This is a genomic window from Halogeometricum pallidum JCM 14848 (genome assembly GCF_000337095.1).
GTDB classification, from domain to species: Archaea; Halobacteriota; Halobacteria; order Halobacteriales; family Haloferacaceae; genus Halogeometricum; species Halogeometricum pallidum.
This window is the reverse complement of record NZ_AOIV01000025.1, coordinates 1-105,006: the sequence shown is the minus strand read 5'-3', so window position 1 is coordinate 105,006 and position 105,006 is coordinate 1. Positions and strand designations below refer to the sequence as shown.

The following is a 105,006-nucleotide window of genomic DNA, read 5'->3' as shown; positions in this document are numbered from 1 at the left end:
CATCTACGCCTCCTCCACGACGACGGTCACGTCGTCGCCGTCTTCGAGGCCGAGTTCGTCCCGGAGTTTGTCCGGCGCGATTATCTCCGCCTTCGACTCGTCGTGGTGGGTCCGTTCGGGGACGATGATGTGGGCGGGGGCGAACGAATCGTCCCCGTACTCGACCGTCGCGGCGTAGCACGTCGCCGGGCCGAACGTCCGCTCCTCGTCCTCCCAGCCGTCGATGCCGACGGCGTCGAGAGAGGCCATCGCGGCGCGGCGGCGGACGCTCTGCTCGTCGAGTTCGACGTTGAGCGTGCCGGCGAACGGCTCGTAGCCCAGCCGCTCCTCGAACTGCTCCATGTAGCCGGGCAGAGAGATGTAGTGGCGTCCCTCGCCCATCCCGCTGGTGACGGTGCCGACGAGTTCGACCGCGTCGGCGTCGCCGTCGTCGAAGATGCGGCGGTAGTCGGCGTACTCGCGTCGCAGGGCGGCCTCGCCCTCCTCGGTGAGCGACACCCACTGGCCGTCCGAGCCCACGTCGCGTTCGACGAGGTCCGCTTCGTCGAGTCGCTGGAGGCGGCGGGAGGCGGTCTGGGTCGACGCGTCGAGGCGGTCTGCGAGACCGGAGCACGAGACTTTCACGGGGCCGGCGCGGCCCCCTTCGAGCGCGACGAACTTCAGCGCGGCCAGTTCGTCGTACCCGACGGCGGTCAGAACCGATTCGGACATTACTCGAAGTTGACGGCACGAACCGATAAGTGTACCGGATGTGAGATGCGTACCAGAAATGAGATGGCTGTCGGACCGACGGTGGCGGAGTCGGATCGAACTGGGGTCGCTCGCGGCGTAAGTGCGTCGGTCGCGGCACCCGCCGTTCGCGCCCGCGCCGACGGCATCGCGAGACCGCGAACCCGGCCGACGGCGTTCGGAAAGGCCTTTAGCCGCACCTCCTGAATGGCGGGTATGTTCAGAGAACTCCGTTCGGAGGTCGAGGAGGCGGTCGAAACCGCGCTCTCCGACCTCGGCCTTCCGACCGACGACCTCGGCGTCGAAGAACCTCCGGAGGACGTGCCGGCGGTGCTCGCCTCCAGCGTCGCCTTCCGACTGGCCGGCGAGGTGGGTGCGCCGCCGCCGAAGGTGGCCGTCGACATCGCAGAGGAGATAGACGCGACGCCGTACGACTACCTCGAATCGGCCGAACCGCAGGGTCCCTACGTGAACTTCTTCGTGAGCGACGCCTACTACGCCGAGACGGTCGCCGCCGGCCGCGACGCCGACTACGGTAGCCTGCCCGACACCGGCAAGGACGTGGTTGTCGAGCACACCTCCGCGAACCCGACGGGGCCGGTCCACGTCGGCCGCGCCCGCAACCCCATCCTCGGCGATTCCATCGCCCGCCTCCTCGATTTCGCCGGCAACGACGTCGAGCGCCACTACTACGTTAACGACGCCGGCCGGCAGGTCGCGGTGTTCACGTGGGCCTACGAGACGTTCGAGGAGTCCGACCTCCCGGACCCCGAACGCGACCGCTCGGACTACGACCTCGTGCGCTACTACCGCAGGGGCAACGCCTACCTCGAAGACGCCGACGAGGAGGACGCCGCCGCCGCCGAGGAGGAGATAGCCGAGATAATGCAGGGACTCGAAGCGGGCGAGGAGGAGACGTACGAACGCGTCGCCGTCGTCGTCGACCAGGTGTTGGGCGGGATGCGCCAGTCGCTCGAACGCCTCCCCGCGGAGTTCGACGAGTTCGTCAAGGAGACGTCGTTCATCCGCGGCGGCGAGGCCGACGACGTGGTCGACCGCCTGCAGGCGTCCGAGTACGCCGTCTACGAGGACGACGCGTGGCAACTCGACCTCTCGCCGTTCGGCTTCGAGAAGAACCTCGTCTTCCTGCGGTCGGACGGGACGACGCTGTACACGACGCGCGATTTGGCCCACCACGAGTGGAAGTTCGAGAACTACGACGAGGCCGTGACGGTGCTCGGCGAGGACCACAAACTGCAGGCCGAGCAGTTGGACGCCGCCCTCGAAATCCTCGGCAACGACACGAGCGACCTCCGCCAGACGTTCTACTCGTGGGTGAACCTGCCCGAGGGCGGGATGTCCACCCGGGAGGGGACGGGCGTCGACCTCGACGACTTGCTGGACGAGTCGGTCGCCCGCGCCCGCGAGGAGGTCGAAGAGCGCCTCGACTCCCGCATCCGCGACGACGAACTCGACGAGGACGACATCGACCGCATCGCCCGGCAGGTCGGTATCGGCGCCGTCCGCTACGATATCGTCTCCAAACAGCCCACGAAGGGCATCACGTTCGAGTGGGAGCGAGCGCTGGACTTCGAGGCGCAGTCGGCGCCGTACGTCCAGTACGTTCACGCGCGCTGCCGCGGCATTCTGAACGAGGCCGAGTCGGCGGGCATCGAAGCGGAGACTGAGATCTCTCTGCTCGACACAGACGCCGAACGGGACCTCCTCCGGGTGATCGCTCGTTTCCCGGCGGTGATAGAGGAAGCCGCAGAAGATCTGGAACCGCACGCGGTCGCGACGTACGTCCGCGAGTTCGCGGAGACGTTCAACCGGTTCTACCGCGAGTGTTCGGTCCTCAACGCCGAGGACGACGACGTCGCCGCCGCCCGCCTCGGTCTCGTCGAGGCGTCGCGCCACACGGTGGCGAACGCGCTCTCCGTGCTCGGAATCGAGGCGCCCAAGTCAATGTAGACCGGGGAGCGGAAGGAGCACGCCTGGACTCGAGATAAGCGATCCCCCGAGGGCGACGACGATTGCTGCGCCCGCGCCGAGTGCCAGGACGACGAACAGGAGAACCCACCAGAACGGGACGTTCGTACTCGTGTCTGCCATACCGTCGAATCCTCACAGACGAGTAAAAGAACTTCTTGTTTCGCGCCGGAGCGTCTGACGCCGGTCGGGGCGTCGGCTCACCCGAGGAAGCGACCGAACAACCCCTTCTTCTCCTTCTTCTCGTCGTCCTCGTCCTCGTCGGTCAGCGAGGTGGTGTAGACGCCCTCTTCGCCGTCGTCGTCCTCCGGGTCGTCCGAGTCGTCGGGGTCTTCGGATTCTTCATCCCCCTCCTCGTCGTCCGCCTCGGAGTCGTTCGCGGCGTCGTCGATGTCCAAGTCGGCGTCCGGGGCGTCCTCGCCCTCGGTCGGGGCCGCCGGCGAGTCCTCTTCGTCCGCCTCGACCGCCGCCACGCCCGTCGAGTCGTCGGCGGCGTCGCCGTCGGAGTCGGTCGCGTCGTCCATCACCTCGTCGGGTTCCGCCGTCTCGATGAGGGGGTCGTCGTCCGCGGGCGAGTCGTCGTCGTCGTGGTCGTCGCGGTTCGGACCCACTTCGCTGCTCACGTCCACCTCAACGAGCGGTTCCTCCTCTGGGTCGGGGTCCGAGGCGTCCTCGCTCTCGGTCGGGTCCGCCGGCGGGTCCTCGTCGGCGTCCGCCTCGACCGCCCCCGCATCCGTCGGGTCGCCGTCGGCGTCGTGGTCGCCGGCGACGATGATGTTCTCCTCGTCGACGGGCGAGGCGTCGTTCGAGTCGCTTGTGTCGTTCGGGTCGCCGGCTCCGTCGATTTTATCTGTCGCTTCCGTCTCGTCCGCTCCGTCCGCCTCGCGCTTTCGAACCGACTCCCCCGTCAGGTCGGCCGCCAGCGCGCGGTAGGCCGCCGCGGCGGAACTGCCCGGGGCGTACGTCGTGAGCGGTTCGCCCGCGTCGCCGGCGTCCCGGACCACGTCCGAATCCGGAATCGAGGAGAGCACCGTCGTTCGCAGCGTCTCTTCGACCGCTGCGTTCTGCGGGCTGTCGGGGTCGACGCGGGTGATCACCGCGCCCGCGACGTGGATGTCGAGGCGCTCTGCGACCTGTCGCGTCTTTTCGGTGTCGCCGAGGGCGTCTCGGCCGGTGGTCGAGACGAGGAGCGCCTCGTCGACGTACGTGAGTGGGACGACGGTGTCGTTGCTGAGTCCGGCCCCCGTGTCCAGCAGCACGTAGTCGTGCTGGTCTCTCAGTTCTTCGAGCACGTCCCGCAGACCCTCGGGGTCCGCCCGGGCGAAGGCGTCGAGGTCCGGAGAGCCCGGGACGACGGTCATCCCGTGCGGCCCCTTCCGCGTCGCGTCCGCGAGGTCGACCTCGCCCGCGAGCACGTCGTGAAGCGTCGCTCCCACGGAATCGACGCCCAGCGACCCGGCGAGGTTGGCCATCCCGAGGTCGCCGTCGACGACGGCCACGGCCGCTCCCGAGGCGGCCAGCGCCGCCGCGAGATTGGTCGTCGTCGTGGTCTTCCCCACGCCCCCTTTCGCACTGACGACTGCGTACACCCGTCCCATATCTAGTCGTTCGGACACTCCCACGTCGAACATATAAAGGTATTCCGAGATACCGACGGATTCGCCGCCGCGCTCGCGGTCCGGTCAGAGGCGCACTCCTCCGTCGACCCCTCCCGTCGCTGTGGCGACGGCCCGCCACTACACGCGGATTGCGGTACTTTAACCGTCTCCGTCGTCTTGTTCTAGACAACAACCATGTCGGACACGGATACTCAAAGCGGCGCTGAGGAGAACTNCCCGCCACTACACGCGGATTGCGGTACTTTAACCGTCTCCGTCGTCTTGTTCTAGACAACAACCATGTCGGACACGGATACTCAAAGCGGCGCTGAGGAGAACTCAGACAGGAGGAAATACGAGTTCCGAAAAGTCATCGAGGAGCTCGACGACTACGAGGGGTCCGGCACGCAGCTCGTCACCATCTACATCCCGGACGACAAGCAGATATCCGACGTGGTGGCGCACGTGACGCAGGAGCACTCGGAGGCGTCCAACATCAAATCGAAGCAGACGCGGACGAACGTGCAGGACGCGCTCACGTCCATCAAGGACCGCCTGCGCTACTACGACACGTTCCCCCCGGACAACGGTATCGTCATCTTCTCCGGTGCGGTGAACTCCGGCGGCGGCCAGACGGAGATGGTCACCCGCGTGCTGGACAGTCCGCCCGAACCCATCCAGTCGTTCCGCTACCACTGCGATTCGAACTTCCTCACCCAACCGTTAGAGGATATGCTGACCGACAAGGGGCTGTTCGGCCTCGTCGTCCTCGACCGCCGCGAGGCGAACGTCGGGTGGCTGAAGGGCAAACGCGTCGAACCGGTCAAGTCAGCCTCATCGCTCGTCCCCGGCAAACAGCGCAAAGGTGGTCAGTCCGCCCAGCGGTTCGCCCGCCTTCGGTTGGAGGCCATCGACAACTTCTACCAGGAGGTCGCCGGGATGGCCGACGACCTGTTCGTCCCCGAGCGCCACAACATGGACGGGATTCTGGTCGGCGGCCCGTCGCCGACGAAAGACGAGTTCCTCGACGGCGGCTACTTCCACCACGAACTCCAGGACCTGGTCGTCGGTAAGTTCGACGTCTCCTACACCGACGAGTCGGGACTGAACGACCTGGTCGACGCCGCCCAGGAGGTGCTGGCCGACCAGGAGGTGATGAAGGACAAATCCCAGATGGAGGAGTTCTTCGAGAAACTCCACACCGGCGAGGAGGCCACCTACGGCTTCGGTCCGACCCGGAAGAACCTCATCATGGGGTCGGTCGACCGATTGCTGCTCTCGGAGGACCTCCGCTCGGACGTGGTCGTCTACGAGTGTCCCAACGAACACGAGGAGTACGAGGTGGTGGACCGACGCCACGGCGACCCCGGCCACCAGTGCACCGAGTGCGGCGAGGAGGCCGAAAAGACCGACCGCGAGGACGTCATCGAGCATCTGATGGGGATAGCCGAACAGCGCGGCACCGAGACGAAGTTCATCTCGACGGACTTCGAGAAGGGCGAACAGTTGTACGACGCCTTCGGCGGCGTCGCCGGCATCCTGCGGTACTCCACGGGCGTGTAAGGAGAGACGGACGCGAGCGGGGGAGTTAGACGCCGGAGTCCGAGCGGTTCAGCTCGTACGTCTCGGCGAGTCTGGTTCTGAGGTCTCTGACGGTCCCCGCGTCCGTCGCGGAGTCGTTCTCGTGGGCCGCGAGGGCTTCGACTACCTCCTCGGCCTCCGCGCGGGAGAGTTGCACCTCGTGACTCTGCTCGTCGCTGTCGTCGAGAAACGAGGCGAACGACTCGCCGATGTTCGAGAGACCCGTATCGTCGTCCTTGAACCCGAACTCGCGCTGGAGGAACTCCTCGACGTTGAGCGCGCGCCGTTCGTCTTGCCCCGTCTCCGTCGTCCGGTACGACGAGAGTGCGTTGATCGCTTCCCGAGCCTCGCCCTTCGATAGTTCGACCGTCGCGGTGTCTGAGTCTTCCATGTGAACCACCGTCACGGACGTTCGGCCGCCGCTCGAAAATCTCCTTCGGCCGAAGGGACCGGGGTCGAACGGTCTCGCATCACCGCGAACGGCCGCCGCAGACCGGACCACACTTGACCGACGCTGCCGTCACTCGCGAGCATGGACGAGGACCGTCAAGCCACGTTCGGGTCCGACGGGAGTCTCGACACCGAGACGCCGCCGGAAGCGCGAGAGGGGACGACCGACTGGGGCGAATCGAAGGCCGACGGCGAGACCGACGGCGGCTACAACCGCTACGACGTCTCCAGTCTGCTGCAGAAGGCCGTCCGTCGGTCCGACGAGGAGGTCGCCGCGTGGGCGGCGTGGGAACTCGCCCGGTCGGGGTACGCGTGGAACCTCTGGGACCGCCTCCACCTCTACGTGGTCGAGGACCTCCGCGCGGGGCAGGACGTCGCGCTCCTCGTCGAGCGATACGAGACGCTGGCGACCGAGCGCTGGGACCCGCAGTCTTGGAAGGGCCGCCTGTGCGCGATTCACGCCGCTCTCTCGTGCGCGCGTGCGCGTTCGTCTCGCGAAGCGGCCAACGCCGACGAGTTCTTCCGGAACGCCGCCGCGGCCCGCGCCGAGGTCCGCGGAACCGAAGCGGACCCCGCCGTCGACTTTCCGGTCTCGGACCTCGAACCCGGCGGCCCGTACGACGTCATCTTCGACAAGCACACCGCCGAGGGCTCCAGACGGGACCGCGGCGAGGGCTTCTTCAAGCGGTTCGGCGCGCGCGTCGGGCCGGACGGCGAGGACGAACAGAGCGCGCGCTGGCAGCGGCTCAACATGGCGTTCTCGGACGTCGAGTACGGGGAGGACGAACTCGACCACGCGGTCGAACCGGTCGAGGAGGGGAACCGCTGGGAGGACCCGGTGGCGTTCGACGGCGAGGGAACCGACGAGGATGCGAACGACGCGAACGCCGGCGGGAGTTAGAGGAACTGCTCGATCTGCGCCCGTCGCCGTTCGACGTCGAAGTGCGGGTCCAGCGAATCGTCCCCGGCGAGTCGGTCGAGCGTCAGGAGGACGTCGGCGCCCTCCCGTTCGGCGCGTTCGACGAGCGACTGGACGGCCGAGCGGTTGAGCGCCAGCGAGTCGAGCATCCCGAGTGCGAGGGCGACGGCAACGCCGCCGTCGCCTCGGGGGAAGTAGTCGGCCACCGCGTCGAACTCGTCGGACTCGGGCGCGTCCGCGACGGGGTCGGTCCGCAGGCAGACGGGACAGAGGCCGACGCCCGGGGCGTCGGCGGCGTACTCGCGGAGGTCGGTCGGGACGCGAGCGCGGGCCAACGGTTCGTCGCAGACGGAACAGGTCGCCATACCGAGAGGCAGACGCGCGAGTCGTGAAAGTCCGCCGGTCGGCCGGCGCCAACGGCGGGGTTTCCTCGTGCAAGCCGTACGGAAGCGGATCCCGAACGCCGTCGCTGGAGAGTCAGAGAGCAGAGAGAACCGAAACCGCGTCGGGCGTCGGCCGAAGACTCACCCGACTGCGCGAGGCGGAACTCGACTCGCGCGTCGCAGTCGCGAACGGTCGAGTCGAGTCGCGACTCAGTCGTCCGCAGGGACGCTCTCGGCGACGGACGTCTCGTTCTGTTCGGCCTCCTCGCGTTCGGCCTTCTCCTCTTCTTCCTTCTTCGCCTTGATCTTCTTCAGGCGGAATATCTCCTCGCGTTCCTGCTCTTCGAGTTTCTGTTCGATGTACTCTTTGTTCTCATAGAGGTCGGGCAGGAGTTTGAACTCCAGGGCGTTGACGCGGCGCTTCGTCGTCTCTATCTCTTTGAGCATCTTCTTCATCGCCGTCTCCACCTCGGCGGCGAGGATGATGGATTCGAGCAAGTCCTCGTAGGCGTCGGCCGCCTCGTCGATGCGAGCCGAGGAGCCGAGCAGCCCGTACCCGCGCTGGTCGAGCGACTTCTTCACGCGCGAGGATTCGATCTGCGGGACGACGACGCCCATGATGTTCTTCGACTGGGTGGTTATCTCGGGGTGCTCTTTCAGCGCCGCGGCGGCGCCGCGGACGGCCACGTCGCCCTCCATCGCGCGGGCCATGTTGATCTTCGATTGGGCCGTCTCGTAGTTGCCGTTGAGTTCCGAGCGGACGTCCTGCGCCTGGTCCAGGATGTCCATGAACTCCATGATGAGACCGTCTCGCTTCTGTTCGAGCGTGTCGTGACCCCGCTCGGAGAGCTCGATGCGGTCCTCGATCGCCATCAGGTTCTTGCGAGTCGGTTTGACGTCTTCGGCCATCTTGCGGGAAACTTGTGGACGGAGGAGGTTAATCCTTTTCAGTCACTCCAAGTGACGCACCGCGACCCGACGCGAACCGCCCTCACCAGAGCCCCTGAACCCGGTCCAGATAAGAGACCACGACGACGCGCGGGAGGGTGAGCACGGGCGCGACCCACGCGAGAAGCGCATCGGGGTACTAGGTTCGCCTCCCCGAGGAGAGCGGCACCGACGACGCCGACGCCGGCGAGGACTCTCGTGAGCGAGTCCGACCGCCGAGGAAGTCACTCGAAAGGGGGAAAGAAGAAAAATCGAACGGGAGAGTCCCGTCAGTCGGCCGTAACTTCCTCTTCGGTCTCTTCGCGGTAGTGCTCCTCGATGAGTTCCTCGTCGATGCGGTTGAGTTCCTCTTTCGGGAACTCCGAGAGGAGGTCCCAACCGATTTCGACGGTTTCGTCGATGGAGCGGTCGGTGTCGTAGCCCTGGTCGACGAACTCCGCCTCGAAGCGGTCGGCGAAGTCGAGGTACTTGTTGTCGCGTTCCGAGAGCGCCTCGCGGCCGACGATGTTCACGAGGTCGCGCAGGTCCTCACCCTCCGCGTACGCCGCGTACATCTGGTCGGAGATGTCGGCGTGGTCCGCGCGGGTCAGGCCCTCGCCGATACCGTCGTCCATGAGACGGGAGAGCGACGGCAGCACGTTGACCGGGGGCTGGACGCCCTGACTGTTGAGGTCGCGGTCCATCATGATCTGCCCCTCGGTGATGTACCCGGTCAGGTCCGGGATGGGGTGAGTGTCGTCGTCCCCCGGCATCGTGAGGATGGGAATCTGCGTGACCGACCCTTCGCGACCCTTGATACGGCCGGCGCGTTCGTACAGTTGCGCCAGGTCGGTGTACATGTATCCGGGGTAGCCACGTCGGCCCGGGACCTCCTCGCGCGCGGCGCCGATCTCTCGCAGCGCCTCGCAGTAGTTGGTCATGTCCGTGAGGATGACCAGCACGTGGTAGCCCTTCTCGAACGCGAGGTACTCGGCGGTCGTCAGGGCCATCCGCGGCGTGACCGTCCGCTCGACGGCGGGGTCGTCCGCGAGGTTCATGAAGACGACAGAGCGCTCCAAGGCGCCGGTGCGCTCGAAGTCGTCCATGAACTCGTTGGCCTCCTCGGCCGTGATGCCCATCGCGCCGAAGATGACGGCGAACTCCGAACCGTCCTCGCCCTCGTCGGTCGCCTCCTCGGGAACGGTCGCCTGACGGGCGATCTGAAGCGCGAGGTCGTTGTGCGGCAGCCCCGACCCCGAGAAGATGGGGAGCTTCTGCCCGCGAACGAGGGTGTTCATGCCGTCGACGGCGGAAACGCCGGTCTGGATGAACTCCTCGGGGTACTCGCGGGAGTAGGGGTTGATGGCCGCGCCGACGATGTCGTGTCGCTCGTCGGGGACGATCTCCGGCCCGCCGTCGATGGGCTGACCGGAACCGTCGAGGACCCGCCCGAGGAGGTCCTCGGTGACGGGCATCTTCATCGTCTCGCCCAGGAAGCGGACGGACGCGTTCTTGTCGATGCCGGTGGTCCCCTCGAACACCTGGATGGCGACGACGCCGTCGGTGGATTCGAGAACCTGACCGCGCAGGGTCTCGCCCTCCGGCGTCTCTATCTCGACGATTTCGTCGTAGCCGATCGGCTCGTCGACCTCGGCGAACACCAGCGGACCGCTGATCTCGGATATCGTTTGATACTCTTTCATCTTAGTACAGCTCCCGCATCTGCGCTTGGATGTCGTCTCGCAGGTCGGCCATGTACTCCTTCCAGTCATCCTGGACGGCCATGCGATTCAGCCGCGGCGCGGCGTCGATATCGATGATCTCTTCGACGGGGACGCCGGCTTCGAGCGCTTGGAACGCCTCGTCGTTGAAGTGATGGATGGTGGTGAGCATGGTGAACGTCTTCTCCGGCGAGCAGTACATGTCGTTCGGGTTGAACGCGTTCTGCTGGAGGTACGCCTCCTTGAGGTAGCTCGCCACTTCGAGGGTGAGCTGTTGGTCCTCCGGCAGCGCGTCCTTGCCGACGAGCTGAACGATCTCCTGCAGTTCGCCCTCCTCGTCGAGCACGTCGACCGCCCACTGGCGTTCGTCGGGCCACTCGGGGTCGACGTTCTCCTGGAACCACGGGTCGAGCTGCTCCTTGTAGAGCGAGTACGACTCGTTCCAGTTGATGGCCGGGAAGTGACGCCGTTCGGCGAGGTCGGCGTCCAGCGCCCAGAACGTCTTGACGATGCGCAGGGTGTTCTGTGTCACCGGCTCGGAGAAGTCGCCGCCGGGCGGCGACACCGCGCCGATTGCGGAGATGGTACCCTCGGTACCGTTGATGTTCTCGAACGCGCCGGCGCGCTCGTAGAACTCCGAGAGGCGTGCGGAGAGGTAGGCGGGGTAGCCCTCCTCGCCGGGCATCTCCTCCAGCCGCGAGGAGATTTCGCGCATGGCCTCGGCCCACCGGGAGGTGGAGTCGGCCATCAGCGCCACGTCGTACCCCATGTCGCGGTAGAACTCCGCGATGGTGATACCCGTGTACACGCAGGACTCGCGGGCGGCCACCGGCATGTTGGACGTGTTCGCGATGAGCGACGTCCGGGCCATGAGCGGGTTACCCGTCGAGGGGTCTTCGAGTTCCGGGAAGTCGTCGATGACCTCCGTCATCTCGTTTCCGCGCTCGCCGCAGCCGACGTAGATGATGATGTCCGCGTCGGCGAACTTCGCGAGACTGTGCTGCGTGACGGTCTTTCCCGACCCGAACGGGCCGGGAATCGCGGCCGTCCCACCCTTCGCGATGGGGAACAGGCCGTCGAGGATGCGCTGTCCGGACACCAGCGGCGTCCGGGGGGTCATCTTCGTCTCGGAGGGTCGGGCCTCGCGGACCGGCCACTCCTGGCGCATCGTTATCTCCTCGCCGTTGTCGAGCGTCGCGATGGGCTCGGTGACGGTGTAGGAGCCGGATTTGATCTCGGTGATCTCGCCGCCTTCGACGTCGGGCGGGACCATGACCTTGTGGTCGATGGTGACCGTCTCCTCGACGACGCCCAGCACGTCGCCGGGTTCGACCGCGTCGCCCTCTACGACCTCGGGCACGAACTCCCACTTCTCGTCGAGTTCGATGCCGGGCGCGTCGACGCCGCGGTCGAGGTACGGGCTACCCATCTTGTCTTCGAGGACGTCCAGCGGGCGCTGAACGCCGTCGTAGATGGTGTCGAGCAGGCCGGGACCCAAGTCGACGGTCAGCGGGTCGCCCGTGTTCTCGACGGGTTCGCCGGGAGCGACGCCGGATGTCTCCTCGTACACCTGAATCGTCGTGATGTCGCCCTCTATCTCGATGACCTCGCCCATCAGGCCTTCGTCGCCCACGTAGACGACGTCGTTCATCCGGGCGTCGAGGTCTCGGGCGCTCACCACGGGACCACTCACGCTTGCAATAATGCCGTCCTCGCGGACGGTCTGTTGTGTCTGACTCATGTTAGTCTTCGTCCTCCTCCATCAGGTCGATACCGATGGCGCGTTTGATCTGGTCTCTGAGGCCGCCTGCGCCCGCGCCGCCGCCGAGGGTGACCAGCGTCGGTTCGATGCTGGTCTCGACGGACTGGCGGACCTGCCGGGAGAGGTCGTCGAGGTCGTCGTTGTGCATCACGATGATGCCCACGTCCTCGTCCTCCAGCGTCCGGCTGACGGCTTCGTCGAGCTGTTCGTCCTTCTGTTCGTCGGGCACGTTCTCGAACTTCCGAACCCCCGCGAGTCGGAACCCGGTCGTGAAGTCCGAACTGCCGATGACGGCTATCTCCTGACTCATTGGATGACCAGCTCCTCCTCTATCTCCTCTTCCGACAGGCCGGCTTCGCGGCCGCGGGCGATGGCCCGGATGTTGTCCACCTCTTGCTCCTTCGCGAGGATGTACGAGATGACCGGACTCACCGACAGCGGGTAGACGTAACCGAGGCTGTCAGCGTACTCGAGCAACGCACTCTCTAGTGCGCGCTCGAAGCCAATGAGACTGTTTACCGATTCGATGTCGTCGAGCGCATCGGAGAGGTCGTCGCCGTACTTCGAATCGCGTATCTTCGAGAGGAGTTCGGTGGGGTTCTGCGAGAGCGTTACGAGCTCCGAAGCGGAGAACAGCGACCCGCCCTCGATGTAGTATTCGGCGGGGTCGATGTCCGCGCCGCTTCGCGCGAGGCGGAGCGCGTTCCGGGCGTTCCGGAAGTCTATCTCCGCTTCGAGGTACTCGCGGTACTGCTCGGTCGACTCGTCGACCACGAGCCCTTCGAGCAGGTTCTCGTAGTAGGCGCGGTCGATGGCGTTCTCGAGGGGGACGAGCACGTCCGTGTCCTCGTAGTCCTCGTAGGCCTGTTCGAGCCCCGCGTCGAACATCGTCCCGTCGAGGCGGTCGACGACTTCCTCGATGGTGCCCGCGTCGAGCAACCGGTCGATGAAGCGGTCGTCGAACTCGCCGGCGCGGATGAGGTCGACGTCGACCGCGTCGTGGTCGATATCCGAGTAGATGCCGCGGATGATGGTCTTGACGTTCCACGCGTCGAACTTGCGCAGGTAACGGGCGATGAGGTCGTACAGCCGACCATCGGCCCACTTGAGGATGTCGTTGAACTGCTTCGCGAGGTTGCGGTTGAGCGCGAACTCGATGAGGTCGACGCCCGAGTACCGCGACCCGAGCGCGTTTATCTCCTCTTCGTACTCCGACTCCTCCATGAAGCGGGCTATCTCGGCCGGCCCCATCCGAACCAGTTTCCGGTAGTCCTCGTCGCTGAACAGTTGGCTCTGCCGCGACCGGACGCGGGCGTTCACGTACTCGGGGTTGGAACCGCCGGCGGCACTCATTGGTCGAACAGTCGGGCGCTCACTTCCTTGAGGTTGTCCTCCCAGACGCTCTCAAGGACGGAGTCGAACGTGTTGTTCACCCGGACGCGCGACTGCGTGCTCTCGACGACGACGCCGCCGAGACAGTCGTAGCTGTCCCCGTAGCTGTAGTCGTCGTACTCTTCGAGGATATCTTCGAGGAGCGCTTTGTCGGCGGCGCGGCCGTGGACGACGACGTCGTTGCCGGCGTCGAACTCGTCGGCCGCGTCGTCGAGTAGCGAGCGGGTGAGCGTCTCGCGACGGTCACCGGAGAGCGAGGCCAGTTCCGATTCGACTTCCTCGCGGACGTCCTCGAGGACGTCTCGGCGCGCTTCGAGGCGCTTCTGTTTGGCTTCGAGCTTCGCGCTCGAAAGCGCCTGCTCGCGCTCCTGTTTGACCTGACGTTCGACGTCGGTCTTGCGCGATTCTCGAAGCTCCTGAGCGTCGGATTCGGCCTCCGCGACGATTTCGGAGGCCCGTTGCTCTCCGTCCTCGCGAATCTCCTCCGCACGCGCGCGGGCTTCTTCTCGTATGTCTTCGACGACGTTATCCAAACTCATGTGGTGGAAAGGGAGGGGGTTGCTTTAAACGATGAACACGACGACCAGCGCGAGGATGACGAGCGTCTCCGGCAGGACGGTCAGGATGAGACCGTTGACGAAGAGGTCGTTGTCCTCTGCGATGGCGCCCATCGCGGCGGCTCCGATACCGCGCTCTGCATACCCCGCGCCGAAGGCCGCGAGACCGACCGCGAGAGCGGCGGCGGCGGGTGCACTGATAGCCGGGCCGGACGACTGCGTCTGAAGTAGGATGTTTTCGAGCATTTGTGTTGTGTCCTCGTAGTACCGGATTGCGTCTCCGAACACGCCTATGTCACCGGGGGCATCTCATAAAGCTTCCCAAACCGATTTCGCAAAACGGTGAGAAGGGGCCTCAATACGCCCGGATAATCGCAGAAATACCGAGCTGATTCGGTTGGAGCCGAACAGATAAAAAGAAACCGAGTCGCGGCGAACTTTGGCGGGAAAAGGTGGGCGTTTCTATGGTGCCGCGTCGGCGGCCGCGCCGTCACGTGTGACCGAGAGCTATCGTGTTGCTGATGAGCGCGCGAGTCCCCCGCTTGAGTCGCCCGCCGAGCGCCTGCTGGCTGATTTCGAGCTCTCCGCTGATGTCCCCCAAGCGCACGTCGGTCCCCGGCTCGAAGTATCCGGCTTGGTAGGCGAGTAGGAGCGCCTCCCGCTGTTTGTCGGTCAGACCGTACAGCGCCCGTTCGCGGTTCTTGCTGTTCGAGAGCCGACGGACGTCGATAGGGAGGTCCTTCTCGCGACAGGCGGTCTGAAACCGCGTGAACGTCTCGCGATCCGCCGCGACGGTCCTGAACGTCCAGTCGCCGCCGTCGGTGCTCGCGTGCAGCACCGCGACGTCGTGCGCCTGCAGGGCGTCGAGCAGGCCGTCGACCCCCGAGGTCCACTCCACTCGGTACAGCGTTTGCCCGGTCACGCCGTTGAGTCCGATGAGTTCGTCGACCTGGGGCGATTCAGTGACGGCCGCCTCGAACGCCTCGGCGTCGTCGGTCTCCGCCCAGAAGAAGGGAACTAACGACTCGCCGGTGGGGACGAACTGCGTGAGTTCGACGTAGCCGACGTGGTCGACGTCCAACACCCGTCCGAGGACGAACGCCTCCCGCGGGACGGTGAAGTCTAAGAACGCGGTCATCGCGCCTCACCTCGCGCCGCGCCGCCGTCGACGCTGACCTCGGCGCCGACTCCTGTACCGACCCCTGTCGAGTGCGTCCGACGGGGTCGTCGAAGCCCGGTACCTGCCCGTAGCGTCCGCAGTAGCGTGGTCTCGTACATGGTATCAGTCGTCGCGGAACGCGTGTGGTCGGTTATGCGTCCGTTCCGCCGGGAGTCCGGCGGGCGTGACTGGGTCCCATGGTCACGGCGAAAGCGCACACGGGGAATTAGTTGTTCCAATCAGGACATATTCTCCCCGACTGCAAAAGTGTACTGGCGAGTGGGGGACCCGTAGTCGAGGAAAATGTCGCAGCGGGGACGGGCGGACGAAAAGCTATCCGTCTGCCGCCGAGCGCGTGGCGGAATCGAATCGGTCCATCGGGGGCGAGCCCGTGAGTGAGTGATTCTCAGTGGGAACGCGCCGAGTGACTCGCCTCGATGGACGGGGCCCACTTCTCGAAGAGATACCCTCAACGCACGGGTTGTGTGCGAGAGGATTTTTTACGTCCGCGCGGCGGCGAACGGGTGACCGACGGGACAGGTGCGGGAGAAAAAAGCCGAGACGAGGCGAGCGCCTCAGTCCTCGGTGGTGAACTGGCGGTCGTAGCCGAACGGTTCGTAGTCGCGGCCGCCGCCCTCGTAGAACTTGTTGAAGAACTCGACGTACTCGAGACGCACGGCCTGCAGGCCGGCGCTGGTCACGCCGAGAGCGAGGACGACCAGGTGCCCGAGGACGAGGACGAGCAGTCCGAGGAGGACCGTCGCCGCGCCGCCGTGGACGAGGCCGGGGAACAGCACTTCGACGACTTCGTGTCCGTGAGACATATCCCCGACGTGGGGCATGTGATCGAGCCCGAAGTGCCACTCGTTGCCGTGTTCTCCCTCGGTGGCGTAGACGCCGAAGAACAGGAGGTTGACCGTGAAGGCCATCCCCGCCTTGGCGAGCAGCACCGCGGCGATACGGGTGTACGAGAGCACGTTCACGAGCACGTTCAGGAACTCGACGACCTCGATTGGCTCGCCGACGGCGAGCAGGACGAGACCGAGGAAGAAGACGCCCAGTCCGACCCACCCGACGATAGCGGGGAACCCGCTGAAGCCGAGCGGTAGGACGCCTTCTGCGGAGAACGTCGTGTAGAGGAACTCGGGAGACGTGCCTCTGAGCACGTCCGAGAAGATCCAGATCCACAGGCCGTTGAGCATCAGGAGCCACGAGCCGCTCTCGTAGACGGCGTGCTTGAGGTCGTGGAGTTCGAGGTTCTCGAAGAAGTCGAATAGCCACCCGATGTTGAGGTGGACGATACCGACCATGACGCTCACGGTGAGCCACCCGAGCGCCCACTCGGAGGTGGCCGGCGAGAGACCCTTCTCGATGGGGGCGTGCGAGAGGCCGACGACGCCCTCCCAGAAGTACGTCGCGACGAGGTGCAGTCCGAATATCTCGCCGTAGAGGATGCCGAACAACGTCGTGAACAGGCCGGCGGCGATGGTGATACCGCCCATGCTCTTGAACGCCGGCCGGTCGTCGAACTTCGACCACAGGAACAAGCCGATGGCGGTGTAGATGAGCCCGTAGCCGAGGTCACCGATCATGAACCCGAAGAACGCCGGGAACGTCAAAAAGAGGATGACCGTCGGGTCGAACTCGTAGTAGCTCGGTCGGCTGACCGCCTGCACGAGCACCTCGAACGGCTGGACCGGACCGGAGTTGTTCTGTATGGTCGGCGGTTCGTCGTCGTCCATGACGACCGCACCGCCGTCGGAGCGAGCGTTCGACGAAGTCGCGCTCACACCGCTCGCGTGACCGCCGTCGGCACGCGCGTCCGCTGCCGTCCCGCCGTCCGCGGCGGCCGGCTTACCCGAACCGCCGCCGCCGGCGGCCGGGTCCTCGCGCACGTGGTCGGTTCCGTCCCTCGAGAACGTCGCGCGCTGGAGCTCCTCGACCTCGACGCGTTCGCCGACGTTCTCCTTCAGCGCGGCCTTGAACTCGGTGAACCGCTCGGTCGGAATCCAGCCCTCGGAGACGAAGGCGTTCTCGGTCGTGGCGAACGACAGCGGCGCCTCGGTCTTCTGAACGTCGATGGAGAGTTTCTCCTCGGCCGCGAGGAGAAAGCCCGCCGCGTCGAGCTTCATGCTCGACAGTTCGTCCTCGACGGATTCGAGCTTCGAGGAGATCTGCTGGTGTTCGTGTTCGAGTTCCCGGATGTACTCCTGCGGACTCCCGCGGGCGTCCGGGACTTCGAGCGTGGCGAAGTCGGCGCTGACGAGGGCGTCGGTGAGCGCGGAGTCGTCGGCGCCGGACGCCGGTCGCGCGAACACCGCGAGCGCGTCGTCGCCCTCGAATATCTCGTAGTCGACGAGTTCGTCGGAGTCGACGATGGCGCGCTCTATCGCCTCGCGCTTCCCTCGCCCGACGGCGACCTGAATGGAGTCGTATCCCGACAGGAGGTCGAGGTCGATACCGAGGTCCTCGAACGGTTCCATCGCCTCGGTGCGCTCTTCGATCTCGCGGAGGTCCTGACGGAGCGCCTGTCGCTCGTCGTCGAGTTCGTTAACCCGCGTGCGGATCTCTTCGAGTTCGGCCTCCAACGCGTCGTCGGTGACGATGCGGGTCGGCCCCGCGTCCTCCTCGTCGACGTCGAGGATGCTCTCGAGGGACCGAACCGTGACGAGTTTGTCCGAAGCCGTCTCGGCGCCGGCGGCGGGGTCGCCCGGGTCGAAGCCGTCCCACGAGTTGTCGTACTCGGTCACGTGAAGCAGATTGAGGTCGTGAACCGTCTCGATGACGGGGTCCATCACGCGCTTGGACCCGGTCACGGAGACCTTACTCATCTGTTCAGGTCTGAGCATTCACCGCCTCCTCGAACTGGTCGATCGTGTACTCGACCGCCTCCTCCACGTTCGATTCCGCGTCCCTGATGAGCCGTTTGCGCTCCGATTCGCCCTCTTGGAGGACGGCCTGCCGCTCCTCTTCGATCTCCTCGCGAGCCTCCTCGAGACGCCCGGACTCGTACTCACGTGCCTCCTCTTCGGCTTGTTGACGGATCTCTTCGGCCTCCTGACGCGCGTCGGCGATCCGCTCCTCGCGGTCCGCCTCAGCCTCCGCGACGATATCGTCAGCCTCGGATTCGGCCGTCTTGATCCGTTCGAGAACCTCTGGTCTCGGCATACTCGTATCGTCAGAAAGTTGCGCCACCGCCGTATAAGGTGTTTGCGGAAACCTCTCGCGGCGGCACGGGCGTCCCGACCGCCTCTCGGACGAATCCGCACGGTTATCACCGCCCGGTTCGAACGGCTCGACGATGGGAGTCCTCGAGAACAAGTCACGGGCGCGCCTGTTCTACAAGTACCTCTCGAAGGTGTACGACCGGATCAACCCCTTCGTCTGGAACGAGGAGATGCGCGACGAGGCGCTCGAACTCCTCGATATCCAACCCGACGACCGCGTCCTCGACGTGGGGTCCGGGACCGGGTTCGCCACGGAGGGACTCCTGCGGTACACCGACGACGTCCACGCCCTCGACCAGAGCATCCACCAGATGGAGAAGGCGTTCGCGAAGTTCGGGCGGAACGACCGGGTTCGCTTCTACCGCGGCGACGCCGAGCGCCTCCCCTTCAAGGACGACTCCTTCGACGTGCTGTGGTCCTCGGGGTCCATCGAGTACTGGCCCAACCCCGTCGACGCCTTAGAGGAGTTCCGCCGCGTCGTCGAACCGGGCAACCGCGTCCTCGTCGTCGGGCCGGACTACCCGGAGACGGGCCCGTTCCAGTACCTCGCCGACGCCATCATGCTGTTCTACGACGAGCACGAGGCCCAGCGGATGTTCGAGGAGGCCGGCTTCGTCGACATCGAACACCACATCCAGCAGGCCGCACCCGGTACGCCGCGCGCCATCACCACCGTCGCGCGGGTGCCGGACGCCGACGGCGGAGACGAGGCGGACGCCGGCGCCGAAGCCGAAGTCGAGGCCTGAACACGGCCGCGACGGAGACTCGACCGAGACGACGAAACGGGCGTTCGCCCGCAACCCTTCTCCCGCGCGCTCGCGGTCGATTCGCCGGTCACGCCGGCGCGCTCACCGACGCCGTCAGCGTCGCCAACGGACGCGACGACGACCCCCGGTAGAGCCGAACCGTGACGGTCCGGCCGGGTTCGAGTTCGGGGTCGTTCGTTCCCGCCACCGCGAGCGTCGCCGTCTCGCCCGCCGACCACGCGCCGTCGTCAGCGACGTTGAACGGACCGGTCGGACCCGAGCGGAACCCCCGGGCCGCGAAGAACGGGAGCGGCGGTTGGAACGCCAGCGGTTCGCCGTCGACGGCGACGCGGAGTCGGAGCGTCGACGCGTCGAGCGTCGGACCGCGCTCGTACGTCACGGCGAGTTCGTCCCCGGTAGCGGACAGCGAGAACGCCGTCGGGGGGAGGCCCGACCCGACTCCGGCGGCGGGGCCGGGCGACGCGTCGGGAACGCCGCGGAACCCCGTCGAACCCGGGTCGGCGGCCGCGGCGCGAGCAGACGCGCCGGCGACGAGCGCGTCGCTCGCCGCCGCCACGACGGCGGCCGTCGAGAGAACGAGGGCGACGAGCAACAGCGTCGCGACGACGGGGGAGAGCGCGCGGTCGGTCACGGCGGGCGGTGGCCGCCCGTTCGGATAAGAAGATTCGGACGGGCGGGTGCCCGTCAGGCGGTCGGGCGCCGTCCGGGCGTCAGTCGTCGGACGGGGACTGCGCGGCCTGCGACGCGGTGGCGTTCGCGGGTTCGCCCGCCGCCGTCTGGTTGACGAGCGGGGGGGCGTCGGGCCTGACGGTCAGGACGACGACCGAGTTGCCCCTGATGGCGGTCACCTGATAGGTCCGTCCGGGCGCCATCGTCCACAGCGTCCCGTCGTCGCCCGTCTCGCCGACGACGGCGCTCTGTCCGTTCTGCGGGCCGACGGTGATTCGGGCGTTCGCGGGGCGGCCGGTGTCGGTCCGGTTCAGTTGGATGCGGACGGGACCGCCGGCGTACGTCTGGTGGGCGGTGAGTTCGAGGCCGTCCTTCACTGCGCCGTCGGTGGGCGTCGTCCGAAGCGTGTCGAGCGGTCGGTACTGGAACTCCTTGAACACCTGCTTGGAGCCGCTGTCGACGAACGCGTACAGCTGTCCGCGTTCGTGCTGGATGCGGACGAGGACGCTGTTGTCCCCCTGCCGCGTGCCGGAGACGCTCGTTCCGCTCTCGCGCAGCCCCAGCGCGCTGATGTGTGGGTACGCCTGCGTGGTGTTGTTGAGGGCCTCGTCGAGGGTGATGATCCCGGTGCCGCGCGCTCTCAGGTCCTCGCGGTACGCCTCGCGGACGTACGTCTCGTTTCTGATGGTGGTGGCGACGACGCTGTCGGAGCCGGTCTGGAGGAAGAAGCGCGTGCTCTCGGCGTCGCCCTGCAGGACGCTGACGGCGTGCTGTCGGACCGGCCCGGTGAACGTGTCGAGTTCGCGTTCGAGCGTCGCGGACCGCGACTCGACCGAAAGCCCGGACATCGACTCGGCGAATGCGTCGATTCGCTGTCTGCGCTCGTCGAGCGCTCGCGCCTCCAGGTCGATAACGGCGAGGCGGACGAGGAACCGCCGCGGCGTTATCTCCCCCGCACCGTAGGCGCTGATCGCCGCCTGCTGTCTCGACCGAAGCGAGATGATGCGCTGTTCGATGGTGGTCAGTTCCTGGAGGATCACCTGCTGTCGGCGGTCCTCGGTGTCGGCGGACTGAATCCGCTCGACGGCCGCGAGCGTCTCGATGGTCAGCTTCGTCTCGTTGTCCTCGAAGGCGAGCGCCGGGCCCAGATCGACCGTCCGCCCCTCCAAGGAGCTTCGATTGACCCGATCCGGCGGAATCCCGAGCACGTGGAGGGTCGCGTTGCTCGCCGTCTCGTTCGACGCCAGTTGCGTCGCCGGCACTCCGACCTGCGTCGGCGCGTTCGCGCCGGGGGCTCCGATGGGTGCCGAGTCAGGGGCGATATCGGTCGCCGATGGGACCGGCGCCGTACCCGGCGCCGCCGCTCCGACGACGGTCGAAAGCACGAGGACCGCGACGAGCACGGCGGGGAGGGCTCTCATATCGAACACGTACTGCGGACGACTACTAAAACGTCTTGCTCGTCGAAACCGCCGAGCGGGCGGTTTTCTCGGCATGGAAAGGGTTTTGAGCGCTCCACGTCCAACCACCAGCAAATGCGGATACCCGCGTTGGCCGTAGCCCTCCTCCTGGTGCTCTCCGGTGTCGTCCCCGCCACCGCGGCGGCGGTCGGCACTGAGAGCGGCGCCCTCCGGGTCGAAGAGACGGGGTCTGCCCCCAGCCCCCAAGTCGACGGGCCGTTCGACGGCGACCCGCAGACTGTGGTACGAATCGACCTCCGCGATAACGGCAACGCGAAGTGGCGGGTCGAGATGCACTACCGGTTCGACTCGCCGAACGAATCGGACGCCTTCAGGCGTCTGGGCGAGGAGTACGTCGACGGGAACGCCGACGTCGGCGTCCGCGGCGAACTGTTCGAGCGAATCGCTTCGCGGACGAGCGAAGCGACCGGACGGGACATGGAGATTCGAAACGCGACGTACGACTACAGCCTCGACGGAGAGGCCGGGACGGGAACGCTCACCGTCGAGTTCGTCTGGACGAACTTCCTGCGGCAGATGGAAGACGGGAATCTCGCGCTGGGGGACGCCTTCCGACTGCCGAGCGAGTCCTCGGGAGAGCCCCACTCATGGCTGTCGCTCCTGGGCGAGGACCAACGGTTGTACGTCGAGACGCCGCCGGGGTACGCGACGGATACCACGAGCATCGAGGTGCTCCAGCGGAACAACGCCCTCATCCTTGACGGGCCGTCGACGTTCGAAGGGGAGGACGCGTTGGTCGTGACGTACCGGCCGACGAACATCACCGACCCCGGCGGAATTCCGTGGGACCTCGTCGTCGGCGGCGGCATCCTCGTCGCGTTCCTCATCGCCCTCGCCGCGGTCGTCCTCCGCTGGCAGTCCGACTCCGGCGCGGGCGCTGGCAGCGGTCGCCCCGGCGACCCGACGCCGGAGGCGGGCGGCGGGACCACGAACGGCGGCGTCGACGCCGCGGAGTCGGTGACGGCCGGCGAGACGGGGACCGAGTCGATGTCCGACGACGAGGATGCTGCCGAAGCGGCGGAACCCGAGGTGGACCTCTCCTTGCTCTCGGACGAGGAGCGGATCGAACGCCTCCTCGAACGGAACGGCGGGCGGATGAAGCAGGCGACCATCGTCGCGGAGACGGACTGGTCGGACGCGAAGGTGTCCCAACTGCTGTCGGCGATGGCCGAGGAAGGGCGCGTCGACAAACTCCGCCTCGGTCGGGAGAACCTCATTTCCGTGCCGGACGAGACCGACGACGACGGGAACGGGAACAGGAGCGGGAACGGAAACGAGGAGTAGCGTCCGGCGGGCGAACAGCCGTCGGTTCCGGTGAGGGTTCCGAAAGGATTTACCGGTCTCTGCCGGAAGGAACGATGATGAAGGTTCTCGTGACCGTCAAGGAGGTGGCCGAAGTCGAGGACGACTTCGAGATAGCCGACCTCGACGTCGACCCCCGATACCTCGAGTACGACCTGAACGAGTGGGACGAGTACGCCGTCGAAGCGGCGGTCCGACTCGCCGAGGCGTCCGACGAGGACGTCGAAGTCGTCTCCGCGACCATCGGACCCGAGCGAAGCGAAGAGACCGTCCGGATGGCTCTCGCCAAGGGCGTCGACCGCGCGGTCCGCATCTGGGACGACGACGTGGAGGCCGCCGAGTTCCTCGACGTGGCCTCGAAGGTCCGACTCCTCGAAGCCGTCGTCGCCGAGGAGGACCCCGACATCGTCCTCACCGGCGTGCAGGCGAACGACACCGGGTTCGGCGCGACGGGCGTCGCCCTCGCCGACGCCGTCGGCTTCGAGTGGGGCGCCGTCGTGAACCACCTCGACACCGAGGGCGTCCTCGAGGACGGCGTCGCGCACGTCCACCGGGAACTCGAAGGCGGTATCGACGAGATAACCGAAATCGACCTCCCCGCGGTCCTGACCATCCAGACGGGCATCAACGAACCGCGCTACGCCAGCCTCCGCGGCATCCGGCAGGCGCAGTCGAAGGAGATAGCCCGCAAGACGCTCTCGGACCTCGGTCTCGACCACTCGGCCGTCGCGGGCGAACTGTTCCTGACCGATATGTACGAACCCGAGGCGGAGTCCGACGCGACGTACTTCGACGGCGACGCCGGCGAACAGGCCGCGCAACTTGCGACGGCCCTGCGGGAGAAGGGGGTGGGCGCCGAATGACGTCCGACGTCTTGGCCGTCGCGGAACACCGCCGCGGCGACGTGCGCGACGTGAGCTACGAACTCGTGACCGCGGGGCGCGAACTCGCCGAGGAGACGGGCGGTGACCTCCACGTGGCCGTGATAAGCGGGCAGGTCGAAGAGTTCGCGACGCGCGTGAACCGCGAGGGCGTCGACGTCGTCCACACCGTCGACCACGGCGAGGAGTTCAACCACGACGTGTACGTGCAGGCTGTCTGTGCCCTCGCGGACGAACTCGACCCGCAGTACGTCCTCACGCCGAACTCCGTGAACGGCCTCGACTACGCGCCCGCCGTGGCGAACCGCCTCGCTCTCCCCCTCGTGACGGACGCCGTCGGCATCGAGTACGACGGCGGTCTCACCGTCACGCGCGAGATGTACGGTTCGAAGGTGGAGACGACAGTCGAAGTCGACGCCGAACGCACCGTCGTGACGGTTCGTCCCGGCGAGTGGATGGTGACCGAGGCCGACGGCGACGCCGAGGTGACCCCCTTCGAGTTCGAGGTGGACGAGTCGGCCGTCAACTCCACCGTCACCGGCTTCGAGGAGGTGGCCGGCGGCGACGTGGACATCGCGGACGCCGAGGTGCTCGTCTCCGTCGGGCGCGGCATCGAAGAGGAGGAGAACATCGAACTCGTCGAACGCCTCGCCGACGCCCTCGGGGCGACGCTCTCGTCATCCAGACCCATCGTCGACAACGGGTGGCTTCCGAAGAACCGGCAGGTCGGCCAGTCGGGCAAGGTCGTCACGCCGGAGGTGTACATCGCCATCGGAATCTCCGGGGCGGTACAGCACGTCGCCGGCATGAAAGGCTCCGAAACCATCGTCGCCATCAACAACGACTCGAACGCGCCCATCTTCGATATCGCGGACTACGGCGTCGTCGGGGACCTGTTCGACGTGGTACCGGCGCTTACCGAGGAGTTCGAGTAGCCCGGTCGGTGCGGTTTTTGGTCCAGATTTTTGCGGACGCGAGCCTGCGGGCGTCCGCAAAAAGTCGGTGGAGAAGCGCGTAAAACGGAACGGCGGTGACGAGACCAAACGCGTAGACGGCGAGCGGTCGCTGGCGCTTCGAGAAGTCCCGCGGGTATAGTCTATCACTGGTCTGCAGTTCGCGCACGGATGTTCTGTCACTATGGGGCGTCGGCGCGATGCACGAGGGTTCCGGTCGGAATCCCCTAGCTGTTCCTCGTTCGAGCGGCGACACCGACCGGGAACGCTCGTTCCGGAACCTCTTTTGTCGCCGCATCCTGAGTCCCGATAATGGAGTATCTGGAGCGTCGGGTGTCGATGGTCGACGACCGTCTGGAGGCGGTCATCGAAGCGGTCGACCCGCCCGAACTGTCCGAGGAACTCGCGCACGTCGCTCTCGCCGGCGGCAAGCGCGTTCGTCCCGCGGTGACGATTCTCGCCTGCGAGGCCTGCGGCGGCGACGCCGACGCGGCGGTGGACTTCGCCGTCGCCGTCGAGTTGGTCCACAACGCCTCCTTGGTCATCGACGATATCATCGACCGCTCGGACATCCGACGCGGCACGCCGAGCGCGTGGGCGGAGTACGGCTACGGCCCGGCCATCATCGCCTCCGACGGCCTGCTCGGCGAGGCGTTCGCCCTCCTCTCGGTGAACGACCAGGCGATGCAGGTGGTCGCCGAGTCGATGGTGGAACTCGGCGAGGGGGAGGCGACGGAACTGGTCGCCCGCCCGTCGAACGAGCGCGAGTACATGGAACTCGCGCGGCGGAAGACGGGTGCGCTGTTCCGCGCGGCGGCCGAACTCGGCGCCATCGCCGCGGGGGCGGGCCCGCTCACCGTCGAGGCGTTCGGCGAGTACGCCGAACGGGTCGGCGTCGCCTTCCAGATACGCGACGACGTGCTGGACGCGACGGCCGACGCCGACGAACTCGGCAAGCCCACCGGGCAGGACGTGCAGATGGACCGCCCCTCCGTCGTGCAGGTGACCGACCTCACGCCCGCCGAGGCGAATCAGCGGGCGCGCGAGCAGTCCGATCAGGCGCTCGGCGCCCTCGACGCGGCCGAGGTGGAGGAGACGGACTCCATCGGCTACCTCCGCGACCTCGCGGAGTTCGTCGTCGTCCGCGAGCGCTGAGCCGCCCGGTCACCGCCGGCCGTCACCCGCGCGTCGGTTCGACGCTCGTGGGAAACCGGGACTCGGCGATGGCGAACGCGAGCGTGCTGAACACGCCGAGGAGCGTCCCCACCGTGAGGCCGACGGCGAAGTCGGCCGCGGAGAACGCCCGGACGCCGGGGACGCCGGCCACGCCGTTGACGTTGAGGAAGAACCCCGAGACGACGTACAGCACGATGGCGATGGCGACGACGTAGAACGGGGCGTTGAGGTAGCGCCACTTGAAGCGGTCCGCGAGGTACTCGTCGGTCACCTGGCCGAGACTGGAGGTGACGCCGGCGGCGGCGAGCCACTGGACCGCGCCGTGGACGAAGAGCGCGAGGACGAGGGGCGGGGCCGGGTCGGACAGTTCCTCCACCAGCGCGACGCCGCGGAAGCCGCCGACGGTCATGAGCGCGAGGGCGGCGACGTACGTGATGAGCGTCACGCGCCCCTCGTAGAGGATGTCGCGCCCGCGGCCCACCGCGTCGTTGACGACGGTCTCTAACCCGAGACCGCGGAACAGGGTGTAGAGACCGAGGAGCGCCGAGATGACGCCCAAGACCGCCGCGCCGGGGACCTCGAAGTAGCTGGCGATGATGAGGAACGGGTAGATGAGAAGCAGGATGCCGAGGGGGACGAGGATGGTGCCGCGCGTCTCGGGATCCGCGAGCACCTGCTTCATCGTGTAGTAGATGGATTCGAGGTCCTGCGCCTGCCGGACGACGACGCGCCGCACGCTGTCGATGGGGACGCGCGAGCGGATGACCGGCAACACCGATTCGTCCTGCGCGCCGTCGGTGATGACGATGGCGCTGACGTTCTCTCCCGTCGAGAGCCCCGCCAGGACGCGGTCTATCTCGTCGCCGGTGGCGCGGTTGGCCTGCACGTCGCTGCCCTGCATGCCGGTGACGGCGGCGACTTCGACCTGCTCGTCGACCTCGGGGTCCGCCGAGAGCGTGTCGTACTCGTGGATGCCCTGAAAGAGGACGTTCGAGTCGGAGTCCTCGGGGTCGGCAGTCGCAAGCGCCACCGCGGCCGCCTCGACTTCGTTCCGGCCGACGACGGGCGTGTCGAAGCCCGTCTTCCGGCCGAGGTCGTCGTCGAGGTCGACGCAGAGGACCAACAGCATCGTGCGACCGTATGCCGTCGGGCTATATTTGTTTTCGGGGACGGAGCGGACGAGGACGGACGTCGGCCCCAATCGCCGTCGATTCCGACGGAGACGGCAGCGACCCGCGCCCGCGGGAGCGAACCGCTCCACCTGCGTACGGTGGGAGCGATCACCACGGGCGAACGGCGTTTCGCACGGTTTTTGCCCGTGGGACGTGTACCGTGTTCGTAACGAATGATATCGAAGGGCTGTGAGCAGTGCGCCATGGGAGGGAAGATGGTGCTGTTCGTCTACGGCTACTGCGACCAGCGCGATTGCTTCTACTGTCCCCTCGGCGAGAACCGCAAGAACGTCACGGACGTGTACGCCAACGAGCGGAAGGTCGAGTCCGACGACGACGTCATCGCCGAGGCCAAGCGCATGGAGGCGCTGGGGACGTCCATCACGGGCGGCGAGCCGCAGGAGGCCCTCGACAAGACCTGTCGCTACCTCGAACTACTCAAAGACGAGTTCGGCGAGGACCACCACACCCACCTGTACACCGGAATCACGGGCGGCCGCGAGAACATGTGCCGCCTCTCGGAGGCCGGTCTGGACGAGATTCGCTTCCACCCGCCGTACGAGATGTGGGGCGACCTGCACGGCACCGAGTGGGAGGACATCCTCTACGTCGCCCGCGAGGAGGGACTGACGCCCGCCTTCGAGATTCCGGGCATCCGCGCCGAGGAGGAGTTTCTCGACTTCCTCGACGAGGGGGCCGCGGAGTTCTGCAACGTCAACGAGTTCGAGATGTCGGACGGCAACTACCGCCGGATGCAAGAGGAGGGGTACGAACTGCAGGAGGGCCACATGTCGGCCGTCGACGGCTCGAAGGACGCCATCCTCGAAGAGATGGCCGACCACGAGCGCGTCTACTTCTGCACCTCGGTGTTCAAAGACGCCGCCCAGCACCGCAACCGCCTCAAGCGCATGGCGCAGAACATCCGCCGGCCGTTCGACGAGGTGACCGACGACGGGACGCTCGTCTACGGGAAGACGTGGTTGACGGAGGCCGACATGGACGCCCTCGGCGTGCCCGAGGAGTTCTACACCGTCAAGTCCGACCACGTCGAGGTGGCGTGGTGGCTCCTCGAAGAGATGGTCGAGGACGGCGACGCGCCGAAGGGCGAAATCGTCGAGCAGTACCCCACCGTCGACGGCACCGTGGTCGAGCGGACGCCGCTGGCCTGATTTTTCCGGTCGTTCCGTCGGAACGACCACGAGTCGTCGCACCGACTCCGCAGAAGCGGAACGCGAACTTCCGGTCAAGAACGTTCACGACGGCGGGGCGGACCGTTCTCAGGGGACTCACCGCGTCCGCCGCCTCCGACCCCGTTTTCGGTCCCGCGACAGCACCACGTACAGACTCGGGGCGAACGCCACCGCGGCGCCGGCCAGCAGCCAGTTCGTGAGTTCGTCGCCGAGAACGACGCCGACGAGGACGAGAGCGACGCCGAGGAGCGCACCCGCCGCGACGCCCGCACGGCGGGTGCGCTCGGCGAGTCGAACGCCGCGAGCGGTCGCGTACAGGCCGGCGGCGACGGCGGCGAGGAGGGCGTCGACGACGCCTAAGACGGGTTGTGAGGTGACGAGACCGACGACGAGGAGGCCGACGGCGACGACGACGCCGACGGCGAACGTCGCTCGGGCCGGGAGCGGATTCACGCCCGCGCCGTAACGGACCGCGTACGCCGCCGGGGGAAGCGCGAGGACGAGGCCCGCGAAGGCCGCGGGAATCAGGGCGGACGGCGAGGAGTCGCCCGCGAGGACGCCGACGACGCCGAGGGACGCCCAGAGGACGCCGCCGGCGAGCACCCAGCGCGGCGGGACGACCGAGGCGGGGTCGTCGTCGCGGAGGAGGCCGAAGGCGACGAACGGGTACGTGCCGACGGCGGCGAGAACCACGGTATCGAGGAGGCCCCCTCCGAGCACGAGACCGAACACCACCGCCGAGAGGCCGAGGACGACGCCGATGATGAGGGCGAACTCCGGGACGCGACGGCTCATAGTCGAGTTCGGGTGCAAGCGCGGGAAAGCGTTGCGTCCGGTGAGCGACGGACCCCGGGCCTCACACCGTGTCGGCGCCTCGGAGGCGCACCCGGAAGCGTTTAGACGAGCGATAGAGTAGCCTCTCGTATGTCAGACTGTCCACTGGCGGACGAGTGCCCGCGGTACTCCGAGCGCATCAACGGGATGGGATGTCAGTACTACGGGGACCGCGCGGGGGCAGAGTGGTGTAACAGCTACGAACAGCCGATCCGCGACCTGAAACAGCAGCCCGTCAAGCCGGGCGAGGACGTCGTCGTCACCGTCGACGACATCCACGAGAGCGGCGCCGGCGTCGGGCGGACCGAGGACGGCTTCATCGTCCTCGTCGACGGCTTGCTGCCGACCACGCGCGCCGTCGTCCGCATCGACCGGGTGAAGTCGAACCACGCCAAATCGAAGAAGGTGGTCGAGCGCCTGCCGACCGACCCCGACGAGGAGGCCGGAGACGCCGACGCGGCCGGGAGAGGCGGCGACGGCGACGGGAACGATGACGGCGACGACAGCGACGACGACGGCGGCAACGACAAGGGAAGCGGGCCGAAGCGGCCGACCGCCCTCGGAAGCCGCGACAACTTCTGGGGGAGCTAGACGCCCGCGAACCGCCACGCCGCGTCACGCCACGGACAGTCACATCCTTCTGTAGCTTTTTGCGACCCGCGCCGGTAGCGAAGCGTATGCACGACGCGGACCGCGGCCGGGACGGGGATGGGGACGGGAGCGAGGGAGACGGCGTCGGTACCGACGCGGACGTCGACGCCGCGGGCGTCCTCGCCGAGACGGGATTCGACCCCGAGACGAGCGTCCTCACGCGACGGCAGGCCGAGGTGCTGGCCCTCCGCGAACGCGGCGTCCGCCAGTCGACCATCGCCGAGCACCTCGGAACCTCGCGCGCGAACGTCTCCAGCGTCGAATCCAGCGCGCGGCGCAACGTCGAGAGGGCGAGAGAGACCGTCGCGTTCGCGGAGGCGCTGACCGCCCCCGTTCAGGTGGCCGTCGAGGAGGGCGCCGACCTGTACGACGTGCCGAAACTCGTCTACGACGCCTGTGACGAGGCGGGCGTGAAGGTGAGTCACACCGCGCCGGACCTGATGAAGATCGTCGCCGACGCCGCCGGCGACGCCGTCCGGGGGCGGGAAGTGCGCTCGTCGCTCCTCGTCGGCGTCACGACCGAGGGGACCCTCCGCGTCCGGCGGTCCGCGGAGTAGGGAGGGCGAGCGGACGCGCTTAGAACTCGCCGCGCGACTTCAACTCGTCCGCGAGGTCCCGCACGTCCTGCGCGCGCGACTTCGGCACGACGAGGACCCGGTCGTCCCACGCGACCACCGCGAGGTCCGAGACGCCGACGAGCGAGACGTGCTTGTCGTCGCCCGCGACGACGTTGTCCGCGGCGTCGACCGACCGGAGCGTCGCGTCGCCCGCGACGACCGACCCGTCCTCGTCCGGGTCCAGCACGCGTTCGAGAGCGTCCCACGAGCCCAGGTCGTCCCACTCGAACGTCGCGGGGACGACGACGGCGTCGGCGGCGCGTTCCATCACGCCGTAGTCGATGCTCACCTCCGGCACGTCCTCGAAGGCGGCCTCGGCGTCGTCGCCGGCGTCGAGGGCGGCGACGAGACCGGAGAGGGGCGTGTCGCGGGCGGCGTCGAGGAGGGCAGCGGGCGTCCACGCGAAGATGCCGGCGTTCCAGTAGTGGCCGGCGTCGACGTACTTCTCGGCCGTCTCGGCGTCCGGTTTTTCGTGGAACGCCGCGACGGGCGCGTAGCCGTTCTCGTCCTCCCCTTTCTCGCTCCCTTCGCCTCCTTCGCCCACGAAGATGCCGGGTTCGATGTAGCCGTATCCGGTGTCCGGTCGGGTCGGTTCGACGCCGAACGTGACGAGCGACCCCGTGTCGGCGGCGACGCGCGCCCCGCGGCGCATCGTGTCGGCGAAGTCGCCCTCGACCCGGTGGTCGCTGGGGAGGGCGACGACGACGCAGTCGCCGTACAGGTCGCGGACGCAGTGGGTGGCGTAGACGAGGGCGGGACCGGTGTCCCGCGCGGCGGGTTCGACGACCACCTCGGCGTCGGGCGCGTGGTCGGGAATCGCCTCGGCGAACGCCGGGCGGGTGGAGACGACCACCTCGTCGGCCACCTCGCGGGCGCGTTCGACCGTACGCGAGAGGAGCGACTCCTCGCCGAGAAGCGGGAGGAACTGCTTGGGTCGGTCCGCGCGACTCGCGGGGTAGAGGCGGGAACCGGTGCCGCCGGCGAGGACGAGGGCGACGACCGGTCGGTCCGCGGAGGCGTTCACCACGTCTCGACGACCCCGCTTCGGACGTCCTCGGCGCAGCCTTCGCAGTCGGGGTGGCCGGCCTCGAAGCAGGCCGGGAGGTGGGCATCGTCAAGGCCGACGGCGCGGCGTTCGGCGTGGCGCCGGCAGACCAGGCGGACGCGCCCCTCCTCGTCGCGCGGCAGGTCGGGGAGGTCGGACTGCGACGTCTCTCTGCCGTCGTCGTACGCCCGTTTCGCGCGGGCGTACTGTCGGCCGGCGACGCGGAACTGGTCTCGGACGAAGCGTGCGAATCGGTCGTCCATCGCTTACCGGGCGGTGGGCGCGCCGAGGCTATAGGTCCGTTGGTGGCCGAATTCGGTGCGGTGGAGAGTGCCGAATTGTGGCTGTAGGAGACCCAAGGGCTGCGTTTTCAGTTTCATCTCGCACGTAAGCTTATTAACCATAGCGAACCAACCGACGTACGCCTCCCAATGGAAACCAAGGCGGAGGCGAGTGAAACCATGTCAGACCTGCGAAACCATGCAGAGGAGATCGCCGAGCAGTTTTCAGACCACTTAGATATCGACGCCGACGACGTCGAGGAGCGACTGCAGAACCTCGTCGACGAGTACCGGGTGCCCGTCGACGAGGCGCGTCGCTCCGTCGTCAACAGCTACCTCGACGAGGCGGGCCTCGACCGCGACGAACTCGGTCGCGGCGGGAACGAGGAGGTCCACCTCGCGGACATCGACCAGGACGAGCAGTGGGTCGACGTCACCGCGAAAGTCGTCGAACTGTGGGAGCCGAGAAGCGAGTCCATCTCGCAGGTCGGCCTCCTCGGCGACGAGTCCGGACGGATGAAGTTCGTCTCCTTCACCACCTCCGACCTCCCCGAAATCGAGGAGGGAAAGGTGTACCGCCTCGGCAACGTCGTCACCGACGAGTACCAGGGCAACTTCTCCGTGAAGCTCAACCGGACGACCAGCATCGAAGAACTCGACGAGGACATCGAAGTCGGGGACGACGCCACCACCGTCGAGGGCGCGCTCGTGGACATCCAGTCCGGGAGCGGCCTCATCAAGCGCTGCCCCGAGGAGGGCTGCACGCGCGTCCTCCAGAACGGCCGCTGTAACGAACACGGCAACGTCGAGGGCGAGTTCGACCTCCGCATCAAGGGCGTCCTCGACGACGGCGACGCCGTCCACGAGGTCATCTTCGGCCGCGATATGACCGAAGACCTCACCGGCATCACGCTGGAGGAAGCGCAGGAGATGGCGATGGACGCACTCGACACCACCGTCGTCGTCGACGAGATGCGCACGGACCTGATCGGCAGATACTACCGCGTCTCCGGCCCCGAACTGGGTCGGTACGTGCTCGCCGACGACACCGAACGACTGAACGAACCGGCCGATGCCGAAGCGGTCCTCATCAAAGCGAGGTCGATCTAAATGAGTTCCAACGAAGTCCCGTCCCGAGAGGTCGCCCGGCGAGTGTTCGCCGAAGAGTTCAACGACGCCAGCTACACGTTCAAAGAGTCCGACGACGAACGGGCGCCGGTGTACCTGCTCCTCCCGACGGGGGAGAAGGCCAACCGCGTCTTCCTCGTCGGCACCCTCACCGAGAAGGAGGACGTGGGCGAGGACAACGAGTACTGGCGGGGCCGCATCGTCGACCCGACGGGGACGTTCTTCGTCTACGCCGGGCAGTACCAGCCCGAGGCGGCGAGCGCGCTCCGCGACCTCGAACCGCCCGCGTACGTCTCCGTCGTCGGCAAGCCGCGGACCTACGAGACGGACGACGGCAACGTCAACGTCTCCGTGCGCCCCGAGTCAATCAGCGTCGTCGACGCGACGACGCGGGACCGCTGGGTCGTCGAGACGGCTCAGCGGACGGTCGAGCGCATCGAGCGGTTCGACCAGGAGGGCAACGAGTACGGCCGCATGTCCCGCGAAGAGTACGACCTCCCCACCGACCGCTACAAGACGGCCGCCGTCTCCGCCCTCCAGAGCCTCGAAGAGGCCGGCGGCGACGAACTCGGCGGGTCGGACGGAGCCGACACCGCCGACGCGTCCGACTCTGAATCCGAATCGGAGGGGAGCGACGCCGATACCGCCTCGCCGGAACCGAACGCGTAGTCGACGCTCGCGCGACGCTTCCGAGAGAACCTCGACAGGCCGCCGGACTGCGCCGGCGACGCCGATCCGATTTTTCGCCGCGTAACCGTCTGACGAAGCATTAAGTAGCTCCGAGCGACAACTTTTGGGCATCATGGGCAACAAGAACAAGACCATCTCGTTCCGCGTCAACGAGGACGCGTTCGAGACGCTTCGGGAGATAGCCGAAGAGCGGGATATCTCGCTGTCGGCCGTCTTCCGCGACTACGTGGACACCCTCGTTGCCCACGACGGCCAAGTGCAGGTCGTTCCGGACCACGAACTCGAAGGGATGGGCGCCGAGGAGACGGAGTCGTTCCCGCCGAAGGTGCAGGTTCCGAAGAGTTTCGTCCGCGAGCACGAGCGTCTCGAACTGGAGGCGGACCACCTCCGCGAACAACTCGAAGAGCACAAACGCTACGTCAACTACCTCCGCGAACAACTCGAAGACGAGGAGGAGGAGGTCATCCAACTGGAAGACCTGGACGGCGAAGCCGACGAACCGTCGTTCCGTCTGGGCTAGGACGAACCGACCTGCGGCCGCCGCCTTCGTGTTCCCGCTCTCGCGCTCTCAGCCGCTGAGCGCCCGCTTCGCGTCGCGTGCCTTCCGTTCCATCTCGTCGTCGCCCTCGACGTTCGAGAGCGTCTCGACGGCTTCGAGCGTCCGCACGGCGTTGTCGAGGAAGGAGAGCACGTCGCCGGGGTAGGCGTACAGCATGTATTCGTCGCCCATCACGTCGACGATGGCGTCGGGGCCGAGCCCCTGCGCGCGGAGTTCGAGGATGTACGTCACGAACTGCCGTTCCGGGTAGCCCGTGTAGAGGTCGTCGGGGTTCTCGGGGTCCAGAAAGGCCTTCGCGAAGTCGAGCAGTCTGTCGCGCGTCGCCGCGTCCACCTTCGAGAGGCCCTCTCCCGAGTAGAGCACGTCCATCGTCGCCCCCTTGAACGCCCCCTTCGGGATGTTCACGTCCAGTTGCGAGACGATTTCGCGGTGGTTTTTGAGGTATATCTTGTCCGTGATGGCCACAGTTGCCCGTTCTAGTCCTGTCGGCGGCAAAAGCGTCCCGGTGGACGGCGGCGTGCACCTCTCTCGCACGCCTCCCTGGAGTCGTAACGTATTTTAGTCACACGAGGATACCACTAACTGCGTGTCCGGGTTAGGGTAGTGGACTATCCTTCAGCCTTGTGGAGGCTGAGACGCGGGTTCAATTCTCGCACCCGGACCTTCTCTCCGAGCGCTATTCTCGCGAGCAGGCGCTCCGACAGGAGCGACGCGAGCGAACCACATACGCGACGGAGAAGTCGTACAGAGAATTGAACCGGGGAGCGACTGGAAGAAGCGACCGGGGTTCAATTCTCGCACCCGGACCTTTCTGTCTGCGAACGAAGTGAGCAGACGAACGTCCGCACTGTGAGATTGAACCAGCGAGTAACCGAGCGTAGCGAGGTTCAATTCTCGCACCAAAACCGTCTCTCCGAGTGCTTCCCCCTCGCGAGCGTGCGCCCCGAGAGGAGCGACGCGAGCGAACGACGTACGCGACGGAGAAACTCGACTCGTCCATGGACCGGTCCCCGGGTCCGTTGTCACAGCGATAGTAACCGCGGACGTACCTCGATAGAACTCACGGACGCCCTAAGTACCGCTATCTCAATATCTCGTTATGACCAACTCGCAGAGCATTCACTCCGACACTCGGCTCTTCGATACCGTCGACGCGTCGGCCCTCGACGAACGACTCGAAGCGCTCTCTCACCGGCGACGTCGGCACGTCCTCCAATGCCTAGAGGAGGGGCGGACGCCGCTGACGCTCGCGGAGTTGGCGAACGAAGTCGCGAAACGGGACCGGGACGCGACGCAGTCCGGGATTTCGGCCGAGGAGGTGGAGAAGGTTCGTGTAGTGCTGTATCACCTTCACTTACCGAAACTGAGGGACGCGGACCTCGTAGCGTACGACCGGGAAAACGATTCGATCACGCTCTCCTCAGAGATCCGTCGTGAGTGACCGGTACAGAGTGAGATATTTCGAGCAGGTAATACACCGATAGATTAAGGCGCGTCAAACTCTGTATTTTTTCTATGTCTAGCGAGGGGTCGGCCGCGGAGGCGTTGGTCCAACTGGGGCTGACCGAATACGAAGCGAAATGCTTCGTCGCGCTCGTTCGCGTCAAACAGGGAACGGCGAAGGAAGTCAGCCAACTGTCCGACGTCCCCCGGTCGCGGGTGTACGATACGGTCGAACGCCTCCACCGGCGGGGACTCGTCGACGTTCAGCAGTCCGAACCGCGCCAGTACCGGGCCGTCTCGAAGAAGGAGGCGTTGAAACGGTTGCGCGAGGACTACGACGACAGCCTCGAAGCCGCGGGCGCCGCCTTAGAGGCCGTCGAATCGGCGGAGACCCAAGAGGACAAGGGGATGTGGGCTATCGCGGACGCCGACCAGGTGAGCGACAGAATCGGGACGCTCCTCGACGACGCCGAGGAAGACGTTCACCTCATCCTCGCCGACAAGACGACGCTCGAAGACGACGTCGTCGACCGACTGACGGCGGCCAGTGACCGCGGCGTCACCGTCGTCGTGGAGGTTCCGTCGGAGGAGGTCCGCGACAGCATCCGAGAGACCCTTCCGGACCCCCACATCGTCGTGTCGAGCGGCCTCCGGGAGACGCGTCAGGTCGTAGAGAAGTGGCCGGGACGGTTGCTGATGGTGGACCACAGAGCCATACTCGCCAGCGGCGTCGAGGAGAGCGACCTCCCGGGCATTCCCAGGGAGACTGCGGTGTGGTCGAACGGACACAACCACGGGTTCGCGGCGTGGATACGGGAACTGCTCGGAGACCGGCTAGACGACACCGCACGACCGAAATAGCGACCGGACGCCTTCGGTGGCGTTCTCCGCCTCTCTCGCCCGTTCGGAACGCGGGTTCGGATCGCACCGCCGCACAGGCGCTACGCGAACAGCCGAAACAGTAATCTTTTAGTGAATGTCTCTGGTATTTACTACTATACACGGGTGTTTTTCGTATTCTAGCGTCGCCGTCCGGGCACAACTATACATATAGACAGTATCGGTATATGCCCATACGCCATTGGTGAGAGTGTCGAACGACGTGCCAGAAAGGGTGGGGAGGTCGACAACAAACGATGAAGACACCAACAAACTCGGCAGACAACGCGGGAACGGACGGGGAGTATCAGTACATCGAGTACGAGTCTGACGACGAAACGGTCGTCGTCATCCAGGACCACGACAACGAGAGCGCGTGGATCCAGTCGACCGTGTCGATTCCGATCGAGCCCTGAGGGGGAAGACCCGGCCGGTTTCGGGGGAGACCGGGGCGGGTGGGCAATCGGAGAGCACGCGTTCGTCACGACAGGCAAAATAGCGAGTCGATCGGTATCGGTCCCTGCTGCGGCCCTCCCGGTCGTCGTCGAGGGGTTCGGGGGAAGCCCTCGCGCGACGACCACCACACGCATTCTCGCTGCGGCGAGAACGACGATCCGTAACCGAGCGGCACGTACTACCAAAATCGTGTCCATGGCAGACGCCGTTCGGTCGGAGCAGTTCGTCGACGCGCCCGACGAGTTCGGGTTTCGGTTCGGTGGGTGTCACTTCCAGTACGTCCTCTTTTCGTCGGAGCGCCGCGTTCCGAGTTTCAGTGCATCGTTCGCGTCGGGTTCTCGCGGTCGTAGAACTGACCGTGGAAGGGGTACGGCGTCCAGTGCGGGAGCGTCGCCCGCGCCAGTTCCGTCATCGTCTCGGCGTCCAGCACGACGAACACCGACCGCTCGGTCGCCGGGTCGAGAACGACCGTCAACAGGACGCCGTCGTCCTCCTCGGTTGCGCCGGGACGGGGGACGAACGTCGCCTCGCTGGGGTAGGCGTCGCCGCCGTCGGCGGCGACGGGCGTCCACGCCGTCTCCGTCCGCGTCTCCGTGTCGAACTTCAGGAGTCCCGTGGGGAACGGGCCGGCGCTCATCTCCGCGAGGTAGACGTAGCGGTAGGGGCGGCCGTTGTGACCGCGGTAGTTGATGGTGGGAAATTCGACGGGGCCGTCGTGAAGCGACTCTCGAGTGACGATGTCGCGTCCGTCCAGCGGAAGTCGAAAGCGGACCAGGCGGCCCGGTGGAACGTCCGGGTCGCCCGTGCGGAGTTCGTCGAGGTAGAGGCCGGTTATCGCCCGGTCGTCGGGGTAGATGACGGCGTCGACGACGATCTCGTCGCCGTCTTCGAAGGCGTTCGCGTGGTGGTAGACGAAGAAGGGGTCGGCCTCGGGAGTCGCGACCACGTCCCCGGTCTGTCGGTCGACGACGTGAAAGCGGGCCGGGCCGTCGCGCCGTTCGAACGACTCGATGAACGTCGTCGAGTCGAGCAGCGACCCGGCGAGGAGGGCGACGGGGTTCGGCCCGTACGGCGTGGCGGGGAGAACGATGTACCGTTCGGTCATCGAAAAGGAGTGGACGTAGGGGATGTCCCGGAACGGCAGGTGCGCGACCATCGTCGGGACGCGGGTGTTCGCGGGTCGCTTGAACACCACGTATCCCATCTTCGGCCCGTAGGAGAGACCGAGCCCCCAGAACTCGTCGGTATCCGGGTCCACGTGCACGTGTCCCAGCGTCGCGTCGACGGGGAGGCCGCGCGTGAGGTCGATTCGCTCGCCGGTCTCCAGCGTCTCGGGGTCGATGACGTGCCCCCATGGCGACTCGGTGACGGCCACCCACTCGCCCCCGACGCGGACGGTGCCGATGGAGGTGTTGTCGGTGAACCGCCCGGTTAGCAGTTGGTGAAAGCGGACGAACGGGGACCGGTCGGGGGGCGTGCCCGGGAACGCGGTGCGGACGCCGCCGCGGTCGAGCGCCCATCGGTAGTCCCGCGAGTCGACGTACCGGTTGGTGTAGCGCACGGTTCCGTCGGGACCGCTCACGTCGAGCAGTCGGAGCATCGCGAACGGGTCGAACCAGTACGCGAACGACCGTCCTCCCACCTCGAACTGTCCCGGACCGTTCAGAACGAACGACCCGTCCACCCATTCGGGGAGCGTCCCGTCGACCCGCAACTCGGCGTTGGAAACCGTCTCCGGTTGACTGCGCAGACCGAGCGACCACCGATTCATGGGCGACGTTGACGGTACAGTTATATGAGATTTTCACTCCGAGGGACGCGAACGTCGTCGTGGTCGGGTCGGTATCCCCCGCAACCGACCGCGCCGTCGGGTGACCGGAGAGTCGCGGCGAGTGGAGCGGAACGGGGCGGACCGAACGTTCGCCACGACCTCTCGCAGTAGGGCTATCCGTCCGGCGTCCGTAGTCGGGGCATGGACGTCGCCATCGTGACCGTCGGCAACGAACTGCTCGCCGGCGACATCGAGAACACCAACGCGACGTGGTTGGCGCGCGAACTGACCGAACGCGGTGTGGAGGTGGTTCGCGTGCTCACGGTCCCCGACGAGGAGTCCGTCATCGCCGAGACGGTCCGCGAGTGGGCGGCGTCGTTCGACGCCGTCCTCGTCACCGGCGGCCTCGGCGGGACGCCGGACGACCTGACGATGGACGGCGTCGCCGCCGGACTCGACCGGGAGTTGGAGGTGAACCCCGTCGCCGCCGCCGACGTGGAGGCGACCATCGAACGCATCCTCGAACGGCGACCCGACATCGACTTCGACCTCGAAGTGCCGTGGTACGCCTCCATGCCCGCGGGGGCGACTCCGATTCCGAACCCGGAGGGTCTCGCACCGGGGTGCGTCGCCGAGAACGTCTACGTCCTCCCCGGCATCCCCGAGGAGATGCGCGCCGTCTTCGCCAACGTCGCCGACGACTTCGGCGGCACCGTTGCGACGAAGACGTTCTACACGCCCGAACCGGAGGGCGCGATGGCCGACCCCCTCGCGGAGGTGGCGACGCGCTTCAACATCCGGGTCGGCAGTTATCCCAACCGCGAGGGGACCCGGACGCGCATCAAACTCACCGCGACGGACCCGTCGGTGCTGACCGAGGCGTCGTCGTGGCTCATCGAGAACGCGGGCCGGGAACTGGTCGAGGCCGAAGACGGAGTCGAATCCGAAAACGGAGAGGGCGCCGAGAGCGGGGAGTAGAGCGCCGAAAGTCGGCTCTTATCGCGGGTCGACGATTTCCGTCTGGTCGCCCCGTCGGACCGTCGGGAGCGACCCGCGCGACTGGATGATGTTGAGCGCGGTGACGAGGTCCGACCGCGAGATGAGCCCCACGAGTTCGCCGCTCTCGTCGACGACGGGCAGTCGCCCGACGCCGTTCTCCTGCATGACCGTGATGGCGTCCATCGCGTTGGCGTCGGGGAGGACGGTGGTGAGTTCGCCCGACATCACGTCCCCGACGAGGTAGGCGTCGCGTTCGACTTCGTTCACCGACCGGGCGTCGTTGAGCGTCACCATCCCCACGAGGTGGCCGTTCTTCATCACCGGGTAGCCTGTGTGGCGTTCGCGGAACATCCGGTCGAGCAGTTCCGCGACGCTCGTCCGCACGTCGACGACGTCGAGTCGGTTCCGTTCCGTCATGATGTCCCGGACGGTCACGTCCTCGAAGGCGGCCTTCATCACCGTCTGCTGGGCCTCCGAGGAGGCGCCCATGTAGATGAAGAAGGCGAGGGCGACGAGCAGAAGTTGGAAGGTGAACAGGCCGACGATGCCGAGGAGGAACGCGAACGCCTTGCCCACTTCCGCGGCGAGTTGCGTCGCTCGCGCGTGCGGTCGAGTCCGGGCGAGGAGCGCCCGGAGGACGCGCCCGCCGTCCATCGGAAAGCCGGGGAGCATGTTGAACGCCGCCAGCATGACGTTCGTCAGCGCGAGGTAGCCGAGGACGAACTTCACGGGGCCCTGCGAGACGGGGAGAGCGAGAAAGCCGAGGAGCGAGAGCGCCCCGACGGCGACGCTCACGAGGGGCCCGGCGATGGCGATAACGAACTCCTGCTTCCAATCCTCGGGCATCTCCGCGAAACTGGCGACGCCGCCGAGGAGCCACAGCGTGATGGACTCTATCTCGTAGCCGAACCGCATCGCCACCAGCGAGTGGCCGAACTCGTGGAGGAGGACGCACACGAACAGTCCGAGCGCCGCGGCGGTGCCGAGAATCCACTGCATCGACCCCTCGGTGAGGGGCGCGGCGTCGATGGGCGTGCGGGCGAACTGGTTCAGAACCTCGACGAGTTGGCCCACGTCGGACCCGATGAGCCACGCGAACAACGGGAGAACGAGGAGAAACGTGAGGTTCAACTGAATCGGGATGCCGAAGACACGTCCGATGCGGATTCCGCGCATAGAAGAGCCTAGTCGGCGACGGATATTAAGTCCAATCCGATATTCGGAATTGGAGGCCGGTAGAAGGGGCGACGGCCCGACCGAACGACGGCGGTGGCCGGAACGCGTCCCCGGGGCGAACGTTTAGGCCGCCCGTCGACGTGGTCGGCGTATGAGCGAATCCCAGCCGAAACCGGTCGTCAAGCGCGCCGAAGACGTGGAGTACGGGGCCGTCGGGGCCGCCGACGGGATGTCCAAGGGCGTCCTCCTCGACGCCTCCGACGGCGCGCCGAACTTCGCGATTCGACGGTTCGCCCTCGACGCGGGCGCGTCCGTCCCGAAGCACACGAACGAGGTCGAACACGAGCAGTACGTCCTCTCGGGGACGTACACCGTCGGCATCGACGACGAGGAGCACGAAGTCTCGGAGGGGGACTCACTTCTCATCCCGGCGGGCGTCGTCCACTGGTACCGAAACGAGAGCGACGAGGAGGGGAGTTTCCTCTGCGCGGTGCCGAACGGCGACGACAGCATCGAACTGCAGGAGGAGTGACGCGGCGGAAGACGGACGCAGCGAGCGATAGCGGCCGGGGTCGGACGCGCGACGACTGCGCGAACGACTGCCGCGGGCGGGAGCTTTCGGGGCGTCGTTGACAGCGGACGCGAGTGATTCGCCGAGAGAGCGGTCGGCCGATAGACGAACCGCTGAAATACCCCGTCCTCCTACCTGAGGGCGTGTCCAAACAGGTCGGCCGCGTCGACACGCTGTTCGTCCACGAGACGAACGACGACTTCCTCGTCGTCGTCCAACGGGACGGAGAGCGCGTCTTCCGCGCCGTGCTCGAACTGAAGGAGACGAGCGCCGGCCCCCGCCCCGCGAAGTTCCGCGTCAAGCGCGGGTCGTCGGACGAGCCCCGAGACCCGAGCCAGTTCGTCGAACTGGCCCGCAGAGCCGAGCGAATCCGCATCTCCCAGCAGACCTCCAAGTCCCGCCGCGACGAGTTTCGCGAGATGCTGGAGGGCTACCAGTTGGAAGCCCTCGTCGTGCGTACCTGCCGCTTCTGCGCCTCGAACGGCCGCTATTCGCCCATCACCGGCGAGACGGCCATCAAGGCCGACAACGAGCACATCTGCCCGGACTGCGCGAAGCGGGAACTGGAGCGCGAACTCGACTTCTCCGGGACGGGGACGATGACGAAGGCCGCACAGGAACGCCTCGAATCCCTCCTCTTGGAGACGCAGGACCTCGGCCGCATCTCCAACCTCCTGAAGGGGGGGTTAGACCCCGACCTCACGAAGTTCGACACCGTCTCCGCGACGACCGACGACGTGGATTTGGTCCCGACGTCGACCCTCGATTTGGACCCGAAACTGCAGTCGATGGTCGAGGACCGCTTCGACACCCTGCTGCCGGTGCAGTCGCTCGCCGTCGAGAACGGCCTGTTCGAGGGCCGCGACCAACTCGTCGTGTCGGCGACGGCGACCGGGAAGACGCTCGTCGGCGAACTCGCGGGCGTGAATCGCGCGCTGGAGGGGAAGGGGAAGATGCTCTTTCTCGTTCCCCTCGTGGCCCTCGCCAACCAGAAGCACGAGGACTTCGAGGAGCGCTACGGCGACGACCTGAACGTTACCATCCGCGTGGGCGCCTCCCGCATCAACGACGACGGCAACCGCTTCGACCCGAACGCCGACATCATCGTCGGCACCTACGAGGGCATCGACCACGCCCTGCGGACGGGCAAGGACCTCGGCGACATCGCCACCGTCGTCATCGACGAGGTGCACACGCTCAAGGAGGACGAACGCGGCCACCGCCTCGACGGGATGATCTCCCGGCTGAAACACTACTGCGAGGAGCGAGAGCAACGACGGGAGCGCTACGACGGCGCGCAGTACGTCTACCTCTCAGCGACGGTCGGAAACCCCGAGACGCTGGCGCGGAAGCTTCGGTCGACGCTCATCGAATTCGAGGAGCGACCCGTCCCAATCGAACGCCACGTCACGTTCGCCGACGGCCGCGAGAAGCCCGACATCATCAACAAACTCGTCAGACGGGAGTTCGACACGAAGTCCTCGAAGGGGTATCGGGGTCAGACCATCGTGTTCACCAACTCCCGCAGGCGCTGTCACGAGATATCTAGAAAGCTGGAGTACGACGCCGCGCCGTACCACGCGGGCCTCGACTACCGCCGTCGCAAGCAGGTCGAACGGCAGTTCGGGAACCAGGACTTAGCGGCCGTCGTCACCACCGCCGCCTTGGCCGCCGGCGTCGACTTCCCCGCCTCGCAGGTGGTGTTCGACACGCTGGCGATGGGCATCGAGTGGCTCTCCGTCCAGGAGTTCGAGCAGATGCTTGGTCGGGCCGGGCGGCCGGACTACCACGACAAGGGGACGGTGTACCTCCTCGTCGAACCCGACGCGTCGTACCACAACTCCATGGAGATGACGGAGGACGAGGTGGCGTTCAAGCTCCTGAAAGGGGAGATGGAGGACGTGATCACCGTTTACGACGAGTCCGCCGCCGCCGAGGAGACGCTTGCGAACATCATCGTCGCCGGCAAGAAGGCCAAGCGCCTGAACGACCGGATGCTCGGCGACGTGCCGACGAAGCACGCCGTCGGGAAACTCTTGGAGTGGAAGTTCATCGACGGATTCGAGCCGACCCCCCTCGGCCGCGCCGTCTGCCGGCACTTCCTCGCGCCGCGGGACGCCTTCCGCATCCTCGGCGGCATCCGCGGCGGTCTGAGTCCGTACGACATCGTCGCCGAGATGGAACTGGCCGACGAGGAGTTGTAAGGGGGTCCATCGATAGAACGTCGACAGCGTTCGTCCACACCGCCGCGTTGACGCCAATGAAACCGGCAAACGGCAGCCATGTGAACCTATATCCTTTTCTGACGGGGGCGTTTCGGTGACGGTGTGGTAACGATAACGCCGAGCATCGTCGTCGTCTCCGCGGTCATCCTTCTCGCGTTGGTGTTCTTCGCCACCGAACCGGTTCCCGTGGACGTGACCGCGCTCGGGGTGATGGTGACGCTGATGCTCGCGCAACCGGCCTCCGAGTGGCTGGTGACGTGGGGCCTCCTCTCGGAACCGGTTCTACTGTTCGACCCCTACCCCCAGCAGGCGCTCTCCGGATTCGCCAGCACGGCGACGCTGACGGTGCTGGCGATGTTCATCCTGAGCGAAGGGGTCCAGCGGACCGGCATCGTCCAGATGCTCGGCGCGAAGATAGCGTCGTTCACCGGCGACAGCGAGTCCCGGCAGTTGGGGGCGACCATCGGCGTCGTCGGCCCCATCTCGGGGTTCATCAACAACACCGCCGCCGTCGCCATCCTCCTGCCGATGGTGACCGACCTGGCCCAGCGCGGCGGCACCTCGCCGTCGAAACTCCTCCTGCCGCTGTCGTACGCCTCGATGTTCGGCGGAATGCTCACGCTCATCGGTACCTCAACGAACATCCTCGCCTCGGACCTCTCGGGCCGCCTCATCGGCCGCACGTTCACGATGTTCGAGTTCACAGAGTTGGGACTCGCCGTGAGCGTCGTCGGCACCGTCTACCTGCTCACCGTGGGGAAGTGGCTCACGCCCGAGCGCATCAAGCCCGAACGCGACCTGACCGAGGAGTTCGAGATGAGCGACTACCTCACCGAAGTCGTCGTCCGCGAGGACTCGCCGCTGGTGGGCCAGCAGGTCCAACGGGCGCTCGTAGAGACGGAGTTCGACGTGGACCTCATCCAACTCATCCGCGACGGGGAGGTGTTCCTCGAACCGCTCGGCCCGAAGGAGATTCATGCGGGCGACGTGTTCGCGCTCAGAACCGACCGCGACACGCTCGTCGAACTCCTCGACGTGGAGGGGTTGAATCCCGTTCCGGTCACCGTCGACGAGGCGGAGCTAGAGACGGGCGAGTCCGGACAGAATCTCGTCGAAGTCGTCGTCGCGCCGGGGTCCTCGCTCGTCGGCGAGTCGCTGGCCTCGGCCAGTTTCCGCCAGCGCTACGACGCCACCGTCCTCGCCCTCCGACGCGGCGGGGAACTCGTCCGCCGACGGATGGACAACATCAGACTCCGCGTCGGCGACACGCTCCTCGTGCAGGCGACGACCGACAGTATCGAACGCCTCGACACCAACCGCGACTTCATCGTCGCCCAAGAGGTACACCGGCACGACTACCGCGAGGGGAAGATTCCCGTCGCCATCGGCATCGTCGCCGTCGTCGTCGCCCTCGCGGCCCTGGACATCATCCCCATCGTCGTCTCCGCCCTCGCCGGCGCGCTAGCGATGGTGGCGACGGGCTGTCTCCGTCCGCCGGAACTGTACGACGCCGTCCAGTGGGACGTCATCTTCCTCCTCGCGGGCGTCATCCCCCTCGGCATCGCCATGGAGAACTCGGGGGCGGCGGCGCTGCTCGCGGAGTTCGTCGTGCTGACGGGCGATTTCCTCCCCCTCATCGGCGTCCTCGGGGTGTTCTACCTCGTCACCGCCCTGCTGACGAACGTCGTCTCGAACAACGCGAGCGTCGTCCTCATGATACCCGTCGCCGTCGAGGCGGCGGGAACGCTCGGGGCGAACGCGTTCGCGTTCATCCTCGCGGTGACGTTCGCGGCGTCGACGGCGTTCATGACGCCCGTCGGCTACCAGACGAACCTCTTCGTCTACGGTCCCGGCGGGTATCGATTCACGGACTACCTGCGGGTCGGAGCGCCCCTGCAGTTCCTGTTCGCGGTGGTCACGACAATCGGAATCGCCGCGTGGTGGGGTCTCACGCCACCCGCGTGAACGCCGAGCGAAACGCTTTACCGCCGCACGACCCCACCGGTAGATGCGGGACCGTGGGTTAGCCTGGTATACTTCGGGCCTTGGGTGCCCGTGACCCCGGTTCGAATCCGGGCGGTCCCATTTCTGTGCGACGAACGCACGTGAGGAGCCAGAAATGCACAGCGAACGGTTCGAACGTCGCGAAACGAGCCTGCGAGTCTCGGTACAGGAGAGTTCGTGTCTGTCGAGCGTCCTCCTCAGAGACGTCGGGTCGTTCTCGCGGTGCGACGGCTCCGGTGAACGCCCGAATCAGAAAACGACTCGCTCCGCTCATCGCGGCGTCGCGCACTCGACCACCCCCCGACTCGAACAACTGACCAACTCTCCGTACATACTAAGCCGCTTTTATGTTGAGTATAGATGAATATCTGCTAAGTGAGTTAATTCCACTACTATAGTATCGGTTTTTTCGACTAGCTATGTGTATACGCACAACCCCAATCCTCACACCACCTAATGGGGAAGTATGCACACAGAAGCAGAACTCAACGACGAATTCGAACCCGTGGACGCCGACGAATGCACCGAGATGCGACTGGCCGCCGAAGTGGGGTACACGGTGGAGGCGCTCTCGACGCACTTCGAGTTCGACGAGGACACCGTCCGACACCACCTCAACGGACGCTGCTCGCACTACTGAATCGCGTCGTCGCTCTACGCGGGCGGACGGGGAATAGGGTACAGTGGGGAATCGGCGGGGGAAAAGCCGGCAGAACTGCGGACGGATGTCGCCGGGGAGCGACTCAGTCCGTCGTCACGGCCGTCGGGTCGGACCCCGACGACGCGTTTTCGCGGCTCATCTGAACGCCGACGAGCAGTGCCGCCCAGCCGACGCCGAGGACGAGAAACCAGATGGCGGTAGTGAGACTTGACGGGATGGGGAAGTTCATCTGGACGCCGAACTGCGCGCCGCCGGCGACGAGGAGAACGTGGAGGAGCGACCAGCGAGAACGAGATTCGCGCAGGTTGCTCCGGGAGAACGACAGTCTGACGACGGCCCCGGAGAGGAGGGACGTGCGGTCGAACACGCCGAGTGTCGGGACAGGTATGTCAAATATCTGCGCGAATCAGTTCGAGGAGCGACGGCTCGGGACCGGCGGGACGGACGCACCGACGCACATCGCGCGGTCAGTCGAGTTCGAATTCGAACTCGACGCCCGCCTCGCTCACCCGCACCAGTCCGCCTTCGTAGGCGAAGGTGACCGTCATGGTCGTGTTCGACGCGATCAGGAGCGCTTCAAGGGCCTCCGGGTCGACCACCTCCGACACCGGTCGGAGGTCAAACACGCCGCAGTCGTTCGCCTCCGCGACTCGCGAGACGATCTCGTGTAACAGTCGTTCGCGAGGTGGTTCGTTGGTCGGAACTGCGTTAGAATCGGCTGTCGTGGTATCGTTGCTCATTATTTCCCCTCTTCGACTGCATCTGCGACGTTCGCTTCGGCGTCACCGCGCTGCTGTCGTGGGTTGGACGATGATACCCAGTAGCAAATAATTGAGGGTAGAGCCACTCGATCGGCAGTTCTCCGACAGAATCGACGAAACGACCGCCGTGGCGGCGTCGAATCGCATCCGTGTGAGAGGCCGGGCGAGTCGGCGGTTCGCGGCGTCAGTCGTTCATGCGCGCCTTGTCGAACGGGTACGGCGGGAGTCGGAGTTCGTCGAGACCGGGGAGGTGCTTGACGTTGTAGACGACTTTCATCTCGTCGGAGACGGGTCCGCCCATACAGGAGAGGCGGATGTCGCTGTCGAGCATGGTCGAGGGGAGGATGTGGTCGCCGGGCGTGTCCATCTCGCCCTCGAAGACGGCGACGGCGCAGTTCGCGCACGCGCCGCCTCGACAGGCGTACGGCCACGCGAACCCGCGATTCTCGGCCGCTTCGAGGAGCGACTCCCGCGGGAGTGCGAGGAACTGCCCGTAGTCCTCGTGGGCGAGGCCCGCGTCGGCCGCCTTCTCGAAGAGGTCGTCGTCGCCGAGGTCCCAGCCGTGGTCGTCGAGCACCTCGTAGTTGAGATACTCGACCCGCGACCCCTCCTGTTCGGTCTCCTCGTCCTCGCCGGCGTCGGAGTCGTCGACGCCGGCGGAGTCGGGGCCGGGGGCGGTCGCGGCGTCGTCCGGAATGGGGTCCGGGACGTCGCCGGCCATGATCTGCTCGTAGGCGGTCCGAACCCGGTGAAACTCGCTCGCCGACCCGCCCTGGTCCGGATGAACTTCGATGACTCGACGCCGGTAGGCCCGGTCGACCTCCGCGTCGTCCGCGTCCGGCCCGACTCCGAGAACGTCGAACGGAGAATCCACGTTCGGCGGTAAGGAACGGCCACGTAAATCATCTCCTCTCCCGGAAACTCATCGGCGGCGCGTCGGGCGTCCGACGCGCGTTCGACGACCGGCGGACGAATCGACGGGAGCGGCGCTCAAATTCTCAAAACGGGGAATCGACGGCGTAACTATAACCGTCCCCATCGTGCAGTGGCGAGCAGTATCCGAGGCTACACCGTGTCACGAAACCCTCCAGACGGAGACGACGCCGGACTCGAAACCGTCGACGACAGCGCGGAGAACCGGACGCCGAATCGGACGGCGGACGAAGGACGAGCGACCCGCTTCGACGACCGGGACGAGGCCGTCGACCCGACGGCGTTCGTCGACGGAGTCGTCGAAACCGCGTTGTCTGACCCCGTGAGCGCGGGCGATACCGTCGGAGACCTGCTGGTCATCGTCCGCGACTGCGGGGACGAGGCCCGACGGGCCGCCGGGGAGGCGTTGGACCTCCTCGGTCTCCTCCGCCCCGTGGAGTTCGAGGTGTGGGCCGACGACATCGCGGCGTGCGCCGCCGCCGACGCCGAGTCGCTCTCGTTCGTCGGCATGCGCGCCCTCGCACAACTCGCCGCCGTCCATCCCGCGGCGGCGAGGAAGGGTCTCGACGCCGCCGTGCGCCGGTTGGAGACGCCGCACGTGCCGACCCGGCGGGCCGCGTTGGCCGTCGTCGGCGAAGTCGGCGAGGCGTTCCCCGAAGCCGTCGCCCGGACCGACAGGCAGGTGACGGCGGCGATGCGCGACGGCGACGCGACGGTGCGACTCGCGGGCGTGATGGCGGCCGGGAAACTGCTCGGCGCCGAACCCCGGCGGTTCCCGCGGACGGTGACGGCGCTTCCCGAGGCCCTGTCGGACGACGACGGGGACGTGTGGACGTACGCGCACGTCTCGCTCGTCCACTTCGCCCGCGAACACCCCTCGCAGGTGCCCGAGAGGCGCCGCGTCGTCGAGCGACTGGCCGACGTTTCCGACGCGGAACTGGGCGTGCGCGAGGGGTCGACGAAGGACGCGCTGACGGGACTACTCGCGTACGAACCCGGTTTCGACCTCTGAGAATCGGGTCGGCCCCCGACCCTCTTCCGGCGAACGTTCAAGTACGGGAGCGGCGCCAACGTCCCCGTGTCACGACCCTCGACGCCGTTCTCGCACCTCGCGCGAGCGGCCTACTGTCCCCGGCAACTGTACTACGCCGAGAAGTACGACGACCACGCGCCGCCGCCGGAGGTCGAGGCGGTTCGGGAACTGGCGTTCCGGTACGACGAACTACTGAGGGCCGACGACGACGAACTCGACGCGCGTCCCGTCGTGGTTCCGCCCGACACCTACCGCGAGAACCTCGGCCGCCTGACCGAACGCGACGACTGGGCGGAGTTGGCGGCGCCGACCGGTCGGGAGGTGTTCCTCCGCGGGCGCGACTGCCACGGCGTCGCACACAAGGTGCTCGGCGGCGACCCGCCGACGCCGACGCTCGTGTCCCCCGGTGACCCGCCCGAACGCGGCGTCTGGGAGCCTCAGCGCGTCCGGGCCGTCGCCGTCGCCAAGGCGCTGGCGTGGGAGCGGGAGCGCGAGATTCCGCGCGCGCTGGTCGAGTATCCGGCCCACGGCGTCGTCCGGGCGGTCCGGGTCACGACGCGGAACGCGGGCGCCTACCGGCGGACGCTGTGGACGGTCAGACGAACGGAGGGCGTCCCGCCCCGCGTCCGCGACTCGAAGAAGTGCGCCGCCTGCGAGTACCGGACGACCTGCGGGACGAAGACGCGGTCGCTGAAGACGCTGCTGGGGTTGTGAGTCTCCGTACCGCCCCTACTCGACGGTCGGCGGCGCGCCCGCCTCCTCGGTCAGCCACGCCGCCACCTCGTCGGCCATCGCGCCGCGGCGGTGTATCACGTTCCGACCGGGGTCGACGACGGTGCTCTCGGTGCCGCCGGGCGTCTCGCCGGCGTCGAGGACCGCGCCGACGCGCTTTCGGAGCGCCGGGTCCAGTTCGGCGGGCGTCCGGATGCTCGGGGCACCGCTCCGGTTCGCGCTGGTCGCCGTCACGGGTCGGCCGGCGCGGCGGTAGAACTCGAGCGTGGTCTCGTAGTCGGGGACGCGGACGCCGACGCGCGCTCGGCCGGCCGTGAGCGCGTCCGGGAGATCAGGACCGCGTTCGACGACGACGGTGACGGGACCGGGGAGAAACCGCTCCATGAACCGGGTCTCGAACGGCGTCGGGCGGGCGTACTCGCGGGCGGCGGCCACGTCGGGGACGCCGACCGAGAGCGGCTTGGTTCGGTCGCGTCCCTTCAGTTCGAACACGCGTTCGACGGCGTCGGCGTCCGTCGCGTCCGCGCCGAGGCCGTAGACCGTCTCCGTCGGATAGACGACGGCTTCGCCCGCGCGGACGGCCGCCGCGGCCGCGTCTATCGAGTCGTCGAGGTTCGACATCGTTCGTCAATCGGGAGACGGCGCGGAAGTAAGAGGGTGCCGGAGCGGGACGGAGAGTCGTCCGGAACGCGCCGGACGGTCGTGCGGCGGGGTTACGCGTGCTCTTCGACGGCGTCGGCGACTTCCTCGTAGTCGGGGAAGTCGGGCCACTCGCTCGCGACCCACGCGTACTCCACGGTGCGGTCCTCGTCGAGGAGGAAGACGGCCGGGCGGTGCTCGGTGACGCCCGTCATGCCGTCGAGGGGGTTCTCGATGCCGTATCCGTCGGCGACGCCCGCGGCGGGGTCCGAGTAGAGACAGACGGAGTCCTCGATACCGCGTTCCGCGAGGAGCGTCTTGTGCTCGTACGGCGAGGAGATGGAGACGCCGACGGTGGTCACACGGTCGACGACGCCGTGGTCGCGGAGGTTGTTCCAGACGTACGTCGCGGGGAACGCGCCGTCCATCGGGTGGAAGACGAGCAGCACCGGCCCCTCGTCGGTGAGTTCCGAGAGGGCGACGTCCTCCCAGTACTCCGGACCGACGAGCGGACGGGTGAAGTCGGGTGCGGTGTCGCCGGCCTCGGGGTGGTCCGAGTCGGGTAGGTCGACGACGTCGAAGTCGACCATCAAGCCGCACCTCCCTCGGCGGCCCCGGAGCCGTCTCCGTAGGTGTCCCGCAGGTAGTCGACGATGTTGGCGGACTCGGACATCGTCACGCCCGTCTCGTCGTCGACGATGGCCGGGACGGTCCGCTTGCCCGAGATGCGCTTGACGACGTTCCGGTCGGAGTGCATCGGTTCGACGAAGCGCGACTCGTAGGCGATATCCAGTTCGTCCAGTACGTGGACGACCCGTTCGCAGAAGGGACACGCCTGCAGTCGATACAGCGTAATCGCCGGTTCGTCGACTGTCATACCCGTCGATACGGCCGTCCGGTCCCTAAGCGCTTCGCCCCCGGAACGCCCCGCCGCGAGCGCTGAAATCCGACGAGACGGACGTTCGGACGGAAGAGGGAGGGCAACTCTTAATTCCGGGGCCGGACAAGTGGACGTATTTGCATGGGTTTGTCGTCGCTCGTACCATCTATCGCTGCTCAGCACCGCCCTTGGGCGGGTTCGGCAGCCCCCGTTCAGACCGCCAGTCCGATGAGTAACGCGACCTCCGTCGCGGCCGGCGTCCTGCAGTTGCCGGCCGTCTCGGTGGACAACACCACGATTACTATCGGGGGCGCCATCGCCATCGTCCTGCTCATCGGCTTCTCGGCGTTCTTCTCCTCCTCGGAGATAGCCATGTTCTCGCTCGCCAAGCACCGCGTCGACTCGCTAGTCGAACGGGGCGTGCCGGGAGCGAAGGCTGTGAGCGACCTCAAATCCGACCCGCACAGGCTGCTCATCACCATCCTCGTCGGGAACAACATCGTCAACATCGCGATGTCCTCCATCGCGACGGCCGTCGTCAGCATCTACTTCGAGGCGGGCCCGGCGGTGCTCATCTCGACGTTCGGCATCACGACGCTCGTGTTGCTGTTCGGCGAGAGCGCGCCGAAGTCCTACGCCGTCGAGAACACCGAGTCGTGGTCGCTCCGCATCGCGCGACCGCTGAAGTACTCCGAGTACGTGCTGTTCCCGCTTGTCATCTTCTTCGACTACCTGACGCGCGTCATCAACAAGGTGACCGGCGGCCGGTCGTCCATCGAGACGTCCTACATCACGCGCGACGAGATTCAGGACCTCATCCAGACCGGCGAGCGCGAGGGCGTCATCGAGGAGGAGGAACGCGAGATGCTCGACCGCATCTTCCGCTTCAACAACACCATCGCCAAGGAGGTGATGACGCCGCGTCTCGACATGACCGCCGTCTCGAAGGACGCGACGCTCGACGAGGCCATCGAGACCTGCATCCAGTCGGACCACGAACGCGTCCCGGTGTACGACGGCAACCTCGACAACGTCATCGGCATCGTCAACATCCGCGACCTCGTCCGCGAGCAGTTCTACGGCGAGGGCGGCGGCAAACTGGCCGACATCGTCCAACCGACGCTGCACGTCCCCGAGTCGAAGAACGTCGACGAACTGCTGACGGAGATACAGGACAACCGCCTCCAGATGGTCATCGTCATCGACGAGTTCGGGACGACCGAGGGCCTTCTCACCCTCGAGGACATGGTCGAGGAGATCGTCGGCGACATCCTCGAATCCGACGAGGAGGAGGCGTTCGAGTTCGTCAACGACCAGGAGACGCTCGTCCGCGGCGAGGTGAACATCGACGAGGTGAACGAGGTGCTCGAACTCGACCTGCCCGAGGGCGAGGAGTTCGAGACGCTCGCCGGGTTCATCTTCAACCGCGCCGGCCGCCTGGTCGAGGAGGGCGAGGAGATAGAGTTCGAGGGCGTCACCATCCGCATCGAGCAGGTGGACAACACGCGCATCATGAAGGCGCGCATCACCGTCGACGAGTCCTACGACCCGCAGGTCGAAGAGGAGTCCGAGGCCGAGGAGATAGAGACCGAGTAGCCGTTACAGCCCGAACGCGAGGGCCAACGCGGTGAACACGCCGTACGAGAGCCCGAACGCGAGGGCCAGCGACCCGGCCCACGCGAGCACCGTTTTCACCATCTTCTCGCGGCTGACGCCCGCGCCGCCGGCGGCGAACCCGCTGCCGACGATGGCGCTGACGATTATCTCGTTGAACGACACCGGAATCCCGAGTGCGACGGCCACCTGCGCGATGGCGAAGGAGGGAATCATCGCCGCGATGGACCGCCGGGGGCCGAGCGAGGAGTAGTCCTGCGCGAGCGCCTTTATCATCCGCGGCGCGCCGGTCCACGATCCGACGAGGAGGCCGATACCGCCGCCCGCGAGGAGCGCCGGGAGCGGGATGGTGACCTCGTTGAGCAGGGGGACGAGCGGACCGATGGCGAGGCCGACCTGACTCCCGCCCGCCGAGAAGGCGACGAGGCCGCCGAGCACGAGCAGGAACCGGCGCTGACCGGCCGCCTCGTCGCGGTACATCTCGCGGGCGACGACGCCGGCGGAGAGGAGGGTGACGAGGAGCGTCACGGCGACGATGCCGACCGGGACCCCGCCGACGTCGACGGTCGGCAGCGCCCGGGCCACGTAGTCCGAGAACGACCCGGCGTCGGCGCCGTCGGCCGCGAGGAGGGCGAAGTCGATGTTAGCGACGATGGCGCCGACGATACCCCCGAGCACCGGGACGGCGACCCGTTCGGGCACCGACTCGTTGCGGAGGAGGCGCGCGGTACCGTACGCCGCGCCGCCGCCGAGGAACGGCGTGAGCACCCACAGGGAGACGATCTGCTGGTATTTGTCCCACGCGGGCGCGCCGCCGTTGGCGAGGCCGACGCCGACGACGGCGCCGGTGACGGTGAACGCGGTGGCGATGGGGTAGCCGGCGAACACGCCGAGGGCGACGAGGCCGGCGGCGACGATGAGCGCGACGGTGGCGGCGCTCGCGGTCAGCACGTTACCGACGACGAGGTCGTTGCCGACGGCCTGCGTGACGTTCGCGCCCTGCAGGAAGGCGCCGGCGAACCCGAGGAGGCCGACGACGAACCCCGCGCGCATGACCGAGATGGCGTTCGCGCCGACGGCTGGGGCGAACGGCGTGGACCCCGAGGACCCGGCCCCGATGGCCCACGCCATGAACAGACTCGCAAGTCCCGCGACGACGAGCGTCGCGAGCGTTCCGATAGCAGCCATTGGCTCGCTACTTCCCCCGGTATCCCTCGTCGAATCCTTCGCGCATCCCCATGACCGTCCGGCGGACGAAGAGATATCCGAAGAAGACAAACAGGAGGATGAAGACGACGAACCCGACGAAAATCGGCTCCGAGAGGACGAGCTCGACGGCGTCGTCGAGGAGACTCTGCAAGGGACGGGAGAACATGGGCGGGCCTTTCATGGGCGGAGGTAAAGCCGTTTCGCCGTCCCTCCGGGTCGTAGGGGAGGGGAAGACTCATGACAACGCACCTAAAACCGAGCGACGACGTGGCCGACATCCTACCCTCCCGATTCGACGCGTCCTCCGACGACAAGGAGCCGCGCGTCGTCGGACTCGACGGCGAGGAGACCTCGGAGGTGCTCTCGGCCATCTCCTCGGAGACGGCTCGGACCGTCCTCTCGTCGCTCCACGAGGAGCCCGCGACGCCCTCCGAGATGGCCGACCGAGTCGACACCTCCATCCAGAACGCCCAGTATCACCTCGGGAGGCTGGAAGACGCCGGCCTCATCGAACCCGGCGGAACGGCCTACTCGGAGAAGGGACGGGAGATGACCGTCTACGCGCCCGCCGACCGCGCGCTGGTCGTCGTCGCCGGGAAGGAGGAGGACGCGAGCGGCCTCCGGTCGGTGCTCTCGCGACTGCTCGGCGGCCTCGGCGTCGTCGCCCTCGGCAGCGTCGTCGTCGACCGACTGACGCGGACGGCCGCGGGGCCGACCGTCTCGCTGGCCGGGGAGGCAGACGAGGGCGGGGCGGCGACCGGCGGGTCCGCGTCGGGCGGGGCCGCGCCGGGTGCTCCCTCGGGGTCGACGGCGGCGGAAGCGACATCCACGGACGCCGGAGGCGGCGGGTTCGGCATCGCGGAGGCGCCGTCGACGACCGGCGGGGAGGCGACGAGCGCGGAGACTGCGACGCGGGCGGCGGAAGCGACGCGCGCCGCGGGCACGCACGCCGCCGAGACGACCCGGACGGCGCTGGAGACGGCGGCCGCTCCCGGAACCGACGGCACTCTCGGCGTCGCCGCGCTGTCGACGCTGGCGCCCGCGGAACTGTTCTTCCTCGGCGGTATCGTGACGCTCGCCTGCGCGACGGCGTACTGGTGGGTCAGCCGCTGAGCGAGAGCGAGCGGGATGGGGGCCGCCTCCGACGGACCGTCGGGGTCACTCCTCTGACGGCGGTATCGTGAACGTCTCGAAGACGTCGCTCTCGACGGTGACGAGTCGGCCGGAGACGCCGCCGTCCGTCATGGGTTCGAGTTCCGCGTGCGCGGCGCGGTGCCCGCGCGGTTGCGCGTGGCTCCCCGGGTTCAGGAGCGTCACCGCACCCGTCGCGTCGAGCGTGGGCCGGTGGCTGTGGCCGAACAGGACCACGTCGGCGTCGCGTTCGCGGCCGAACATCGAGAGCGCCGTCGGTCCGCCGCGGCGCGTGTGCGTCGCCGCGAACGTCAGCCCCGCGAAGGTGAGGTTCCGCGCCTCAGGCAGTCGGCTCCGTATCTCGGCGTCGTCGTTGTTGCCGTACACGCCGAGAAGTCGCGAGGATTCCGACTCGAAGGCGTCGAGGACGGGTTCGCGCATGAAGTCGCCGAGGTGGACGACGAGTTCGGCCTCGCGGACGGCGTCCAGCGTCCGACCGGTGAGCCGATGCGAGTCCGCGCTGTGGGTGTCGGAGACGACGGTCAGCATCGGTTCCGGCTACGAATCGGGGGGATAGGAACGTTCCGTTCGACCGCTTCGCCGTTCGGCGGCCGCCGCGAGAGGAGAGAGCCGGGAGACCCACGTGGGAATGTTCTTACGCGAGACGCATGAGGTAGAAGTATGGCAGGAAGCAGAGGCGTCGTCATCGCGGCCCTCGTCGCGAACGGCGCCATCGCGGTTCTGAAGTTTCTCGGATATCTCCTGACGCAGAGTCCCTCGATGCTGTCGGAGACGTACCACTCCATCTCCGATACGGGCAATCAGGTGTTTCTCCTCGTCGGCATCCGGTACAGCGGCAAGGAGGCGAGCCGAGCGCACCCGTTCGGCTACGGGAAGGCACAGTTCTTCTACTCGTTTCTCGTCTCGGTGCTGCTGTTCGGCATCGCCGGGTGGGAGTCGCTGAAGCACGGCTACGACGCCATCCTGCACGGCAGTCACGCCGCCGCCGGACTGGTGTCGTTCGCGGGCTATCAGTTCCCCGCCTGGTACGTCAACGTCGTCGTCCTCGTCGCGGCCATCGGCTTCGAGACGTACGCGTTCAAGAAGGCCGCCGTCGAACTCCGAACGCAGATCCGCGAGTACGAGTGGAGCGGCATCGCGGAAGCGTTCAAGAAGACGAGCGACGTGACGACGCTCACGGCGTTCACCGAGGACGCCATCGCCCTCGCGGGCGCGGCCATCGCACTCGTCGGCGTCGTCCTCACGCAGGTCACGGGTAACTACATCTACGACGCCGTCTCCGCCGCGTTCATCGGCGTTCTCCTCATGGGGTTCGCCGTCGCCCTCGCGTGGGAGAACAAACGGCTCCTTCTCGGCGAGAGTCTCCCGAAGGACGCCGAGGACCGACTCCGCGACGTCGTTCGGAACCACCCCGGCGTCGTTCACGTCGACAACTTCCGGACCGTCCACGTCGGCCCGGAGAAGGTGCTCGTCAACGCCGACATCAGCTTCGAGTCCGACCTCGACACCGATGATCTGGACGCGGACATTACACAGATAGAAGAGAAGCTGAAGGCCGAGGACGGCCGGGTGAGGTTCGTCTATATCGAACCGGAGATCTGAACGGGTCGCACGAACGCGCTTTCTACGCCGACATCGCCGTCTCGATTCGCTCGACGGCCTCGGCCACGTCGTCGGCGGATACGCCGAGGTGCGTACAGAAGCGCGTCAGATGCTCGCCGTGCGCGCCGCCGCGAACGCCCGCCTCCTCGCAGATATCGACGAACTCCGCGGCGGTGAGGTCAGCCTCCTCGGAGAACACCTGCACGATGTTCGTGTCGGGGTCGGGCGCGCGGAGGCCCTCGACGCCGTCGAGTCCCGCCGCGAGTCGCGCCGCGTTCTCGTGGTCCTCGGTCAGTCGCTCGACGTTGTCGAGGGCGCGGAGGCCCGGCGCCGCTATTATCCCGGCCTGCCGCATCCCGCCGCCGAGCAGTTTGCGGACGCGGCGGGCGCGTTCGACGTACTCCTCGCTCCCGGCGAGCATCGACCCCACGGGCGCGCCGAGGCCCTTCGAGAGGCAGAACATCACCGAGTCGACGTCGCGGGTCATCCGCTCCGGGTCGACGTCGAGGGCGACGCAGGCGTTGAACAGACGGGCGCCGTCGAGGTGGACCGGGACGCCGAGTTCGTGCGCCGCCCCGGCCGCGGCGTCGATAGCGTCGGGGGGAGCGGCGACGCCGCCGCGCGCGTTGTGCGTGTTTTCGAGGGCGAGGAGACCGGTACCAGCCTTGTGGAGGTCCTCGGCGACGAAGTTCTCGCGGACCTGTTCGGGCGTCGGGACGGCCGACTCGCCCGAGTCGCCGGACCGCGTCCGGGTGCCCGCCGAGGTTCCCTCGGCGGCGTCGAACGTGCGGACCTGCAGGCCGGACAACTGGGCGAGGCCGCCGAGTTCCCACTTGTAGACGTGCGCTTGCTCGTCGAGGAGTACCTCCTGCCCGCGGTCGGCGTGGACGCGGGCGGCTATCTGGTTGCCCATCGTCCCCGTCGGGACGTAGAGGGCGGCCTCCATCCCCACTCGCTCCGCCGCCGCGGCTTCGAGTTCGTTCACCGTCGGGTCGTCGCCGTACACGTCGTCGCCGACGGGGGCGTCCCGCGCCGCCTCCCGCATCGCCGCCGAGGGGCGCGTCACCGTGTCGCTGCGAAGGTCGATAGCCATGGGAGACGGTGTCGGGCGCCGGAGTTATAGGCGGTGGTCGCGGCGGTCCGTGCGCCGACGGCGCGCAGAGGCGCGCCTCGAAGCGACGGACGACGGCGGAAAGGGGGCCGTTCGGTCGCGGTTCACCCGAGGATGAACTTCGCGACGCGGTTGTCGGCCAGGTCGAGTTTTTCGAGGTAGGCGTCGAGGCCCAGGATGCGGCCCGCGCCGAACGTCGCGAGGGTGACGAACAGCACGAGGCCGAACAGGTCACCGTTGACGAGGCCGTGCGCCCAGTCGGCGTTCCCCAGGTAGAAGAACACCATCAGCAGGGCCCCGAAGAACGAGGCCAGTCGGACGAGACCGCCGACGATCAGTCCGAGGCCGATGAGGAACTCCCCGGCGGGAATCGCGACGTTCGTGAACGCCATCAGCCACGGGGTCGCCGCGGCCCACGCGAGGAAGCCGTGGATGGGGCTACCGGTCGTGCTCATCAGGTAGCCGCTGGCGTCGAACGCCTCGCCCGAGACGAAGGCGAACTTGGTCCACCCGGCGTGGAGGAACCAGTAGCCGGTGACGAGTCGGAGAGCGACCAGCCAGTAGCCGGCGATGGTACCCTGCAGGTCGAACTCGAGGACGTCCTCGAAGGCGGTTCGGGTGGTGGTGGTGGGAGTGCTCATAGTGATTTTACCTCTTACAGTTGTACACTCTCCCGGAGATATCATATAAAGAGAGCGTGGTTCTCGGTTCCTCAGAAACGGCTCGTGGGCGGCGCTGAAGTCCTTGTTCGACTGATTCGGTGCGCGAACGATTCGGGCGGCGAACGCCGGTACCGGTGCGAAAGCGGTTTCACCCCGACGCGACACCTCGTGGTATGGACCCACGCATCCGGGAACACGCCCAGACCATCGCCGAGCACTCGACGGGCATCGAGTCCGGCGACAACGTCGTCGTCGCGGCGCCCGCCGCCGCCGAGGAGTTGGTCGTCGCCCTCCACGAGGAGTGCGCCGAACGCGGCGCGAACCCCGTCTACACGAGCAGCAGTTCCCGCGCCTCCCGCGCGTTCCTCCGGAACCGCGAGGGCGACTTCGAGACGCCGGAGCACCTCCTCGCCATGTACGAGGAGATGGACGTGTACATCGCCGTCCGCGGCGACGCGAACGCCTCGGAGACGGCGGACGTCGACCCCGAAACGAACGCCGCCTACCGCCGCGCGATGCAACCCGTCCTGCAGGAACGCCTCTCGAAGACGTGGTGTCTCACGCAGTTTCCCACGCCGGGCAACGCTCAACTCGCCGGTATGAGCACCGACGGCTACCAGAACTTCGTCTGGGACGCCGTCAGCCTCGACTGGGACGAGCAGTACGAGCACCAACAGCGGATGGTCGAGATTCTGAACGACGCCGAGGAGGTGCGCATCGCCGCGGGCGAGGAGACGGACGTGACGATGAGCGTCGCGGGCAACACCGCGATAAACGACAAGGGCGAGAAGAACCTCCCCGGCGGCGAGGTGTTCACCGCGCCCGTGCGGGACAGCGTCGAGGGGGAGGTGCACTTCGACATGCCGCTGTACCGACAGGGCCGCGAAATCGAGGACGTCCGCGTCCGCTTCGAGGACGGCCGCGTCGAGTCCCACAGCGCCGGGCGCAACGAGGAGGTGCTCGACGGCGTGTTCGACACCGACGAGGGCGCGCGCTACCTCGGCGAACTCGGCATCGGGATGAACCGCGCCATCGACACGTTCACGTACAACATGCTGTTCGACGAGAAGATGGGCGACACCGTCCACATGGCCGTCGGGTCGGCGTACCCGGACACGGTGGGCGAGGAGAACGAGGTGAACCAGAGCGCCGAACACGTCGATATGATTCTTGACATGTCCGAGGACTCCGTCATCGAGGTGGACGGCGACGTCGTCCAGCGGAACGGCACGTTCGTCTTCGAGGACGACTTCGAGTAACCGTCTCGGGAGGCTTTTGGTCCAGCTTTTGCGAGCGAGGACGCAGTCCGAGCGAGCAAAAGGTGGGACGGCACGTTCGTCTTCGAGGACGGCTTCGAGTGAGTTCGACTCTCTCGGCCTCTCTTCGACCGGACGGGGCGTCTCGCGTGTTCTCCCAGCCCCATTGAGAGACGTTCACATCCACCGGTCGATTTATGTGGGTCGGTTCGTGAAACGTTAGCTATGCCGAAGGTACTCTGTACCGAGTGCGGTCGGGACGTGGGGATGCACGAACTGGAGGCGAAGACGACGACGCGACACGGTGGGTTCGACACGCGGTATCGCTGTCCGTACTGCCGGACGGACATCGACGAGGTGGCGAGTCGGTTCGTCTGAGCGGTCGCTCGGGGGAAGGGGTCCTCGGAGGATGGTCGAGCAGTCGAACGGCGACGCGGCGATTACTCGTCGACGTCGAGGTCGAACTGCTGGTTCTCGACGACGGCGTTGAGAACGACGCTCGTGTTGGACTCGCGGATGTCTTCGTCCGTCAACAGCGCCTTTATCTGATTGTTCATGCCGTCGGTGTCGGTGAACTTGCCGACCGCGATGATGTCGTAATCGCCCGTGACCTCGTAGACGGAGACCATCTGTTTCTGCTCGCGTAGTCGGTCGGTTATCTCCGGGAGTGCGCTCCCCTCAACCTTCAGTTGGACGATGGCGGTGACGTCGTAGCCGAGTGCGTCGTAGTTCACTCGGGGGGTGTACCCCTCGATGACGCCTTGGTCTTCTAAGTCGCGAAGGTGGTTGGAGACGGTCGTGACCGACACGTCGAGCTCCTCAGCGAGGCTTCGGAGGCTCGCGCGCCCGTCTCCCAGCAGAGCGTTGATGAGTTTTGCGTCGAGGTTTTCGTACGTCATCACAGCGACCCACTCACTCGGGGCATTAGAATTTTACGAATATCCAGTTCTAGGCCGGGCACTCGCGAGTTGCGCTAAGCGATAACGTCATAAAGATGGACGTTGACGAAAGTCGTGTCCAGTAAGATGACGGACGATAACGCGAACACGACTGTGGCAACGGACGGCGGACTCTCGACGAAAGCACAAGCTGTCGTCGACGAGATAGAGTCCAGCGACGTGGACTTCCTCCGCCTCCAGTTCACCGATATCCTCGGTACCGTAAAGAACGTGGCTATTCCCGCCACGCAGGCCGAGAAGGCATTTGCCGAGGGAATCTACTTCGACGGTTCTTCTATCGAAGGCTTCGTGCGCATCCAGGAATCCGACATGCGCCTCAAGCCCGACCCGGATACCTTCGCCATTCTCCCCTGGCGCGACGGTCGATCCGCGCGCCTCATCTGCGACGTCATAGACACCAGCACGGGCGAACCGTTCGTCGGTGACCCGCGCTACGTGCTGAAAGACGCCCTCGACCGCGCCGAGGAGATGGGCTACACGGTCAACGTCGCCCCCGAACCCGAGTTCTTCCTCTTCGAGGAGGACGAGGACGGCCGCGCGACGACGAACACGAACGACGCCGGCGGCTACTTCGACCTCGCGCCGAAGGACCTCGCCTCCGACGTCCGACGCGACATCATCTACGGCCTCGAGCAGATGGACTTCGAGATAGAGGCCAGCCACCACGAGGTCGCCGAGGGCCAACACGAGATCAACTTCACGTACGACGACGCGCTCACGACGGCCGACAACGTGGGGACGTTCCGGACGGTCGTCCGCGCCATCGCGGCCCAACACGACCTGCACGCGACGTTCATGCCCAAGCCCATCGCTCGCATCAACGGCTCCGGCATGCACACGCACATCTCGCTGTTCGACGAGGACGGCGAGAACGCGTTCCACGACGAGGACGACGAGTTCAACCTCTCGGAGACGGCCCACTCCTTCCTCGCGGGCGTCCTCAACCACGCTCCCGCCATCACCGCCATCTCGAACCCGACGGTGAACTCCTACAAACGCCTCGTCCCCGGTTACGAGGCGCCGGTCTACGTCGCGTGGTCCGACCGCAACCGCTCGGCGCTCATCCGGAAGCCGGCCGCGCGCGTCCCGGCCGCCAGTCGTATCGAGGCCCGCTTCCCCGACCCGTCGTGTAACGCGTATCTCGCGTTCGCCGCGCTCATCCACGCCGGCCTCGACGGCGTCGAGCAGGACCTCGAAGCGCCGGACCCGGTCCGCGAGAACATCTACGACTTCGACGAGGGGAAGCGCGAAGAGTACGGCATCGACACGCTGCCCTCGAATCTCGGCGAGGCGCTCGAGGCCCTCGAAGAGGACGAGGTCATCCAGGACGCTCTCGGCGAGCACATCTACGAGAAGTTCCACGAGGCGAAGTCCTACGAGTACGACGAGTTCCGCGTCGACGTCTCCCAGTGGGAACTCGACCAGTACCTCGAGACGTTCTGACGCGACGGACCCGCACGAAGCGAGTCGAACCGCCGCGATTCGGTTTTTTCCGCGTTCACTCGAACAGCGACGCCGCCGCGACGGGGAGCGACAGTAGCGCCGCGCCGCCGACGGCGCCCGCCCCCGCAAGGGCGAGCGACTGCACCGGCAGTTCCGCAACGGCGGCCATCCCGACCAGCGGCACCGGGACGGAGAGGGCGCCGACGACGAGCGACCGGGGGGAGACGGCATCGCCTATCGACCGCGCGGCGTCGCCGATGGACGCCCACGTCGCCGCGCCGCCGGCCGCCGTCCCGACGGCGAGGAGCACCTCCCGCTCCACCGGGTTCGCGGCGGCGGCGGCCGCGGCGAGAGTACCGCCGACGAGGAAGCAGGTGACCACGGCGCGGTTCGAGGGGGTGGACGGACGACGGAGGCCGGGTCCGGCGGCGGCGGCGGCCGCCACGAAGAGGCCGCCGACGGCGACGCCCGCGATTACGTCCGCGAGGTAGTGGACGCCGAGGACGACGCGCGAGACGGCGACGACGGCGACGACGGCGGTAGCGACGCCGAGGCGGACGCGACGTCGGCCCGCGTCCGCCAGAAGCGCCGCGCCGCCCCAGAACACCGTCGTCCCGATTGCGTGTCCGCTGGGGAACCCGTACCCCGTCTCGGCCGCGCCCGGCGGGCGGGGGAGCGCGAAGAACGCCTTGAGACCGACGGTGAGTCCGACCGCCCCGAGTCCGAGGGCGAGGACGAACGCCGAGGACGGACGCGCGATGCCGGCCCGGTCGCCGACGACGTAGGCGAACGAGACGGTGAACAGGCAGACCCACGGGTTGCCGAGGTGGGTGAGAACGGAGAATGACGTTACGAGCGCGTCCGGCAGCGACGCCGCGGCGGCGAGTTCGCCCGCGCCTCGGGCGGCGAGCGGAAGGGGAGCGGCGGCCGCGGCGGCGGTCGGTGGTCCGGTCATCGGTCGCGGCGGGTCGGGGTCAGGACCGCCGGTCGCGGATCCAGTCGATGAGTCGGCCGGGGACGCCGAGCGCCCCGAGTCCGGCGCCGAACACGACGAAGATGACGTAGAGACCGAGCGTCGAGAGGTACGTGACGAGCATAGCAACGACGGCGAGCAGGTCGTCCTGGATGAGGAAGAACGCCGCGATGGTCACGGCGGTGCCGTACAGCAGCACGAGGTACGGCCCCCATCCGCGCGCCTTGCTCTGCCGCATCCGGTTGCGCACGTAGCGCTTGAGTTCGGACTCCACGTCGGGGCGTTCGACCGTCCGCTCCTGTACGTCCGACTCGAACGAGTCGAGGTCCGCGCGGAGTTCCTCGACGCGGTCCTCGAGTTGTTCGATGTCGGGCGCGCCGCGGGGGTCGACGTCCGCCTCGCCCGACTCGTCTACGGGTTCGTCGTCCACGCTCATCGTTCGGTGTGTCTGTCGGGCGGGCCTGTGTTGTACCTGCCGGTCCGATGTGCCGCCGTCGCTCGGTCCGGGCGATACCCGGTCGGCGAGGACGGCGTTCACCACCGCGCCCGTGAGGACGAGGATGCCCGAGAAATAGAACCACGTCACGAGCAGCAGGATGGCGCCGAGAGCGCCCGCGACGGACCCGCTCGCGGTGGCGGCGTAGGTTCCGAAGGCGACGCCGAGGACGACCCAGCCGACAGCGGCGAAGATGGTGCCGGGGAGCGCCTCGCGCGGCGAGAGACCGGAGTCCGGGAAGACGTAGTAGAGCGGGAAGAACGCCGCGGCGAGCAGTCCGAGCAGCAGGAACGGGCTCAGGAAGTCGATAAACGGAACGTCGAGAATCGCGATGACGACGGTGAGGAGTCCGACGCCGAGAGTTCCGGCGCCGAGTGAGCCGAGCGCGACGATGCCGTCTCTGAGTTGGTCGACGATGCCGCCGGCCTCGGAGCCATAGATGCGCGAGAAGGCGATGTCCAAGCCTCTGAAGAGCTTCAGCGCCCCCCAGAGGGTGACGCCGAGGCTCACAACCGAAAGCGCCCCCTGTCCGGTCGGGTCGCCGAGGGCGTTCCCGACGATGTCGGACCCCGACGGGAGAAGGTACTGCTGAGCCAGCGCCATCACCTGCTGTCGGAGCGCCTCGCCGCCGACGAACGACGCGACGAGGAGACCGAGGGTGAGGAGGGGGACGAGGGAGACGAGCGTGTAATAAGAGATGCTCGCCGCCAGGAACGTCACCTCCCGCTCTTGGACGGTCGTGGCTACCGAGCGAATCACGGGAATAGGGTTCCGAGTCCGAACGCTCACGAACCTACTTCGGAGGAGACGCACAAGAAGCTACTTGCCTCCGAGAGCGCTCGGACGGCGTTTTCGGCCGCAGTCGACCGGTTTCGTCCGATTTCAGCGTCGGTCGACGGTACTTACCCGTCGCCGTCGGTCGTCGCCTCGCGCATCTCCGCGATGCTCGCGTCCGTCTTGAACGCCGTCCCCGAGTAGTGCGCCCGCGTCGCCTCGTAGCCCGCCGCGCGGAGTTCGCCGAGGAACTCGTCCATCCCCGTCGCCGAGCGGTTCCACAGTTTGCACAGTCGGTGTTGGTCGTAGTGCGTCGGGCGGTCGAACTCCTCGGCGACGGTGTCGAGCATCGACCGGGCGCGCTTGGCCTCGCCCATCTCCTCGGTGACGTGCTCGCGAACCGACTCGACGAACGCCGGTTCGCAGATGGGACCGAGGTAGAGCGGTCCGGCGACGAGCGTCCGCGAACTCCCGCAGGCGGGGCACGCCTCGGGCGGGTGGGCGATGAGTCCGAACTCGTGGTCGCGTTCGAGGCAGTCCTCGCAGTGGTAGACGTGGCCCAGTTCTTCGAGCAGTTCGTCGGCCTTCGTCGCCCGCGCGTCGAGTTCGAGGTACGCCCGCGCGTAGTGGCGGGTCACGTGCGAGAGGACGGGCACCGCCGCCTTGTCGTAGCGCGCGGCGGTGCGGACCATCGCCGAGAGGAGGACGCGCAGGCCCATCTCGGGGTGGTAGTCGGTGTTCTGCGGGAGCGTCGAGTACTTGCGGATGCCGGAGTTCTGGTGCGCGCCGCAGAGCGGCGCGGTGTCTGTCGCGGTGACGCAGACTAAGTCGCGCGTGCTGGCGAACGCCGCGTCCGCGAACGGAACGGGCGTGCCGAACGGGTCCAAATCGACGACGTCGAACACCGACTCGTGCATGAGGGCGTTGGCGTTTCTGTGAACGGCCTCGCCGTCGAGGCCGTTGCGCGCGAGATTCTCGCGGGCGAGTTCGACGGCGTCCTCGTCGAGGTCCGCGCAGGTCACGTCGAACCCCTCGGCGGCGGCGCGGACGCCCCGGATGCCGCTGGCGGCCATCGCGTCCAGATACGACGACGCCCGGTCGTCCCGTTCGCGGTAGGCGCGAAGCGTCGCCACCGTCACGTCGCGGTTGAGTTCCTGCGTCGGGTTGTAGAACACGTCGTCGCCGGCCCCCTCCGAGGCGCCGTCGCGGGCGCCGGGCACCTCGACCGTGAGGCCTCCCTCGCGTACGTCCATATCCCGAGGAGCGACCCCCGCGGCGAAAAGCGATGCGATGCGGGCGGCGGAGGTGGACGGCGGCGAACGGCGCCGGCGGGCGGCGGCCGCCGTGCCATCGGTGGCGTTTTGTCCGCCACGGTCCAACCTCCGGACGTGCGAGAGGTGGGTGACGACGCCGACGGACGGGACGCCGCCGACAGCGACGACGACCGAGATGCCGCCGGGGACCGAGCGGACGACGGCGGCGCGGGAGTTCGGAGCGACGGCGCCGGCACCGAGGAGGTGGTCGCCCCGGACCCAGATTCGGATTCGGACGCTGAATCGGCAGACGACGAAGCGGCCGTGTTCGCCGTGCCGACGGAGACGGACAGCGACCGGGGGACGGCGTGGCGGCGGACGCTCGTCCGGACCGGCGAACTCACCGCCGACGTGGTCGACTCGCTCGTCAGCCTGCACGGGAGTCGCGGCGTGCGCGCCGTCGAGGCCGTCTCGGAGGGTCGGGTGAAGCGCTACCGCGACTTCACCGTCGTCGTCGGCTACGCCGAGGAGTACGTCGTCGAGGACGGCGGATGCACCTGCAAGGACAGTTCGTACAACCTCGACCCCGACGAGGACGACCAGCGCTGTTGGCACGTCCTCGCCGCCGCCGTCGCCGAGCGAATCGGCGAGGTCGACCACCACGATATGTGGTACTCCGACGTGCGCGAGTTCATCTGACTCCGACGCCGCCTCCGCAACGTTTTCACGCCGCCTCTCCGAACTTTCGACCGAGATGCCCACCATCGACGAGAAGCGCGTCTACACCGACAACACCGGCACGGAGACGGTGTTCGTCGCCACCAGCGCGGGCGTCGTCGCCGTCTCCGTCTCGGACGACCTCGTGGGCGGGTTCGGCATCGCTCACCGGGGTGAGGCCCGGGACGTGGCCGCGGGCGGGGTGACCCTCGCCGTCGCCACCGACGAGGACGTGTTCCGGGCAGACCTGACGGCCGCCGGGGGCGAGGCGGCGGACGCGGACGGAGGCGAAGCGGAGGACGCCGACGCCCTCGACTTCGAGGCCGTCGGGTTCGGCCCCGCCGCCGCCGTCGGCTTCGACGGCGAGTCGCTCGTGGCGGGCGACGACGACGGTCGAGTGGCCCGGTTCGACGGGGAAGGAGACGGAAGCGACGCGTGGACCGATCTGGGGCGCGTCGGGGCCGTCCGGGCCGTCGACGGCCCCCTCGTCGCGGCCGCCGACGGCGTCCACCGAATCGAAGAGAACGGCCTCTCGCACGTCGGATTAGACGACGCGCGCGACGTGGCCGGGAGCGAACCGCTCGCGGCGACGGGGACGGGGCTGTACAGGCTCGGAAACGGCTGGATGGACGTTCTCGAAGGGGAGTTCGACGCCGTGTGCGCCCGCGACGGGCGGGCGCACGCCGCGGGCGCCGGCGACCTGTACGCCCGCGGCGACGGCGGCGAGTGGTCGCTCGAACCGGTCCCGGTCGCCGAGGACGTGGCCGCCGTGGCCCACGGGTCGGCGGCGACGTACGCCGTCACCGACGCCGGAACGTTCCTCGTCCGCCTGCCCGACGCGGAGTGGCGGCACCAGATTCTCGGACTGCGGGGCGTCGCCGCCGCGGTGGCGGTCTGAGTCGAATCGCGGCCGCGAGACGGCGATGCGGGGGCGCTGACGCGCCCGCGCGAGACGAAAACGGGTTTAACGCGCGACGGAGAGTTGCGAGTATGATTGTACCCGGCGCATCCTCGCAGGCGTTGGCCGCCGCGGTGGCGACGGCGATGGACGAACCGCTGGCGGCCGTCGAGTACGACCGCTTTCCCGACGGCGAGACGCTCGCCGCCGTCCCCGACTTCGACGGCGGCCGCGCCGTCGTCGTGGCGACGACGGACTCGAACGACGCGTGGGTCGAACTGCTCCAACTGCAGGACGCCGTCCGCGAGGCCGGCGCCGACCGCGTCGTGACCGTCATCCCGTACATGGGGTACGCCCGCCAGGACGCGGCGTTCGAGGACGGCCACCCCGTCTCCGCCCGCGCGATGGCGAAGGCCGTCTCGACGGGCGCCGACCGCGTGGTGCTCGTCAACCCCCACGAGGAGGACCTGGCCTCGTTCTTCGACGCGCACGTCACTATCGTCGACGCCGCGTCTCGCCTCGCGGCGCCGCTTCCGGACGACTTGGACGACCCCCTCTTCCTCTCGCCCGACGCGAGCGCCGTCGAACTCGCCGGGAGCGTCCGCGAGGCGTACGGCCGCGGCGAGACGGACTACTTCGAGAAGGTCCGACACTCGGGGACGGAGGTGGAGGTGACGCCGAGCGACGCCGACGCCGCCGGCCGCGACGTGGTCATCGTCGACGACATCGTCGCCACCGGGTCGACGATGAGCGAGGCCGTCGCGCACCTCCAGTCGGGCGGCGCCGCCCGCGTGTTCGCCACCTGCGTCCACCCGCTGTTGGTCAGGAACGCCCGCACGAAGCTCGAGCGCGCCGGTATCGAACGTATCGTCGGAACCGACACCGTCGAACGCGCCGTGAGCGCCGTCAGCGTCGCGCCGAACGTCGCCGCCGCGGTGGACGCAGTCACACAGTAGCACGGCACACCGCCTCGCCGGAGAGAAACGTTCTTATCTTCGAGAAGAATTCATCGGGTATGGCAAACGGAAACTTGGATTACCCGCGACTCACCAAACTCGGAATCGGTTCCGGCCTCACGCTGTTCGCCGTCGGTGCGCTCGGACTGCTCGTCGCTCCCGCTATCGTCGGACCGCTCCCGGCGTGGGAGCAGTCGCTGCTCTTCGACGCCGAGGCCCTCGGCGTCGTCATCACGCTGCTGTCGCCGTTCGTCTTCGGCATCATGCTTCCGCTCATCGAGTGAACGAGAGCCGGAATCAGTCGGTGGCCGCGTCCGGCGCCGTCGGCGACTCGACGGCCAGCGAGTCGTAGATGGCGACTTCGTGTCGCGATACCTGTACCGCCACGTCCCAGAGTTCGAGGACGACGAACCCCGAGTCGCGCGCGGAGGGCGCCCCGCAGAACAGGCGGTCCAGCGCGCCGGGGTCGACGTAGTTGTAGAGGGCGTCCGTCGAGTCGGGTTCGACGTCCACGTCTGCGGCCTCGAACGCGCGGAGGAGCGCGGCGGCCGGATTGTCGTCCGCCGTAATACGTTCCGTGTGAAGGAGGGGACCGAACTGGTAACGGTACATCGGAGATATTGATTCTATCTGTACTGCCGACAGAGATCGTAATGAAGGTGGGCCAAAAGCTACATACGGACCTGTCGGAGCCTGTCGCATCTGCTCGCGGAACGACCGTCGAAGCGGTCCTCGCAACGCGGACGGTCCCGTGCCGATTCAGCTATCACGCCCGGGCGTGCGCATTCGGTGGATGACCGATTCAGACCGTCGGACCGGCGGCCCGCGCACGTCCGAGGAGCCGTCAGTCCCGGACGCCGAGTCGGCGTTCGTCGTCGAGGAGGGCTGTTCGCGGTGTCCGGACCTCGTCGCCTGCCGGAACCGAATCTCGTGGGGCAACGGCCCGCGGGACGCGTCGGTGGTCGTCGTCGGCGAGGCGCCCGGCGCGGGTAACCCCGACGCCGAGGAGTGGCGCGGCGGCAACTACACCGGGATGGCGTACACGACGCGGCACTCGGGCGGCCGCGTCCGCCGACTGCTGGCCGACGCCGGCCACCCCGACGCCTACTACACGAACGCGGTGAAGTGCTTCCCGTGCGACGGCGAGGGGTCGAACCGCGAACCGACGGACGAAGAGCGGGCGAACTGCCGGCCGCACCTCGAGACGGAACTGGACGCGATAGAACCCGAGATGGTCGTCGCGACGGGCAAGCACGCGACGGCGACGATGCTCGCCTTCGACGGGCGGACGCTCGACGGCTTCGTCGATTCGGTCTTGGAACCGGTCGAACTCGACGCGTTCGACGCGACGCTTCTGCCCCTCCTGCACCCCTCCTATCAGGACGTCTGGCTCTCCCGCCTCGGCTACACCGACGAGGAGTACCGCGAGGCGATTCGGGCGCGACTGCCCTGACTCGAACGCGGGTCGAGGGGCCGCCGCGGCCCGTCACAGGACCAGGAGAAACAGCGGGTACGACCCGGCGACGGCCAGCGACGGCGTGAGGACCCACAGCACGGCGATGCGCTTGACCGCGCTCGGGTCGAACAGGCTCTTGCGGTCCAGTTCGGCCGCGTCCGCCGCGCCGATGCCCGGAACCTCGGGTATCTCCTCGTCCGAGGACTTCTCGGGGGGGTCCTCCCCGCGCGCGAGGTCGCCGACGGTCGGACTCGTCGGCACGTCCTCGTCGCGCGAGGTGACGAGCGCACCCGTCGAGACCTCCACGTCGTCGCCGGTCTCGGCGGGGGTCGCCAGTTCGACCACCGTCGCCACCCGACTCGCGCGACCCCAGCCGAGACCGATGATACAGCACGTCGTGCTGACGGCCAGACTCGCCGGGATGCCGAGCACCGACAGCACCGTGATGATGGTGCCGCCGACGGCGGAGACGATGAGGGCGGCCAGAATCGGGAGTTCGGTGATGTCGTCGCCGACGGTGTCGAGCGTTCGGCGGGCGATGGTGAAACTGCCGAGACCGAACGCGCCGACGGCCAACAGCACCCCTTGGTCGACGGTCAGCGGTCCCCCCGCGCCGACCAACGGCGCGACGGCGTTGGCCGCGTTCGACGCGCCCGCGGAGAAGCCCATGTAGCAGGCGATCAACACGACGACGACCGACCCGACGATGTCGCGGGGCGACGCCTCGTCGTTGAACGTCGGGCGCGGCACCGACCCCGAGTCGTCGACGACCAACAGATGCGACTCGAACCGCGTGAACGCGAACCGGCGGTCGAGATACGGGTAGGCGTACCGACCGATGAGCGCGCCGGAGACGAAGCCGACGAGAGGGGCGACGATCCACGCCGAGACGATGGTGAACATCAGCGCCTCGTTGAGCGTCCCCGTCGCCAGCCCCAACCCCACGATGGCCCCGACGGCGGTCATCGAGGTGGACGCCGGGACGCCGTAGAGATTCGAGATGAGGAGCGACAGTCCCGTGAAGAAGAGGACGCCGACGCTCGCGACCGGAGAGAACTGCGCCGCCGGGACGATACTGCTGCTCATCGTGTCGATAACGTTGCGGCCGACCGTCCACGCGCCCACGAGCGCAAAGGACGTGAACAGCGTCGCCGCCGTCGCCTTGCGGACCAGTCGGCTTCCGACCGACGGCCCGAACGCGACGCCCGTCGACGACCCGCCGATGTTGAACCCGACGAACACGGCGACGATGATTCCGGCGATACCGAGTGTTGAGAGCATACGAATGCGGCGGTCGTTTCGCCCACGCGTACAAAACGGTGTTCCCCGCAACCCGCGCCGACGCCGCGGACCCGAATTTACTTGCCGAATCCTCCCGACGAGTCCCACGTGAGCGAACCCACTATCTTCGAGCAGATTGTCGCGGGCGACATCCCCGCGCGAATCGTCTACGAGACGGACACCGTGCTCGCGTTCCTCGACGCGAACCCCCTCGCGCCCGGTCACACCCTCGTCGTCCCGAAGGAGGCGCACGAACGCCTCCGCGACCTGCCCGACGGCGTGGCGACCGACCTCTGGGCCGCCGTGGACGAACTCGGACCGCGCGTGGAGGACGCCGTCGACGCGGACGGTCTCACCGTCGGCGTCAACGACGGCGAGGCGGCCGGCCAGGAGGTGCCGCACGTCCACGTCCACCTCGTGCCGCGATTCGACGGCGACGGCGGCGGCCCCATCCACGGCGTCGTCGGCGAGCGCCCGGACCTCTCCGACGAGGAACTGGACGACATCGCCGGACGCATCGAGGGCTGAGCGGGTCGGACCGAGCGGAAGACGCCGGACGGAAGAACCGATGCTCGAACGGCGAACACGTTCTTGTCACCGCCGCGTGAAAACGAAGTATGAACGGACGTAGCCGCAGCGACGACGCCGCGAGCGCCCCCGCACCGAACCCCGAATCAGCGGGGACACAGTCGCGATGAACGCCGCCGACCTCCTCGTCGAGTGTCTGGAGGCCGAGGGCGTCGAGGACGTGTTCGGCGTCCCCGGCGAGGAGTTGGAGGACCTGCTGTTCGCACTGCGGGACTCCGACATCCGGTTCATCCCCGTCAGACACGAGCAGGGAGCGGCGTTCATGGCGGACGTGCACGGCCGCCTCACGGGCGAGGCGGGCGTCTGTCTGTCCACGCTGGGGCCGGGGGCGACGAACCTCCTCACGGGCGTCGCCGACGCGCACCTCGACAAATCACCCCTCGTCGCTATCACGGGACAGGGCGGCCGCGAGCGACTCCACAAGGAGAGCCACCAGGCGCTGGACATCGTCGACATGTTCGAGCCGGTGGTGAAGTGGAACACGCAGATAGCCGAGGGCGAGACGGTCGCCGAGTCGGTTCGGAAGGCGTTCAAACTCGCCGAGTACGAGAAGCCCGGCGCGACGCACGTCGAGTTCCCCGAGGACGTGGCCGCCGACTCCGTCGAGGGCGAACCCCTCCCGACGCGCGAACCCGTCCGCCGCGCCGACCCCGACGAGCAGTCGCTCGAACGCGCGGCCGACCGCATCGACAAGGCGGAGAACCCGCTGGTGCTCGCGGGCAACGGCGCGGTCCGCACCCGCACCGCGGAGGGCCTCCGCGAACTCGTCGAACGCGCCGGGATGCCCGTCGTCGCCACCTACATGGGCAAGGGGGCGGTGTCGGACCGTCTCGATAACTCGCTTCTGACGCTCGATTCGGGACCGAACGAGGAGGCCGGCGAGGCCATCGAACGCGCCGACTGCGTCGTCGCCGTCGGCTACGACATCGCCGAGCACGACCCGAAGTCGTGGAACCCCCACCTCGACACCGACATCGTCCACGTCGACCACGAACCCGCCGAGGTGTACCACCACTACAACCCCGACGTCGAAATCGTCGCCGACATCTCCGCGACGCTCGAAGGGTTGGCCGAGCGGTTAGATGACGTCCGCAAGACGGACTGGTGCGAGGAGTACCGCGAGACGATAATCGACCACGTCACGACGAAACCCGACGCCGACGACCCGCTCTCGGTGAAGGGGACGCTGCCGTACCTCCGCGAGACGCTCGCCGACGAGGACGTGCTCATCTCCGACGTCGGGAGCCACAAGATGGCCATCGCGCAGCACTACCCGACGTACGAACCGAACACCTGCATCATCTCGAACGGCCTCGCGTCGATGGGTATCGCCGTCCCCGGCGGCGTCGCCGCCGACCTCGCCGTGGACGGGAACGTCGTCGTCGCCACCGGCGACGGCGGGTTCATGATGAACGCCGCGGAGTTGGAGACGGCCACCCGCCTCGACCTCGGGTTCACCGTCGTCGTCTTCACCGACGACGACTACGGCCTCATCTCCGAGAAGCAGACCGAACACACCGGCGAGCACTTCGGGACCGAGTTGACGAACCCCGACTTCGGAACGTTCGCGGAGAGTTTCGGCATCGAGAGATACCGACCCGAGTCGTGGGAGGAGGTCGAGTCGGCGCTGACGGAAGCCGTCGAGAGCGACGAGATGGCGCTGGTCGAAGTCCCGCTTCCGCGGTAGGCGCGCCGAAATCACCGCACGCCGCTCATCTCGAAGCGCGCGCCGCCCGCCTCGCCGTCGGTGACCGAGACGGTCCAGCCGTGTCCGTCGGCTATCTGCCGCACGATGGCGAGACCGAACCCGGTCCCCTCGCGGCGCGTCGTGAACCCCTGTTCGAACACCTCCTCGCGTCGCTCCGGCGGGATGCCGGGTCCGTCGTCCTCGATGGCGAAGCCGTCGTCCGTCGGGGCGACGCGGATGCGGACGCCGGCGCCGGCGTGTTCGAGGCTGTTCCGGAAGACGTTCTCCAGGAGTTGAGCCAGTCGGTTCGGGTCGGCGGTGACCGCGCCGAGGTCACCCTCGACGACGAGCGTCGCCTCCCGATCGGCGCCGTCGACCGTCTCCCAGGCCCGTCGAACCGCCTCGTCGAGGTCGACGGGTTCCGGTTCGCGTATCTGTTCGTTCTCCCGCGCGAGGTACAGCAGGTCGCCGACGATGCGGTCCATGCGGTCGAGCGCCGTCTCGATGCGGTCGAACTGCTCGGGGTCGCCGTCCTCGCGCGCGAGTTCGAGGTAGCCGCTGGCGACCGACAGCGGGTTTCTGAGGTCGTGGCTCACCATCGAGGCGAACTCGTCCAGACGGTCGGTCTGGCTCCGGAGTTCGCGCGTGTGCTCCCGGCGTTCCAGTTCGTAGGCGACCCATCCCGCCATCAGTTCCACGATGGCTTGCTCGCCGTCGGAGAACGATTCGGCGCGCGGGTCGTCACCGCGAAGCAGAACGTTCCGTACAGGTCGTCGGCGGTGACGACCCGCGCGCCGATGTAACAGCCGAGGCCGAACGTCTCGTACGCCGGGTCGTCCGACCACCCCTCCCCCTCCGCGTCCCGCACCGCGACGAGTTCCTCGTCTCCGACGACCTTCCGGCAGTACGCCCGCGAGAGCGGGGCCGACTCGCCGGGTTGGAGCGACTCGTGGCCGCCGGCGGAGTGGACGATAGTCTGCGTCCCGTTCTCGATGCGCGTCAGGAAGCCGTACGGCACGTCCAGATACTCCGTGCCGAGTTCGAGCAGTCGCCGCACCTTCTCCTCGAACGAGGCCTCCCGGTCGGCGGTGACGCGGTACATCCGCTCTAAGGCGTCGTGTTCGGCCTGCCGCCGTTCGGTCAGTCGGATGCGGTCGGTCACGTCTCGCAGCACCGAGAGGTGTTCGCCGGGGACGACGTCCCGCGTCGCCGCGTACTCGACGATTCGCCGCTCGCCGTCCGGTCTGCGGAGCGAGAACACGCCCCTGTCCTCGCCCGAAGAGAGGAACTCCGACCACGCGTCGTCCGTCTCGTAGTCCTCGTCGGCGAAGTCGCCGATTCGCATCCCGAGCAGTTCCTCGCGAGGGACGCCGAACAGTTCGCAGGCGCTCCGGTTGGCGTCGACGTACGCGCCCTCGTCGTCGGCGACGACGATAGCGTCCATCGCCTCGGCGAAGGCAGCGGCGTACCGCGTCCGTTCGTCCTCCCGCACCTCTCGCTCGGAGACGTCGCGGACGATGGCGACCCCGCCGGGGGTGTCGTCCCACGTGACGGGTTGTGCGGTCACCTCGACGGGAAACGTCCGCCCGTCGAGCGTCCGCATTGCCTGGCGGACCCGCGAGTCGGGTTCCGCCCCGGCTTCGAGTCGCGCGAGTCCCGCTTCGACCTCCGCTCGACGCTCCGGCGGGACCAACTCGGAGATGCTCCGTCCCAGCAGATCCGCCTCGTCGGCGGCGCCGAACAGGTCCACGGCGGCCGGATTGACGAAGACGAATCTCCGGTCGACGCTCACGAGGACGGCGTCCGGCGAGTGTTCGACGACGGCCTCGGCCTGCCCGCGGGCCGTCGCGCGTATCTCCGATCGAGGGCGGTCGACGGCCTCGCGGACGCGGTCGGCGAGCGTCTTGTGCGAATCCGCCCCGTTCGCCCGCACGTAGTCGGTGACGCCGGCCGAAATGGCCTCGCTCGCCACCGCCTCGTCGCCGTCGGCGGTGAAGAGGACGAAAGGGAACGAGGGTCGGCCGCGCCGGACCGCTTCGAGGAGCGCCAGTCCGTCCGTGCCCGGCGGGTCGTGGTCGCTGACGACGCAGTCGAACCCGCCGTCGGCCAGTGCGTCGAGTCCCGCCCGAACGCCGGCCGCCACGGTGACGGAGAACCGATCGTCCTCGCGTTCGAGCGACGAAGCCGCGCCCTCGTCGGAGTGGAGGTCGTCGCCGACGTAGAGCACCGAGATAGCCTCCGCACCGCGAGTCATGTCATTTAAAACCTGATTGGAGTTGTTAAGTGTTTCGCGCAGTGGGATTCTCGGTCGCCACGAGTTCGTGTCGGTCTATAAAATCAAATAGATTGTATGTTCACCAGAACCGGATGTTTTAGGAGGAGAAAGCGACCACCGGACGTATGCACGACGCAGAGAGGGAGGGCGGAGACGACGGCGACCGGACGGGCGGCGCGGGCATCGCGGCCTTCGTCGGCGCCGTCGGCGGTGCAGGGACCACGCGGTGTACGCTGGAGGCGGCCGCGGCCCTCGCCGCGGACGGCGCGGACGTGGGCGTGTTCGACGCCGCGTTCGCGACGCAGGGGCTCGCGGACCTCCTCGACGGCCGAATCGACCCCGATCTGACCGCGCTGTTGACCGACGAGGCCGACGCACCGCTGTCGGACGCGCTGACGACGCTGGACTGCGACGCTCCCGGCGGCGTCTCCGTCTGCCCGGCGTTCGCCCCCCTCGAACGATTCGCGCGGGCGAAGGCGCCCGACGCCGCGCGGCGGTTCGAGGCGCGACTGGGGCGGGCGAGCGAGCGGTTCGACCACGTGCTGGTCGACGTGCCGCCGGTCGCCGCGAACCAGGCCATCGCGGCGGTGAGCGCCGCAGACCGGGTCGTCCTCGTCGCCCCGGGGACGACGCGCGGGGCGGACGCCGTCCAGCGGATGCGGACGCGACTCGAACACGTCGGGAGCGGGGCCGACTTCGTCGTCGCGACGCGCGGGACGTTCGAGGCGGCCGACTGCGCGGTGCCCGCCTCGGAGGTGACCGACCCCGCGTCGGTGCCGTCGTGTCTCGACGAGGGAGGGGCGTTCGCCGAGGGCGTCGCTCGCCTCGCGGCGGGCGCGGTGGGTCGCGACGTGAGTGAGGCGGTGGGGAGCGGCGGCCTCCTCTCGGGCGTCGAGCGATACGTGAAGTGAGCTATAGTAGCGTCCGCACGTCTTCGCTCACTCGACCGCACGACGTCGTGCGGTCGGATGCGTTCAGTTGCGGACGCTACTAGAGAAGCGGTCCGTCGGCGCGCTCATCGTCTCTCCGAGCGCGTCGCGTTTGTGAACGAGGGCGTCGCCGCCGAGCGGTCGCGCCGCGTCGCGTCGAGTCGCGTCGACGAGTTCCGCGACCGGGTCGTGCGTCTCGACGTAGGCCGCGAGGGCGAACTCGGCCTCATCGGCGCCCGTGAGTTCGAGCGCGTCCGCGCGGGAGAGGTTCCCTGACAGCCAATCACGGAGGACCGTCCGCGCCGTCGGCGCGAGCGGGGTGACACCCTCGACGCCGGCGCGGTGGAGCACCTTCGCGGCCGTCACGGGGGCGACGGCGGCCGCCCGTCCCGCCTCGCCGACGCTGTCGCCGTCGACGTACCGCTCGACGACCGTCGCCGCCGCCTCCGGCGCGCAGGGGAGCGCGTCCGCGTGGTCGCGCAGTCGGGCGTCGAGGTTCACGCCGGTATCGTCCACCGTGGCGACGCCCCGCACCTCCTGTCTGCTCGTCGTCACCGCCGTCTCCGCCGCGATGTCCGCTAGTCCCATCGGCGGCGTCTACGCCGACGCGGTAGTAAGCGGTTTCGGTTAGTTATCAATTTTGGTACTGAAGCGTACCGGTGACCGGTCGGTTTGTTCGGCAGATTACGGCGCTTCAGCGCTATTTCTCCGATGTTTAAATACCCAATCGGAGGCTAGTATCAATTGTGATGACCGGAACACGCGCCGACGACGCGACGACGACGAACGCCTGCCCCGAGTGCGACGGCCGACTCCACGCCGAGGGTCGCGAGACGGTCTGCGGCGACTGCGGGTTGGTCGTCTCCGAGTACGCCATCGACCACGGCCCCGAGTGGCGGTCGTTCGCCGACGACGCCAGCGACCCCAAGCGCACGGGCGCGCCGCTCACCCGGTCGCGGCACGACCGCGGCCTCTCGACCGAAATCGGTCGTTCGACGCGTCTCAAGGGACGGAAACGCCGTCAGATGGCTCGCCTCCGCCGCCAGCACAACCGCGCTCGCATCTCCACGAAACGCGAGCGGAATCAGGTGTACGCGTTCACCGAGATACGCCGACTCGCGAGCGCGTTGTCGCTTCCCGAGCGCATCCGCGACCACGCCTGCTCGCTGTTCCGGTCGGCGCAGAAGGAGGACCTGCTGCGCGGGCGGTCGCTGGAGGGTTTCGCGGCCGCGTGCGTCTACGCCGCCTGCCGCGCGGCGAACGTCTCCCGCACCGTCGGCGAAGTCGTCGCCGAGGCGAAGGCGACGAGAGCCGAGCAGACCGCCGCGTACGACGCCCTGAACCGCGAACTCGGGCTTCCGGTGGGTCCCGTCGACCCCGCGGAGTACGTCCCGCGGTTCGCCACCCGCCTCGACCTCTCGCGCGAGGCGGAGCGTCGGGCCCGCGAGTACGTCGCGCAAGCCGTGGACGCGGGGATATCGACGGGGCGGAACCCCGGCGGCGTCGCTGCAGGCTGTCTGTACACCGCCGCGCGCGACCTCAACGCGGACGTGACGCAGGCGGAGGCGGCGGCGGTCGCCGACGTGACGCCCGTCACCCTGCGGAAGACGTACGTGGCACTCCGGGAGCGGGACTACTGAACGGACCGGAGAACGGCGTCTCGACGGGGAGCGAGGGTACGACCGGAGGGCTACTTTTCCGCGAAGGCGTTCGGTTCGGCCGCGAGCGACCGCTCACGCGCGCGAGCAGCGGTCGACCGCCCGCGCGAGCGACGAAATCGCGCGCCCGGCGCGACTCGACGGCGCGACGCGGCAGACGGGGCGGCCGGTTTCGACGGCGCGGGCGACGCGCGGGTCGGCGGGGACGGTGACCGCGGGCGCGCCGAGCACCTCCTCGAAGACGGCTTCGGGAGGGTCGTCGACGGCGCGGTTGACCGCGACGGCGACGAGTCCGGCGTCGAGTTCGCGCGCCAGTTCCCGCGTCCGGACGGCGTCGGCCAGCGCGTACGGTCGGGGGGACGCGACGACGACGCAGGCGTCGGCGACGGCGAGTGGGACGCCCGCGTCGGCTCGCATCCCCGCCGGGCAGTCGACCACCGCGTCGCCGTAGGCCCGTTCGACGTCGCGGAGCGCCTCGCCCAGTCGGCCCACGTCGGCGGCCCGCGCGCCGGCGAGCGACCGCCCGCACGGGAGCAGCGTCACCGGCCCGTCCTCTCGGACGGCCTCGACGGCCGACGCCCGACCGGCGAGCACGTCGTGGAGGTCCGGGCCGGGACCGGTCGGCAGGTCGGCCATACCGACGTCGGCGTCGACGACGACGGCGCCCGTGGCGGCGCCGAGTTCGAAGGCCAGCGTCGACTTGCCGACGCCGCCTTTCCCGCCGGCCACGGCGAGTATCACAGGGCCACCAACGAGTCGACGGTCGGGCCGGCATCCGTCTCCGCGGCCCGGTCGGCGAGTTCCGACGCCCGCGCGGCGACGGTCCGGAGCGTCGTCTCGTCGGCGTCGACGGTCGACGGCAGTCCGGACACGTCGCCCGCGGTTTCGAGCACCGCCGCGGCGTCCGTCGCCGTGGCGTCCGTCAGTCGCTCCGCGAGACGCACGCGCGTCTCGACCGCGTCGAGCCACGAGGCGACCGCGGGCGGTCGAGGTCCTCGGTCCCGGCCGTCGCTCGCCTCCTCGGAGACGCTCCGCTCGGAGGCGTCTTCGTCCGCGTGGGTATCGTCGACGTGCGTACCGTCGGCCTCGTCGCCGCGGCGGGCGTCGTCCGAGGTCGCCGCCCCTCCCGCATCGTCGGGAAGGGAGTCGCGCGCGAGCGATCCGCCCGGAACCGGAACGGCGTCCGCGGGCGGTCGCGCCCGCCCGAGAGCGCGGATGGCCTCGTTCTCGCGGTCGGCCGCCCGTTCGGCCTCGTCCCGGCCGAGCGACGCCACGGAGACCGGACGGTCGTCCTCGGAGGCGACCGGACAGGCGTACCCGAGCGCTCGTTCCTCGCCGGCGTCGAGGACGCCCTCGAATCCGCTCTCGTCCCATCCGCGTTCGGGGACGCCCTCGCGCCGCGGCGGGAGGACGGGACCGGGGAGTTCGTTGCGGACGCGGACGCGGCGCGGGACGGGTGCCTCGTTGCGGACGCGAACCGTTACGAGCGTCGCGCCGGCGACCGATTCCGTCGTGCAGTCGTGCTCCATGGACCGGTCTGGCCGCGCGCTGGTATTTCAACCTGCATCGGTCGGCGTCAGCGGACCACGACCGGCCCCGAGAGATAGCGGACGGAGCGCGTGAGGCCGCCGAACCGGTCGACGACGGCCGGGTCGACGACGACGGGCGCGCGGAGGGGGGCCGCTCGGGCGACGGCGAGGGTGGCCGAGAGCGGGTCGCCCGCGAACTCGCCGGGTTCGGTCCCCGCGTCGGCGTCGAACGCGGGCGGGAGCGCGGCCACCGCGGCGGCGAACGCGTCGTAGACGGCGGCGGCGAGCGTCCGTCGCGCGTCCCGTTCGAGGTTCGCCGCCCGGTCTTCGAGTCGCATGCGCGCCTCGCGGGAGTCGCGGGCGCGGCGCGCCTCCGTTTCCAAGGCGTCGAGTCGCTGTCGGGCGGCCACGCGGTCGGTCGACACCTCGGAGAGTCGCCGCATCGCCGCCGCGAGTTCGGCCTCGACCGCGTCGGCATCCCCCCCGGCCTCCCGGACGGCCTCGACCCGTCCGCGAATCGTCGCGACGCGTTCGCGGAGGCGGTCGGTCTCCGCACCCGCCTCGGCCGCCCGGCGGCGCGCGGCGGCGAGGTCGGCCGACTCCGCGGGCGCCGCCTCGGCTATCGCCTCCCGGACCCGTTCGAGTTCGGTCAGCGCCCCGCCCGCGTCGTGACCGCGGACGCGGGCCAGGGCCGCCAGCGCGCCGCGCCGGTCGAACGAACTCCCCGCCGCGAGGCGCGCGACGAAGGGATGCACCGGCGTCGGCGCGGGGCGGACGACGCTCGGCGCGGCGGGTTCGGCGGGGAGTCCGCCGACGACCGCTCGACGGAGCGTCGCGGCGTCGGGCGCCGCGTCGACCCCCCGGAGGTCGACGACCGGACCGACGTGGAGCGACGCGTCGGGCAGGCGGACGCGAATCGGCCGGGCGGTCACAGGTCGCCGTCGCGCATCGCCGCCGACGAGGGGTGGTCGGTGCCGGCGGCGAACTTGTCGTACGGCGTGCTCGGGGAGTCGCGCGACTCGTAGGCCGTCGCGGCCGCCCGGACCGACGCGGGCGCGTCGGCGAACTCGTTGAACGGTTCGGTCCGTTCGACCTGCACGTCGGCGGCGTGCTTCTCGCGGAGGCGGCACGCGAGGAAGGCGCCGAACTCCGTCTCCGCGAGGAGGGCGGCGCGGCCGAACCGCCGCACGACGGTCTCCTCGTGCGTTCGACAGACGTTCCGGAGCGTCTCGCGGGCGGACCGCGAGTAGGTCACGACGAGCAACACGGTTACGGAAGAAAATCCATTCTGAGTTAAAACTCTCTCGGATTGATGTTTGTCGCGTCGACCGGGCTACAGGCGTTCGACGGCGAAGTCGAGCGACCCGGGCGTCTCGTCCAGCAGGTCGTACACGCGGGTCCGGGCGTCCTCGGCGCTCTCGGCGACGACGACGAGGCCGTTCGCGCGGTTCTCCCCGTCGGCCCGGTAGGGGGCGAGACCCGCCTCGCCCTCGAAGTCGGTGGCGTACGTCCGGAGGACGGTCACGACGCGTCGTTCGGTCGCCGCGAGGTCCGACTCGCCGGACTCGAAGTCCCGGAGGGCCTCCTCGACGTTTCGCAGGGCGGAGATTCGGTCCATCTGCCTTGCGGGTCGTTCCGCGTCTCGGTATAAGAAGGCTCGTGGTCGTCCCCCCGTCGAGGCCCGCGAACCGTCGGACGACCCACACGCCCGATGAACCCGGACATACACCGACAACGATAGATTGACAACCGCGTTCGAGATACGACCGGTAATGCCCAGCGAAGAGTCGTCGGAGGACGACGGAAATTCGAACCCTCCGGCCCGGAACGGACGGACCGACGGGGGGGACCCCGAAACGCTCGACACCCGCGCCATCCACGCCGGCGAGCAGAAACCGGACAACGCCCTGGTGACGCCCATCTACGCCAACGCGACATACGAGTACGAGTCATCGACGGCGCTCGGCGGACGCTACCGCTACTCCCGGATGTCGGCGCCGACGCGCGGCGACCTCGAATCGGTCGTCGCGAACCTCGAAGGCGCGACGCACGCCTACGCGTTCGCCAGCGGCATGGCCGCCATCGACGCCGTCTTCTCTTTGCTCTCCGCGGGCGACCACGTCGTCGCCGGATCCAGCCTCTACGCGGAGACGTACGACCTGCTCGCGGACGTCTACCCGCGGTACGGCGTCTCGGTCACGCACGTCGACGTGACGGACCCCGACGCCGTCCGCGACGCCGTCCGGGAGGAGACGGCCCTCGTCTACGTCGAGACGCCGACGAATCCGCTCCTGAGGGTCGTCGATATCGCCGCCGTCGCCGACGCCGCCCACGAGGTGGACGCCGTCGCGGCGGTGGACAACACGTTCGCCTCCCCGGCCCTCCAGCGACCGCTCGAACTCGGCGCCGACCTCTCCGTCGAGTCGCTGACGAAGTATCTCAACGGCCACTCGGACGCCATCGGCGGGTCGGTGGCGACGCGCGACGCGGACCTCGCCCTGCGACTCGAGAAGACGCAGTACACCCGCGGGGCCGTCCTCGGCCCGTTCGAGTCGTTCCTCGTCCGCCGCGGCGCGAAGACGCTGCAGGCGCGGATGGACCGCCACTGCCGGAACGCCGCGGCCGTCGCCGACGCCCTCGTCTCCCACGCCGCCGTCGACACCGTCTACTACCCGGGTCTGGACTCTCACCCCGGCCACGAGGTGGCGGCCGAGCAGATGGCCGACTTCGGCGGCATGGTCGCCTTTGAGCTCTCCGGCGGCGTCGACGACGCCACGGAGTTCGTCGCGGCGTTGGAAACCGTCACCATCGCGGAGAGCCTCGGCGGCGTCGAGAGCCTCGTGGAGGTGCCGGCGGCGATGACCCACCAGGATTTCACGGCCGAGGAACTCCACGCCGCGGGCATCGACCCCGGACTCGTCCGTCTGAGCGTCGGCATCGAACGCGAGGCGGACTTGGTCGCGGACGTGCGGCGAGGGCTGGACGCGGTGCTGTGAGTCGAGTCGGGACCGGCAGAAAGCGGGCCGAGGGCGTTACGTCGTCCGCAGGTGGTCGGTCCGCGGTTCGTACACCTCGCCCTTCCGGCGCAGGCTCTCTATCTCCTGTTCGGCCTTGCCCTCGCCCAGGTCGAGTTCTGCCTCCGCGCGAGCGAGCACCTCGTCCACCGGCGCGCCGCCCTCGTACTCGTCTTCGAGTTCGTTGATGAGCGCCTTCAGGTTCTTGATGCGGTCGCGCTGGTTCTTCGAGGTGCCCGTCTCCACGATGTCTGCGTCGAACTCGCCCGTCTCGGGGTCCATCCCGATGTCGCGCAGGCAGGACTCGACGATGTTCGTGACCCGGACGGCGTCCTCCTGGGTGACGCTGTCCGAGAGGCGGACGCGCGCCGACGCCTCCGCGAGGCGGACGAGCGCTTCGAGTTTCCGAGCGGTGACGGGGATGGGAGAGTCCTCGTCGGAGCCCTTCGCGCGGAAGTTGACGTAGAAGTCGCGGATGGTCTCTTTGGCCTCCTGGGTCATCGTCGGATAGCAGTTGCGCTTGGCGTAGGCGATGTACTTCCGCAGGAGTTCGGCGTCTATCACGGGGGCCACCTCCTGAGTGACCGAGTTCACCTCGTCCTCGGTGAACTCGGAGTTGGCTATCTTCGTCCGCTGGGTGTGCAGTTCGCCCGCGTAGTTCGTGTTGATGATGTGCTCTGCGAGTTCGGCGTCGGTGTCCGGGTCCGGAGTGTCCGTCACCGTAAAGATGAGGTCGAACCTCGAGATGAGCGCGGGTTCGAGGTCTATCTGCTCGCCGATTGACTCGTACTGGTCGAACCGTCCGTACTTGGGGTTCGCCGCGCCGAGCAGCGAACATCTGGCCTTCAGCGTCGCGTTGATGCCGGCCTTCGAAACCGAGATCTGCTGCTGTTCGAGGCCCTCGTGCATCGCGGAGCGGTCCTCCGGGCGCATCTTGTCCAGTTCGTCCACGGCCGCGATGCCCTTGTCCGCGAGGACGAGGGCGCCAGCTTCGAGCGTCCACTGCTGTCCGTCGCCGAAATCGTCACGTACAGCCGCTGCAGTGAGGCCCGCCGAGGAGGAACCCTTCCCGGAGGTGTAGACGGACCGGGGCGCGATGTTCCGGATGTATTGCAGCATTTGGGAGTTGTGAGAGACGACGTTGTTCGTGAGGAAGTTGTGCGTCCCCTCGATTTCGAGGTCGTACACCCACTCGTCCTCGGATTCGACCGACTCGATTGACTCGACGCGGTCCCACGCGACGTCACCGTCCGCGAGGGCTCGCAGGGAGGCGAGTCTGCGTTCGACGCTCGCGCCGCCGTCGCCGTCGGTTGCGAGTCCGTCGTTCGACGCCTCGGTGAACGTTCGGACGACCGTCCGGAGACTGTCTCGACTCGGGTTCCGGTCGCCGCGCTCGTAGTGCTGGTACGTGCTCCGGGGCAGTCCGCAGTCGGCCTGCGTGAGACCGAGCGATTCGCGCAGGTCGCGGAGGGTTTCGCCGACACTGGGGACGACATCGCGGTTCGTGTTCCCGTCGGCGTCGACGGTTGCGGCGGCCGCCTCGCTCTTCCGTTCGGTGACGAAGCCGACCCGTTCGACGTAGCGAGCGAAGTCGTCGCCGCTGATTCGGAGTCGGAAGCTGCCGCCGGCTTTCGGCCGGAGTTGCGAGTCGACGCCGAACGCGAGGAGGAGGCTCCGGACGCCTTCGAGAACGTCGCGGCTGGTCGAGGAGACGGTTACTTCCCGTTGCGACGGCGAGACGGTTCCCTCGGCGTCGACGAACGCCTTCAGGAATCCCCGCTTGACGGGGCGAGTGGACCGTAGAATCGGCTCAGGAACCCGCTGCTCGCTCGAACCCGCTAAGAACGCCGGCTCCAGTTCTTCGAGGAAGCTCACGAGTTCGGACGACGAGCAGATGAGCTCTCGAGCGCTCTTTCCGTCGTGGGGGGTTCGCTCGGTCGCTGAGAGACCGAGTCCGTCCAGTGCGTCGAGCGCGTCGTCCAGTATCTCTCGGTCGTTGTTCGTCACGGAGACGAACGCACTGCCCGAATCGCGTCGGTCGACGTAGCCTTCGGCCGCGACGTACCCGAGCAGACGTGCGAGCGACGGCGTCAGTCGGTCCGGGAGGTCCATTCGAACGGCGTTGGGTGAGCGCGACCGGCGAATCGACACGTCGAGGGAGTCGTCGCCCTCGACCGGAAGCGACCGCGGAACGGCGACGAACTCGCCCGCTTCGAGGTCCTCGGCGACGACGGCGTCGGTGCCGCCGTCCCGACCGATGAACAGCGGGTGCGACGGCGTGACGGTGAGTTCTCGCCCGCTCGCGGTCCGAATATCGTACATTCGCTCCGGTGCCTCGCGCTTCCACACCTTGGTGGCCCGTCGCGTCGAAATCGACCCGTCGTGCGCCATCGACGGCACCTCGAAGTCGACCGAGTCCCACACGCCGTCGTCGACCGGTTTCGGGTCGTCGAGGTTTCGCTCCACGAGTTCGCGGATGGGAACCTCCGACCCGTCCGCCAGTGTTACCCGCGTGTCCCCGGCGACGCACTTCCCGGTACCCGGGTCCCCTATCAGCAGCATGTGCAGGTCGCCGCGAATCCGCGACCCGTCGGGGAGGTGCTTGGTGACGCCCGAGAACAGTTGGAGGATCATCGCGAGTTTCTCCTGTTCGTAACCGTAGATGGACGGGGCGACGGAACCGACCATCATCTCGTAGATGTCCTCCTCGTTCGAGAGTTCGATTATCTCGGCGACGTCCTCCTCGGAGATGTCCATGTCCTCGAACTCCTCGTCCTCTATCTCGATGGCGACGCCGTCCATGTAGAGGTCGAAGATGGGCGTCTTCTCTTGGTTGGAGGTCTGCTGTTCGATGTGGAGGACGCCCGTGACGACGACGTGGTCGCCGGCGGTCACCCGCCCGGTGATGTCGTCTTCGGTGTCGATGTCGATACTCTGCGGCGTCTCGCCGCCCCGCAGGCCCTCGGGGCTCTCCTGGACGCGCAGTTTCTGGGAGTCGACGAACTCCGATTGGTCGAAGTCGACGTGGAACGGACCCTGTCGTTCGCAGCCCTGACACTCGTGGGGTTCCTGAAAGCCGCTGTCGGTCTGCGGGATGTACGTCATCGTCCCGCAGCGCTGGCACTCGAACGCGGCCTCCGTGATCTTGGGGCGGACGTCCGTCGCCTTGCGGACGATGCCCTGCACCGACACCATCCGACCGATGTGGTCGTCGTGGACGCGGATGTTGCGGATGTCCACGGAGTCCGGGAGGTTGTGGAGGCGGACGTGCGCGCGCCCGAGTTTCACGTCGACCGGGAGGTCGTAGAGGCGGAGGGCTTCCTCGGCGTACTCGCGTATCTGGTCCGGTTTCTTGCGGTAGTCCTCCGCGAGGTCCTCGTCGAAGCGGAACAGGTCGTCGTAGTCGACGTACAACGAACGCTGTTCGTTCGGGTACCGCTGGGCGAGGCGGCCGATATCGTCGCTGTAGTACTTTCTGTAGAACTGGACGAACCGCTCGGTGAGGTCCACGTCCGGGTCCTGCGGGGCCTGTGCCATCGAACCGGAGTAAGTCCCCCATCCGGTAAGAGTCTTCGCTCGGAGCGGAAGTGGTGGGGACGGACGGCCGCCGTCACCGGACGACGCCGGGACGAACCCTACAGCGAGACGTCCGTCTCGATGTCCTCGGTGGCGTCGCGCAGGCCGTCGCGGCGGGCGTCCTCGGCGAGTCGCGCCGAGAGGTTCGAGTCGGTCAGCAGTTCCTCGAAGTCTGCGCGGAAGCGGTCGTTCGCGCGCGTCGCCTCGCGCCGCGCCTCGACGACGCGGCGGTGGCGCGCCGCCGTCTCGGCGTCGGTGTCGAGTGCGGCCGCGCACGCCTCGTCGTCCGCGCCGTCCGCGAGGAGCGACCGCAACTCGTCGACGGGGAACGACGCGTCGGCGTCCGACTCCCGCAGGAGGTGGAGGTCCGTCCGCGCGACGAACACGTCCTCCTCGTCGGCGTCCGCCTCCAGGACCGCCGCGAGTTCCGCGTCGGTGTCGCCGTCGAAGAACCCGCGGACGACCCGGCGGAGGTCCTCGTTTGAGAGGTCCGACTCGAACTCGTAGCGCTCTCGCATCGCCGCGACGAGTTCCGCCACGCGGCGGTTTCGCTCCTCGTCGTCGGGGGCGTCCGTCAACGACCCGGGCGACTCCTCCTGTCGCTCCGTCACCGACTCCGACCCGGTCGTCTCGACGAAGATGTCCCTGAGTTCGGCCGTCTTCTCGTCCATGACCGGCCAGTACGCGCTCCGAACGTAGAAAACTTTGCCGGCCGACCGGCCAGTCGGCCGACCGAAGCGCGGTCGGAACGGCGGCGTAGGGAGGACCCCGCGGCGACTCCGTGCCTCGTAAACCGAATCACTAATAGTGGTTTACGAAACACGGAGGAGTATGTCGACAAACGCGGAGTCGGTCGAACTGGTCGGCGACGACGTGGTCGGCAACGTCGCCCGCGCGGCGCTGTTCGCGGCGCTCACGGGCGCGTTCGCCTACGTCTCGTTTCCGAACCCCGTCTCGCCCGTCCCGGTGAGCCTGCAGGTGCTGGGCGTCTTCCTCGCCGGCATCTTCCTCGGTCCCGTCTGGGGCGGCGCGTCGATAGTGCTGTATCTCGTCGCCGGGGCCGCCGGCGCGCCTATCTTCGCCGGCGGGTCCGCCGGCCTCGGGTCGTTCGTCGGGTACACCGCGGGCTTCCTCTGGTCGTACCCGCTGGCGGCGGCGCTCGTCGGAGCCGTCGTCCACGGCGTCGGCGACCTGCGCGACCCCGCCGACGCGGGTCTGACCCGCCTCGTCGGCGGCATGGTCCTCGGCACCGTCGTCATCTACGCCCTCGGCACCGTCGGCTACGCGATAGTCGAGAACGGCCTCGCCGGCGCGTTCGCCCCGGACGCCCTCGCCCGCGCGTTCGTCGTCAGCGCCCTCGCGTTCGTCCCGTTCGAGGCGGTGAAGATGGCCGCCGCCGTCGGCATCGTCCGGAGCGACGCCGCGACGGCGGAATGAGCGGACCGAACGGCGACCGATGACCGTCCGCGCCGAATCGCTGGTCCACCGCTACGGCGACAGCGTCGCCGTCGACGACGTCACGCTCGAAATCCCCGACGGCGAGTTCGTCCTGCTGGCCGGCGCGAACGGGTCCGGCAAGACCACGCTCGTCCGCCACTTCAACGGCCTCCTCGAACCCGACGCGGGCGAGGTGTTCGTCGACGGTCTGTCCGTCCCCGAGAACCCCGTCGCCGCCCGGACAGCGGTCGGGATGGTGTTTCAGGACCCGCGCGACCAGTTCGTCGCCGCGACGGTCGGCGCGGACGTGGCGTTCGGCCCGGAGAACCTCGGCCTCCCCCGAGAAGAGATAGACAAACGCGTGCGCGACGCCCTGGACGCCGTGAACTTGAGCGGAGAGGCGGACGCCCGCGTCGACGAACTCTCCGGCGGCGAACGGGAACGCGCGGCCGTCGCGGGCGCGTTGGCGATGCGTCCGACCCACCTCGTCCTCGACGAACCGTTCACCGGACTCGACGCGCCCGCGCGAGAGGCGGTTCTCGACAGGCTCGAATCGCTGAGCGAGTCGGGCACCAGCGTCGTCGTCGTCACCCACGACGTGCGCGACGTGCTCGAACTCGCCGACAGGGTCGTCGTGATGGCCGGCGGCAGCGTCGTCGTGGACGGGACGCCGGACCGGACCGTCGGGGAACTGGCGGCGCACGACGTGCGCGCCCCGTGCCGTCCGTTCCCCGACCGATGACGCTGACGTACCGCCCGGGCGACACCCTCGCCCACCGACTCGACCCGCGGACGAAGCTGTTCGTGCAGGCCGCCTTCGCCCTCGCCGTCTTCGCGCGGACCGGGCCGCGCGGACTCGCCGCGTTCACCGCCCTCGTCGCCGGAATCCTCCTCGCGGGGCGGGTCTCGCCCGCCGACGCGCTCCGCGGGTTCGCGCCGGCGCTCCCGTTCCTCGTCGTCGCCCCCCTCGCGCGGACGGTGGTGCTCTCGCCGGCCGGGTCCGCCCTCCCCGTCGGCGTTGACCCGGCCGCGGCCGTCGAACCCGCCCTCGCCAGCTACCGCGTCCTCCTCGTCCTCCTCGTCTCGGCGACGTACCTGCGGACGACGCCGGTCCGGGAGTCCCGCGCCGCGATAGAGCGCGTCGTACCGGGTCGCCTCGGGCGCTTCCTCGGCGTCGGCGTCGGCCTCGTCTTCCGCTTTTTCCCGCTGCTGCTCGCGGACCTCCGGCGCGTCCGCGAGGCGTCGAATGCCCGCCTCGGCGACCGTCGTTCGTTGCCCGACCGGATGCGCGTCGTCGCCGCCGCGGGCGTCCGCCGGGCGTTCGCTCGCTCGGACCGATTGGCGTTAGCGCTCCGCGCGCGGTGTTTCGCGTGGAATCCCACGCTCCCCGAGTTGCGGTTCGCGCGCCGGGACTACCCGGCGCACTGCCTCGGCGTCGCCCTCGCCGCGTCGGCGTTTCTGTGATCGATTCCGGCAGACGACGCCGCGTTCGCGCTTCGACGGTGGCAAGATTTAACCGCTCAGTTTCCGGCTGATAAACTATGATACTCTTGCAGTCGGAACCGACTCGGGAGACGTTCTGGACCATCACGCCGGTGGGCGAGGCTATCTTCTACGCCCTCGCCGCGATGGCCGTCGTCGTCTTTCTGTACGGCGTCTACGAGCGGTTCGCCCGCTACACCGAAGGTGAAGCCGACGCCTTCGACCGACTCGACGACCTCTCGGGACGCGTCCGTCGCGCCTCGCGAATCGTTCTCTCGAACGAGAAGCAGTTCGACCGCGATTTGTACGGCGGCGTGATGCACGCGTTCATCATGTGGGGCTTTCTCACCCTACTCATCGGGACGACCATCCTCGCCGTCGATATGGACTTCTACCGCCGCCTCACGGGCGAGTCGTTCTTCGTCGGCGACTTCTACCTCTCGTACTCGTTCGTGATGGACGCGCTCGGCTTCCTGTTCGTCGTCGGCGTCGGCATGGCACTCTACCGCCGCTACGCCGTCCGCGAGGAGCGTCTGTGGGGCAGACACACCGGCCGCGAGGACGACGTGTTCGTCTGGACGCTGTTCGTCCTCGGCGTCGGCGGATACCTCTTAGAGGCCCTCCGCATCGTCGGCACCTCCTTTCCGGACTGGGAGACGGTGTCGTTCGTCGGCTACTTCGTCGCCCTCGTCTTCGAGGCGGGCGGCATGTCGGCCGGTACCGCCGAGTTCCTCTACTGGTTCGGCTGGTGGTCCCACGCGGTCATCGCCCTCGGGTTCGTCGCGTTCGTCCCCTACGCGAAGCCGTTCCACATGATATCCTCGTTCGCCAACGTCGTCACCGCCGACGAGAAGGCGGGCAAGCGCCTCCCGGGCGTCCCGGCCGACGAGAGCCCCGAGGAGATAGGCTACACCTCCATCGAGGACCTCTCGTGGAAGCAACTGCTCGACACCGACGCCTGCACGAAGTGCGGCCGGTGTTCGGCCGTCTGCCCCGCGAAAGCCTCCGGGCGACCCCTCGACCCGCGGAACGTCATCCTCGACCTGAAGCGCTACCGCGAGGACTTGGATGCGAACCGGACCGAACCGGTCGACATCGTCGCCGATGGCGGCACCTCCGTCGTCGACGCGGAGACGATGGAGTCCTGCATGGCCTGCATGGCCTGCATGGACTCCTGTCCGGTCGACATCGAACACCTGAGTCACTTCACCGAGATGAACCGCCGCCTCACCGAGACGGGCCAGATGCAGGAACCGGTCCAAGAGGCGATGATGAACGTCTTCCAGAACGGCAACGCCTTCGGCGACCCCGCGCGGAAGCGACCCGACTGGACCGACGACCTCGACTTCGAGGTGCCCGACGCCCGCGAGGAGGACGTGGAGTTCCTCTGGTACGTCGGCGACTACCCCTCCTACGACGACAGGAACCGCCGTGTCGCGCGGTCGCTCGCCCGCCTCTTCGAACTCGCGGGCGTCTCCTACGGCATCCTCTACGAGGACGAACAGCACGACGGCAACGACGTGCGCCGCGTCGGCGAGGAGGGCCTCTACGAGATGCTCGTCGAGGACAACGCCGAGGCGATTCACGGCTGCGAGTTCGACAAAATCGTCTGCACGGACCCCCACTCGTACAACACGTTCCTGAACGAGTACCCCGAGATGGACCCGGAGTTCGACTACCCCGTCTACCACTACACGCAGGTGGTCGAGACGCTCGTCCGCGAGGGGCGCGTCGGTCTCGACGGCACCGAACTCGGATACACGGTCACCTACCACGACCCCTGCCACCTCGGGCGGTTCAACGACGAGTACGAGGCGCCGCGAGAACTCGTGCGCGCGACGGGCGCGACGCTGGCGGAGATGCCGCGCAACCGCTCGGACTCCTTCTGCTGCGGCGGCGGGGGCGGCGGCCTCTGGATGGAACAAGAAGAAGAGACGAAACCGAGCGAGGAGCGACTGCGGGAGGCCCTCGAAGACACCGCGGCCGGGTCCGACGTGGAGAAGTTCGTCGTCGCCTGCCCGATGTGCGCGACGATGTACGAGGACGGGCGCAAGACCGGCGACTACGAGGACGACATCGAGATAGTCGACGTGGCCGAGTTACTGGTGGAGGCGTTGGAGTCGAAGCGGGGGGCCGCCAGGTCCGGCGACGACGGAACCGCACCGACGACGGCGGACTGAGCCGGTTCGGCGCTCTCCTCTCTGCTCTTCGCGACCGGGACGCCGCGAACCCCGAAGCCGCGGCTGACGAATCGATGACGGGAGAGGAGGGCGGGGGCGAAGCGGGACGACGAACTGCGGAGGTAACGCGTCGGCGTCGTTCAGTCGTTCTTGTACTCTTTGCGGAAGCCGCGGAACTCCGCCCGGTGGGCCTCCTCGTCGCCGAGGAGGGTGACTGCGAGGTCCTCGGTGACCGGGTCGTTGGCCTCTTCGGCGGCGTCGACGAGCGCGCGATAGGTCTCGATGGCGTCCTCCTCGGCCTCGATGACGCCCTCGATGACCGAGATGACGCTCGTGCTGTCCTCCGGCGGTTGGAGGTTCGCCTGGTTCGCCTGGAAGTCGGCCGACCCGGGCGGCACCTCGTCGAGTTGCTTGAGGCGCTGACCGATCTGTTCGGCGTGGCCGAGTTCCTCTTGGATGTCCTCCTGCAGCGACCCCTTGATCTCTTCGGCGCGGACGCCGTCGAGGACGATGGAGTTCGTCAGGTAGTTCATCACTGTCTCCAGTTCGTCGAGATACGCCTTCTTCAACAGTTCGATAGCCTCGTCGTTGTCCGTCGCTTGCTCGTTCTCGGGCATCGCCCGCACGTTCGTCCCGAGGGTAAAAATAGGTACTCGCCGGCGGAGACTACTTCAGGTACTCGACCAGTTCGACGACGTAGCCGTCCGGATCCTCGACGAACGCCGCGCGGGCGCCGGCGGGGTCGACGTCGAACGGGTCGCGGACGACCGGACAACCGGTGGCGGCGACGAGTTCCTCGAACGCCTCGTCGGCGTCGTCGACTTCGACGGCGAGGTGGTCGATGCCGGCGGGGTCGACCGCCTCCTCCGATTTGGGGTCGTGTTTGAACTGGATCTCCAGTCCGTCGCCGCTTCCGACGTAGACGTTCTCGACGCCGTTCAGCGTGAACTCGCCAGTCTTCGAGAGGCCGAGTTCGCCGTAGAAATCGAGCATCGCGTCGAGGTCCGAGACGGTTATCGCCGTGTGTATGAGGCGCATGGGCGTCCGTCGAACGCCCGGGTGAAATAGACCGCGGATGTCGACGCGGGCGACGACGGTTCGACCGACGGGTCGCCGGCGGGACGGCGGCGCACCGCGGGGAACCGCCGCGAACCGGGAGTTAACTGCCCCGCCGCCGTCGACTCGACCATGCCGCGAGTCAACGAATCGGACATCGAGTGGTCGGAGACGATGCACGGCGAGACAGCGTTCAGACGGAAGAAACTCGGGTCGGCGGCGGGCGCCGAACGCCTCGGGGCGAGTCTGTACGAACTGCCGCCCGGAGCCGCCTCGTGGCCCTACCACTTCCACGCGGGCAACGAGGAGGCGGCGTACGTCCTCTCCGGGGAGGGGACGCTCCGGACGCCCGACGGCGAGGAGGCGGTTCGCGCGGGCGATTTCCTCTCGTTCCCGGCGGACCCCTCGGGCGCGCACCGACTCCGCAACGACGGCGACGAACCGCTCCGCTACCTCGCCGTCTCGACGATGCGGGACCCGGACGTGACCGTCTATCCGGACTCCGAGAAAGTGGGCGTGTTCGCGGGGGCGCCGCCCGGCGGCGACGGCGAGCGCGTCGTCTCGGGATACTTCAAGCGGGACGACGTGGTGGACTACTGGGAGGACGAACCCTGAAACGGCCGCGTCACGCGAGTGCGGTCTCGATGTCGCCGATGACGTTCTGCGCGGGTCGGCAGTCGCGCGGCGGGGCGCATCTGTCGACGTAGTCCCGGAGTACTCGCGCGAAGAACGCCAGTTCGTCCCGCTCGAAGACGTCGCCGTCTTCCAAGCGCGCGAGAAGCGAGACGGCCCGCGCGGGGTCGTCGTCGTTCTCGACGGTGCGTTCGACGTCGGACAAGAGAGCGGCGTGCAGCACCCACCGCTCTTCGAGCGAGAGGTCGAGGCCGGTCGGACAGTCGCGGGCCGAGGGGGTCATTGTCTGCCTCAGGTCGGTGTACGGCCCGGCGTACATAAAACCATGCGTGTAGTTGGCACACCGAGCGCACGTCCGGCAAAGATTGATGTTCGAGCGGCAAAAACCGGTCAGAGTCGTCGTCGGCCGATTCGGTGACGGCCTGTTCGCCAGCGTCGATGGCCGAGTACGGGAGAGCGGATGATATCGCGCCGAATCGAGCGAACGGAGCTATTCGAAGGCCGGAATCCCGGTTGTGACCGCGATTCCACCGCCTCGAACGAACGGAGTCACTCGAAGGCCGGAATCCCGGTCAGATCCGCCCCGAGGACGAGCGTGTGGATGTCGTGGGTTCCCTCGTAGGTGTACACCGTCTCCATGTTGGCGAGGTGGCGCATCGGCGAGTAGTCGGTGGTGATACCGTTGCCGCCGAGCATCTCGCGGGCCGTCCGCGACACCTCCCGGGCCATTCGGACGTTGTGTCGCTTGGCCATCGACACCTGCTGATTCCGGAGTTCGCCGCGCTCTTTCAACTCCGCGAGGCGGTAGGCCATCAGTTGCCCGTTCGTTATCTTCGTCGCCATCTCCGCGAGTTTGTCCTGCTGCATCTGGAACCGGGCGATGGGGCCGCCGAACTGGTCGCGCCCTTTCGCGTACTCGAGGGCCGTCTCGAAGGCGTCCCGCGCGGCGCCGACGACGCCCCACGAGATGCCGTAGCGGGCCTGCGTGAGACACGACAGCGGCCCCTTCATCCCCTCGACGCCCGGGAGCACGTCCTCCTCGGGGACGCGCACGTCGTCGAGGCCGATGTCGCCGGTGACGGACGCGCGCATGGAGAGTTTGTCGTGTATCTCGTTGGTCGTCACGCCGTCGCGGTCCGTCTCCACGAGGAACCCGCGGACGGGCGACTCCTCCGCGGAGGTGTCGCGTCCCCAGACGACGGCCACGTCCGCGATGGGCGAGTTGGTTATCCACGTCTTCGACCCGTTCAGCACGTACTCGTCGCCGTCCTTCTCCGCCCGCGTCTGCATTCCCGAAGGGTTCGACCCGTGTTCGGGTTCGGTGAGGCCGAAACAGCCCACCGCCTCGCCGGTGCCGAGGGCCGGGAGCCACCGCTCTTTCTGCTCTTCCGAACCGAACGCGTGGATGGGATGCATGACGAGTGCCCCCTGCACGCTCGCCATCGACCGGAGGCCGGAGTCGCCCGCCTCCAACTCCTGCATCAGGACGCCGTACGCCCTGTCACCGACGCCGGGGAGGCCGTAGCCGTCGATAGTCGGCGCGTAGAACCCGAGTTCGCCCATCTCGGGGATGAGTTCCGTCGGGAACGTTCCCGCCTCGAAGTGGTCGCCGATGTCCGGTCTGATCTCCTCGTCGACGAAGCGCCGCGCCTCGTCGCGAATCATCCGCTCTTCGGTCGTGAGGTCCGCCTCCAAACCCAGATAATCGAGCATGAACGTTGCTCGGCGGCGGGCGGCAAAAGGTGTTCGCTCGCCCCCGCGGGGGACGACGGGAAACGCTCGGAGCGACGACGCAGAGGAGAAAGAAGAGCGAGGAAAGAGGAGAGCGTCGAAAGCGGCTCAGGACGCCGTCTCGACGTCGGTTCCGGTGTCGGAAGGGGAATCTGAACGGACCCGCCGCGCGTAGGAGACGAAGTTCTCGAACAGGCGCTTGGCCTCGCAGGCGGCGCCGTAGTTCTCCTCGTCGATGCCGTCTAAGACCGACCGAATCCGCTCGTCGGGGAGGTCCTTTCCCATCGTCACGTACCGGGCGGTGTCGGGGTCGTACTCGGGGTGGAACTGCACGCCCCAGGCGTGCCGCTTCCGGAAGGCGTGGACGCCGTACTCGTTCTCCGCGAGGAGGTCCGCGCCCGCCGGGAGTTCGGTCACGGCGTCCGAGTGGGTCGTGAAGACGGTGAAGCGGTCGTCGATACCCTCGAACAGTTCGCTCTCGGTCGTCTTCCGCACCTGTCGGTAGCCTATCTCGTACTCACCCATCCCCTCGACGGTCCCGCCGAGCGCCGTCGCGAGAATCTGGTGTCCGTAGCAGACGCCGAGGACCGGCACGTCGCGTTCGGCGGCGTCACCGACGTACGTCACGAGGGACGGAATCCACGCCTCGTCCCAGTAGACGGACGCGCGCGACCCCGTGACGACGACGCCGTCGAAGTCGAAGTGCGAGGGGAGTTCCCCGCTCGTGGCGTCGAACTCAACCAGGTCGGCGTCGAGTTCGCGGCGGAAGTTCCGCCGGGTGTTGCTGTCTCCGTGCGACGCGTCGAGGAGAGCGAAACGGAGCCGCTCGGTTCCCTGACTCATTGTCGAATGCGAAGATATCCGGCGTGAAGAACGTTGTGCTCGTGGTGCGTGTTGTCACCGCGAAAACGACCACCCGCCCGACAACCGGTCACCGAGGCAGCTTATTCTTCGAGAAACGAGAGTAGTTCGTCGTTCACTCGCTTCGAGCGTTCGACGTGTGCGAGGTGCCCCGCGCCGTCGACGGCGGCGAACTCCCCGCGGGGGAGGTCCCCGGCGAGCGTCCGGGCGTCCTCGGCGGGCCACGCCGCGTCGTCGGCGCCGTGGACGACCAACGTCGGCGCCGTCACCTCGTACGGCGCGTCGAGCGAGTACCCGCGGACGGCGGCCGCCTGCGCCTCCCACGCCGTCGGGTCGGCGTCCTCCGCGGTGCGCCACTCGACGATCCGTCGCACCGCGTCGGGGTGGTCGGCGACGAATCCTTCCGAGAGTGCCGCCTCCGTCGCCCGTTCGACGCCCTCGCGGTCCGCGGGCGGCGCGTAGAGGGAGTCGAGGTCCACGCCCGACCCGGAGGGGGCGGTTCCGAGGCAGACGAGGCGGTCCACGCGCGAGGTGGTCCGGGCCGCTTCGAGACCCACCATCCCGCCGAGACCCGCGCCGACGACGGCCGCCGACCGGAGACCGGCGTCCGAGAGGACGGCCGTGAGGTCCGAGACGAGGTCCGAGACGGAGTAGGGTCCCGGCGGCGCGTCGGAGCGACCCGCGCCGCGTACGTCGGTGACGACGCTCTCGAACGGCCCCGCGACGGCCGCGTGCTGCCACCCCCACTGCCACGCGCCGTACCCCGCGTCGCCGACGAAGACGACCGAGTCGCCGCCGCCGTCGCGTTCGTAGTAACAGGCGACGCCGCCGTTCGAGGCCACTGGCATGGTCGTAATCGGCGGGGCGTCCCTTTATCGGCACCGACACGGCCCGGTGTCGGCCTACTGCGTCCGCAGTCGCCACCCGCCGCCGTCTTCGTACGACAGCACGCCGTGAAAGAGGCTCTCCAGCGTTGTCACCGTCTGCTGGTCCTGCGTCGACGGGTCGAGGAAGAACAGACCCCGGGCGCCGAGGCGCGGTCCGTCGGCGTCCTCCGTTCCCCGGTGGTCGAAGCCGAGGGTGTCGAGGCGGCCGACGAGGACGTGCAGGAACCGGTACAGCGTCTCCAAGGAGACGTATTGGAGCAACAGGTCGAGCGAGTCCACCGAGACGAGTACCTCGGTGTGCGAGTCGCCGCCCTCCCCGGCGGTCCACAGACCCGTGTACCGCGTCGCCTGCATTCCGACGTGCGTCAGGTCGGCCGGCGTCGGCACCGTCTCGACGGCGACGCCGTCGGGCACGTCGTCCGTCGCGCGGTCCGGCGTCGTCACGACGGCGGCGTTCGACGGCGGGCCGCCGAGGGCCGTCACCCAGTCGTCGTACCACCGCGCGGGCGACTGCGAGAAACAGACGCCGAAGAGGCTGACGGGGCGCGACCCGCCCGCGAGGAGGCGCTTACACGTCGAGTCCGATCCGGACTCGGAGCGCGGCCTGAGGACGAGGAGGCCGGCGGCGTCTCGCGTCTCGCGGGTCACCCGTTCGGTGAGTTCCATCTATCAGTTAAGCAAGTCGACAGCTAGTCTTAACTCTTCCCGTGGGCGGCGAGAAACGACCGAACCGCGGCGGGAGGCCGGAGTGCGGTCGCAACCGGAGTGCGGTCGCAGCGAAGCGAGAGGTCCCGTCTCAGGCGTCGAGAACGCGGCGGAGCACGTCGGGCGCCTCCTCCAGCACCTCGTCGAGGGCGTCGACGTCCGGGCCGCCGCCCTGCGCGAAGTCCGGCGGACCGCCGCCGCCGCCGCCGACGCGGGAGGCGAGTTCGCCGACGACCTCGCCAGCGTTGATGCCCACGCCGTCGGGGACGCCGACGACGAACTGGGCGCTCCCCCCCGCGGCGGACCCGAGGACGGCGACCTTACCTTCGCCGACGATGGCGTTGGCCGTCGCGCGGAGTTCGTCCGCGTCGCCGTCGACCCGTTGGACGACGGCGGGCGTGCCGTCGACGTCTATCTCCTCCGTCTCGGCGGCGGCGCGCGCCTCCGCGAGTTCGGACTTCAGGCGGTCGACCGTCTTACCGCGCTCCTTCCACTCGGTGAAGAACCGCTCGGCCGTCTCCGGAACGTCCTCGGGGTTGACGTCGAGGACGTCGGCCGCGTCGTACAGGGCGTCCTCCGTGCGCTGCGTCGCCGAGATGGCCGCGTCGCCCGCGGCGAAGACGATGCGCTCGACGCCGTCCTGCACGGGTTCGGTGTTCAGAATCTTGATGGCGCCGATGTCGCCCGTCCGCTTGACGTGCGTGCCGCCGCAGGCCTGCACGTCGTCGCCGACGGTGATGACGCGGACGTTGCGTCCCGGCGGAATCCCGCCCTGATAGAGGTCGAAGCCGTACTTCTCCTCGGCCTGGTGACGGTCCGGCCACTCGGCCCGCACCGTGCTGTTGCCCATCACGATGTCGTTGGCGATGTGTTCGATCTGCTTGACCTCCTCGCGCGTGATGCGCTCGTAGTGGGAGATGTCGAAGCGCGCCCGGTCGACGCCCTTCTGCGCGCCGGCCTGTCGCACGTGGTCCCCGAGCACCTCTCTGGCGGCGTGGCCGACGACGTGCGTCGCCGTGTGGTGTCGCATCAGGCGGCGACGACGCTCCACGTCGAGTTGCCCGCGGACGAACTCGCCCTTACCGGGGTCGGCGTCCGTGCGGTGCAGGACGACGCCGTCCCGTATCTGCACGTCCGACACCTGGGCCGTCGCATCGTCCGTCGACAGGGTACCGTGGTCGGCGGGTTGACCGCCGCCCTCGGGGTAGAACATCGTCTGGTCGAGGACCACGTCGTAGCCCTCCTCGCGTTCGATAACGTCGAGGACGACGGCCTCGAACTCCGTGCGCTCCTGGTCGTCGTAGTAGAGTTTCTCGGTGTCGGGCAGGTCGGCGAGTCGCTGCTCGCGCGCTTCGGCCTCCTCGGAGGCGCCCTCCCCCTCGTGGCGGTCCGCGACGAGCGAGTAGAAGTTATCGGGCACGTCGACCGTCGCACCGCGTTCCTCGGCTATCTCCCGCACCATGTCCGGTTGGATGCCGTGGGAGTCGTACAGTTCGACGAGTTCGTCCAGCGGAATCGGCTCCTCGCGGCCGGCGTACTCGTCGGCCAGCGACTGCACCTTCCGGGTGCCGCGCTCGAGCGTCTCGCGGTACTTTCGCTCCTCGGTGCGGACGATGTCGCGGATGGTGTCGCGGTTCTCGTAGTCGAGGCGTTCGGCCTGCATATCCACGAGTTCGTCGAGGGGCGCGTCGACGCCGACGTTGTCGACGAGGCGCTTCGTCCGGCGGAGCACCATGCGCGCGAGGTAGCCCGTCCCGACGTTCGAGGGGACGATGCCGTCGCCGAACATATAGGCTAGAGTTCGGCAGTGGTCGGCGATGGCGTAGATGTCTTCGAGGGGACGGAGTAGCGAGGTGAGTTCCTCGACGTCGACGCCCAACTCGTCGGCGATGTCGCCGCGCGCCTCGTACACGTCGTCCACCTCGTCGATATCCAGGTAGCCCGACAGTTTCGCCGCGCGGTGGACGAGTTCCTCGTCCTCCTCGGACAGCGTGACGTTGGCGTTCTCCTTCAGGAACTCGATCATATCTGGGTACACCGCCTCGTAGACGGTGGCGGTGCCCTGCGACACCCACGCCCAGCGTTCGAGTCCGTAGCCGGTGTCGACGATGTAGGTGTCCATCGGCGAGTACCGGTTGCCGTCCTTCATCTCGTAGTCCCCGTCGGGGTCCTGCTCCATCGACATGAAGACGAGGGTGGCGAGTTCGGCGCCGCGGTACAGCACCTCGAAGGCGGGACCGGCGTTGCCGCCGCCGACCCACGGGTCCTCGATGTACGTTATCTCCTCCAAATCGGCGCCCATATGTTCGAAGAAGTCGTCGCAGAGTTCGACCGTCTCGTCCTTCCAGTACACTTCGCCGGAGTAGGCGTACTCGTCGCCCACCTCCTCGCGGGCGTTGAAGGCGTGGTGAGCCATCATCTCGAACGCCATCGTGTGCCGGCCCGTCTTCCCCACGTTGTCGATGTCCTGCATCCGGATGCAGGGCTGGGAGATGGTCAGCGGGTTCGCCGGCGGCGGCGTCTGACCGCTGGTGACGAGGGGTTGGAAGTCGTAGACGGAGGCCTGCGTCAACAGCACGTCGTCGCGCCAGCGGTTCGCCGCGACCGGGTAGGGTTCGATGCGTTCGTGCCCGTGCGCTTCGAAGAACGAGAGGAACTCCTCCCGCATCTCTTCGAGCGTGTACTCCTCGGCGAAGCCGGGGTTGTCGATGAACGAGTAGTCGTCGGCGGGCGGTTCCCCGCAGGTCTCGCGGTCGGGGTCGCGCGTCCAGAAGTACGCGTCCGTCACCGGGCACTGCTTCCGGTGGAATCCCTCCTCCTCGAAATAGTCGAGGCGGTACTCCTCTTCGAGTTCGCTCATTACCCCAGATTGACCCACGGCCGGGTAAAACAGTTCCGGGTAAGCGGCACCGGAGGCGACGATTTCGGCCTCGTTTCGTTCTTCGACAACTCGAAAGGAGGGTCGGACGCGCGGACGACGCCGACCGGTCGTCGACACCGCTACCGTCGCCACCACCGACACCGCTAACGCCGCGGCGAACCTCTCTGACGCATGGAGATTCGCGAATCCGTCCGCCGTCGTCCGCTCGTCGAGTGGGCGGCGTGGGTGTTGCTCTCGGAACTGGCGGGCGTCGTCGGCGGCGTGGCGACGGCGTCGGCCGTCGGAACGTGGTACGTGACGCTCGTGCAACCGTCGTTCGCCCCGCCGTCGTGGGTGTTCGGACCGGTGTGGATAACGCTGTACGCCCTGATGGGGACGGCAGCGTTCCGCGTCTCGCGCTCCTCGGACCCGCGCGGTCGGGTCGCGCTGTACGCCTTCCTCGGCCACCTCGTCCTCAACGCGGCGTGGTCGTTCGCGTTCTTCGGCCTGCGCTCGACGCTGTACGGACTCGTCGTCATCGTCCCACTCCTCGGTGCCGTCGCCGTCGTGACCGCCCTGTTCGGGCGCGTCGACCGCCGGGCCGCGGCGCTGATGCTCCCTTACCTCGCGTGGGTCGCGTTCGCGACGGCGCTGAACTACCGGTTCTGGGTCCTGAACTGAGCGGGAATCCCGTGAGAGGGTCCACCGCGACGCGCGACAACGCCCCGCAACAGTTATAATCGTTCTGAGTACTGCTTAACCAGACCGACGTGCAAGAAGTAAAACAGGTACGGCTGGCGACGGACGACGCGGCGGCCGTCGACAGAGCGCTGCGGAACGTCGGCGACCGAGTGGCAATAACGCCCGTCGGGACCGACGACCAGTCGGCGGACATCGCCGTCGTCACCGACCCGGAGAGCGACTTCGAGTTCGACGTTCCCGTGGTCTGCTACGCCGACTGCGACCCCGCGTCGGTGCCGCGACCCGAGCGGTTCGACGCGTTCGTCCGCCGGGGGGAGGAAGCGTCGCTGGCGACGCAGGTCCGGTGGCTGCTCGTGAGCGTCGACGGCGGCGACGACAGTCGGGAGCGTCTCAAACGGCTCTACGAGGGCACCTCGACGCTCATCGCCGCCGAGACGACCGACGAACTGTTCGCGCGGGCGATAGACATCGCAGAGCGCATCCTCGCGTTGGATAACTCCTCTATCAGCATCGATGTCGGCGGAAGCTTCCGCGTCGCCGCTACCGACACCGCGTCGGAGGAGGGCGACCTGATACCGCTGAACCAGGGCATCCTGGGCGAAACCTACCGGACCGGCGAGTCGAAACTCGTCGACGACGTCCGCGAGAGCGCCGTCGCCGCGCCCGACGACCCCGAGTTCCGCTCGGTCGTCAGCGTCCCCATCGGCGACATCGGCGTCTTCCAGGCCATCTCGACGGAGATCGGCGCGTACGACGAGACGGACCTCCGACTGGCTGAACTGCTCGTCTCCTACGTCGCCGAGACGGCCGCCCGCATCGACTCCGAAGCGGCGCTCCGGGAGAGCCGCGAGCGCATCGAAGCGCTTCACCGGGGAACGGTCGAACTCGCCGCCGTCACCGACCTCGGCGAACTGTTCGAGCGGACCGTCGGCGTGACCAAGGAAATCCTCTCGTTCGACCTGAGTTACATCGGCGTCGTCGAGGAGGGCTACATCGTCCCCGCGGCGACCTCCGAGGAGTTCCCCGAGGACGGCGCGGAGGTGAAGTCGCTTGAAGACGGCGGCATCGCCGCGCAGGTCCACCGCACGGGACGGACGCGCCTCGTCACGGACATGTCCGAGGCCGAGGACGCCCGGCCGACGAAGGACGCCTACCGCTCGGGGGTGAGCGTCCCCATCGGCGACATCGCCGTCTTCCAGGCGGCCGCGTACACGCCGAACGCGTTCGACGAGGCCGACGTGGAACTCACTGAACTGCTGATGGCGCACGTCGCCGTGACCGCCGAGCGCATCCGCGCGGAGGAGAGCCTCCGAGACGAACGCGACCGCTCGACCGCCCTCTTCGAGCACGTCTCGGACGCCGCCGTCGCCTACGCGGTGGACGAGGGTGGCGTCGCGCGCGTCCAGAGCGTCAACCGCGTCTTCGAGGAGCGGTTCGGTCGACTCGCGGTCGACGTGGTGGGCGAGGACCTCGTGGCGGCCATCGTCCCCGAGGACGACGCCGACCCGCCCGAACTACGCGTCGCCGGAGGAGAGCGCCATCGAAAGGAGGTGCAACGCCTCGCCGCCGACGGCACGCGGGAGTTCATCCTCAACGTCGTCCCCCTCGACCCCGAGTCGAACGACGGCCGGGGGTACGCGCTGTACACCGACATCACCGAGCGCAAGCGCCGCGAGTCGGAGTTGGAGCGGCAGAACGAGCGGTTAGAGGAGTTCGCCAACATCGTGAGCCACGACCTTCGGAACCCGCTGGCCGTCGCGCAGGGTCACCTCGAACTCGCCCGGGAGACGGACCGCGAGGAGTCGTTCGACACGGTCACTAACTCCCTCAGGCAGATGGAACGGCTCATCGACGACCTGCTGTCGCTCGCCCGTCAGGGGAACGTGGTCGGCGAGACGGACGCCATCGACGTGGCGACGGTAGCCCGGCGCGCGTGGGCGACCGTCGAGACGGGCGGGGCGTCGCTGGAAATGGCGGCGACGACGACGGTGGACGCCGACGAGGAGCGACTCGCCGAACTGCTCGGGAACCTCTTTCGGAACGCGCTGGAACACGGCTCCGGGAGCGGTCGGGAAGCGTCCGGTGGTGGCGACGGTGCCGGCGACGCCCGACGCGCCTCGGACGACGGCGGGTCCGTCACCGTCCGCGTGGGTCCGCTCGGCGAGGACGGCGGGGAGGGGTTCTACGTCGAGGACGGCGGCGTCGGCATCCCGCCCGAACGCCGCGAGCGCGTCTTCGAACCCGGCGAGACGACCGGCGAGGACGGCATCGGCTACGGACTCGCCATCGTCTCGCGCATCAGCGACGCGCACGGTTGGTCGGTGTCGGTGACCGAATCGGCGGCGGGCGGCGCGCGCTTCGAGTTCCGGACGTAAGGAACGGCAGCGCTACTCGTACTCGTCGCTCGCGGCCGCCAGGGAGGCGAGCAACGCCTCCAACTGCACCTGCTCGTTCGCCCCCTCGGTGATGCGGTAGTCCGCCTCGCCGATGCGTTCCATCAGGCGGACGGTGGCGCGTTCGTCGAGGTCGAACTCCCACACCGAGCGGTGGAGTTGGTCGATGATGTCGCCGCCGGCCATTCCCGTGTCGACCAGCAGCGTCTCCAGTTTCGACCGCGCGGCGAGGAACTCGCCGTCGATGGCCGACTGGACCATCTCCTCGATGTCCTCGGGGCGGGCGGTGGAGGTGATGAGGTAGACCGCCTCCTCGTCGACCACCTCGCCCGTCGTCGCCGCCGCCTGCAGGGAGTTGATGGCGCGGCGCATGTCGCCGCCGGCGGCGTAGACGAGGGCGTCGAGACCGTCCTCGGTGAGTTCGATTCCCTCCGTCTCGGCGATGGCCTCCACCTGCTTGCGGACGGCGTCGTCGCCGAGGGGGGAAAAGCGGAAGACGGCGCACCGCGACTGGATGGGGTCGATGATCTTCGAGGAGTAGTTACACGAAAGGACGAAGCGCGTGTTGTCGGAGAACTGCTCCATCGTCCGGCGGAGGGCCGACTGCGCGTCCGAGGTGAGCGAGTCGGCCTCGTCGAGGAAGATGATGCGGTAGTCGTAGCCGCCGAAGGAGGCGCGGGCGAAGTTCTTGATGCGGTCGCGCACCACGTCGATGCCGCGTTCGTCGGAGGCGTTGAGTTCGAGGAAGTTGCCGCGCCAGTCGTCGCCGTAGACGGCGCGGGCGATGGCCGTCGCGGAGGTGGTCTTGCCGACGCCCGCCGGCCCCGCGAACAGCAGGTGCGGCAGGTCGTCCTGTTCGATGTACGAGCGGAGTCGGTCGACGATGTCCTCCTGTCCGTACACGTCCTCGAGCGTCTGCGGTCGGTACTTCTCGATCCAGATTTCGCGCCCCGTCGTGCCCTCCGCGTCCGCGGCCTCGCTCATACGCCGGAGTCGGTCCCGGCGAGTGATAAAGCACCCGCGTTGCGTCCGCCGCCGGAGCGAAACGGGGAAAGTCGCGCCGCCTCGAAGGGAGGTATGCACGTCACCGTCGAAGTCGTCGGCGAGGGGGTCGAGAAGGTGTCCGTCGCCGAGGACGGCACCTACGCCGACCTCGTGCGCGCCGTCGACCTCAGTCCCCACGAGGTGTCCGTCCTCGTCGACGGGTCGCCCGTCCCCGAAGACCAACCCGTCGAGGCCGACCGCGTGAAGATTCTGCGACTCATCAAGGGCGGGACGGGCGGGTGACGCGCCCGTGACTCAGCCCGCACCCGAGGTCCGTTCCGCCCGCCCCGCCGACTGCGACGCCGCCGTCGAACTGCTGGACGCGGCGATGCTCGAAGTCGACCCCGCAGAGGTGCGGGAGCGAATCGAGGAGGGAGAGACGCTGGTCGCCGACGCCGGGACGCGACTCGTCGGCGTCTGCGTGCTGGAGTCGCAGGCGGACGGCGCAGAGATAACGCAAATCGCGGTACACCGCTCCCGGCGGGCGCGCGGACTCGGGCGAGAACTGGTCGAGGCGGCCGCGGCGCGGACGGACGGGCCGCTGACGGCGACGTTCCGAGCGCAGGTGCGACCGTTCTACGAGGCGACGGGGTTCGAGATCGAACCGGCGGACGAAGGGGAAAACAAGGGCGGGCGCTTCCGGGGGCGGTTCAGGTGAGCCTCAGATGAGCGGTGCGACCAGTTCGCGGCCCGCTTCGAGGAGTTCGCGGACGTCGTCCTCGCTCGACGCCTCGGCGTAGACGCGCATCTTCGGTTCCGTCCCGGAGGGACGGACGAGGAGCCACGACCCGTCTTCGAGGAGGAGTTTGAAGCCGTCGAGCGTGACGACCTTGGCGATGTCGCGGCCGGCCACCTGGTCGGGGAGTTCGTCGTCCAACTCGTCGATGACGCGGTCTTTCTCCGCGTCGGGGCACTCCAAGCCGATCTTGTCGGCGACGATGTCGCCGTGGGCGTCGAGCAGGCGGTCGACGCGTTCGTCCATCGCTGTCTCTTATACACATCTTGAGCGGCCTG

109 protein-coding genes, 2 tRNA genes and 1 pseudogene are annotated in these 105,006 nt (G+C 67.9%); 51 read left to right on the top strand and 61 right to left on the bottom strand.

Features of this window, described 5'->3' with window-relative positions; translation table 11 throughout:
• Window positions 1-3: 3 nt before the first annotated feature.
• Entirely contained in the window at window positions 4-711 is a 708-nt protein-coding gene (locus C474_RS11475; protein ID WP_008386941.1) for a DUF120 domain-containing protein, read from the bottom strand.
• 234 nt (window positions 712-945) lie between these two features.
• Between C474_RS11475 and argS the strand changes: the two genes are divergently transcribed.
• Window positions 946-2,700 carry an arginine--tRNA ligase gene (gene argS, locus C474_RS11470; RefSeq protein WP_008386939.1) on the top strand — a complete coding sequence of 585 codons (1,755 nt, stop codon included), beginning with the start codon at window positions 946-948 and terminating at the stop codon, window positions 2,698-2,700.
• Here argS and C474_RS22630 read toward each other — a convergent pair.
• A complete protein-coding gene (locus C474_RS22630; RefSeq protein ID WP_169330567.1) occupies window positions 2,692-2,841 on the bottom strand; it encodes a hypothetical protein in 150 nt (49 codons plus the stop codon). The two genes, argS and C474_RS22630, sit on opposite strands and share 9 nt — an antisense overlap.
• A gap of 77 nt (window positions 2,842-2,918) precedes the next feature.
• The gene (gene minD / locus C474_RS11465; RefSeq protein ID WP_239640418.1) at window positions 2,919-4,316 is read right to left on the bottom strand and encodes a cell division ATPase MinD; all 1,398 of its coding nucleotides are present in this window, start codon (window positions 4,314-4,316) and stop codon (window positions 2,919-2,921) included.
• A gap of 300 nt (window positions 4,317-4,616) precedes the next feature.
• On the opposite strand from minD, the gene prf1 reads away from it, so the two are divergent.
• Window positions 4,617-5,879: a peptide chain release factor aRF-1 gene (prf1, locus tag C474_RS11460; RefSeq protein WP_008386936.1), complete on the top strand. Its 1,263-nt coding sequence runs from the start codon at window positions 4,617-4,619 to the stop codon at window positions 5,877-5,879.
• Window positions 5,880-5,904: 25 nt separating this feature from the next.
• Here the strand turns inward: prf1 and C474_RS11455 are convergent, their stop codons facing one another.
• Window positions 5,905-6,288, bottom strand: coding sequence for a hypothetical protein (locus C474_RS11455; RefSeq protein WP_008386934.1), 384 nt, complete (start codon window positions 6,286-6,288; stop codon window positions 5,905-5,907).
• Window positions 6,289-6,429: 141 nt separating this feature from the next.
• Between C474_RS11455 and C474_RS11450 the strand changes: the two genes are divergently transcribed.
• Window positions 6,430-7,248 carry a hypothetical protein gene (locus tag C474_RS11450; RefSeq protein ID WP_008386933.1) on the top strand — a complete coding sequence of 273 codons (819 nt, stop codon included), beginning with the start codon at window positions 6,430-6,432 and terminating at the stop codon, window positions 7,246-7,248.
• Here C474_RS11450 and C474_RS11445 read toward each other — a convergent pair.
• The 11 genes from C474_RS11445 to ahaH all read right to left on the bottom strand — a co-directional run bounded on the left by C474_RS11445 (window position 7,245) and on the right by ahaH (window position 18,335).
• Window positions 7,245-7,631 (bottom strand): DUF6276 family protein, encoded by a 387-nt coding sequence (locus C474_RS11445; RefSeq protein WP_008386932.1) that lies wholly within the window; start codon window positions 7,629-7,631, stop codon window positions 7,245-7,247. The genes C474_RS11450 and C474_RS11445 overlap by 4 nt on opposite strands.
• A 228-nt stretch (window positions 7,632-7,859) precedes the next feature.
• On the bottom strand, window positions 7,860-8,558 hold the full coding sequence (locus C474_RS11440; RefSeq protein WP_008386931.1) for a V-type ATP synthase subunit D: 699 nt from the start codon (window positions 8,556-8,558) through the stop codon (window positions 7,860-7,862).
• A 308-nt stretch (window positions 8,559-8,866) separates the two neighbouring features.
• Window positions 8,867-10,279, bottom strand: a complete 1,413-nt coding sequence (locus C474_RS11435; RefSeq protein ID WP_008386930.1) for an ATP synthase subunit B — start codon at window positions 10,277-10,279, stop codon at window positions 8,867-8,869.
• A gap of 1 nt (window position 10,280) precedes the next feature.
• Window positions 10,281-12,038, bottom strand: coding sequence for an ATP synthase subunit A (locus C474_RS11430; RefSeq protein WP_008386929.1), 1,758 nt, complete (start codon window positions 12,036-12,038; stop codon window positions 10,281-10,283).
• Window position 12,039: 1 nt separating this feature from the next.
• Window positions 12,040-12,369: a V-type ATP synthase subunit F gene (locus C474_RS11425; protein ID WP_008386928.1), complete on the bottom strand. Its 330-nt coding sequence runs from the start codon at window positions 12,367-12,369 to the stop codon at window positions 12,040-12,042.
• Window positions 12,366-13,412 (bottom strand): V-type ATP synthase subunit C, encoded by a 1,047-nt coding sequence (locus C474_RS11420; protein WP_008386927.1) that lies wholly within the window; start codon window positions 13,410-13,412, stop codon window positions 12,366-12,368. The genes C474_RS11425 and C474_RS11420 overlap by 4 nt, the downstream gene beginning before the upstream one ends.
• Window positions 13,409-13,990 (bottom strand): V-type ATP synthase subunit E, encoded by a 582-nt coding sequence (locus tag C474_RS11415; RefSeq protein WP_008386926.1) that lies wholly within the window; start codon window positions 13,988-13,990, stop codon window positions 13,409-13,411. Before C474_RS11415 ends, C474_RS11420 begins: the two co-directional genes overlap by 4 nt.
• Window positions 13,991-14,014: 24 nt before the next feature.
• Window positions 14,015-14,254, bottom strand: coding sequence for a hypothetical protein (locus C474_RS11410; protein ID WP_008386925.1), 240 nt, complete (start codon window positions 14,252-14,254; stop codon window positions 14,015-14,017).
• 244 nt (window positions 14,255-14,498) lie between these two features.
• Complete coding sequence (locus C474_RS11405; protein ID WP_008386924.1) at window positions 14,499-15,146, bottom strand: helix-turn-helix domain-containing protein; 648 nt, start codon at window positions 15,144-15,146, stop codon at window positions 14,499-14,501.
• A 596-nt stretch (window positions 15,147-15,742) separates the two neighbouring features.
• A complete protein-coding gene (locus tag C474_RS11400) occupies window positions 15,743-18,016 on the bottom strand; it encodes a V-type ATP synthase subunit I (RefSeq protein WP_008386923.1) in 2,274 nt (757 codons plus the stop codon).
• Window positions 18,003-18,335 carry an ATP synthase archaeal subunit H gene (gene ahaH, locus C474_RS11395; protein ID WP_008386922.1) on the bottom strand — a complete coding sequence of 111 codons (333 nt, stop codon included), beginning with the start codon at window positions 18,333-18,335 and terminating at the stop codon, window positions 18,003-18,005. Before ahaH ends, C474_RS11400 begins: the two co-directional genes overlap by 14 nt.
• Before the next feature lie 133 nt (window positions 18,336-18,468).
• Between ahaH and C474_RS11390 the strand changes: the two genes are divergently transcribed.
• Window positions 18,469-19,140 (top strand): methyltransferase domain-containing protein, encoded by a 672-nt coding sequence (locus tag C474_RS11390; protein WP_008386921.1) that lies wholly within the window; start codon window positions 18,469-18,471, stop codon window positions 19,138-19,140.
• An 88-nt stretch (window positions 19,141-19,228) separates the two neighbouring features.
• On the opposite strand, the gene C474_RS11385 is transcribed toward C474_RS11390, so the two are convergent.
• On the bottom strand, window positions 19,229-19,792 hold the full coding sequence (locus tag C474_RS11385) for an archaellin/type IV pilin N-terminal domain-containing protein (RefSeq protein ID WP_008386920.1): 564 nt from the start codon (window positions 19,790-19,792) through the stop codon (window positions 19,229-19,231).
• Between the two features lie 79 nt (window positions 19,793-19,871).
• Window positions 19,872-21,251 carry a DUF7096 domain-containing protein gene (locus tag C474_RS11380; RefSeq protein ID WP_008386919.1) on the bottom strand — a complete coding sequence of 460 codons (1,380 nt, stop codon included), beginning with the start codon at window positions 21,249-21,251 and terminating at the stop codon, window positions 19,872-19,874.
• 114 nt (window positions 21,252-21,365) lie between these two features.
• Between C474_RS11380 and C474_RS11375 the strand changes: the two genes are divergently transcribed.
• The 4 genes from C474_RS11375 to C474_RS11360 all read left to right on the top strand — a co-directional run bounded on the left by C474_RS11375 (window position 21,366) and on the right by C474_RS11360 (window position 25,602).
• The gene (locus C474_RS11375; protein WP_008386917.1) at window positions 21,366-22,595 is read left to right on the top strand and encodes a helix-turn-helix transcriptional regulator; all 1,230 of its coding nucleotides are present in this window, start codon (window positions 21,366-21,368) and stop codon (window positions 22,593-22,595) included.
• 77 nt (window positions 22,596-22,672) lie between these two features.
• The gene (locus tag C474_RS11370) at window positions 22,673-23,476 is read left to right on the top strand and encodes an electron transfer flavoprotein subunit beta/FixA family protein (protein ID WP_008386915.1); all 804 of its coding nucleotides are present in this window, start codon (window positions 22,673-22,675) and stop codon (window positions 23,474-23,476) included.
• Entirely contained in the window at window positions 23,473-24,429 is a 957-nt protein-coding gene (locus tag C474_RS11365) for an electron transfer flavoprotein subunit alpha/FixB family protein (protein ID WP_008386914.1), read from the top strand. Before C474_RS11370 ends, C474_RS11365 begins: the two co-directional genes overlap by 4 nt.
• A gap of 330 nt (window positions 24,430-24,759) precedes the next feature.
• Window positions 24,760-25,602, top strand: coding sequence for a polyprenyl synthetase family protein (locus tag C474_RS11360; protein WP_008386912.1), 843 nt, complete (start codon window positions 24,760-24,762; stop codon window positions 25,600-25,602).
• A 22-nt stretch (window positions 25,603-25,624) separates the two neighbouring features.
• Here C474_RS11360 and C474_RS11355 read toward each other — a convergent pair whose 3' ends face one another.
• The gene (locus C474_RS11355) at window positions 25,625-26,752 is read right to left on the bottom strand and encodes a DUF373 family protein (protein ID WP_008386910.1); all 1,128 of its coding nucleotides are present in this window, start codon (window positions 26,750-26,752) and stop codon (window positions 25,625-25,627) included.
• 216 nt (window positions 26,753-26,968) lie between these two features.
• On the opposite strand from C474_RS11355, the gene C474_RS11350 reads away from it, so the two are divergent.
• On the top strand, window positions 26,969-27,964 hold the full coding sequence (locus C474_RS11350; protein ID WP_049916927.1) for a radical SAM protein: 996 nt from the start codon (window positions 26,969-26,971) through the stop codon (window positions 27,962-27,964).
• 117 nt (window positions 27,965-28,081) lie between these two features.
• Here the strand turns inward: C474_RS11350 and C474_RS11345 are convergent, their stop codons facing one another.
• Window positions 28,082-28,780 (bottom strand): hypothetical protein, encoded by a 699-nt coding sequence (locus C474_RS11345; RefSeq protein ID WP_008386908.1) that lies wholly within the window; start codon window positions 28,778-28,780, stop codon window positions 28,082-28,084.
• A gap of 129 nt (window positions 28,781-28,909) precedes the next feature.
• On the opposite strand from C474_RS11345, the gene C474_RS11340 reads away from it, so the two are divergent.
• Together C474_RS11340 and C474_RS11335 are read left to right on the top strand one after the other, a co-directional pair.
• Window positions 28,910-29,410, top strand: coding sequence for a TRAM domain-containing protein (locus C474_RS11340; protein ID WP_008386907.1), 501 nt, complete (start codon window positions 28,910-28,912; stop codon window positions 29,408-29,410).
• Window positions 29,411-29,496: 86 nt separating this feature from the next.
• Window positions 29,497-30,027: a Tfx family DNA-binding protein gene (locus tag C474_RS11335; protein WP_008386906.1), complete on the top strand. Its 531-nt coding sequence runs from the start codon at window positions 29,497-29,499 to the stop codon at window positions 30,025-30,027.
• Window positions 30,028-30,046: 19 nt separating this feature from the next.
• Here the strand turns inward: C474_RS11335 and C474_RS11330 are convergent, their stop codons facing one another.
• Together C474_RS11330 and C474_RS11325 are read right to left on the bottom strand one after the other, a co-directional pair.
• Window positions 30,047-31,114, bottom strand: coding sequence for a mannose-1-phosphate guanylyltransferase (locus C474_RS11330; RefSeq protein ID WP_008386905.1), 1,068 nt, complete (start codon window positions 31,112-31,114; stop codon window positions 30,047-30,049).
• Window positions 31,108-31,395, bottom strand: a complete 288-nt coding sequence (locus C474_RS11325; protein WP_008386904.1) for a DUF7091 family protein — start codon at window positions 31,393-31,395, stop codon at window positions 31,108-31,110. Before C474_RS11325 ends, C474_RS11330 begins: the two co-directional genes overlap by 7 nt.
• 198 nt (window positions 31,396-31,593) lie before the next feature.
• On the opposite strand from C474_RS11325, the gene C474_RS11320 reads away from it, so the two are divergent.
• From C474_RS11320 to C474_RS11310, 3 genes are all read left to right on the top strand, one after another.
• Complete coding sequence (locus C474_RS11320) at window positions 31,594-32,523, top strand: replication factor A (protein ID WP_008386903.1); 930 nt, start codon at window positions 31,594-31,596, stop codon at window positions 32,521-32,523.
• Window positions 32,524-33,210 carry an RPA family protein gene (locus C474_RS11315; protein ID WP_008386902.1) on the top strand — a complete coding sequence of 229 codons (687 nt, stop codon included), beginning with the start codon at window positions 32,524-32,526 and terminating at the stop codon, window positions 33,208-33,210.
• Window positions 33,211-33,343: 133 nt separating this feature from the next.
• Window positions 33,344-33,751: a ribbon-helix-helix protein, CopG family gene (locus C474_RS11310; protein ID WP_008386901.1), complete on the top strand. Its 408-nt coding sequence runs from the start codon at window positions 33,344-33,346 to the stop codon at window positions 33,749-33,751.
• 48 nt (window positions 33,752-33,799) lie between these two features.
• Here C474_RS11310 and C474_RS11305 read toward each other — a convergent pair whose 3' ends face one another.
• Entirely contained in the window at window positions 33,800-34,255 is a 456-nt protein-coding gene (locus tag C474_RS11305; protein ID WP_008386900.1) for a DUF5814 domain-containing protein, read from the bottom strand.
• A gap of 124 nt (window positions 34,256-34,379) precedes the next feature.
• Between C474_RS11305 and C474_RS11300 the strand changes: the two genes are divergently transcribed.
• The 4 genes from C474_RS11300 to C474_RS22625 all read left to right on the top strand — a co-directional run bounded on the left by C474_RS11300 (window position 34,380) and on the right by C474_RS22625 (window position 36,528).
• Window positions 34,380-34,452, top strand: a tRNA-His gene (locus C474_RS11300).
• Window positions 34,453-34,889: 437 nt separating this feature from the next.
• On the top strand, window positions 34,890-35,231 hold the full coding sequence (locus tag C474_RS11295; protein ID WP_008386899.1) for a DUF7344 domain-containing protein: 342 nt from the start codon (window positions 34,890-34,892) through the stop codon (window positions 35,229-35,231).
• Window positions 35,232-35,305: 74 nt separating this feature from the next.
• Complete coding sequence (locus tag C474_RS11290) at window positions 35,306-36,094, top strand: TrmB family transcriptional regulator (RefSeq protein WP_008386898.1); 789 nt, start codon at window positions 35,306-35,308, stop codon at window positions 36,092-36,094.
• A 275-nt stretch (window positions 36,095-36,369) separates the two neighbouring features.
• Window positions 36,370-36,528, top strand: coding sequence for a DUF7331 family protein (locus C474_RS22625; protein WP_008386896.1), 159 nt, complete (start codon window positions 36,370-36,372; stop codon window positions 36,526-36,528).
• Between the two features lie 353 nt (window positions 36,529-36,881).
• Here the strand turns inward: C474_RS22625 and C474_RS11285 are convergent, their stop codons facing one another.
• Complete coding sequence (locus C474_RS11285) at window positions 36,882-38,339, bottom strand: carotenoid oxygenase family protein (protein WP_008386870.1); 1,458 nt, start codon at window positions 38,337-38,339, stop codon at window positions 36,882-36,884.
• Window positions 38,340-38,540: 201 nt separating this feature from the next.
• Between C474_RS11285 and C474_RS11280 the strand changes: the two genes are divergently transcribed.
• Complete coding sequence (locus C474_RS11280; protein WP_008386868.1) at window positions 38,541-39,317, top strand: competence/damage-inducible protein A; 777 nt, start codon at window positions 38,541-38,543, stop codon at window positions 39,315-39,317.
• An 18-nt stretch (window positions 39,318-39,335) separates the two neighbouring features.
• Here the strand turns inward: C474_RS11280 and C474_RS11275 are convergent, their stop codons facing one another.
• On the bottom strand, window positions 39,336-40,514 hold the full coding sequence (locus tag C474_RS11275) for a M50 family metallopeptidase (protein WP_008386866.1): 1,179 nt from the start codon (window positions 40,512-40,514) through the stop codon (window positions 39,336-39,338).
• Between the two features lie 151 nt (window positions 40,515-40,665).
• Between C474_RS11275 and C474_RS11270 the strand changes: the two genes are divergently transcribed.
• From C474_RS11270 to C474_RS22365, 5 genes are all read left to right on the top strand, one after another.
• A complete protein-coding gene (locus C474_RS11270) occupies window positions 40,666-41,046 on the top strand; it encodes a cupin domain-containing protein (protein WP_008386864.1) in 381 nt (126 codons plus the stop codon).
• 182 nt (window positions 41,047-41,228) lie between these two features.
• Window positions 41,229-43,289, top strand: coding sequence for a DEAD/DEAH box helicase (locus tag C474_RS11265; protein ID WP_008386863.1), 2,061 nt, complete (start codon window positions 41,229-41,231; stop codon window positions 43,287-43,289).
• 123 nt (window positions 43,290-43,412) lie between these two features.
• Window positions 43,413-45,275: an SLC13 family permease gene (locus C474_RS11260; RefSeq protein WP_008386861.1), complete on the top strand. Its 1,863-nt coding sequence runs from the start codon at window positions 43,413-43,415 to the stop codon at window positions 45,273-45,275.
• Window positions 45,276-45,322: 47 nt separating this feature from the next.
• A tRNA-Pro gene (locus tag C474_RS11255) sits at window positions 45,323-45,395 on the top strand.
• A gap of 385 nt (window positions 45,396-45,780) precedes the next feature.
• A complete protein-coding gene (locus C474_RS22365) occupies window positions 45,781-45,954 on the top strand; it encodes a hypothetical protein (protein WP_160166833.1) in 174 nt (57 codons plus the stop codon).
• Window positions 45,955-46,057: 103 nt separating this feature from the next.
• On the opposite strand, the gene C474_RS11250 is transcribed toward C474_RS22365, so the two are convergent.
• The 3 genes from C474_RS11250 to fer all read right to left on the bottom strand — a co-directional run bounded on the left by C474_RS11250 (window position 46,058) and on the right by fer (window position 47,610).
• A complete protein-coding gene (locus tag C474_RS11250) occupies window positions 46,058-46,342 on the bottom strand; it encodes a hypothetical protein (protein ID WP_008386859.1) in 285 nt (94 codons plus the stop codon).
• Between the two features lie 100 nt (window positions 46,343-46,442).
• Window positions 46,443-46,715, bottom strand: coding sequence for a HalOD1 output domain-containing protein (locus C474_RS11245; RefSeq protein WP_008386857.1), 273 nt, complete (start codon window positions 46,713-46,715; stop codon window positions 46,443-46,445).
• 205 nt (window positions 46,716-46,920) lie between these two features.
• The gene (gene fer, locus C474_RS23330; protein ID WP_008386855.1) at window positions 46,921-47,610 is read right to left on the bottom strand and encodes a ferredoxin Fer; all 690 of its coding nucleotides are present in this window, start codon (window positions 47,608-47,610) and stop codon (window positions 46,921-46,923) included.
• 198 nt (window positions 47,611-47,808) lie between these two features.
• Here fer and C474_RS11235 point away from each other — a divergent pair, with 198 nt between their 5' ends.
• Both C474_RS11235 and C474_RS11230 read left to right on the top strand, forming a co-directional pair.
• On the top strand, window positions 47,809-48,681 hold the full coding sequence (locus C474_RS11235; RefSeq protein ID WP_049916932.1) for a hypothetical protein: 873 nt from the start codon (window positions 47,809-47,811) through the stop codon (window positions 48,679-48,681).
• A gap of 66 nt (window positions 48,682-48,747) precedes the next feature.
• A complete protein-coding gene (locus C474_RS11230) occupies window positions 48,748-49,416 on the top strand; it encodes a CRISPR-associated protein Cas4 (RefSeq protein ID WP_008386851.1) in 669 nt (222 codons plus the stop codon).
• Window positions 49,417-49,431: 15 nt separating this feature from the next.
• Here C474_RS11230 and C474_RS11225 read toward each other — a convergent pair whose 3' ends face one another.
• The 3 genes from C474_RS11225 to C474_RS11215 all read right to left on the bottom strand — a co-directional run bounded on the left by C474_RS11225 (window position 49,432) and on the right by C474_RS11215 (window position 50,950).
• On the bottom strand, window positions 49,432-50,055 hold the full coding sequence (locus C474_RS11225) for an L-threonylcarbamoyladenylate synthase (RefSeq protein WP_008386849.1): 624 nt from the start codon (window positions 50,053-50,055) through the stop codon (window positions 49,432-49,434).
• 92 nt (window positions 50,056-50,147) lie between these two features.
• Complete coding sequence (locus tag C474_RS11220; protein ID WP_008386847.1) at window positions 50,148-50,663, bottom strand: redoxin domain-containing protein; 516 nt, start codon at window positions 50,661-50,663, stop codon at window positions 50,148-50,150.
• A complete protein-coding gene (locus C474_RS11215) occupies window positions 50,663-50,950 on the bottom strand; it encodes a glutathione S-transferase N-terminal domain-containing protein (RefSeq protein WP_008386845.1) in 288 nt (95 codons plus the stop codon). Before C474_RS11215 ends, C474_RS11220 begins: the two co-directional genes overlap by 1 nt.
• A 231-nt stretch (window positions 50,951-51,181) precedes the next feature.
• On the opposite strand from C474_RS11215, the gene C474_RS11210 reads away from it, so the two are divergent.
• On the top strand, window positions 51,182-52,549 hold the full coding sequence (locus tag C474_RS11210) for a hemolysin family protein (RefSeq protein WP_008386843.1): 1,368 nt from the start codon (window positions 51,182-51,184) through the stop codon (window positions 52,547-52,549).
• A gap of 3 nt (window positions 52,550-52,552) precedes the next feature.
• On the opposite strand, the gene C474_RS11205 is transcribed toward C474_RS11210, so the two are convergent.
• Both C474_RS11205 and C474_RS11200 read right to left on the bottom strand, forming a co-directional pair.
• On the bottom strand, window positions 52,553-53,755 hold the full coding sequence (locus tag C474_RS11205; RefSeq protein WP_008386841.1) for an inorganic phosphate transporter: 1,203 nt from the start codon (window positions 53,753-53,755) through the stop codon (window positions 52,553-52,555).
• A 7-nt stretch (window positions 53,756-53,762) separates the two neighbouring features.
• On the bottom strand, window positions 53,763-53,942 hold the full coding sequence (locus tag C474_RS11200; protein WP_049916926.1) for a DUF7859 family protein: 180 nt from the start codon (window positions 53,940-53,942) through the stop codon (window positions 53,763-53,765).
• Between the two features lie 71 nt (window positions 53,943-54,013).
• On the opposite strand from C474_RS11200, the gene C474_RS11195 reads away from it, so the two are divergent.
• Window positions 54,014-54,889 (top strand): ArsR/SmtB family transcription factor, encoded by an 876-nt coding sequence (locus C474_RS11195; protein ID WP_008386838.1) that lies wholly within the window; start codon window positions 54,014-54,016, stop codon window positions 54,887-54,889.
• A 45-nt stretch (window positions 54,890-54,934) separates the two neighbouring features.
• On the opposite strand, the gene C474_RS11190 is transcribed toward C474_RS11195, so the two are convergent.
• A complete protein-coding gene (locus tag C474_RS11190; RefSeq protein ID WP_008386837.1) occupies window positions 54,935-55,456 on the bottom strand; it encodes a metallophosphoesterase in 522 nt (173 codons plus the stop codon).
• Window positions 55,457-55,588: 132 nt separating this feature from the next.
• On the opposite strand from C474_RS11190, the gene C474_RS11185 reads away from it, so the two are divergent.
• Complete coding sequence (locus tag C474_RS11185) at window positions 55,589-56,530, top strand: cation diffusion facilitator family transporter (protein WP_008386835.1); 942 nt, start codon at window positions 55,589-55,591, stop codon at window positions 56,528-56,530.
• A gap of 22 nt (window positions 56,531-56,552) precedes the next feature.
• On the opposite strand, the gene C474_RS11180 is transcribed toward C474_RS11185, so the two are convergent.
• Complete coding sequence (locus tag C474_RS11180; RefSeq protein WP_008386834.1) at window positions 56,553-57,623, bottom strand: threonine aldolase family protein; 1,071 nt, start codon at window positions 57,621-57,623, stop codon at window positions 56,553-56,555.
• Window positions 57,624-57,745: 122 nt separating this feature from the next.
• Window positions 57,746-58,282 carry a DoxX family protein gene (locus tag C474_RS11175; protein ID WP_008386832.1) on the bottom strand — a complete coding sequence of 179 codons (537 nt, stop codon included), beginning with the start codon at window positions 58,280-58,282 and terminating at the stop codon, window positions 57,746-57,748.
• A gap of 194 nt (window positions 58,283-58,476) precedes the next feature.
• On the opposite strand from C474_RS11175, the gene C474_RS11170 reads away from it, so the two are divergent.
• Both C474_RS11170 and C474_RS22360 read left to right on the top strand, forming a co-directional pair.
• Window positions 58,477-59,562: an aminopeptidase gene (locus C474_RS11170; RefSeq protein ID WP_008386830.1), complete on the top strand. Its 1,086-nt coding sequence runs from the start codon at window positions 58,477-58,479 to the stop codon at window positions 59,560-59,562.
• A 222-nt stretch (window positions 59,563-59,784) separates the two neighbouring features.
• The gene (locus C474_RS22360; protein WP_008386827.1) at window positions 59,785-59,937 is read left to right on the top strand and encodes a hypothetical protein; all 153 of its coding nucleotides are present in this window, start codon (window positions 59,785-59,787) and stop codon (window positions 59,935-59,937) included.
• Between the two features lie 62 nt (window positions 59,938-59,999).
• Here C474_RS22360 and lrp read toward each other — a convergent pair whose 3' ends face one another.
• The gene (lrp, locus tag C474_RS11165) at window positions 60,000-60,458 is read right to left on the bottom strand and encodes an HTH-type transcriptional regulator Lrp (protein ID WP_008386826.1); all 459 of its coding nucleotides are present in this window, start codon (window positions 60,456-60,458) and stop codon (window positions 60,000-60,002) included.
• Between the two features lie 126 nt (window positions 60,459-60,584).
• On the opposite strand from lrp, the gene glnA reads away from it, so the two are divergent.
• Window positions 60,585-61,961, top strand: coding sequence for a type I glutamate--ammonia ligase (gene glnA, locus C474_RS11160; protein ID WP_008386824.1), 1,377 nt, complete (start codon window positions 60,585-60,587; stop codon window positions 61,959-61,961).
• A gap of 55 nt (window positions 61,962-62,016) precedes the next feature.
• Here the strand turns inward: glnA and C474_RS11155 are convergent, their stop codons facing one another.
• The 3 genes from C474_RS11155 to C474_RS11145 form a co-directional block, all read right to left on the bottom strand.
• The gene (locus tag C474_RS11155) at window positions 62,017-62,916 is read right to left on the bottom strand and encodes a phosphatase PAP2 family protein (protein WP_008386823.1); all 900 of its coding nucleotides are present in this window, start codon (window positions 62,914-62,916) and stop codon (window positions 62,017-62,019) included.
• A 19-nt stretch (window positions 62,917-62,935) separates the two neighbouring features.
• Window positions 62,936-64,219, bottom strand: a complete 1,284-nt coding sequence (locus C474_RS11150) for a YihY/virulence factor BrkB family protein (RefSeq protein ID WP_049916925.1) — start codon at window positions 64,217-64,219, stop codon at window positions 62,936-62,938.
• A gap of 113 nt (window positions 64,220-64,332) precedes the next feature.
• Window positions 64,333-65,457, bottom strand: coding sequence for a tRNA (guanine(26)-N(2))-dimethyltransferase (locus C474_RS11145; protein ID WP_008386819.1), 1,125 nt, complete (start codon window positions 65,455-65,457; stop codon window positions 64,333-64,335).
• Window positions 65,458-65,592: 135 nt separating this feature from the next.
• Between C474_RS11145 and C474_RS23565 the strand changes: the two genes are divergently transcribed.
• From C474_RS23565 to C474_RS11125, 4 genes are all read left to right on the top strand, one after another.
• Window positions 65,593-66,156, top strand: a complete 564-nt coding sequence (locus C474_RS23565) for a hypothetical protein (RefSeq protein WP_394295421.1) — start codon at window positions 65,593-65,595, stop codon at window positions 66,154-66,156.
• 55 nt (window positions 66,157-66,211) lie between these two features.
• Window positions 66,212-67,072 (top strand): HVO_0234 family beta-propeller protein, encoded by an 861-nt coding sequence (locus C474_RS11135; protein WP_008386814.1) that lies wholly within the window; start codon window positions 66,212-66,214, stop codon window positions 67,070-67,072.
• Between the two features lie 92 nt (window positions 67,073-67,164).
• The gene (locus C474_RS11130) at window positions 67,165-68,028 is read left to right on the top strand and encodes a ribose-phosphate diphosphokinase (RefSeq protein ID WP_049916924.1); all 864 of its coding nucleotides are present in this window, start codon (window positions 67,165-67,167) and stop codon (window positions 68,026-68,028) included.
• 59 nt (window positions 68,029-68,087) lie between these two features.
• A complete protein-coding gene (locus C474_RS11125) occupies window positions 68,088-68,312 on the top strand; it encodes a DUF7860 family protein (RefSeq protein WP_008386810.1) in 225 nt (74 codons plus the stop codon).
• Window positions 68,313-68,325: 13 nt separating this feature from the next.
• Here the strand turns inward: C474_RS11125 and C474_RS11120 are convergent, their stop codons facing one another.
• The gene (locus C474_RS11120; protein WP_008386809.1) at window positions 68,326-68,640 is read right to left on the bottom strand and encodes a HalOD1 output domain-containing protein; all 315 of its coding nucleotides are present in this window, start codon (window positions 68,638-68,640) and stop codon (window positions 68,326-68,328) included.
• Between the two features lie 181 nt (window positions 68,641-68,821).
• Between C474_RS11120 and C474_RS11115 the strand changes: the two genes are divergently transcribed.
• A complete protein-coding gene (locus C474_RS11115) occupies window positions 68,822-69,481 on the top strand; it encodes a uracil-DNA glycosylase (RefSeq protein WP_008386807.1) in 660 nt (219 codons plus the stop codon).
• 33 nt (window positions 69,482-69,514) lie between these two features.
• Here C474_RS11115 and C474_RS11110 read toward each other — a convergent pair whose 3' ends face one another.
• On the bottom strand, window positions 69,515-70,765 hold the full coding sequence (locus tag C474_RS11110) for an inorganic phosphate transporter (RefSeq protein WP_008386806.1): 1,251 nt from the start codon (window positions 70,763-70,765) through the stop codon (window positions 69,515-69,517).
• Window positions 70,766-70,873: 108 nt separating this feature from the next.
• Here C474_RS11110 and C474_RS11105 point away from each other — a divergent pair, with 108 nt between their 5' ends.
• Window positions 70,874-71,293 (top strand): HIT family protein, encoded by a 420-nt coding sequence (locus tag C474_RS11105; RefSeq protein WP_008386805.1) that lies wholly within the window; start codon window positions 70,874-70,876, stop codon window positions 71,291-71,293.
• Window positions 71,294-71,459: 166 nt separating this feature from the next.
• Window positions 71,460-73,040: an acetolactate synthase large subunit gene (locus C474_RS11100; protein WP_008386804.1), complete on the top strand. Its 1,581-nt coding sequence runs from the start codon at window positions 71,460-71,462 to the stop codon at window positions 73,038-73,040.
• 11 nt (window positions 73,041-73,051) lie between these two features.
• On the opposite strand, the gene C474_RS23105 is transcribed toward C474_RS11100, so the two are convergent.
• Complete coding sequence (locus C474_RS23105) at window positions 73,052-73,729, bottom strand: sensor histidine kinase (RefSeq protein WP_239640417.1); 678 nt, start codon at window positions 73,727-73,729, stop codon at window positions 73,052-73,054.
• Window positions 73,729-75,294: a PAS domain-containing response regulator gene (locus C474_RS11095; protein WP_008386802.1), complete on the bottom strand. Its 1,566-nt coding sequence runs from the start codon at window positions 75,292-75,294 to the stop codon at window positions 73,729-73,731. Before C474_RS11095 ends, C474_RS23105 begins: the two co-directional genes overlap by 1 nt.
• Before the next feature lie 146 nt (window positions 75,295-75,440).
• Between C474_RS11095 and C474_RS11090 the strand changes: the two genes are divergently transcribed.
• Complete coding sequence (locus tag C474_RS11090; RefSeq protein ID WP_008386801.1) at window positions 75,441-76,226, top strand: MinD/ParA family ATP-binding protein; 786 nt, start codon at window positions 75,441-75,443, stop codon at window positions 76,224-76,226.
• A 63-nt stretch (window positions 76,227-76,289) separates the two neighbouring features.
• On the opposite strand, the gene C474_RS11085 is transcribed toward C474_RS11090, so the two are convergent.
• Window positions 76,290-76,832, bottom strand: a complete 543-nt coding sequence (locus C474_RS11085; protein ID WP_008386800.1) for a DUF7858 family protein — start codon at window positions 76,830-76,832, stop codon at window positions 76,290-76,292.
• A 161-nt stretch (window positions 76,833-76,993) separates the two neighbouring features.
• Here C474_RS11085 and C474_RS11080 point away from each other — a divergent pair, with 161 nt between their 5' ends.
• On the top strand, window positions 76,994-77,884 hold the full coding sequence (locus C474_RS11080) for a transcription initiation factor IIB (protein WP_008386799.1): 891 nt from the start codon (window positions 76,994-76,996) through the stop codon (window positions 77,882-77,884).
• A 93-nt stretch (window positions 77,885-77,977) separates the two neighbouring features.
• Here C474_RS11080 and C474_RS11075 read toward each other — a convergent pair whose 3' ends face one another.
• From C474_RS11075 to C474_RS11055, 5 genes are all read right to left on the bottom strand, one after another.
• Window positions 77,978-78,643 (bottom strand): MinD/ParA family ATP-binding protein, encoded by a 666-nt coding sequence (locus tag C474_RS11075; RefSeq protein ID WP_008386798.1) that lies wholly within the window; start codon window positions 78,641-78,643, stop codon window positions 77,978-77,980.
• Window positions 78,640-79,431 carry a DUF7857 domain-containing protein gene (locus C474_RS11070; RefSeq protein ID WP_008386797.1) on the bottom strand — a complete coding sequence of 264 codons (792 nt, stop codon included), beginning with the start codon at window positions 79,429-79,431 and terminating at the stop codon, window positions 78,640-78,642. Before C474_RS11070 ends, C474_RS11075 begins: the two co-directional genes overlap by 4 nt.
• A 47-nt stretch (window positions 79,432-79,478) precedes the next feature.
• Window positions 79,479-80,363 carry a DUF7856 family protein gene (locus tag C474_RS11065; protein ID WP_008386796.1) on the bottom strand — a complete coding sequence of 295 codons (885 nt, stop codon included), beginning with the start codon at window positions 80,361-80,363 and terminating at the stop codon, window positions 79,479-79,481.
• Window positions 80,360-80,698, bottom strand: a complete 339-nt coding sequence (locus tag C474_RS11060) for a DUF7855 family protein (protein WP_008386795.1) — start codon at window positions 80,696-80,698, stop codon at window positions 80,360-80,362. The genes C474_RS11065 and C474_RS11060 overlap by 4 nt, the downstream gene beginning before the upstream one ends.
• 66 nt (window positions 80,699-80,764) lie before the next feature.
• Window positions 80,765-81,049, bottom strand: coding sequence for a DUF7854 family protein (locus C474_RS11055; RefSeq protein ID WP_008386794.1), 285 nt, complete (start codon window positions 81,047-81,049; stop codon window positions 80,765-80,767).
• Between the two features lie 154 nt (window positions 81,050-81,203).
• Between C474_RS11055 and C474_RS11050 the strand changes: the two genes are divergently transcribed.
• Window positions 81,204-82,427 (top strand): trans-sulfuration enzyme family protein, encoded by a 1,224-nt coding sequence (locus C474_RS11050; RefSeq protein ID WP_008386793.1) that lies wholly within the window; start codon window positions 81,204-81,206, stop codon window positions 82,425-82,427.
• 36 nt (window positions 82,428-82,463) lie between these two features.
• Here the strand turns inward: C474_RS11050 and C474_RS11045 are convergent, their stop codons facing one another.
• A complete protein-coding gene (locus C474_RS11045; protein WP_008386792.1) occupies window positions 82,464-85,982 on the bottom strand; it encodes an LAGLIDADG family homing endonuclease in 3,519 nt (1,172 codons plus the stop codon).
• Window positions 85,983-86,080: 98 nt separating this feature from the next.
• The gene (locus tag C474_RS11040; RefSeq protein WP_008386791.1) at window positions 86,081-86,692 is read right to left on the bottom strand and encodes a hypothetical protein; all 612 of its coding nucleotides are present in this window, start codon (window positions 86,690-86,692) and stop codon (window positions 86,081-86,083) included.
• A gap of 160 nt (window positions 86,693-86,852) precedes the next feature.
• On the opposite strand from C474_RS11040, the gene C474_RS11035 reads away from it, so the two are divergent.
• The 4 genes from C474_RS11035 to C474_RS11020 all read left to right on the top strand — a co-directional run bounded on the left by C474_RS11035 (window position 86,853) and on the right by C474_RS11020 (window position 91,120).
• The gene (locus C474_RS11035) at window positions 86,853-87,458 is read left to right on the top strand and encodes a biotin transporter BioY (protein ID WP_008386789.1); all 606 of its coding nucleotides are present in this window, start codon (window positions 86,853-86,855) and stop codon (window positions 87,456-87,458) included.
• Between the two features lie 19 nt (window positions 87,459-87,477).
• Window positions 87,478-88,200 carry an energy-coupling factor ABC transporter ATP-binding protein gene (locus C474_RS11030; RefSeq protein WP_008386787.1) on the top strand — a complete coding sequence of 241 codons (723 nt, stop codon included), beginning with the start codon at window positions 87,478-87,480 and terminating at the stop codon, window positions 88,198-88,200.
• Window positions 88,197-88,922, top strand: coding sequence for an energy-coupling factor transporter transmembrane component T family protein (locus C474_RS11025; protein WP_008386785.1), 726 nt, complete (start codon window positions 88,197-88,199; stop codon window positions 88,920-88,922). Before C474_RS11030 ends, C474_RS11025 begins: the two co-directional genes overlap by 4 nt.
• Before the next feature lie 77 nt (window positions 88,923-88,999).
• The gene (locus tag C474_RS11020) at window positions 89,000-91,120 is read left to right on the top strand and encodes a (Fe-S)-binding protein (protein ID WP_008386783.1); all 2,121 of its coding nucleotides are present in this window, start codon (window positions 89,000-89,002) and stop codon (window positions 91,118-91,120) included.
• A 140-nt stretch (window positions 91,121-91,260) separates the two neighbouring features.
• Here C474_RS11020 and C474_RS11015 read toward each other — a convergent pair whose 3' ends face one another.
• Window positions 91,261-91,737, bottom strand: coding sequence for a ferritin-like domain-containing protein (locus C474_RS11015; RefSeq protein ID WP_008386782.1), 477 nt, complete (start codon window positions 91,735-91,737; stop codon window positions 91,261-91,263).
• 49 nt (window positions 91,738-91,786) lie between these two features.
• On the bottom strand, window positions 91,787-92,158 hold the full coding sequence (locus C474_RS11010) for a VOC family protein (protein WP_008386780.1): 372 nt from the start codon (window positions 92,156-92,158) through the stop codon (window positions 91,787-91,789).
• Between the two features lie 150 nt (window positions 92,159-92,308).
• On the opposite strand from C474_RS11010, the gene C474_RS11005 reads away from it, so the two are divergent.
• A complete protein-coding gene (locus C474_RS11005) occupies window positions 92,309-92,791 on the top strand; it encodes a cupin domain-containing protein (protein WP_008386778.1) in 483 nt (160 codons plus the stop codon).
• 10 nt (window positions 92,792-92,801) lie between these two features.
• Here the strand turns inward: C474_RS11005 and C474_RS11000 are convergent, their stop codons facing one another.
• The 6 genes from C474_RS11000 to alaS all read right to left on the bottom strand — a co-directional run bounded on the left by C474_RS11000 (window position 92,802) and on the right by alaS (window position 99,853).
• On the bottom strand, window positions 92,802-93,092 hold the full coding sequence (locus C474_RS11000) for a DUF7853 family protein (protein ID WP_008386777.1): 291 nt from the start codon (window positions 93,090-93,092) through the stop codon (window positions 92,802-92,804).
• Between the two features lie 266 nt (window positions 93,093-93,358).
• Window positions 93,359-94,522, bottom strand: coding sequence for an acyl-CoA dehydrogenase family protein (locus tag C474_RS10995; protein ID WP_008386775.1), 1,164 nt, complete (start codon window positions 94,520-94,522; stop codon window positions 93,359-93,361).
• A 126-nt stretch (window positions 94,523-94,648) separates the two neighbouring features.
• Window positions 94,649-95,383 (bottom strand): type 1 glutamine amidotransferase, encoded by a 735-nt coding sequence (locus C474_RS10990; RefSeq protein ID WP_008386773.1) that lies wholly within the window; start codon window positions 95,381-95,383, stop codon window positions 94,649-94,651.
• A 101-nt stretch (window positions 95,384-95,484) separates the two neighbouring features.
• Window positions 95,485-96,249: an alpha/beta fold hydrolase gene (locus C474_RS10985; RefSeq protein WP_049916923.1), complete on the bottom strand. Its 765-nt coding sequence runs from the start codon at window positions 96,247-96,249 to the stop codon at window positions 95,485-95,487.
• Window positions 96,250-96,303: 54 nt separating this feature from the next.
• Entirely contained in the window at window positions 96,304-96,954 is a 651-nt protein-coding gene (locus C474_RS10980; RefSeq protein ID WP_008386769.1) for a DUF7504 family protein, read from the bottom strand.
• A gap of 130 nt (window positions 96,955-97,084) precedes the next feature.
• Window positions 97,085-99,853, bottom strand: coding sequence for an alanine--tRNA ligase (gene alaS / locus C474_RS10975; RefSeq protein WP_008386767.1), 2,769 nt, complete (start codon window positions 99,851-99,853; stop codon window positions 97,085-97,087).
• 192 nt (window positions 99,854-100,045) lie between these two features.
• On the opposite strand from alaS, the gene C474_RS10970 reads away from it, so the two are divergent.
• On the top strand, window positions 100,046-100,534 hold the full coding sequence (locus tag C474_RS10970; protein ID WP_008386765.1) for a TspO/MBR family protein: 489 nt from the start codon (window positions 100,046-100,048) through the stop codon (window positions 100,532-100,534).
• 149 nt (window positions 100,535-100,683) lie between these two features.
• On the top strand, window positions 100,684-102,930 hold the full coding sequence (locus C474_RS10965) for a sensor histidine kinase (RefSeq protein WP_394295422.1): 2,247 nt from the start codon (window positions 100,684-100,686) through the stop codon (window positions 102,928-102,930).
• 12 nt (window positions 102,931-102,942) lie between these two features.
• Here the strand turns inward: C474_RS10965 and C474_RS10960 are convergent, their stop codons facing one another.
• Window positions 102,943-103,932, bottom strand: a complete 990-nt coding sequence (locus C474_RS10960; RefSeq protein ID WP_008386761.1) for a replication factor C small subunit — start codon at window positions 103,930-103,932, stop codon at window positions 102,943-102,945.
• A gap of 93 nt (window positions 103,933-104,025) precedes the next feature.
• Between C474_RS10960 and samp2 the strand changes: the two genes are divergently transcribed.
• On the top strand, window positions 104,026-104,235 hold the full coding sequence (gene samp2, locus C474_RS10955; RefSeq protein WP_008386760.1) for a ubiquitin-like small modifier protein SAMP2: 210 nt from the start codon (window positions 104,026-104,028) through the stop codon (window positions 104,233-104,235).
• 7 nt (window positions 104,236-104,242) lie between these two features.
• Complete coding sequence (locus C474_RS10950; RefSeq protein WP_008386758.1) at window positions 104,243-104,650, top strand: GNAT family N-acetyltransferase; 408 nt, start codon at window positions 104,243-104,245, stop codon at window positions 104,648-104,650.
• A gap of 3 nt (window positions 104,651-104,653) precedes the next feature.
• Here C474_RS10950 and C474_RS10945 read toward each other — a convergent pair.
• Window positions 104,654-104,983 (bottom strand): annotated as a pseudogene (locus C474_RS10945) (phosphoglucomutase/phosphomannomutase family protein); the annotation flags it as partial.
• Window positions 104,984-105,006: the final 23 nt, after the last annotated feature.

Bases quoted from the DNA above. Each gene is read 5' to 3' on its own strand.
- C474_RS11475 (WP_008386941.1), bottom strand. From the start codon at position 711: ATGTCCGAATCGGTTCTGACCGCCGTCGGGTACGACGAACTGGCCGCG.
- argS (WP_008386939.1), top strand. From the start codon at position 946: ATGTTCAGAGAACTCCGTTCGGAGGTCGAGGAGGCGGTCGAAACCGCG.
- C474_RS22630 (WP_169330567.1), bottom strand. From the start codon at position 2,841: ATGGCAGACACGAGTACGAACGTCCCGTTCTGGTGGGTTCTCCTGTTC.
- minD (WP_239640418.1), bottom strand. From the start codon at position 4,316: ATGGGACGGGTGTACGCAGTCGTCAGTGCGAAAGGGGGCGTGGGGAAG.
- prf1 (WP_008386936.1), top strand. From the start codon at position 4,617: ATGTCGGACACGGATACTCAAAGCGGCGCTGAGGAGAACTCAGACAGG.
- C474_RS11455 (WP_008386934.1), bottom strand. From the start codon at position 6,288: ATGGAAGACTCAGACACCGCGACGGTCGAACTATCGAAGGGCGAGGCT.
- C474_RS11450 (WP_008386933.1), top strand. From the start codon at position 6,430: ATGGACGAGGACCGTCAAGCCACGTTCGGGTCCGACGGGAGTCTCGAC.
- C474_RS11445 (WP_008386932.1), bottom strand. From the start codon at position 7,631: ATGGCGACCTGTTCCGTCTGCGACGAACCGTTGGCCCGCGCTCGCGTC.
- C474_RS11440 (WP_008386931.1), bottom strand. From the start codon at position 8,558: ATGGCCGAAGACGTCAAACCGACTCGCAAGAACCTGATGGCGATCGAG.
- C474_RS11435 (WP_008386930.1), bottom strand. From the start codon at position 10,279: ATGAAAGAGTATCAAACGATATCCGAGATCAGCGGTCCGCTGGTGTTC.
- C474_RS11430 (WP_008386929.1), bottom strand. From the start codon at position 12,038: ATGAGTCAGACACAACAGACCGTCCGCGAGGACGGCATTATTGCAAGC.
- C474_RS11425 (WP_008386928.1), bottom strand. From the start codon at position 12,369: ATGAGTCAGGAGATAGCCGTCATCGGCAGTTCGGACTTCACGACCGGG.
- C474_RS11420 (WP_008386927.1), bottom strand. From the start codon at position 13,412: ATGAGTGCCGCCGGCGGTTCCAACCCCGAGTACGTGAACGCCCGCGTC.
- C474_RS11415 (WP_008386926.1), bottom strand. From the start codon at position 13,990: ATGAGTTTGGATAACGTCGTCGAAGACATACGAGAAGAAGCCCGCGCG.
- C474_RS11410 (WP_008386925.1), bottom strand. From the start codon at position 14,254: ATGCTCGAAAACATCCTACTTCAGACGCAGTCGTCCGGCCCGGCTATC.
- C474_RS11405 (WP_008386924.1), bottom strand. From the start codon at position 15,146: ATGACCGCGTTCTTAGACTTCACCGTCCCGCGGGAGGCGTTCGTCCTC.
- C474_RS11400 (WP_008386923.1), bottom strand. From the start codon at position 18,016: ATGCTCAGACCTGAACAGATGAGTAAGGTCTCCGTGACCGGGTCCAAG.
- ahaH (WP_008386922.1), bottom strand. From the start codon at position 18,335: ATGCCGAGACCAGAGGTTCTCGAACGGATCAAGACGGCCGAATCCGAG.
- C474_RS11390 (WP_008386921.1), top strand. From the start codon at position 18,469: ATGGGAGTCCTCGAGAACAAGTCACGGGCGCGCCTGTTCTACAAGTAC.
- C474_RS11380 (WP_008386919.1), bottom strand. From the start codon at position 21,251: ATGAGAGCCCTCCCCGCCGTGCTCGTCGCGGTCCTCGTGCTTTCGACC.
- C474_RS11375 (WP_008386917.1), top strand. From the start codon at position 21,366: ATGCGGATACCCGCGTTGGCCGTAGCCCTCCTCCTGGTGCTCTCCGGT.
- C474_RS11370 (WP_008386915.1), top strand. From the start codon at position 22,673: ATGAAGGTTCTCGTGACCGTCAAGGAGGTGGCCGAAGTCGAGGACGAC.
- C474_RS11365 (WP_008386914.1), top strand. From the start codon at position 23,473: ATGACGTCCGACGTCTTGGCCGTCGCGGAACACCGCCGCGGCGACGTG.
- C474_RS11360 (WP_008386912.1), top strand. From the start codon at position 24,760: ATGGAGTATCTGGAGCGTCGGGTGTCGATGGTCGACGACCGTCTGGAG.
- C474_RS11355 (WP_008386910.1), bottom strand. From the start codon at position 26,752: ATGCTGTTGGTCCTCTGCGTCGACCTCGACGACGACCTCGGCCGGAAG.
- C474_RS11350 (WP_049916927.1), top strand. From the start codon at position 26,969: ATGATATCGAAGGGCTGTGAGCAGTGCGCCATGGGAGGGAAGATGGTG.
- C474_RS11345 (WP_008386908.1), bottom strand. From the start codon at position 28,780: ATGAGCCGTCGCGTCCCGGAGTTCGCCCTCATCATCGGCGTCGTCCTC.
- C474_RS11340 (WP_008386907.1), top strand. From the start codon at position 28,910: ATGTCAGACTGTCCACTGGCGGACGAGTGCCCGCGGTACTCCGAGCGC.
- C474_RS11335 (WP_008386906.1), top strand. From the start codon at position 29,497: ATGCACGACGCGGACCGCGGCCGGGACGGGGATGGGGACGGGAGCGAG.
- C474_RS11325 (WP_008386904.1), bottom strand. From the start codon at position 31,395: ATGGACGACCGATTCGCACGCTTCGTCCGAGACCAGTTCCGCGTCGCC.
- C474_RS11320 (WP_008386903.1), top strand. From the start codon at position 31,594: ATGTCAGACCTGCGAAACCATGCAGAGGAGATCGCCGAGCAGTTTTCA.
- C474_RS11315 (WP_008386902.1), top strand. From the start codon at position 32,524: ATGAGTTCCAACGAAGTCCCGTCCCGAGAGGTCGCCCGGCGAGTGTTC.
- C474_RS11310 (WP_008386901.1), top strand. From the start codon at position 33,344: ATGGGCAACAAGAACAAGACCATCTCGTTCCGCGTCAACGAGGACGCG.
- C474_RS11295 (WP_008386899.1), top strand. From the start codon at position 34,890: ATGACCAACTCGCAGAGCATTCACTCCGACACTCGGCTCTTCGATACC.
- C474_RS11290 (WP_008386898.1), top strand. From the start codon at position 35,306: ATGTCTAGCGAGGGGTCGGCCGCGGAGGCGTTGGTCCAACTGGGGCTG.
- C474_RS22625 (WP_008386896.1), top strand. From the start codon at position 36,370: ATGAAGACACCAACAAACTCGGCAGACAACGCGGGAACGGACGGGGAG.
- C474_RS11285 (WP_008386870.1), bottom strand. From the start codon at position 38,339: ATGAATCGGTGGTCGCTCGGTCTGCGCAGTCAACCGGAGACGGTTTCC.
- C474_RS11280 (WP_008386868.1), top strand. From the start codon at position 38,541: ATGGACGTCGCCATCGTGACCGTCGGCAACGAACTGCTCGCCGGCGAC.
- C474_RS11275 (WP_008386866.1), bottom strand. From the start codon at position 40,514: ATGCGCGGAATCCGCATCGGACGTGTCTTCGGCATCCCGATTCAGTTG.
- C474_RS11270 (WP_008386864.1), top strand. From the start codon at position 40,666: ATGAGCGAATCCCAGCCGAAACCGGTCGTCAAGCGCGCCGAAGACGTG.
- C474_RS22365 (WP_160166833.1), top strand. From the start codon at position 45,781: ATGCACACAGAAGCAGAACTCAACGACGAATTCGAACCCGTGGACGCC.
- C474_RS11245 (WP_008386857.1), bottom strand. From the start codon at position 46,715: ATGAGCAACGATACCACGACAGCCGATTCTAACGCAGTTCCGACCAAC.
- C474_RS11225 (WP_008386849.1), bottom strand. From the start codon at position 50,055: ATGTCGAACCTCGACGACTCGATAGACGCGGCCGCGGCGGCCGTCCGC.
- C474_RS11220 (WP_008386847.1), bottom strand. From the start codon at position 50,663: ATGGTCGACTTCGACGTCGTCGACCTACCCGACTCGGACCACCCCGAG.
- C474_RS11215 (WP_008386845.1), bottom strand. From the start codon at position 50,950: ATGACAGTCGACGAACCGGCGATTACGCTGTATCGACTGCAGGCGTGT.
- C474_RS11210 (WP_008386843.1), top strand. From the start codon at position 51,182: ATGAGTAACGCGACCTCCGTCGCGGCCGGCGTCCTGCAGTTGCCGGCC.
- C474_RS11205 (WP_008386841.1), bottom strand. From the start codon at position 53,755: ATGGCTGCTATCGGAACGCTCGCGACGCTCGTCGTCGCGGGACTTGCG.
- C474_RS11200 (WP_049916926.1), bottom strand. From the start codon at position 53,942: ATGTTCTCCCGTCCCTTGCAGAGTCTCCTCGACGACGCCGTCGAGCTC.
- C474_RS11195 (WP_008386838.1), top strand. From the start codon at position 54,014: ATGACAACGCACCTAAAACCGAGCGACGACGTGGCCGACATCCTACCC.
- C474_RS11190 (WP_008386837.1), bottom strand. From the start codon at position 55,456: ATGCTGACCGTCGTCTCCGACACCCACAGCGCGGACTCGCATCGGCTC.
- C474_RS11185 (WP_008386835.1), top strand. From the start codon at position 55,589: ATGGCAGGAAGCAGAGGCGTCGTCATCGCGGCCCTCGTCGCGAACGGC.
- C474_RS11180 (WP_008386834.1), bottom strand. From the start codon at position 57,623: ATGGCTATCGACCTTCGCAGCGACACGGTGACGCGCCCCTCGGCGGCG.
- C474_RS11175 (WP_008386832.1), bottom strand. From the start codon at position 58,282: ATGAGCACTCCCACCACCACCACCCGAACCGCCTTCGAGGACGTCCTC.
- C474_RS11170 (WP_008386830.1), top strand. From the start codon at position 58,477: ATGGACCCACGCATCCGGGAACACGCCCAGACCATCGCCGAGCACTCG.
- C474_RS22360 (WP_008386827.1), top strand. From the start codon at position 59,785: ATGCCGAAGGTACTCTGTACCGAGTGCGGTCGGGACGTGGGGATGCAC.
- lrp (WP_008386826.1), bottom strand. From the start codon at position 60,458: ATGACGTACGAAAACCTCGACGCAAAACTCATCAACGCTCTGCTGGGA.
- glnA (WP_008386824.1), top strand. From the start codon at position 60,585: ATGACGGACGATAACGCGAACACGACTGTGGCAACGGACGGCGGACTC.
- C474_RS11155 (WP_008386823.1), bottom strand. From the start codon at position 62,916: ATGACCGGACCACCGACCGCCGCCGCGGCCGCCGCTCCCCTTCCGCTC.
- C474_RS11145 (WP_008386819.1), bottom strand. From the start codon at position 65,457: ATGGACGTACGCGAGGGAGGCCTCACGGTCGAGGTGCCCGGCGCCCGC.
- C474_RS11135 (WP_008386814.1), top strand. From the start codon at position 66,212: ATGCCCACCATCGACGAGAAGCGCGTCTACACCGACAACACCGGCACG.
- C474_RS11130 (WP_049916924.1), top strand. From the start codon at position 67,165: ATGATTGTACCCGGCGCATCCTCGCAGGCGTTGGCCGCCGCGGTGGCG.
- C474_RS11125 (WP_008386810.1), top strand. From the start codon at position 68,088: ATGGCAAACGGAAACTTGGATTACCCGCGACTCACCAAACTCGGAATC.
- C474_RS11120 (WP_008386809.1), bottom strand. From the start codon at position 68,640: ATGTACCGTTACCAGTTCGGTCCCCTCCTTCACACGGAACGTATTACG.
- C474_RS11115 (WP_008386807.1), top strand. From the start codon at position 68,822: ATGACCGATTCAGACCGTCGGACCGGCGGCCCGCGCACGTCCGAGGAG.
- C474_RS11110 (WP_008386806.1), bottom strand. From the start codon at position 70,765: ATGCTCTCAACACTCGGTATCGCCGGAATCATCGTCGCCGTGTTCGTC.
- C474_RS11100 (WP_008386804.1), top strand. From the start codon at position 71,460: ATGAACGCCGCCGACCTCCTCGTCGAGTGTCTGGAGGCCGAGGGCGTC.
- C474_RS23105 (WP_239640417.1), bottom strand. From the start codon at position 73,729: ATGGCGGGATGGGTCGCCTACGAACTGGAACGCCGGGAGCACACGCGC.
- C474_RS11095 (WP_008386802.1), bottom strand. From the start codon at position 75,294: ATGACTCGCGGTGCGGAGGCTATCTCGGTGCTCTACGTCGGCGACGAC.
- C474_RS11090 (WP_008386801.1), top strand. From the start codon at position 75,441: ATGCACGACGCAGAGAGGGAGGGCGGAGACGACGGCGACCGGACGGGC.
- C474_RS11085 (WP_008386800.1), bottom strand. From the start codon at position 76,832: ATGGGACTAGCGGACATCGCGGCGGAGACGGCGGTGACGACGAGCAGA.
- C474_RS11080 (WP_008386799.1), top strand. From the start codon at position 76,994: ATGACCGGAACACGCGCCGACGACGCGACGACGACGAACGCCTGCCCC.
- C474_RS11070 (WP_008386797.1), bottom strand. From the start codon at position 79,431: ATGGAGCACGACTGCACGACGGAATCGGTCGCCGGCGCGACGCTCGTA.
- C474_RS11055 (WP_008386794.1), bottom strand. From the start codon at position 81,049: ATGGACCGAATCTCCGCCCTGCGAAACGTCGAGGAGGCCCTCCGGGAC.
- C474_RS11050 (WP_008386793.1), top strand. From the start codon at position 81,204: ATGCCCAGCGAAGAGTCGTCGGAGGACGACGGAAATTCGAACCCTCCG.
- C474_RS11045 (WP_008386792.1), bottom strand. From the start codon at position 85,982: ATGGCACAGGCCCCGCAGGACCCGGACGTGGACCTCACCGAGCGGTTC.
- C474_RS11040 (WP_008386791.1), bottom strand. From the start codon at position 86,692: ATGGACGAGAAGACGGCCGAACTCAGGGACATCTTCGTCGAGACGACC.
- C474_RS11035 (WP_008386789.1), top strand. From the start codon at position 86,853: ATGTCGACAAACGCGGAGTCGGTCGAACTGGTCGGCGACGACGTGGTC.
- C474_RS11030 (WP_008386787.1), top strand. From the start codon at position 87,478: ATGACCGTCCGCGCCGAATCGCTGGTCCACCGCTACGGCGACAGCGTC.
- C474_RS11025 (WP_008386785.1), top strand. From the start codon at position 88,197: ATGACGCTGACGTACCGCCCGGGCGACACCCTCGCCCACCGACTCGAC.
- C474_RS11020 (WP_008386783.1), top strand. From the start codon at position 89,000: ATGATACTCTTGCAGTCGGAACCGACTCGGGAGACGTTCTGGACCATC.
- C474_RS11015 (WP_008386782.1), bottom strand. From the start codon at position 91,737: ATGCCCGAGAACGAGCAAGCGACGGACAACGACGAGGCTATCGAACTG.
- C474_RS11010 (WP_008386780.1), bottom strand. From the start codon at position 92,158: ATGCGCCTCATACACACGGCGATAACCGTCTCGGACCTCGACGCGATG.
- C474_RS11005 (WP_008386778.1), top strand. From the start codon at position 92,309: ATGCCGCGAGTCAACGAATCGGACATCGAGTGGTCGGAGACGATGCAC.
- C474_RS11000 (WP_008386777.1), bottom strand. From the start codon at position 93,092: ATGACCCCCTCGGCCCGCGACTGTCCGACCGGCCTCGACCTCTCGCTC.
- C474_RS10995 (WP_008386775.1), bottom strand. From the start codon at position 94,522: ATGCTCGATTATCTGGGTTTGGAGGCGGACCTCACGACCGAAGAGCGG.
- C474_RS10990 (WP_008386773.1), bottom strand. From the start codon at position 95,383: ATGAGTCAGGGAACCGAGCGGCTCCGTTTCGCTCTCCTCGACGCGTCG.
- C474_RS10985 (WP_049916923.1), bottom strand. From the start codon at position 96,249: ATGCCAGTGGCCTCGAACGGCGGCGTCGCCTGTTACTACGAACGCGAC.
- C474_RS10980 (WP_008386769.1), bottom strand. From the start codon at position 96,954: ATGGAACTCACCGAACGGGTGACCCGCGAGACGCGAGACGCCGCCGGC.
- alaS (WP_008386767.1), bottom strand. From the start codon at position 99,853: ATGAGCGAACTCGAAGAGGAGTACCGCCTCGACTATTTCGAGGAGGAG.
- C474_RS10970 (WP_008386765.1), top strand. From the start codon at position 100,046: ATGGAGATTCGCGAATCCGTCCGCCGTCGTCCGCTCGTCGAGTGGGCG.
- C474_RS10960 (WP_008386761.1), bottom strand. From the start codon at position 103,932: ATGAGCGAGGCCGCGGACGCGGAGGGCACGACGGGGCGCGAAATCTGG.
- samp2 (WP_008386760.1), top strand. From the start codon at position 104,026: ATGCACGTCACCGTCGAAGTCGTCGGCGAGGGGGTCGAGAAGGTGTCC.